The following is a 115,343-nucleotide window of genomic DNA, read 5'->3' as shown; positions in this document are numbered from 1 at the left end:
CTTGGTCATAACACTCCACTCCTCATCGCTGACAATGCTCGCCAGGGATCTACCCGCTTTTCCCTCGCGCTACGCCTCCCCCGACCAGGCCTCACCGGAGTCGGCGACGGGGACGGCATCCGTGGAGGTCAACGCGTCGGAGCGGAGGACGGTCGAGGGCCTTGGAAGACCTCATCAGGCACCGAGCACCACGCTCCACGCACAGCCCGAAAGCGCGTTCGAGCAGGTCGTGTCCCACGGCGAGCCGCGAGGACGAGTTCGCGTTTGACTTCGAGTCAACTCGAACTCCTAGCCTCGTTCCCAGCACGGATGACTGGAGGCGATGATGAAGAAGATCCGACCCGATCTCTGGGAAACCGAAGTCGAGCACCCCGCCCCTGGCTTGAGCACGCGCGCCTACCTCTGGACACCTCCCGGCGGGAACGTGCTGTTCTACAACACCACGCTGGAGTCGGAGCTCGACGAGATCGCCGCGCTCGGCGGCGTCGAGCGCCACTACCTCAGTCACCGGGACGAGATCGCCCCGTCGCTGCGCACCATCAAGCAGCGGTTCGGCTCGACGCTGCACGCCACCGCCGTCGAGGCTCGGGTCGTCGCCGAGACCTGCGAGGTGGACGGCACCTTCGACCGGCGCGGGACCGAACCGCCCGGTTTCGAGGTGATCCCCACTCCCGGCCACACGCCGGGCAGCGCTTGCTTCCTGGCTCCGGGCACGGACGGCAAGACCTACCTGTTCACCGGGGACACCATCGTCCGCGGCGAGGACGGCACGTGGTTCGCCGGTCACATCCCAGGCCACAGCGACCGCGACGCGCTGGCCACCACCCTCGCGACCCTGGCTGAGCTCAACCCGGACGTCGTGATCTCCAGCGCCTTCGTCGGCGACTCCGGAGTGACCGAACTCGACCGCCCCTGGTCCGCCTGCGTCGAAGAAGCCCTCCACGCCCTGACCCACCCGGCGCAGGCGTGACTCCGACGCGGGCAAGCGACTAGTCGATGTCCGTGATCGCGAGCAGCGTGGCGACCACGCCCACCACGTGTGGGGCGGCACTTCCCTGCTCGTCCGGCGGAAGTTCGGGCCCGAACGCTGAACAGAGTTCGTGCTGGGCTCATCGGGCTGAACCCCGGTCTACTGGTACTCATCCCGGTCGGGCAGGTCCTGGCGACCGAGCCGAACAGCGCTCGCTGCTGTGTGGCTGACAGGGCTCAGACAATGCTCCCCGTCCTGCGAAGACGTCCCGGCGTCGACCAGAGCACCTCCGGTCGTCAGCGGTAGTCGGGGTTGTCGAACCCTCGGTGACAACCGGCGTCCCATTCGGAGCGCTGGTTGCCGTAAGCAGGCACACCGCCGGCTCGGTCGAGCATCGCGGCGAGGTGCATCAGGTTGTAGGTCATGAACGTCGTGTTGCGGTTGGTGAAGTCGTTCTCGGGTCCGCCGGAGCCTTCGTCGAGGTAGCTCGGTCCCGGGCCTACCGTGCCGATCCAACCGGCGTCAGCCTGCGGTGGGACCGTGTAGCCGAGGTGTTGCAGGCTGTAGAGCACGTTCATGGCGCAGTGCTTGACGCCGTCCTCGTTGCCGGTGATCAGACACCCGCCGACGCGGCCGTAGTAGGCGTACTGGCCTTCGTCGTTGAGCAGGTGCGAACAGCCGTAGAGGCGTTCGATGACCCGCTTGAGCACCGAACTGTTGTCACCGAGCCAGATCGGGCCTGCCAGCACGAGGATGTTGGCCGCGAGGATGCGGTCGAACAGCTGCGGCCACTCGTCGCGGTCCCCACCGTGCTCGGTCATGTCCGGCCACACGCCTGTGGCGATCTCGTGATCGATCGCCCGGATCTGATCGACCTCCACGCCGCGTGCACGCATGATCGCGGCGCTGCGGTCGATGAGCCCTCCGGTGTGGCTGCGTTCCGGTCCGCGCTTGAGCGTGCAGTTGACGTACACGGCGCGCAGACCGTCGAACCGCGGCGGCTCGAGCACGCCGGTCATGAGTTGCTCCGACGACCGCGCCGACCGTGCTCGGAGACGACATGGGCTTCAGCCTGACCGGCGGTTCGCATCGAGGCCTCCTGCACCGTCGCTCGACTCACAAGCCCGAAGGGGCGTCGACTTCATCCACGGCGATTCTTCAACCTGACCTGCACAACCGCAGACCAGCGCACCGCTGTGGGGGTCCCCTGGGCGGATGCAGCGTCCGCATCGGATCGTCCCGCGTTGTCGTTCGCGCCGAAGTGGTGTGACGCGGCACTGGGGTTCCTCCGCTACGTGGCCTCGGCCGCGTCTCCGCGGGGATCTCCCGGTGCCGGCTTGCGCAGCAAGGCGAGCGCGGCCGTCGGGAACAGGAGTACCGACAGGAGACCCGCGCAGATCAACGCCGCCTCCGTCTCCGGAGCCATCAGGCCGAGCGCGACACCGATCTGCGTTGCGGCGACCAAGAACGGCAGCGACGTCGCCTGCAGCAGCCCGGCCGCGACGGAGGAGCGTGTGCCGAGCGAGCGCTGGTAGAGCAGTGCGGGAAGCCCGCGCACGAGGAGCAGCGCGACGAGGAACAGCGGCACTCGCAGCCACGCTGACGGAGTCGCGATCAACCCCCCGAGGTCGAGCTGCACTCCGCTGGCGACGAAGAACACCGGGATCAGGAAGCCGTACCCGATCGCCTCCAGCTTCGTCCGGAAGTGCGGATGGGTGACCGAATCACGATCGACGAAGCTCACGACCGCGCCGGCCAGGAACGCGCCCAGGATGCTTTCGAGACCGAATCCCTCGGCGAGCACGACGAAAGCCACCAGCAGCACGACCGCCGCACGCACCCGAATCTCCGCGGTGGTGTCCTGCAACCGCAGGAGAAGATCCCCCATGCGCATCGAGCGCCCTGCGAGCGTCACCGCGATCCCGGTGACGACCACGAAGGCGACGAAGACGAGCAGCGAGACGAGTCGGCCTCCGACGGTGCCGCCCGAGACGGAGAAGAGCAGCGACAGCAGGACCACCGCGGCGAAGTCGGCCACCGACGACGCTGTGATCGTCGTTTGTCCCATCGCGTGTTCTGCACGCCCGGCGTCCTTGAGGACGGGGACGACCAGACCGAGCGACGTCGCGGACAACGCCACCGCGATCAGCATCGGGTCACGCACCCAGCCCGCCGCGCCGAAGGAGGAACCCGCCGCCACACCGATCGCCAAGCTCACCACGTAGCCGATCGAGGCCACCCGCAGCAGCGATCCGCGCAGGCGGTGGAGGTCGACCTCCAGCCCCGCGAGGAACAGGAGGAACGCCAGCCCCAGCAGTGACACGACCTGCACCGCCTGGTCCATGGTCACCAGACCGAGCACTGATGGCCCCACGACGACCCCAGCCACGATCTCCAGGACCACAGACGGAGTGCGCAATCGCGGTGCCAGCCCGAGCAACAAGGGCGCCAGCAAGGCGATGACCGTCAGCACCAGGAGGTTCCCGAAGTCCGGCATCGCCACCCCCGCTCAACCGCCGGCCCACCTCGACCAGGTGCAGCCAGCCAGGCCCGTGACCCTCACCGCGGCTACCGCTCGGCACCTGGCGTGGCGGCGGGCCACCAGCCGGGTGCACGTGGCTGGACTTGTCGTTGTCGAAGACCAGTTCGCAGGGAGCGCACCGCCTGACCGCGGCAGTGACGTCGACGGCGAGGACCCCAGCACGGTGCCGTTCGGGGACCACGTCGTTCCCGCCCCGACTTGAGGCATCGTAGAACGCCAAGCCGCGACCGACACCGCGTCCACCTCGGCCGGTGACCCGGAAGGTGCCCTGCACGTGGGGGATTGCGGAAGGCCGAAGCCCTGGAAGCGTTGCGGCCGGTTCGACCTGACCACACCGCACCTGAACCGCTAGACGATTCGTCAAGCCACCACTTCTGCTACCTCCACCTCCTGGAAGACAACCACCGCACTCACAATCCGAGGTCCTTCCGGGACGCCGCGGCCAGTCGCCGGAGGAGGTCGTCCGGAATGGGCTTGCGTGCCGAGAAGGTGACGCCGGTCTTGCTCGCCTTGAGCCCGGCGTCGGCGATGTCGTCAGCGAGCGCCGTGATGGCACCTTTCGACAGGTAGAGACCGCATTGTCGACTGAACGCGCCGTAACCGGCGACGATGGACCCGCCCACCTGGAAGCCGGGCATGTTGTACTTCACGACTTCCTCCGCGTCCGGAAGGGCAGCGGATAGCTGCGCGCGCACCTGTTCCAGAAGTGGTCGGAGGTCCACGGGAGCCTCTGCGATGTACGCGTCGTGATCCGACATCGTGCACGTCCCCTCTCGACTGCCAGGCCCACCGGTAGTGCGCAGAGTGTGCCTCAGACCGCTGCTCAGCCCAAAGCAGAGCCGCAGGCGGGGACGATCGTCGTGGGACAGGCAGAGAGACAGGCAAACACGAACCAGGGCCGATGCTCGGAAGCATCGGCCCTGGTCACTGGGGTGGAGCTGAGGGGATTCGAACCCCTGACCCCTTGACTGCCAGTCAAGTGCGCTACCAGCTGCGCCACAGCCCCTTGTTCTGTTCTCCGAGGTGTTCGGTTCGTTCTTCCGTCCCGCTCATCTCGTGTGCCACTAGATTACAACAGCCGTTCGGGGGCGTTCCCAGGGGGGTCCCCTCACCGCACCGAGTGGGCGGGCATGGCTGTTGACCTGCGGTGATGGTGCCGCAGCCCGGGGCCCACGGTACCCGTCCTCACGGAGTCGTCGAGACCCCGTGAGGACGGTCACTGCGATCAGCCTGCTGCCGTCGTCCCGTGGGGCTTCGGCAGGCCCCTGGTGTTGGCGGCCTTGACGAACTCCGCTCTCGGGTCGTGGAGCTCGCCGAGCGCGACCACCTGGCGGCGGAACGGGAGTTCCAGGAGCCAGTCTCCGAGGATGCGGGCCTTGCGGGAGACCGTCGGCATCTTCATCAGGTGGTACGCGCGGTGCAGCAGCCACGCGGGCAGGCCCTTGAGCTTGATCCCGTAGACCTCCGCAGCGCCCCGGAACAGACCGAGGCCCGCAACCGATCCGGCGTGCTTGTGCCGGTACTCCTTCAGCGGCTCACCGCGCAGCTGGGCGACGATGTTGTCCGCCAGCAGCTTCGCCTGGCGCACGGCGTGCTGCGCCGACGGGCTCGTCAACGCTTCCGGGTCGTCGCTGGTGAGGTCCCGCACCGCGGCGCAGTCACCCGCCGAGAAGACGTTGTCGGTGCCCTTGACCTGCAGTTGAGTCGTGCAGTCCACTCGTCCCTTGTCGTCGCGGGGCAGGTCGCTCTCCTCCAGCATCGGGTGCGGCTTGACGCCGGCGGTCCACACGAGCGTGTCCGTGTCGAACTCGTCGCCGTCGGAGAGCACCGCGTGTCCGTCCACAACGGACTTCGCGGTGGTGTTGAGCTTGACCTCGATGCCGAGGTCTTCCAGCACGCGCTTGGTGTACTCGCCCATCGGCGGGCTGACCTCGGGCATGATGCGACCCATCGCCTCCACCAGCACCCAGCGCATGTCGTGCTCGGAGAGCTGCGGGTAGCTGCGGATCGCGTAGCGGGCCATGCTCTGCAGCTCGGCCAAGGCTTCGATCCCGGCGTAACCGCCACCGATGAACAGGAACGTGAGCAGCCTGCGGCGCAGCCGTTCGTCCTCCGTGCTGGCCGCGATGTCCAACCTGGACAGGACGTGGTTGCGCAGGTAGATCGCTTCGCCGATGGTCTTGAAGCCCACGCCCTGCTCGGCCAGACCGGGGATCGGCAGCGCGCGGGAGATCGAGCCCGGCACGGGGACCAGGATGTCGTACTCGAGCTGCTCGACCTTGCCGTCGCCCAGCGTCGCCGTCAGGCACTGGTTGGCGTGGTCGATCTTGCTGACCTGCGCCGTCAGCACCTCGCAGCGGCGCAGCGCCTCGCGCAGCGGCACCACCACGTGGCGCGGTTCCAGCGAGCCGGCGGCGGCCTCCGGCAGGAACGGTTGGTAGGTCATGTGCGGCTGGGTGTCGATGACGGTCACCCTCGCCTCACTCGGGTCGAGCTTCTTCTGCAAGCGCAACGCCAAGGTGAGACCGACGTGTCCGCCTCCGATGATCACCACGCGTGGTCTAGGCATCTTGCGGCTCCCCTCGGGCACCTTCGCGCGTGCGACGGGGATCGACCTGGCGCTCCGGATGGCGGCGCAGGTACTCCTGCTCGAGCTCGAACGTGCGCGCGGTGTGCTCCCGCAGCGCGTCCGGTGAGCCGTGGAGGAACGTCTCGTGGCGCGTCTCGTGCAGGTGGCGGAGTTCCTGCAACAGCACGTCCTCGGTCAACTCGTGCCCCGGAATACCGGTGGTGTTCATGTCGTCCTCCCGCATCGGACAGGGGCAACCGCAACGCCTGCGGCGTCCCCTCACGAGTACCCGCGGGGCGAGGATCAACACCTCAGGCGGCGGCGCGCAGCGGCTCCGTCTCGGTCTCCGGACGCGGCCGGGTCTCCCGAGCGCCGACCCACGCGAGCAGGCCGAGGGCCGCCGTGGCGCCGGTGACCAGGAACGCCGCCTGGTAGGAGACGGTGTCGGCGAGCGCGCCCGCGATCAGCGGACCGAGGATCGCGCCGAGGTCGGCGGCCTGCTGGAACGTCGCCAGCACGGTGCCGCCGCGCCGGTTGCCGCCGATGATGTCGGCGACGGCCGCGTTCTGCGCCGGGTTGAGCACACCCGCCCCCATGCCGGCGACCAGCGACGCCGCCAGGAAGAACGGAACCGAGGTGGTGAAGCCCAGCGACGCGGTCGCCGCTCCCATGACGACCAGGCCGATCAGCACCATCGGCTTGCGGCCGTGCCGGTCGGCCATCCGCCCGGACAGCATCAGCGCTCCGGCGTTGCCGGCGGCGAACACCGACAGCGCGATGCCGGACATCGACTGCGGGGCCTTGAGCGCCTCGACCACGAACAGCGGGACCAGGGCGATGCGGACGCCGAAGACCGCCCAGCCGGTGCCGAAGTTGGACAGCAGCGAGGCGAGGTAGGCGCGCGTGCGGAGAGCTTCGGTCAGCGGCATCGCCGGGGTCGCGTCATCGCCGAGCGGCGCCGCGAGGGTCGACGTGCGCAGCAGGAGCCAGCCGAGGAACGCGGCCAGGAACAGCGCGATGCCGTAGGTGACGAAGGGCAGCCGCAGCGAGTAGCCGACCATCAGTCCGCCGACGATCGGTCCGGAGATGTTGCCGAGCAGGAAGCTCGTCGCCCACAGCCCCGAGGCGCGTCCGCGCAAGTGGGGCGGCGACAAGCGGATCAGCAGACCCACGCCGGAGACGGTGAACATCGTCGACCCGATGCCACCGAGCGCGCGGAAGACCAGCAGCTGCCAGTAGGAGTCGGCGAAGGCGCAGGCCGTGCTGCTGATGCCGACGATGGTGATGCCGATGACGTAGATCGTGCGCTCGCCCGCCAACGAGACGAGGCGTCCGCTGAGCGGGGCGAAGATCAGCCGCATCATCGCGAAGGCGCTCACGATGAACCCGGCCGCGGTCACGCCGACGTCGAAACTCGTGGCGAACGCAGGTAACGCGGGGGCGACGATCCCCATGCCGACGGCGACGATGAAGCTGCCGACGACGAGGATCCAGATCTCGCGGGGAAGGTCGGTGACTCCTGGGCTCGTGGTGGTCTTCTCCGACGCTGAGCCGCTGGTCACAGCTTCCTCCCCAGGTTCTCGACAGTCTGAGCCACGATCTCCAACGCCGTCCGGTGCCCGGGAAATTCCGGCGCCGGGGCTTTCGTGGTCCGAACCTCACCTGACCGGCCCAGTCCGCGTACTGGGACACGCGTGGGCGCGACCCGGCGCAGGAGGGTTCAGAGGAGGTCGTCGATCCGGCGGGCGTAGGCGGTGACGCCGTAGGCGACCTCGAAGCCGATGTCCTCGGCGAAGCGCTGGGCCGTGCCGCCTTCCTCGGCGTGGCCCGCGACCAGGAGCGCGCCCATGCGGCGCAGTTCCTCGGAGACGTCGGTGACCAGGTCGTGGCCGTAGCCGCGACGCCGGCGACCGGGGCGGACCACGACTTGCTCGAGCAGGCCGACACCGCGTTCGACGAAGCCCTGCGCGAAGCCCGTGATGCGGTCGAGCCCGGGGTCGTCGACGACGAGCACGACGCTGCGGTTGTCGTCGATGCGGTGGCCGAGGTGGCGCGCCAAGCGCTGCTCACCTTCCTCGGACAGCCCCATCTCGTCGGCGTAGAGATCGACGATGCCCGGCAGGTCGCGGTCCTCGGCGGGACGGGTCTCGCTGCGGCTGAAGCCCCGGGAGCGGTGCAGCATCACGACCTGCTCCTCGACGGCGCGCCAGGCCGCGTCGTCGGCGATGCCCTCGATCTCCCCGACCGTGGTCGGCGAGGCGTAAACCACGGCTTCCGCGCGTCCGGCCTCGGCGAACACGGTCTCCAGCTCGAGCAGCGTGGTGGCGACCTGGGCTCCGGTGCCCCACAGCGCGCACGCGTGGTTGGCCACCGGCAGCGGGTTGTCCGGGTTGAGCACCACGGTCGCGGCACCCACCTGGGTGCGCGTGCCGTAGCGGACCACGGCCGAGGCCAGACGCGCGGTCTCGACCAGCCCGGCCAGGTCGCGCGCTTGCCTGGGGTCGAGCAGGGCCTCGTCGTCCGGATCGTGCAGCGGGTCCACACCTCCATTGTCCCCGAGCCAGGCCGGGGCCGGACGCCCTGCCGGATGTCGGCCGGTCGGGGCACGATTGGTCCGTGACGACGCCCGAACAGCTCGCCGAAGAGCTCCTCGCCCTGGACCTGGACGCCGACCCGATCGGTGCCTCGCTCTACGGCCTGCCGGGCCGCGACCACCTGCTGCCGGACATCTCCGCAGCCGCCGAGTTCGCCCACCGCGAGCACGCCGAGGACATCAGGGTGCGGGCGATGGCCCTCGACACCACGCACGCGGGCCTCGAAGACCGCTTGACCCTCGCGATCGTGGTGCAGCACGCGCAGTCCACGGTCAACCGGCTCGACGCCCGGTCCCCCGAGCACACCGTGATCGGCAACCTGTTCGCGCCGGTCGCGGGCCTGCTGTTCCACCTCGGGCAGGTGCCGGTCAGCGGGCAGCAGCAGTCCGAGGACTACCTGCGGCGCATCGCCCGCATCCCCGACTTCACCGCGGCCGCCGCGCAGCGCCACCGCGAGGGCGTCCGGGCGGGCCGGGTGCCGGTGCGCCCGCTGCTGGACGACGCGATCGCGCACCTCGACGACCACCTGGCGCACCCCGAGCAGGACCCGCTGCTCACCCAGCAGCTCCCCGACGACCTCGACCACAAGCGGCGACGCCTGATCCACGAGGTGGTGCACCCGGCGCTGGCCGAGTACCGGGAAGTGCTGGCGCGCGAGATCGCGCCGCACGCGCGCGACGCCGACCGGCCGGGCCTGTGCTGGATCCCGGAGGGCCACGAGATGTACCAGCGGCTCATCCACGCCCACACCACCACCGACCACACCCCGCGCGAGCTGCACGAGATCGGCCGGGCGCAGCTGGCGTCGCTGCGCGCGGAGATCTCCGAGCTCGGCCGGCGCCTGTGGGACGAACCGGACCCGGAGGCGGTGCTGCGGCGGATGCAGACCGACCGGTCGCTGTGCTGGAACGACGGTGAGGAGATGCTCGCCGCCGCGCGCGAGGCCGTCGCCAAGGCCACCGACGCCGCGCCGCACTGGTTCGGGCGGCTGCCGCAGCAGCCGTGCGAGGTGCGCCCGGTGCCGGGCACCCCGTCGGAGAGCACGCCGATCGGCTTCTACATGTCGCCCGCGCTGGACGGCTCGCGGCCGGGCGTGTACTTCGCGAACACCCTCCGGGCCGAGCAGCGCCCGCGGTTCGCCTCCGAGGTGATCGCCTTCCACGAGGTGGTGCCCGGCCACCACCTGCAGATCAGCCTCGCCCAGGAGCTCACCGACCTGCCGCTGCTGCGCAGGCTCGCCGGGTTCAACGCCTACACCGAGGGCTGGGGGCTCTACACCGAGCGGCTGGCCGACGAGATGGGCCTGTACTCCGACGACCTGATGCGGCTGGGCATGGTTGTGCAGGACCTGCTGCGCGCCGCTCGGTTGGTCGTGGACACCGGACTGCACGAGTTCGGCTGGAGCAGGCAGCGCGCGCTGGAGACGATGACCTCCAGCACCACGCTGTCGGAGCTGGAGGCGACCTCCGAGGTCGACCGCTACATCGTCTACCCGGGCCAGGCGCTGTCGTACTTGGTGGGGCGCCTGGAGATCCAGCGGATCCGGGAGGCCGCGCAGCGGCGGCTGGGCACGGAGTTCGACATCACGAAGTTCCACGACACGGTCCTCGGTCACGGCGCGCTGCCGATCTCCACGTTGGAGTTCCTGGTCGAAGACCAGCCGCCTGCGACATCCAGGTGACGCGATCGCCACACGCTCGAAATCGCCACGAACCGCACTACTGTCGATGACTGAGCGTGTTCACCGCTTGCGCGTGACCCGGCTTGTGCAGGAGCTGGACAGGAGGCGCCGTGACCGGGACCTTTCACCACCGTCAGGAATGGCTCCGGCGCGAAGCGGAGGTGCAGCTGCGGGACCGGTTGCTGCCGTCGTGGCAGAAGCGCGTCCTGCACCGCTTCGCCGCCGAGCGCGACAACGGCTTGTTCCCGCTGCTCAACCAGTTCGCGCCGCACACGCCCCGGAAACGCCCCGATCTCGTGCTGGTCGGCCGGATGGGTGTGCTCGTGGTGCTGCTGCGGGAAACCGAACCGGACTGGGAGGACTCCCGGGCGGCGTTCGTGTGGACCGCGGAGTTGCTGGCCGGGGCGTCGATCGGCTCGGGGCTGCTCAGCGAGTCGGTGCTGCGTTCCGTGGTGGTGCACCCGGTCGAGCACACCGGCCGGAAGGGCCGCAGCGCCGACCACCTGGCGATCACCGGGGACGAGATCGACCGGTTGCTCAAGCACGGCGAGCGGATCCTGACCTCCGACGAGGCGCTGTCGCTGGCCAAGCACCTGGACAGCCGGACGTTCGACCTCGTGCCGATCATGTGGAACTCCGAGCCGGTCCCGAGGCAGCGCGGCAGCGTGCCCGAGGTGCTGCAGGAACCGGTCCCCCCGGCCGCGCGGCGGCCGTTCCGGGACTGGCGGTACTTCCTGGACGACGCGCAGCTCGGGGCGGTGCGGCGCAGCTACTCGGGTCCGGCGCAGATCAGCGGTCCGGCGGGCACCGGCAAGACGACCCTGGCGCTGCACCGGCTGGCCTACCTGGCGCGGCGCGGCGCGGGGAAGCTGCTCTACACGGCTCCGCTGCCGTGGATCCCGGAGCGCGTGGCCTGGCGCTTCGAAGAGATGGCACCGGAGCTGTCGGGGCAGGTCGAGTTCCGCTCGCTGCACGCGTGGGCCCGGGACTTCCTGGTCGGCCGCGGCCGTTCAGCGGACGTCGACGAGCAGGAGGTCCGGCGGGCCTTCGACGCGGTGTGGACCCGCGACGACGTGCTGCACCGGCTCCGCAACTCGCGCGAGTACTGGAAGGACGAGGTCGACCGGGTGATCAAGGGCCGCGGGATCTCGTCGTTCGACGCCTACCGGACCTTGTCGCGCAAGGGGCGCGGCGGTCAGCTGCCGCGGGACTTCCGCCCGCACGCCTGGCGCTTCTACTGCGACTACGAGCGAGAGCTGTCCGAGCGCGGCGTCCTCGACGACAACGACGTCCTCAAGCGCGCGCTGGTGGAGCTCGAGCGGCGACCGCTGCCTCGGCAGTACGCGGGTGTGGTGGTGGACGAAGCGCAGGAGTTGACGGTGATCGGCCTGCGGCTGGCGCACGCGATCAGCGGCGACGGGCCGGACCAGCTGCTGCTGGTCGGCGACGGGCAGCAGCAGGTCCTGACGGGTGGCTGGCGGTTGTCGGAAGCGGGGATCTCGTTGCGCGGGCGGGGCGAGGTGCTGCGGCACGACTACCGCAACCGCGACGCGGTGCTGCAGCGCGCCGGCCAGGTGGTGGCGATCAACCGCTTCGACGAGGAGCCCGCGCTGCCGTTGAGCGCGGCCCTGCCGGTCCGGGTAGGCGGCCAGGTCGTCGAGTGGCACGGCGAGGACCAGGAGAGCGCGCTGCTGAGCGCCCTGCTGGCGCGGGAGGCCGACTCGTCGGCGGCGGTCATCACCGAGACCGACGCGGCCGCCGAGCACTGGCTGGGCGTGCTGCGCCGATCCGGGGTCGCCGCTCGCCCGTTGTCCGGCTGGGACGGACGCGGCACCGGTGATGTGCTCGTCGGAACCTCGTCGCACGCCAAGGGGTCCGAGTTCCGATCGGTGTTCCTGCCTGCCGAACCCGCCGACGGGTCCCGCGCGGACCACGAGACCCACCAGCGCCGCCGGCTCGCAGCCATGACCCGGGCGCGGGACCTCCTCTGGCTCGCCCACCTCCACTGATCGCCCCTCCCCCGATACCGCGACCGGGGCCGACCTCCGGGTTCACCCGGATCCGGCCGCTGCGACGGCCTCGCATCGTGGGCGCATGGCGAGTTCTCAGCGGTGGCGGCAAGGCCTGGTGTGGTTGCACGTCGTGACGTCCGTGGGGTGGATGGCGCAGGCTCTGGTGCTGTTCACCCTGCTGTCGGTGAGCTACCGCAGCGCGGAGGCGGAGGTCCGGGTCTCCGCCACGACGATGGCCCACGTGGTGGACACGACGCTGCTGGCGCCGGCGGCCAACGCGGCGGCGTTCACCGGGTTCGTGCTGGCCGCTGCGACACCGTGGGGGTTCTTCCGCAACTGGTGGGTGCTGGTGAAGTTCGGGATCACCGTCGTGCAGCTCTACGCCGGGATCTTCATCCTGTCCAAGTCGCTGCAGGCGTCCGTGGTCTCCGCCGAGGCCGGTCACCCGACTCCTCCGGGCCTGCAGCTCGTGGGAACGGGTTTGATGGCGTCGGCCATCGCGTTCCAGGCGTGGTTGTCGGTGGCCAAGCCGTGGCGGCGGACCCCGTGGGCGTCGACTCGGAAGATCCCCGCCGCGTCCACCCGGGTCTTCGCCGCGGCCGTGTTCGCCCCTCTCGCGGACATCGCGCTGGGGCTGGTGCTCGGCGTTCCGGCGCCGTTGTTCGAACTGATCGTGCTGGCGGTGGTGCTCGGTCTTCGGCCTCGGCGGATCGCGGCTCAGCCCCGAACGGCGGCCGTGGCGAGCCGGTCTTCCGAGGCGCGGTCCGCCGTCCCAGAACGGCCGTGATCAGGCCCGATCAGGGCCGTTCTCCGGGATTCGGAACTCGGGTTGGTCGAGCAGGCGCAGCCACGTGCCGTCGGGCTGGCGCCGGACGACCTGGGCGCGGGCACCCGTGCCGTCAGCGGGCGGGGTCGAGGTGAGGGCGATGTCGTCGCTGATCAGCGTCGGCAGCGGCGGTTCGGGTTCGAAGTGCGGGCGCTGGGTGAGGACTTCCTCCCACAGGGCCCGGATGGCGTCGCGTCCCACGGTCGTCTTCCCCGGCGGGTACGCCAGGACCGCGTCGGGTTCGTAGAGCTCGGCCACACCTTCGGCGTCCCCCGCGTTGCTGCGCTCGACGAAGAGCCTCGTCAGGTCCTCAGGTGTGCGTGCCTTCTCCCGCATCTCTCCTCCTCCGTCCGGTGCGTGCACGTCCACCGTGCGCCCACCCGCGTCAGAAGTCCAACAGGTAGTTCTGATGGGAGCTATCATCAGAAGTTGTGGACTTGCGGCAGCTGGAGTACTTCGTGGCCGTGGCCGAGGAGCGGAACTTCACCCGGGCCGCGCAGCGCGTGCACATCAGCCAGTCCGGCGTGAGCGCGCAGGTCAAGCGGCTGGAGGAGGAGCTCGGCGCGGAGCTCTTCGACCGGTCGGCGCGCACCGCCGAGCTGACGGCAGCGGGCAGAGCAGCGCTGGAGCACGCGCGTGCCGCGCTGGCCGCGGCCGGAGCCGTGGGCCAGGCGGTCGGCGAGATCACCGGCCTGCTGCGCGGGAACCTCGAGGTCGGGATGGTCATCGGCTGCGCGGTCACACCGCTGTTCGACGCTCTGGCCGAGTTCCACCGCGCCCACCCCGGGGTGGAGCTGTCGCTGCGCGAGGACAACTCCGACCGGCTGGTGGACGACGTCCGCCACGGAGCCCTGGACCTGGCGCTGATCGGCACCGAGGCCGCACCCGAGGGGCTGGAGAGCTTCACGATCATCAGCGAACCGCTGGTCGCCGCTGTTCCCGCGGGACACGAGCTCTCCGGCGAGGTGTCGCTGCACGAGCTGGCCGCTCACCCGGTCGTCTGCATGCCGGCGGGCACCGGTCTGCGGGCGGTGTTCGACCGGGCCTGCGCGCGACGCGGTGTGGAACCGGTGATCGCGTTGCAGGCCAGCGCGGCGGCCGCGATCGCCGACCTGGCGCGGCGCGGGCTCGGCGTGGCGATCCTCAGCGAGTCGATGGCGGCCGAGTTCCCCGACCTCACCGCGCTGCCGATCACCGGTGTCACCGACCCGGCGCTGCTCGCGATCACCTGGCGTCCCGGAGCCACCGTGGCGGCACGCGAACTGGTCCGCTCCTGCCGCGAGGCCTTCCGTACTTCCTCGGACCACGCGTCCAGGAAAGAACCCACCGCACGGTGACCACCGGCCACCTCGGGGAACCGGGTCCGGAGGTGTGGATCCCGTCGCCTGTTCGAGACAACCACACCTGCACGCCACCGGTCGGCGCCGCCCCCGGAACGTGCTGCGCCGAGCCGACTTCCGGTCACGAGCACCCACGCAGGACCCGCTCGTGTGGCGTCCACCCGCCAGGGTGACGCAGGCGGCCGCGAGACAGCACCTCGTCCCCGGTCAGTGGTCGCTGAGGGCGGCTCCTGAGGCGAGGGTGGCGAGGCGCTCGGCGTCGTCGTAGTAGCGGTCGTCGGCGGCGAGGTAGCCGTGCAGCAGCCGGCACACCACCCCGACCAGGTCGTCCATCCCCGCCTTGGCGGCGGTCTCCGCCACGCACATGAGGTTGGGGCGTTCGATCTCCAGCCAGCGCACGGCGGCCGCCTCGCTCGTCAGCCTCGGCATCGCCACCGGTCGCGGCAGGCCGCCCGCCTCGGGTTGGCGGCTCGGCTGCAGGAGGCGCATCGCCTGATCAGCGGTGTGCAGGTAGAAGCCCAGCAGGCGGTCCACGACCGCGGGCTGGTTGCGCTCCTGCTCGGCGAGTTCCGCGGCGTAGTCGCCGAGCAGCGCGTGCATCTCGTAGCGGCTGTGCCCCACCTCGGTGATCAGGTGCGCGCGGACCAGGACGTCCAGCAGCCGCTGCGTCGTCTGCACGTCGTCGGCGCCGAGCAGCGCGGTGAGCGCGTAGGTGCCGACGCGGTGACCGGCGTGCCTGCAGGTGAAGCCGCAGAGCCGGAACAACCTCGCCGCGTCGTCGGACAGGTTCCGGTAGGACCAGGAGAACACCGCGCGCACCGAGGTGTGCTCGTCCCCGGTCTCGAGCGCGTCCAAGCTGCGGTGCTCGTCGGTCAGCTCCTCCAGCAGCTCACCTACGTCCCGGGTCTTGCTCTGGTGGAGGCGTTCGGCGGCGACGCGCAGCGCCAGCGGCAAGCGGGCGCACCGCTCGATCAGCGGCCGCGACGTCTCGGCGCTCACCCCCTGGTCGCCGAGCCGGTCCGTGAGCAGCGCGTGCGCCTCGGCGGCGTCCATGCGGTCGAGCACCAGCCGGCACGCACCGTCGCGGGCGCTCAGCCCGGGCAGCGAGTCCCGGCTGGTGACGACCACGAAGCTCGTGGGCGTGCCGGGCAGCAACGGCCGGACCTGGTCCGCCGCGGCGGCGTTGTCCAGCACGATCAGCAGTCGCCGCTGGTCGACCACGGTGCGGAAGCGAGCGGCGCGCTCGGTGGCGTCGGCCGGGATCGCATCACCGGGGACACCCAAGGCGCGCAGGAACCCGGCGAGCACATCGGTGGTGGTCAACGGCTCGTCAGGACCGTACCCGCGCAGGTCGACGTAGAGCTGGCCGTCCGGAAAACGATTGCGCGCTTCGTGAGCCCAGTGCGTGACCAGCGCGGACTTGCCCACCCCGGCGGTCCCGGCGACGACCGCGAGGGGCACGTCGGTCTTCTCGCTGAGCCGGTCGAGTTCGGCCAGCGCGGCCTCGCGGCCGACGAATCCCGGGACGTCGTGCGGGAGTTGCGCCGGGCGCGTGGCGAGACGGGCGGTCGGTGACTCGAACTCGATGTGCTCGCCGGAGAGGATGCGCCGCTCCAGCGCCCGCAGCGCCGGACCGGGCTCGAGCCCGAGCTCGTCGACCACGGTGCGACGCGCGCGGCGGTAGACGGCCAGCGCGTCGGCCTGCCTGCCCGCCCGGTACAGCGCCGTCATGAGGAGGGCGTGCAGGCGCTCCCGCAGCGGGTTCTCGCGCACCAGCTCGGACAGATCGGCGATGATGAAGGAGTGCCGGCCGCAGTCGAGCTCGGCCGCGTGCAACTGCTCCAGCGCGACCAGGCGGCGCTCCTCGACGCGCTGCGCCTCGCCCACGAGCTCCGCGAGATCGAGGTCCTGGAACGGGGATCCGCGCCACAACCGCAGGGCTTGGCGCAGCACCTCGACGCGGCGCTGCGGGTCGAGGTTGCGCTCGGCGAGGTCGAGCAGCGTCTCGAAGCGCTCCACGTCGAGCTCGTCCGGGCCGACCTGCAACGAGTAGGACCCGGCGTCGGAGACCAGGCGTTCCGGTTCTCCGAGGGTTCTTCGCAACCGGTGCACGAGCAGGTGCAGCTTGCTGCCGCGCCGCTCCGGTTCACCGCCCCACAGCGCGGTGGACAGCCATCCGGCCGACACGGGTGTGTTGGCGTGCGCGAGGAGCAGGGCGAGCAGCCGTTGCCGCAGCAGTCCGGGAACCGGCACCTCCGCGGTCCCGTGCCGCACCCGAACAGGCCCCAGCACGTCGAACCGCACCGGTTTCGCACCCCCAGGAAGATGGTCGAGGACGCACCGAGTGTCCTCGGGTCGCGGGTGCGCACGCAAGGAACACGGCGGGATTTCCGCGAGTCGGCAAGGCAATTCCGCGGCGGACTATTCCAAAAGCGTTCATTCCACGGTCAAACCGCTTCACGTTGGGGCAGTCCCGCCACTCGGGACAGCGCCGCGAAGCCCTCGTCGGAGCCCGGCCAGTGCTGGTGCACGGCGTCCGGGCCGGCCCGGCGCACGACGGAACGCAGCACGGCCACGACGACGATCGCGTCGTCGGCGTAGCCCAAGATCGGGACGAAGTCCGGGACGAGGTCGAACGGCAGGGCGAGGTAGGCCATCAGCGCGCCGAGCCGGATGCGGACCCCGCGCGGCATCCCGGGGTCGGCGGCCAGCCTGCGCACCAGGCGCAGGGTGTCCGGCAGCAGCCGCAGCGCCTCGGTGAGCGCGCCCTTGCCGGGGCACATCACCAGCAGGGCCACCACGAGCGCCAGCCACACGAGCAGCAAACCCGCGGCGACGCCCAGCAAGGTGGTCACAATCGTCATGCTTCAAGTGTAACCGTCGTTAGACTCCGCAGGTAGCACCCGGTGTTCGAACGCACCGAAACCGCTCAGCTGTTCGCCTCGGCCGCGTACACGCGCGCCGCGAAACCGTCGAGCGAGCGGGCGCAGCGCTCCACCGCCGCCACGGCTTCCTCCCCGCGCGGTGCGCCCAGCGCGTCGCGGGCGCGGATCTTGTCCAGCCAGCGGCGGAGCTTGGCGAGGTCCTCCTCGTTCTCCTCGAGCTCCGCGTAGGTGAACTTGCTCGCCTCCGTCTCCTTGTCGATCTCGGCCACGAAGTCCTCGCAGCGCGACAGCACCTCGTCGTACTCGGAGTCGCGCGCGGCGTTGAAGGCGGCGACGACCTCGTCCTGCCCGGCCAGCGCCTCGGCGCGCAGCAGTTGGCCGCTGCCGCCCATGGTCTCGACCTCGGCCCGCAGCTTGCGCAGCGCGCGCTCGGCCTCCGCCGACTCGGGCAGCACGGCCACGGAGTTGGCCAGGTAAACAGCTCCGGCGGCCTTGAGCCGGCGCCACACCGTCGCCCGCAACCGCGACGGCTCCCCCGGCACCCGGTACACCAGCATCAACCACGCCACAGCAGTCACTCCCCGAGTCTCCCGCACCTCGTCGCGCCACCGGCCGCGTGGCGCGCGACGCCGTCCCACGAGGATCGCGCGACCTTCCTGGCCTGCGGAATCAAGTTGAGCGAGCCCGCTGAGATCGATAGTCTGTGATGAGAGTCACGGTGTGGTGCGTGCGCGATGGGCGGGTGGCAACCGGTGACGATCAGCGCAGCTCCCGTCGTTCGGGCCTGGGAGGAGTTCGCCGCCGGTCGCGATGTCGTCCGCGGTGTGCGGCCGGAGATCCTCGCCTCCTGGGCCCGGTGCCGGGACCAGTACGACGTCGACCCCGGGCTGCGCACCGCGCCCGGGGCGCCCGAGCACGTCGAGCAGAGCCTGGAGCACGAGGTCATCCTCACCGAGCTCGGCGGGCTCGCGGCACTGGCCGGCCAGGAAGTGGAGCGCTGCGGCGGGCTCGTCGCGGTCGCCGACGGCGGCGGCCGCGTCCTCGCCTCGCACGGTGACCCGGAAGCTCAGCGACGAGCCGCGGAGAGCAACCTCGCGCCCCGCTCGGCGTGGGCCGAGGAGACCACCGGCACCAACGGCGTGGGCACAGCGCTGGAGACCGCGGGGCCGGTGACGGTCACCGGGGCGGAGCACTGGTGCGAGGGCTTCCACGGCTGGGCCTGCGCGGGCATCGCGGTGCGCGATGCGGTCACCGGCAGCCCGATCGGCACCCTCGACGTGTCACGCTGGGGTGAACCGCTGTCCGACCACGTGACCGGGTGGTTGGAACGCGCGGTCAGCGGCGTCGAAGCGGAGCTGCACGAGCGCGCGGCGGCGGACGGCGAGCGGTTGGTCGCCGAGTTCGCCGAGCACCGGTCGCGGACCCGCCACCCGCTGCTGGGCCTGGACCTCGGCGCCCGCGTGGTGGTCAGCACCGAGAGCGCCGCCGACCTGCTGGGCCTCCCCCGCAGCACACCTGCGGTGAAACCCCGCGATCGCCGCGCCCCCGACATCCCCTCGTTGTCCACAGTGGTCCAGTGGGCGATCGGACGCGCCCGGGACGCGCCGGCCTGGACAGGGTCCGCGCTGCTCGAGCCGACCCCCGGCGCGGACCCCACCCCGGTCACCCTCCGCCCCCTGCGCGCCGACGACCGGCTGGTCGGTTTCACCTGCGAGTTCGGTACCGAGGACGGCGAGCCGCACACGCCCCGCGGTGGCCGCCGCCCGTTCCCCGCACCGGACCGGGTCATCGGCGTGCGCAACGACCGTCTGGTCGTGCTGATGCCGGGCGAGATCCGCTACGCCGAGGCCGACCGCAACACGGTGTGGCTGAGCACCGACCGCGGACGGATCCAGGCGGCCATGCGCGGCTTGGACCACGTCGACCGAGCGCTGGCGCCGTACGGGTTCTGCCGGGTCCACCGGCGGTTCCTGGTCAACATGCGCCGGGTCGCCGAGCTCGAGCGCGGCGGCAAGGGCGAGCTGCTGCTCATCACCGACCCGCGCGCACCCGAGTTCATCCCGGTGGCGCGCAGGCACGTGGCGCAGGTGCGGCGGTTGCTCGGTGTGTGACCGCCCGTTCCCCGCGCTTCCCCGTTCGTTGCGGATGGCCTTCCGTCCGTTGCAGCACCGCTTGCCACCGGGTCGCGGCGCCGCCATCGTGATCCGACGAGCTGATTCGAGTCCCCTGCCCGCACGAGGTTTCGAGGCCACATGGAATCGGTGCTCATCTTCGCCGCCGGAGCGGCGCTGCTCATCTACAGCGCTGAGAAGTTGGTCGGGTACCTGGTGGGAATGGCCGCAGGACTGCGCATCTCGGTGTTCCTGCTGGCCATCATCTTCACCGGTATCGAGTTCGACGACATCTTCCTGGGCGTGGCCCTCAACGTCGAGGAGCTCGACGAGGTCGCACTCGGCATCGTGTTCGGCACCGCCTTGTCGCTACCGGGTGTCGTGCTGGCCCTGGCAGCGCTGCTGACCCCGACGAAGGTCAACATCCCACGCGACTACCTGGTGCTGTTCGCCTGCGCCCCGCTGATCATGATCGCGTTCGTGGCGTTCGTGCCGATGGGGGTGTTCACCGGGATCCTGCTGCTGGCCCTGTTCGCGGCCTTCCTCGGGTACGTCGTGGTCCGTGAATCCCGCAGCGACCAACCGGTGTTCCGCGACGCGGAGCTCTACGAGGCGTTCGCGACGCCCCGCGAGGGCGGCGGCACGGCGGTCGCCGAACTGCCCCCGGACCTGCCGAAAGAACCGGGCTTCGCCGACCGGATGCCGTTCGCCTCGGCGCGCAGGCACCAGGGCTGGGCCGGTGCCGGGCTCGCGGTGCTCGCGCTGGCGGGCTTGATCGCCGGCGCGTGGGCGACGGGCATGGGCACCGAAGGGGTCCTGGAGGAGTTCGGGCTGGAAGGCACCCTGTTCGGTGCCACCATCGCGACCCTGGTGCTGACCATCGAGGACATCTTCCTCACCGTCGAACCCACCCGGCGCGGCGCTCCCGAGGTCGGCGTCGGCAACGTCATCGGCAGCGTCGTGTTCTCGGTGACCGGCAAGCTCGGCATCATCCTGCTGGCCGGCGGCCTGCTGGTGGACGAGAGCGTGATCAGCTGGCACCTGCCCGCGCTGATCCTGCTCACCGGGCTGGCGGCGTACTTCCTGTCCACCGGACGGCTGCGCCGCTGGCACGGCGTCGTGCTTCTCGTCGGCTACGTCCTGTACTGGACGGTGAGCTACGGGGTGTTCGGCATCGTCCCGGTCGAAGTGGACTGAGGCGGAAACCCCACTCCACCCGGTGAAAACCCGGTCGCGCCCCTCGGCGCGACAACCTCGGGCGAGCTCGGGACGTCTCCTGTGTACTGGGGACGTCCCGACTTCACTGGGGAGTGATCATGCGACGTGCACTGGGGATCGCAGGGGCGCTGGCAGCGGCGCTGACCGTCGGAGGCACGGGGCTCGCGACCGCCGAACGAGCACCCGTCCCGATCGGGCCGGACTGCTACACGACGTTGTGCCTGGGCCAGACCGAGGAGGAAGCGCTGGCGACCGGCCTGGTCGTCGACCACACGCCCGGTGAGCCGACCGAGGGCTGCAACGTCCTGGACTTCCGCCCCGAGGAGGGCCAGGGCAACCCGGGCAACGGCGTCTTCGTCCACCCCGAGCACGGTGTGGTGGAGATCCAGGGGACCGACGCCATGCAGACGCCCGAGGGTGCGGGCTTCGGCCAGACGCTCGACCAGGTCAGGGAGATCTACCCGGACCTGTACCAGTACCCGCCGGTGGACTACACCTGGGCCCACGACATCGCGGAGCGGCCCGGCCAGCGCTACATCTTCGCGTTCAAGGACGACGGGTACCTCGCCGACTTCGGACTGGAGGACGTCGCGGGCATGGACGCCTGCTGACCCCGGCTTCCACGAGGTCTTCGCACTGCAGCAACATCATGGGCGGATTCCGGTGGGCAGGCGTCAGAAGCGCTGCTGGCCTCCCAGCGACGTCCGCACGCTGGGGGGCACTCGCAGTCGAGACGGCGCAGCTACGGCGACGTGCTGCGCCTGCTCGACGTCGCGCGCACGACGAGGCTGACCCTCGACGAGGCCGCGGGCGCGGGCCACCCGCTCGCGGTGCTGCTCGACGCCCCTCCGGACGGCGAGCCCGGCGGGACGTGTCCGGGCGCTTGCGGGAGGTCGTGGTGGTTTCCATCCTGCCGACGCCGGTGAGTGCCTCGAGGAGAAACTGCTGGTGACCGTGCTGCATCTCCGCGGCACCGCCGAAGAGGCCAGCCCACGGGAGACCGCGCCCACGCCGCCGTTCCCGAACCCGCCGAAGTCACCTGCGGAACGGGCCCGGCATCCGGCTCCACCGCGACGGGTCCACCGGGGTCCGGGTCCCTGCGCACGCCGCTATCCGCCGGGCCAGCGGCACCGACCGTTCCCGCGCGCGGCAGGAGCGGTGGGCTCAAGGGCGCCGGGCGACCGCGAACACCGACTGCCCGAACGGGACCCCGAACCTGGTCTCGATCCGGCGCTCGATCGGCACGCACACCGCGTCGTAGGCGCTCTGCGCCAGGCCTCGCCTCGGCCACCTGCCCAGCAGGCGGCGGGCCACGTACCAGCCGAGCAGGCCGGGTCCGTCGAGGTAGCGGCAGTGCGTGACCTGCAGCCCCGCCTTGGTGAGCGCCCGCGCCAGGCTGGCGGTGCGGTAGCGGCGGTGGTGCCCCACCGCCCGGCCGAACTCGCTCATCGCGAACTCGAACGCGGGCACGACCAGCACGACCGACCCGCCGTGGCGCAGCACGTTGGCGAACGACCGCAGGGCGCCCACGTCGTCCTCGATGTGCTCGAGCACGTTGACGGCCACCACCGTGGAGTAGTCCGCGGTCCCGGCGATCGGCACCACGAGCTCGCGCACGGTCACCCGCGCGTCGCGGGCGAAGCGCTCCCGCAGCGCATCCACTCGTCGCCGGTCGGCCTCGCTGGCGGTGATGCGCACACCCATGTCCGCCCACTCGGCGGCGTGATGCCCTGCGCCGGAGCCGATTTCGAGGACGTCCTCGCCGAAGTGCGGGCGGGCCAGCGAGCACAACCACTTCCGGTGGTTCACCGCCGAGGTGAGGTCTTCCCACGCGTCGCACTGCGGCGTGGTGTCGTCGCTGATCTGCACCATGGTGCGGCCCTTCGGAGCACAGTCGTACCTGGGAATCGTTGCGGACGTGCCGTCGTGGACGGTGGAGTCCAGGCGTCGTCGTGGTGCGTGCGCCACGTCGTGATGCGCACGCCGCCGGCTCGAGCCGAGCCAGCGGCGCGGTTCGGCCGTCGAGGAGGTGGGAGTCCTCGTGGTTCTGGGAGAAATCCCCGGTCGGACTCACCGTGGACCGATGTCCGGAACGGTAACGCAGCGCTGCCACGAGCTCGACCCGAAGTGGGTCAAGCGCGAAACGCCAACCCGTGTGGGGGTTTCCGCTCATCCCATCGGATCAGAACGTGAAGCGCGCTCGCCCCTGGCGGGATGCGGTTCGGGGCCCAGGCGCTGTCGACCCGGGCCCCGCGAGGAGGGACCTCAGAGCGCTCGCCAGTCGAGCACCCGGTCCGCGAGGTGCGTGATCGTCGCCAGGAGACCCAGGCGGGCCGCGCGGAGCTCGGGATCGTCCGCCATGACCATCACCTCGTCGAAGAACGTGTTGATCGGCGCCACCAGCGGCCCGGCGATCGTGATGAACTCGGCGAGAGTGGTCGTGGCCGACAACTGCTCGGACACCTCGACCACCACGGCGTGCAAGTCGCGTTCGGCCCGCTCGGTGAGCTTCTCGGCGTCGTAGGTGGGCGCGGTGCCCTCCGGGACGATGCGGCGAGCGCGCTGGACCACCGCGACCAGGGCGGCGAAGTCCTCGTCGTCGACCCGCTTCTCCAGCTCGGCGAGCGTCAGGTCGGCGGTGGCCGGGGCGTCGGAGAGCGGCAGGACCGCCTGGACGAGCCGGTGCTCGTGGTCGGCGTCGAGCAGCTGCTGCTCGTAGCGGCGGACGATGAAGTCGTGCGCCTCGGCCACGGCCTCGTCGCTGAGCGTCGTGCCCTGCGCGGCAACCTCCGCGCGAGCGGCTTCCAGCCCCGCCCGCAGCGTGATCGCGCCGGCCGCCGGGGTGGCGCGCAAGATCGTCACCACTCCGCCGGCGGCGCGGCGGAGCCCGAAGGGGTCCGAGCTGCCGGTCGGGTTGGCCCCGACCGCGAACAGGCTCGCGAGCAGGTCGAACCGGTCGGCGAGCGCGAGCACCGCGCCCGGGTTGGTCACCGGGAGCGCGTCACCGGCCCCGCGTGGTTGTTCCACCTCCGCCAGTGCCGTTGCCACGGCGGGGGTTTCGCCGGCGCGCAGCGCGTACTCGCGGGCCATCGTGCCCGCCAGCCCGGAGAACTCGACGACCACCTGCGAGGCCAGGTCGAACTTCGCCAGCTCACCGGCCCGGGCGACCGTGGCCCGGTCCGCGTCGGACAGGCCGGCGGTGCCGCCGAGGACGGCCGCGACCCGGGCGATGCGCTCGGCGCGGTCGGCCATCGACCCGAGGCGTTCTTCGAAGGTCAGCTTGTGCAGTCCTCCGCGCAGTTCCTCGGGCTTGCGCTGCAGGTCCGCGCGCCAGAAGAACGCGGCGTCCTCGTAGCGGGCGCGCAGCACCGACTCGTTGCCCTCGCGGACCAGGTCGGTGTCGCAGTCGCCGTTGGCCACCGCGATGAAGTGCGGCAGCAGCCCGTCCTCGCCGCGCACCGACAGGTAGCGCTGGTGCTTGCGCATCACGGTCGTGAGCACCTGTTCGGGCAGCTCCAGGTAGCGCCCGGCGAAGCCGCCGAGGATCGGGGTGGGGCTCTCGACGAGGTTGGTGACCTCGTCGATCAACGCGGCTTCGCCGGCGGTGTCGACGGTGCCGCCGACGCTCGCGGCGAGCTCGCTGGCGGTGCTGACGATGGCCCGGCGGCGCTCCGCCGCGGAGGCGACGATGCCGTGCCTGGCCAGGAACTTCAGGTAGCCGTCGGCGGAGGGCACCACCACCTCGGGCTCGGGTGCCGTCCGGTGCACGCGGGTCGTGGTGCCGCTGAGCAGCGAGGACACCGCGACCGGAAGCGGGGTGTCGCCGAGCAGCGCGAGCAACCAGCGGATCGGACGGCTGAAGGACAGCTTCGGGTCGCGCCAGCGCATGTTCTTGTCGGCCCGCAGCTCACCGACCAGTTCGGCGAGGAGCTCGGAGAGCACCGCGGGCGCCGTGCGGCCCTGCTCGGTGCGCACGACGGCGACGTGCTCGACCCCGTCGACCTCCACGCGGCTGAGCTCCTCGGGCGCGACGCCGTGCTTGCCCGCGAACCCCTGGGCGGCCTTGGTGGGCGTGCCGTCCTCACCGAAGGCGGCTGAGGTGCGCGGACCGCGGACGGTGCGCTCGGCGTCCGGCTCGGCCGGGGCGACGTCGGCGACCTGCACGATGATCCGGCGCGGTGTGGCGTGCGCGGTGATCTCGCCGTGCGCCAGCCGGGTTCCGGCGAGCTTGGGCTCCAGCGAGTCCCGCACCGCACCGGTCATCGTGGACACGTCGGCGTGCGGGAGCTCTTCCAACCCGATCTCGAACAGCAGCGTCGCCGGCTCGCTCACCCTCGGCAGCTCGGTGACGGTCGCGGGCGGGCTCGCCTCGACGACGCCCAGCGGGTGGCCGAGCTCCTCGCGGCGCTCGGCCCACAGCTGGGCGACGCGCCGGGTCAGGCTGCGCATTTGCCCGAACGCCTTGGCGCGCTCGGTGGTGCTGATCGCCCCGCGCGCGTCGAGCACGTTGAACGTGTGGCTGCACTTGAGCACGTGCACGTAGGCGGGCGACGGAAGCCGCAGGTCCAGCAGCCGCTCGGCTTCGGCGGCGCTGGTGTCGAACATCCTCTGCGTGGCCTCGATGTCGGCGTCGTCGAGGTAGTAGCGGCTCATCTCGTACTCGGACTGGCCGAAGATCTCGCCGTAGGAGACGCCGTCGGCGTACTGGATGTCCTTGAAGTGCCCCACGCCCTGCAGCGCCATGATGATGCGCTCGATGCCGTAGGTGATCTCGACCGACACCGGGTCGAGCACCTGGCCACCGGCCTGCTGGAAGTAGGTGAACTGCGTGATCTCCAGCCCGTCGAGCCACACCTCCCAGCCCAGGCCCCAGGCGCCCAGCGCCGGCGAGGCCCAGTTGTCCTCGACGAAGCGGATGTCGTGCGCGGCGGTGTCGACGCCGAGCGCTTCGAGGCTGCCCAGGTAGAGCTCCTGCGGGTCACCCGGGTCTGGCTTGAGGATGACCTGGAACTGGGTGTGGGTCTGCAGCCTGTTCGGGTTCTCGCCGTAGCGCGCGTCGTCGGGGCGAACGCTGGGTTCGACGTAGCCGACGTGCCAGGGCTCGGGCCCGAGCACCCGCAGCATGGTGGCGGGGTTGGCGGTGCCCGCACCGACCTCGGTGTTGAACGGCTGCGTGATCATGCAACCTCGTCCGGTCCAGTAGCGTTGCAGCGCCAGCAGCGCGTCCTGCATCGTCGGTGTGCTGGTCTGGGTCACCGGTACCGAACCCCTCATCGCGCGTGATCGAGTGGTCGCTCTGTGTCGAACACGCGCATTCTGCCACTCCAACCCTGGGTCAGCGCCTCACGCCACCAGGCCGAACGACCGGGTGAGGGGCCGTGGCTCAGGGCTCCAAGGTCACCTCGGACCCGGGGATGGTCAGCGTGCCTCCGCTGAGGTCGGTGTTGTGGACGACGACGTCGCGGAACGTGAGGTCGGGCAGCTTCAGGAAGCCGAGGTCGAGGTCGGGCATCGCCAGCGAGTCGGCCGACAACGTCGTGCGCGCCAGCGGGTGGCCGACGACCGCGAGCGTGCCGGTGAGCTCCTGCGTGTGGAGCTCCACCGGCCCGCGGGTCACCGTGGAGGTGCTGCCCGGCCGCCCCGCGGCCCGGATGATCCGGCCGTTGCCCAGCTCCCCGCGCTGCACGAGGTCGGTGATGTCCAAGCGGTCCACCGTGAAGTGCAGCGTCCGCACGGTGCTCCCGCCCACCTGCCGCTCGACCACGCCCCGGTAGCGCGAGCCGTGGAGCTCGAGGGTGCTGGCTGTGAGCGTCCACGCCCTCCCCGGCCCTGGCCGGGTGCTGGAGCTCGACGCGGGCGGAGCCGGTTTCGGCAGGAGCCCCGGATCCGCTGGCAGCAGGCTCGGAGCCGTCTCGGTGCTGGGCGCGGGGTCCGCCGGGGCCGGCTCCGGGGCCAGCTCCGGGGCCGGCTCCGAGCTCGGAGCCGGGGGCTGCGCCGGCGCCGGCGCAGGGGCCGGAGCGGGCTCGGAGGGACGCGGTGAGGTCAGCCCCCCGAGCACGCCTCCGAGCAGACCACCGTCGTCGGATTCCTGAGCCGAGCTCGCGGGCGCGGTCACCAGCCCCAGCGCCAGCACCGGACCGAGGACCACCGCGAGCGGGCGGAGCCTCGGGAACCTCACGCACGCCCCCCTGCGATCCCGGCCCGGTTGTCGACCAGCGTGGTGGTGTCCTCGGTGGACTCCTCGGCGGCGCTGGACTCGCGGGCCTTCGGCGTCCACGCGATGCCCAGCGCCGCACCCACGATCCCGAGCAGCGTTCCGAGCAGGAACGAGCCGAGGTTGGCGGTCACGATCGCCGCCACCGACAGCAGCAGCGCGATGATCCCGGCGGGCAACCGGAACTCCTGGCGGGTCCAGAACGAGAGTCCGCAGCACAGCAGCACGACGCCGATGACCACCGCGGACACCCCGGTGAAGGTGTTCAGCGACACGACGATGTCCCCGAACTTCAGCGAGGCGTAGGGCGGGAACAGGATGAGCAGCCCCGCCGCCAGGGTGAACAACCCGGCCCAGAAGGGGCGGCTGCGACGCCACCGGCGGAACCTCTGCGCCGTCGCGTTCTTCGCCATCATGCGATCACCCACCGATCAGAAGCACTCGTCGCGGCCGGCGGCGGCCTCGATCTTGACCTGGTTGAGCTTGAGCGTCGACGCCGTGGTGGACCAGGCGGTTTGGCGCAGACCGGTGATCTGCGTGCTGTCGGCCTGGATGCCGAAGTTGCCCTCCCCACCGGTGACGCCGTTGGGTCCCTTGTCGAAGGTCCCGGCGTCGCGGCCGATCTCGACGTTGTTCAGCGTGAGGTCACCGGTGACCTCCTCGATGCCGAGCACCAGGTTGTCCGCTGTCATGCCACCGGGTGCGCTGATCTTGACCGTGATGTCGCCGACCGCCGGCAGGTCCGGCACCACGATGGACTGGCAGAAGTTGCTCAACTCGGCCTTCCGGAAACCGTTGACCAGCACCGGGTGCGCCTGGTCCGCGCTGCGGTCGACCGACCCGTACTGCACGACGCCCTGGGCGTCGAGCTTGTCGGCGGAGGCCTTGTAGTTCGTCCCGGCAACCGCGAAGGAGGCGGCGAGCGCCCCCTGCGACAGCCCGGTGAACATCAACCCCACGCCGAAGGTCCCGACCAGCAGCACCAGCACGAACACCTGCCAGCGAGTCCGACCCGTCGTCTGCTGCCCCACATCGACTCCCCTCACTCGGAGTGTCCGTAGCGTGATGAGCGCTACCCCGAATGGGCGTCAACGTAGGCCACACGTCACAGAGATCGCTGTGATGCAGGTCATGTTCAGACCATTTTCGCCGTCGAGCGCGGCCCCAGCGACCCTTGCGCCTCACGGACAACACACGACACCGCGGCCAGGGGTGAACCCCGGCCGCGGTGTCGTCGTGAGGACCGCCTGCAACCTCAGGCGGTGGCTCGCTTGTCCGGGACGACCAAGGCGTACATCACCAGGATCGCCAGGACGATCGAGACGAGTTCCCAGATCGGGAAGGCCGCGAGGAACGTCAGGTGCCCGATCGCCGACAGACCGGCGATCGCGATCCCGGCGATCCGCGCCCACCGCTGCCCGGACAGGCAGCCCGCCCCGGCAACGACCTGCACGACCCCGAAGGCCAGCCAGATCCAGCCCCAGGCGCCGAAGTTGAGCACCAGCAGCTCACCGCCACCGACCACGAAGTACTCGGGGCGGAGCAGCGACGTGAACCCAGCGATGATGTTGAAAGCACCGACCAGGATCAACATCCACCCGCCGAAGGCCAGCCAGCCCGATTCAGCGGCGGTGACCGGGGCCCGGGACACCGCCCACTCGCGCCCCTGCTCCGGTGCCCGCTGCTCAGCCGTCGGCTGCTCGGACTGCTGCTGCCCGGTGCGCTGTTCAGGCGCCGGCTGTTGAGGCATCCGCTCGGTGCGCTGGTCGCCCGCAGCGTGCCGTCCCGTGTCCGGACTGGACATTTCGACCGCCCCCCTCCCGTCGAGGTCTTCTCCCCAGCATCCCGCTCTTGACTCGAAAATGCACCCTGACCAGGACTTTCGTCCTATCGATCAAGCTCTCGGGCAGGGCCCGGGGAAGTCTCCGCGGCATGCCGTGAGGCGCGCAGTCCGCTGGCGCCGAAATCCGCTGAGGACGAACCGACGCAGGGCGGACGGAGCGCCAGCACCGAAGTGGACAGGCACCCACGAACCGCTGCCGCAAGCCATCCCCAGGCCCGCACCGGGCCAACCGCCGTCGTGGCCCACCGCGCTGGTCGGCAGAGAGCCACGCGGAAGCCGTCGTAGCCGGGCTCCTGGAAACCCTTGGCCAGGAACCAGCCGAACCTCGGTAGTCCGGCCCCATCCCGGCCACCGCGGGCCACTGGGAGACGTGCGGAGCCCGGAGAACGGGGTGTTCCGCGCTCATGCGTGTCAGGTGCATGCGATCGGTAGGCCTGCTTCGGCGGCGGCGTGGAAGGGGTCGTCGACATGGACGACGGTGCGGCCGGCGGACTCCAGCAGGGAGGCGGCCGCCGTGGCGCGGTAGCCGCTGGCGCAGTGCACCCACACCGCGCCCTCCGGGACCTCACCGATCCGGCGCTCGAGCTCGGGGAGCGGGATGTGCACGGCCCCGGTGATGTGCGACGCGGCGAACTCGTTCTTGGTGCGCACGTCCAGCACGACCTCCGGTGCGGGTCTGCCGCCGGACTCCCCCGCCAGCGCTCGGGCGAGGTCCGCGAACGACGCCCTCGGGATCTGGCGCAGCTGGGACGGGGCGGCTGCGAGCTGCTCGGGAGTGCCCACGGCCGCCCCGGCGAACTCGTCGATGCCGATGCGGGCGAGCTCCCGCTGGGCCTCGGCGACCTGCTCGCGGGATTCGCCGACCAGCGTCAGCGGAGCACCCCAGTCGATCATCCACCCCAGCCAGGTCACCATCGGTCCGTCCAGGCCGAGGCTGACCGTGCCGACCAGGTGCGAGCGGACGTAGGCCTTGCGCGAGCGCAGGTCGACCACCCACTCCCCGTCCTCCAGCCGCCGTCGCAGCTCCTCGCGGTCGGCGCGGGCGGGCTCCCGCAGATCGATCGGCCCGGGGCCGGCGGCGTTCTGCACGCCCATGTGCACGTAGTAGGCCGGGTAGGTGTCCAGACCCGCCAGCGTCTGCTGGACGAAGTCGTCTTCGGCCAGCAGCAGAGCGGGGTTGGCCGCCTTCTGCTCGCGCAGGGTCGAGGAGTCCCCGGAGGCCTGGGTGGCCGAGCAGAAGCTGCCGAAGCCGTGGGTCGGCCAGATCTGCGCGCCGTCGGGCACGAGAGACGCGAGCTTGTGCGCCGAGGCGTGCTGGTGGCGCGCCAGCTCCTCGCGGTGCTCCTCGCCCAGTAGGTCGGTGCGCCCGGTGGTGCCGAACAGCAGCGATCCGCCGGTGAACACACCGACCGGCCCCTCGGCGCCCTCCAGGACGTAGGACATGTGGTGGAAGGTGTGACCGGGTGTGGCGATCGCGCGCACCCGCATCCGCGGTGAGACTTCGAGGAGGTCGCCGTCGGACAGCGGACGACGCTGGAACCGGACGTCGTCGGCCGCAGCGACCCCGTACTCGGCGCCGGTCAGCCGGGCCAGTTCCAGACCGCCGGAGACGTAGTCGTTGTGCAGGTGCGTCTCGACCACCAGCGTGATCCGCACGCCCCACCGACCAGCCGCGGCGATCACCCGGTCGACGTCGCGCTGGGGGTCGACGACCACGGCGACCTCACCGTCGGTGGCCAGGTAGCTCCGGTCACCCAGTGAAGACGTCTCGATCACCTCGACGGCCAGTCCGCCTGCCACGGCGCCGACTTCGTCCTTCTCGTGCGCGGGCGCTCCGAGGTCCGCCTCCAAGGTCCGATCACCCACGACTGCTCTCCCTCGTACCGGCCGTGGTGCCCCGGCGCACCGCCCGCTGCGAACGAGGCGGCTCGAGCGAGCGCCGAGGACGAAGCTCTACCCGTGCCAACGCGCGCGACGGCCGGGGACATCCCTCCTCGAGCAAGAGTCCCGCAGCTCATCGCGCGGAACGAGCAGTGGGCGAGGAACGGCGGCAACACGCACGGGCCGGAACGTGCACCGGGGCAACACCAGCCGCCAGGCCCACCGGAGTCACGACGAGCACCACCCGCCAACGACCGCTCGACGGCCACACCGACCACGCCGATCCGAGCGCGAACGGGTCATCACCCCGCGATCGACGGTCGCGAGGGGCGAGCCCAGGCGACGTCGTCGACCGCGAGCCACTGCGCGCCGGCGACGGCCGCGGGCGTCAATCCTGCGAACTCCTTCACCTCGTGGTGCAGGTGCGCCTGGTCGACGTAGCCGCTTCCCGCCGCCACCGATGCCGGACTCTCCCCGGCGACCAACCGGTGCACCGCGTGGTCGAACCGGACCAGCTGCGCGGCGCGTTTCGGTCCGAGCCCGATCTGCCTGCTGAACCGCGCCCACAGCCGCTTCCGGCTCCACCCGATCTCGTCCGCGAGCCGCTCGATCCGCACCTGTCCACGCCGCTCCACCAACCGCCGCCACGCGAAGGCGACTTCCGGGTCGACCGAGCGACCGGCCTCGTACCGTTCCGCCAGCGCGGCCTCCACCAGCGCGAACCGGTCGTCCCAGGAAGCGAGGTCGCGCAGCTGGTCCGGCAGGTGTGACGGCCAGACGTCCCCGAGGGCGAGGACCGAGCCGCTCAACGTCGTCCCCAGCACGGCGTGCGCGACGTCAGGCGCGAGCCGGACCTGCAAGCACTCGATGTCCTGCCCGCTCCCGCGCACCCCGCGCGGCGCGAGACCGGCGACGACGCCGCCCCGTTCCCGGACTCCGCGCGCGTCGTCGATGAGCAGTGCGTCGCCGAGGTCGACGAACAGCGTGACCGCGGGGTGCGGCACCACCGGGAGGTCGACGACGTCGGTCGTCTCACCGGCGAACCCGGCCATGCGCGTTCCCGGCAGCCGGGGCCGCCGGGACGGCACGGCGATCTCCCACACCGCTGCCCCGTCGCGAGCCCATTCGGCCGGTCGCACACCGCCATCGTACGAACTCCTGGCAGCGCGACATTCCTCCAAGACCGGGCAGTCCGGCCGCGGCAGGCTCGAGGCACACCCGGAGAGGAGATCCGCCGTGATCGATCCGTTCAGCTCTGCCGTCGAACTCGCCACGGCCATCCGCGAGAGGGAGGTGAGCCCGGTCGAGGTAGCCGAGTGCTACCTCGACCGGATCGCCAAGCTCGACCCCAAGCTCAACGCGTTCTGCTTCCGCGCCGACGACGACGTCCGCGCCGCCGCGGCCGACGCGGCCGACGCCGTGGTGCGGTCCGCGCCCGAGGAACTACCGTCGTTCCACGGAGTCCCGATACCGGTGAAGGACCTCGTCGACGTCGCCGGCTGGCCGACCACCTACGGCTCGCTCGCGACCCACCGCGCGCCGAGGACCGCGTCGGACCCGGTCGTGCAGCGCCTCACCGGCGCAGGCTTCATCCCGCTCGGCAAGACCACGACGTCGGAGTTCGGCGCGGTGTCGTTCACCGAGAGCGAGGCCCAGGGCATCTCGCGCAACCCGTGGGACCCGAGCCGCACGCCGGGTGGTTCGTCGGGCGGCGCAGCGATCGCCGTCGCGGCCGGGATGGCTCCGATCGCCCACGCCGAAGACGGCGGCGGGTCGATCCGCGTCCCGGCGGCGTGCACCGGTCTCGTCGGGTTGAAGCCGACCCGCGGACTGGTCACGAACGCGTGCGTCGAGGTCGAAGGGTTCGGCACCGGCGGGGTCGTGAGCCGAACGCTGGCCGACACCGCCGCCGCGCTGGACGTCCTCGCGCGCCACGACCCCGGCGCCTGGTGGTCCCCGCCGACGCCGACGCGGTCCCTCACCGACGCGTTGACCACCGCGCCGCCGACCGGCCTGCGGATCGGCGTGCTCACCACCTCGCTGATCGACGGCATCTCCGTGGAGCCGGCCTGCCTGACCGCCGTCGACACGACCTTGCGCACCCTGGAACGAGCCGGCCACGAGATCGTCGACGACCAGCTCCCGCTGCCGACGGCTGAGGAGCTCCTCCCGACGTTCATGAAGATCTGGAACGTCGCCGGCGCCGGCATCCCGCTCGCCGACCCGGACCGCGTCGAACCGCACAACCGCGCGCAGCGCGACGCCGCGGGGACGGTCGACTCCTGGGCGTACGCCGAGAGCGTGCACACGGCGCAGCAGCTGTCACGACGCGTCGTCGAAGCGTTCACCAGCAGCGTCGACCTGCTGGTCACCCCGACCACGGCGTGCCTCCCGCCGCAGGTCGGCGCGTGGCGCGAGAGCGGCGATCCGGTGGCGGCCAGCTACCCGATGGCGGTCTTCACGTCGCTGTTCAACGTGACGGGCCAGCCGGCGATCTCGGTCCCGGTGCGCCACGACGACGCGAGCGGACTCCCGGTCGGGGTTCAGCTGGTGGCCGCACCGTGGCGGGAGGACCTGGTCCTGCAGGTCGCCCGCACCCTGGAGCAGACGCATCCGTGGGCCCAGCGCCGACCGGCGATGTGAGGGCGGGAACGACAGCGGGACCGCGCCCGTGTGGACGCGGTCCCGCTGGTCGATCGTGCTCGGTAACCCTGCTCACCCACGAGCGGGACTCCGAGGTCGGTGGAGGTGCCGGGAATCGAACCCGGGTCCTCCGTCGCTTCACCAAGGCTTCTCCGTGCGCAGTTCGCTATGCCTCTACTCGGCTCCACCGGTCACGCGAACAAGCCGGTGTGACGAGCCCAGCCGCTGTTGGATGTCCCACGAGGTCCCGCGGCCGAACCTCGTGGTGGAGCCTCCTAGCTGATGCCGGATCCCGGGACGGAGGCGTTCCCGGTCCGACAGAGTCGCTCCTCGCTCAGGCAGCGAGGGCGAACTCGCGCTGACTCTTGTCGGCGCTTATTTGGTGACGGCGACGCTTCACGGTGGTCTCCCGCCTGCACCGGCACGCTTCCCAAGGATCAACGTACGGAGTCGAAACCGTTCACCCCCATGTCTTCACTCCACTGCACCCGGCTTTCGAACCGGTGTCCACCAGGATAACGCGTCGCACCCCGACGATCATTCCCGCGTCCCTCACAGGTCCAGGCCCAGCAGCTTCGCCGGTGTGTCGTGCAGCACCGCGCGCAGGAACGGCTTGCCCAACCGCGGGTCGCGGCCCGCCCAGTCGGCGATGACCGCCAGCTGGTCGGCGTACTGGTACGGGATGTTGGGGTAGTCGGTGCCCAGCACGATCCGGTCGGGGTGCGCGGCGACCCGGGCCGCCCAGTCCTTGGGCAGCGGTGCGAACCGCTCGCTGAAGGCCGTCCCGACCATGGTCGTGTCCAGGTGGACCTGCGGATAGCGTTCCACCAAGGCCAGCGCTGCGAGGTAGTCGGGCATCCCGGCGTGCGCCAGCACCGCCGTCAGCCCCGGGTGCCTGCGCAGCACGCCTTCGAAGACGTCCAGTCCGGTGTAGCGCCCGGGTGTCGGACCGTGCCCGCAGTGCACGACGACCGGGACGCCCGTCTCGGCGAGCAGGCCCCAGGCGTGGTCGAGCAGCGGGTCCCGCGGGTCGAAGCCACCCACCTGGACGTGCATCTTCACGCAGCGGGCACCCTCGCCGAGCGCGCGGGCGAGGTAGTCGCCGACGCCCGGCTCCGGGTAGATCGTCGCGGTGGGCACCGCGTCCTGGGTGCGCTCGGCGAAGTCGCGCACCCAGCCGTTGAGCCACTCGGCCATCCCCGCCTTGTGGGCGTAGACCAGCGGCGCGTAGGCGCGCACGCCGAAGTCGCTCAGCAGCCGGACGCGGGTGGGCTCGTCGTGCCGGTAGTTGATGTCCCACCGCATGCCGTAGTGCTCGGTGGCGTTGTCGAAGTAGGCCCACACCTTGTCGAGCACGTTCTGCGGCAGGAAGTGGGTGTGGAGGTCGATCAGACCCGGTAAGCCCAGGTCGCGGAGCCAGTCGGAGATCCGGTCGTCGTCACGCGGTGCCGTCAAGTCAGCGCCGGCCCTTCCGCGCGCGACCGATCTCGCGCTGTATCTCGCGTTCCACGTCCCGCTTGGCGATGTCCCGACGCTTGTCGTGCGCCTTCTTGCCACGCGCCAGGGCGAGCTCGACCTTGGCCTTGCCGTCGCTGAAGTACAGCGACAACGGCACCAGGCTCAGCCCGCTCTCCTTGATCTTCCCGACCAGCCGCTCGATCTCGTGCCGGTGCAGCAGCAGCTTGCGGGACCGCCGCGGCTCGTGGTTCGTCCACGTCCCCTCGGTGTACTCGGGGATGTGCACGTTGCGCAGCCAGACCTCGCCGTCGTCCACGGTGGCGAAACCGTCGACCAGCTGGGCCTTGCCCTGCCGCAAGCTCTTGACCTCGGTCCCGGTCAGCGCGATGCCGGCCTCGTAGGTGTCGAGCACCGACCAGTCATGCCGCGCCTTGCGGTTCTGCGAGATGACCTTGCGGCCGCGTTCCTTCACCATGCGAACAACTCTAGTCCTCGTGTCACCTGATGTGGCCCGACGCGGCGGGCCCCTCGTGAGGGGCCCGCCGAGCGCCAGGTCATAGCCGCACGTACAGGCGGAGCGTGACGTAACCGGTGATCGAGGAGATCGCTGCCGCGACCAGCAGCAAGATCGGCGAGATCAGTGCGATGTCGCCCCACTCGACGGCCGGGATGATGCCGGTGCCCAGCACCGGCCCCATGACGCTGTCGATGAACGCCGCCTTCGCGACGAGCAGGCCGAGGATCGCCAACACCGCACCGATCAGACCGGAGACCATCGCCTCCAGGAGGAACGGCAGCTGCGTGTACCACCGGGTCGCACCCACCAGGCGCATGATGCCGGTCTCGGTGCGCCGCGTGAACGCCGAGAGCTGGATGGTGTTGGAGATCAGCAGCAACGCGGCCAGCGCCTGCACCAGCGCGATCGAGAAGGTCGCGTTCCGGACGCCGTTGAGGATGTCGAACAGCCGGTCCAGGTACTCGGCCTGGTCCACGACGCTGTCCACCCCCGGCTTGCTGGCGAACTCAGCCTGGATCTGCGGGAACCGCGCGTCGTCGCTGAGCTTCACGCGCAGCGAGGCGGGCATCGCCTCGGCGCGGGCGACGTCCTTGAGCTCCGGCTGCGACTCGAAGACCTTGTTGAAGCTGGCGAACGCCTGCTCACGGTTCTCGTACTTGACCGACTCCACGCCCTCGGCGCTCTTCAGCGAGGACATGACCGAGGCGCAGGGCTGCTGGCTGCAGTCGGTGTCGTTCGCGCTGACGTCGTCGGTCATGAACACCACGACCTCGACGCGGTCCTGGTAGGTGTCCTGCATCTTGTCGATGAGCCGGACCACCAGCAGACCGCCACCGAGCAGACCCACCGAGATGGCGGTCGTCAGGATCATCGCGATGGTCATCGTCACGTTGCGCCGAAGGCCGTTGACGACCTCGCTGAATACGAAGCTCGCACGCATCTTGGGTCAGCTTTCCTGCCGTTCGGGGGTGTGTGTCCTCGGGTGCACGGGTCGGGCGACCGGGTCGCGCCGGATCAGCGACCGACGCCGTACACGCCACGGGCGTCGTCGCGGATGACCCGGCCGAGGCTGAGCTCCACGACGCGACGGCGCATCGAGTCGACGATGCCGTGGTCGTGCGTGGCCATCACGACGGTGGTGCCGGTGCGGTTGATCCGCTCCAGCAGCAGCATGATGTCCTGGCTCGTGTCGGGGTCCAGGTTTCCCGTCGGCTCATCGCACAGCAGCACCAACGGCCGGTTGACGAAGGCGCGGGCGATGGCGACGCGCTGCTGCTCACCACCGGAGAGCTCGTTGGGCATGCGGTCGGCCTTGCCGTCGAGGCCCACCAGCTGCAGCACCTGGGGCACCACCCGCTGGATGTCGCCGCGGGGCTTGCCGATGACCTCCAACGCGAACGCGACGTTCTCCGCCACGGTCTTGTTGTTCAGCAGCCGGAAGTCCTGGAAGACGCAGCCGATGCGCTGGCGCAGCCGGGGCACCCGGCGGCGGGGCAGCTTCGCCACGTTCCAGTCCGCGACGAAGACCCGGCCGCGGCTGGGCACATCCTCGCGCAGCAGGAGGCGCATGAACGTCGACTTACCGGAGCCCGACGGCCCGATGAGGAACACGAACTCGCCCTTGTCGATGCCCACAGAGACATCGTCGAGAGCGGGCCGGGTCGACGTCTTGTACGTCTTGGACACGTGCTCAAGGCGGATCACGGCGGGGAGTTTACCCCCGCCCGACCGGGCGACCGGCACTCACCCACAGAGGTGGTTGAACCAGCTCTGACCTGGGGTTTCAATCACCCCGCAGGGGGTCGATCAGGCCACGCTCTGCTGCTGGCGACGCCAGCGGATGCCGGCCTCGAGGAAACCGTCGATGTCGCCGTCGAGCACCGCATCCGGGTTGCCCACCTCGTGCTCGGTCCGCAGGTCCTTGACCATCTGGTACGGGTGCAGCACGTAGGAGCGCATCTGGTTGCCCCAGCTCGAACCGGACTCCTTCAGGGCGTCCAGCTCGGCGCGCTCCTCCTCCTTCTTGCGGGCCAGCAGCTTGGACTGCAGGACTCGCATCGCAGCGGCCTTGTTCTGCAGCTGCGACTTCTCGTTCTGGCAGGAGACCACCACACCAGTCGGGATGTGCGTGATGCGCACCGCCGAGTCGGTGGTGTTCACGCTCTGCCCGCCCGGACCGGAGGAGCGGAAGACGTCGACCCGGATGTCCTTCTCCGGGATCTCGACGTGGTCGGTCTCCTCCACGACCGGCAGCACCTCGACACCGGCGAAGGAGGTCTGGCGGCGGCCCTGGTTGTCGAACGGCGAGATGCGCACCAGGCGGTGCGTGCCCTGCTCGACCGAGAGGGTCCCGTAGGCGTAGGGCGCGTTGACCCGGAAGGTCGCCGACTTCAAGCCCGCCTCTTCGGCGTAGGAGGTGTCGTAGACCTCGGTCGGGTAGTCGTGGCGCTCGGCCCAGCGCAGGTACATGCGCATCAGCATCTCGGCGAAGTCGGCGGCGTCGACGCCACCGGCCTCGGCGCGGATGGTGACGACCGCTTCGCGCGAGTCGTACTCGCCGGAGAGCAGGGTCCGCACCTCGAGGTGCTCGAGGTCCTTGACCAGGCGCTGACGCTCCTCCTCGGCCTCGGCGAGTCCGGAGTCGTCGCCCTCGTCCTCGCTGAGCTCGTAGAGGACCTCGAGGTCCTCGACGCGCTGGCGCAGCTCGGTGACGCGGCGCAGGTCGGCCTGGCGGTGCACGAGGCGGCTGTTGACGCGCTGGGCCTTCTCGACGTCGTCCCAGAGGTCGGGCTTGGCCGCCTCCTCCTCCAGCTCGCCGATCTCCGCGCGGAGGGCGTCGAGGTCCATCACGCTCTCAATGCCTTCGAGCGTGTTGGAGAGTTCCTTGAGGGAGGCTGCGACGTCGGGATTCACAGTGCTCAGGGTACTTCACGGGTGACCGGCCGCCCACGAGGACGGCGGGTGGGCGGTGCACTGGGCTTCCGCCCTCGGCTGAACGCGAGGAACGGCTGCGCCGGCAGAGCGGCGCAGCCGTTCCTCGCGAGCGACCGGGACTACTCCGGGATCGCGTCCAGGAGCTTGATGATCGCCCGGTTGTAGGCGACGGTGAAGTCGGCGGCGGCCTTCTCGTAGGGGTCGCCGGCCGTCTTGGCCGCGTTGCGGGCCTCGTCCAGCTTGACCGCGGTCTGCCCGCGGGCGGACTCGACCAGCGCGGCGCGCTGGCGCGGGGTGAGGGTGCCGGAGTAGACCAGCTTCAAGATCAGCGGGCTCCGGACGTTGTCCGGCCCGGGCGCGGTGTTCAGCCACGCCTTGAAGGCCTTCTTGCCGGCGGCCGTGATCGCGTACTGCTGGCTGGAGCGCGGCCCCTGCTTGCCGAGCCGCAGCAGGCCTTCGTCGGTCAGCGCGGGCAGCTCCCGGTAGACCTGGCTGCGGGTGACGCTGAAGAACCCGGCGAAGCGCTCGGTGGCCGCAGCGACCAGCTGGCCACCGGTCTTCGGCCCTTCGTGCAGTAGTCCCAACAGGGCAGCGGATGTCGCATTCAGCTCGCTCACGACACCAACGGTGCCACGTCCTGCCTGCGCTGTCCACAGTGGTCGGCACTTCTGTCCACAGTGGTTGCACTTGACTGGTCCAAGTGGACGAACGATTGCGCCATCAGCCCCAGGCCGGGATCACAGCCCTCCCGAGGCCGAGGGCCGCGGCGTTCCCAGTTCCCACCCGAATGCAGCCGTGAACAGTGCACGGATTGCAACCACGCCGTTCATGATTCGCCTGGATGGGGGTTCTTGGGCGCGCAATGAGGTGCTATCACGTTCTGAAACTGCACAACTACAGCTGGTTACCCCAGGCTGCTGTTGGCCGTCGGGCCACCGGCGGACGCACGGGATGGCAAGCAGGAGGTTCGGGCGTGCATCGCAGTTGGTTGCGTACCAAGGTCAACGAGAGCAAGGAGAAGGTGGCTCAGCGGGTCGCCGAACGAGCCAAGTCCATGGTCCCGGTGCAGCGCGGAACCGAGACGGATTCCTGCATGGTCTGCGGTCGGACCATGCGCCAGACCGGCGTGGTCCGCGGCGAGGGCAGGGTCTGCTCCCCCGCCTGCGCTCGCACGTGGGCCGAGGGCCTGAAGGACTGACCCCCTCGGGAGAAGAAAAGTGCCTCCGGAAGACCGGAGGCACTCTCTCTAGTAGCGGGGACAGGATTTGAACCTGCGACCTCTGGGTTATGAGCCCAGCGAGCTACCGAACTGCTCCACCCCGCGCCGTCAGCCGTTCCCGGCTGCTTCGTTCTGTTGTGAGGAGAACTTTACACGGCGCGGTGAACGCCCGAACAACCGGGGTCGTTCTTCGCGGAAAGCCCAGTTCACGAGGGACCCGGGATCACAGACCCCGCTTCCAGCAGACCTCCTCCTGCAGGCGTCGGCTGCGCCAGCCTTCCGCAGTGCGGAGGAAGGAGTGGTGGTAGATGCCGCCGAACTCGACGAGCAGGTCGGGCTGCCCGTCACCCCGGGGCAGCACCATCGGGTTGTGGAAGTACGCGGCCACCTCGGCCCGGTCAGGGCCGTCGTGGTCGATGGCGATCTGGTGCAGCGAGTGCATCCGCCTGGGGAAGATCGGCAGGTTCTCGGCCAGCCACGGCTTGATGGTGTCGAAGTCGCCCTCGATGCCGCCCGAGGCCGTGTAGTCGATGCGGGCGTCCGGGGTGAACACGGTGTCGAGCACGTCCCACTCACCGGAGTCGATCGCGCGCGTGTAGCGGATGAGGGCGTCTTCGATGTTGAAGCGGTCCTGGATCTGCTGCGTCATCCCCGCATCGTCACAGATGCAGCAGAGGCGCCTTCCGGACTTCTCCGGAAGGCGCCTCTGCGCAGTAGCGGGGACAGGATTTGAACCTGCGACCTCTGGGTTATGAGCCCAGCGAGCTACCGAACTGCTCCACCCCGCGCCGCCAGCCGTTCCCGGCTGCTTCGTTCTGTTGTGACACCTACTTTACGGACCGGTTCCCGGCCGTTCAAACCGGGGGTGGTGGAAGTGGCCCAGAGCACCCCCGACCTCGGTCGGAAGCGTCGGCGGGGCGGGAACCGCGCCGGTCCCCACCCCGCCGACTTCCACACGGTCGGCTCAGCCGCCGGTGCCCTGGGCCTGCTCGAACTTCTTGATCGCGTCGTCGAGCTGCTGGTAGGCCTGGCCCATCTCGGCGAAGTTGCCGGACTGCTGCGCCTGCCGCACCCGTTCGAGCGCGTTGCGGATGTCGGTGACGGCTTGGCCGGTCGGCGGTGAACCCGGCGACGGCTGCTGCGGCTGCTCGGGCTGCTGCGGCGGCTCCGGCTGGCCCGGCTGGGTGCCCTGCCCCGCCCCGGACCCGAAGACCTGGTCGAGCGCGCCCTGGAGGGTCTCCGAGAAGCCGACCTTGCCGCCGAACGACACCAGCACGCGGGCCAGCTGCGGGTACGACTCCTGCTCGTTGCGCTGGATGTAGATCGGCTCGACGTAGAGCAGACCACCCGCCACAGGCAGCGTGAGCAGGTTGCCGAACATCGCCGTGACGTTCGGGTTGTTGAACAGCGTCCGGTTCTCGGTGACCTCGGGGGTCGACTCCATCTGGTTCTGGACCTGGTTCGGACCCGGGGTCAGCGTGTTGGTCGGCAACCGCAGCACGGTCATCTGGCCGTAGTTCTTCGGGTCCGACGACACCGACACCCACGCCGAGAGGTTCTGCCGCCGCAACGCGGTCAGGGCGCTGGTCAGCTGGAAGTTCGGCTGCTCCTGCCCCTCGACCTGGGCGACCACGTAGTAGGGCGGCTGCTGGCCCTCGCTGCCGCTCACCGTGCCGCCCGACGTCGGGTCGTTCGGCACCTCCCAGAAGGTCTGGGTCGAGAAGAAGTCACCCGGGTTGTCGACGTGGTACGAGGTGAGCAGCTTGCGCTGCACCTTGAACATGTCCTCCGGGTACCGGAAGTGGTCGCGCAGCTGGGGCGAGATGGCGCTGGCGGGCTTGATCACGCCCGGGAACACGCCCTCCCACGTCTTGAGCACCGGGTCGTTCTCGTCGGTGGCGTACAGGTCGACCGTGCCGTCGTAGGCGTCGACGGTGGCCTTGACCGAGTTGCGGATGTAGTTGATCTGCTGGTTGGGCTGGCGCTCGACACCGGTGAGGGTGTCGTTGGTGGCCTCGCCCAGCTCGGTCTTCTCCGAGTACGGGTAGTTGTCCAGCGTGGTGTAGCCGTCGACGATCCACTTGACCCGGCCGTCGACCACCGCCGGGTACGGGTCGCCGTCGAGCTTGAGCCACGGCGCGACCTTCTGGACGCGGTCGCGCGGGTTGCGCTCGTAGATGAGCTTCGAGTTCTCCCCGATCACGCCGCTGAACAGGAAGTTGCGCTCCCCGTAGTAGGCGGCGAAGGCCAACCGCTGGAACGGGTTGGAGATCGGCACACCACCGCGACCGTCGTAGGTGAACTGCTGCGTGTCGGTGTCGTACTCGCGCGGGGCCTCGCCCGGGTTGCCCCCGACGATCGCGTAGTCCTCGGGCCCGAGCAGCTCGCCGTAGTAGACGCGCGGCTGCTCGACCGGGATGCGGCCCTGGCCCTTGTTCGCGACGTCGCTGATCTGGAAGACCGGGTAGCCGCCCTGGGTGGCGCCCTCGTTGAAGGTCGAGTCGACCCGGTCGGCCGGCGCGGCGACGAAGCCGTTGCCGTGGGTGTAGACGGTGTGCCGGTTGATCCAGTTCTGCTGGTTGACGGCCAGACCGTCGATGTTGATCTCGCGCAGCGCGACCAGGTAGTCCTGCAGCTCGCCGTTGGCATCCCGGTAGCGGTCGACGTCCAGCTTCTCCGGGAAGCCGTAGAAGTTGTACTGCTGGGTGAGCTGGGTGAAGGTCGGCGCCAGGATGTTCGGGTCCAGCAGCCGGATGTTCGGGATCGTGCCCTTGTCGTCGGCGACCTCGCTGGGCTGCAGCTGGGTCCGGCCCGGGTAGTCGACGAACTTGACCTTGTCGTCACCGATGCCGAAGGCGGCCTTGGTGGCAGCGAGGTTGCGCTCGATCGACAGGGCCTCGCGCTGGTTGGCGTTCGGCCGGACCGAGAACTGCTCCAGCAGGGCCGGCCACACGGCACCGACCACCACGCTGGACAGCAGCAGCAGGACTGTCGCCAGCGCCGGGATCTGCAGGTTCTTCAGGAAGATCACCGAGAAGAACGCCAGCGCGCAGAACACCGCGATGCACATCAGGATCAGCTTCGCCGGCATCACGGCGTTGAGGTCGGTGTAGCTGGCACCGGTGAACAGGTTGTTGCGCTGGGACAGCAGCAAGTCGTACCGGTCGAGGAAGTAGTCGACGGCCTTGAGCAGCACGAACACGCCGGCGAGCACGCCCAGCTGGACGCGGGCGGGCACCGACAGCTGGCCGCTGCGACCGGTGAGCCGGATGCCGCCGAAGATGTAGTGGGTGACCAGCGCGCCGATGAACGACACGGTCACCGCGATGAAGGCCCAGGACAGCAGCAACCGCCAGAACGGCAGCTGGAAGACGTAGAAGCTGATGTCCTTGCCGAACTCGGGATCGGTCTGGCCGAACGGCACGCTGTGCAGGTACAGCTGCAGCGTCTGCCAGTCGGCCTGCGCGGCCAGCCCGCCGATCACCGCCACCGCGAGCGGGACGCCGAGGCCGAACAGCCGCGAGCGCTCGGTGATGACGGTGCGGTAGCGGGTCAGCGGGTCGTCCGGGCCGCTGACCGGCACGAACACCGGCCGGTTGCGGTAGGCGAGCCACAGGTTGAGCAACAGCACGCCGCCGAGGAAGACGGCGGCCACGACGCCGAGGCCGAGCCGTGAGACGAGCTGGGTGGTGAAGACCTGGCGGTAGCCGACCTCGCCGAACCACAGCCAGTTGACGTAGGCGCCCAGCAGGCGTGATCCGAGGATCAACGCGAGCAGGACGATCCCGCCCAGGATCAGCAGGACTCTGCTTCGCCGGGATAGTTTCGGCATTCCTACCGGGGGCCGCATGGCCACAGCGCACGCTCCTGGGGACGATCAGCTGAACCTGGCAATCGCGCTCGCGAGAACGATTCCCTCGTGATGTTCAACTCTACGACCCGGGTGTGAAGTTCCTGGAAGGGCCCGCGCGAAGGGTATTTTTCGGACACAGATCAATATCGATCGGGTCATCCCGGCGTGCCCGCTCGACACGAGGCCGGTTCTGCGACGATGACGGCATGCCTTCCGCTGAGGACTTGGGGTTCGCCCTGCCCGCCGCGACCCGTGAGGTCGAGGAGTTCGTCGCCTCCGCCGGCTGGGACCAGCCGACGCAGATCTTCGCCCTGGTGTCGACCGAGACGATGCTCGCCGCCGCACCCCACCTGGCCGACCAGCTCGACCCGGTGGCCTCTCCCCTGACGCCGCTGGCCCAGGAGTCGCTGCCCGCCGAGGACCTCGGCGAGGCGCTGGCCCGCATCGAGTGGCCCGAGCAGGTCGTCGGCTGCGCGCTCGTCCAGGAGATCGTGGTGCTGCCGCCGGAAGCCGAGGCCGCGCTGCCCGAGGACGAGGAAGGCGCCCGCAAGATCGCCGCCGAACACCCGGACCGCCGGGAAGCCCGGCTGGTGGCCGCGGTGCTGCGCGACGGCGCCGCCCAGTCCTGCGTGATGCGCCTCCGGGGCGAGGACGACGAGGTCCTCAGCGACCCCTCCCTCGCACCGAACCTGATCAAGGCCCTCCAGGCGACCTTCGCCTGACGCTGTGATCGTCCGTGGTCGTCGTGCGCGGCGGTGCAGGTAGCGGGGCCTGCCACGCCACCTCGCCGACGACGTGTCAGAACCCGGCGCGACAGCGCTTGCCAGGGATTCGTCGCGGAGCTCCGCCACCGACACCGCCACGCCGGACGACCACCTCAGCAGGCTGCAGGGGCTTGGTTGTTGCGGAGGGCGTCCAGCGCCTTGGTGGCGTCGACGAGGTTGGCGACGCGGGCGAGCTGCAGGCCCTCGGGCGCCTGGGACTTGGCTTCGGCGCAGTTCTCCGCCGGGACGAGGAACGTCGTGGCGCCGGCCTCCTTGGCCTTGACCATCTTGAACGGGATGCCACCGATCGGGCCGACCTTGCCGGCCGGGTCGATCTCGCCGGTGCCCGCGACGAACTTGCCGCCGTTGAGCTCGCCCGGCGTCAGCTTGTCGATGATCGCCAGCGTGAACATCAGGCCGGCCGAGGGGCCGCCGACGTCGGCGAGGCTGATCTTGATCTCGAACGGCACGTCAGGCCGCTCGGTCGCGCCGACGCCCAGGAAGCCCTGCGACTGGTCGCCCCCCGGCTCGGTGTTGCTGCCGAGCTGCACGTTGGCGACCTGTTCGGGCTGGTCAGCACGTTGGAAGCGGATCTCCACCCGATCGCCGGACTTGGTGCCGCCCAGCGCGGCCTTCAGCGAGGCGGCGTCGGTGACCGGCTTGCCGTTGGCGGAGAGCAGGCGGTCGCCCGGCTCCAGCGTCCCGTCGGCCGGGCTGCCCTTGACGATCTGGCCGACCAGCACCTTGTGGGGGTACCCGAGGAAGCGCAGCGCCGCGGTCTCGGCGGTGGTCTGCGAGTCGTTGAACGCCTCGGTGTTCTCCTGCTCGATCTGCTGCTCGCTCTTGTTCGGCGGGAAGTAGACGTCGCGCGGCGCCAGGGCGTAGCGACCGGAGACCCACAAGCCCAGCGCACCGAACAGCGAGAGCTGGTCGGTGACCGATACTGTGGTCATGTTGAGGTGACCGGCGGTCGGGTAGGTCTCGTGCCCCTCGACGCTGATCACCGGGTGGTCGCCATCCATGCCGAGCGTGTCGTAGGTCGGCCCGGGGCCGAGGGCCACGAACGGCACCCGCGCGAACGCGCCGAGCAGACCGAAGGCGACGACCAGCACGACACTCGTCAACAGGGTCCAAGTACGGCGGTTCACGAGGCGACAGCGTACGTGTTCGCTGTTGGCGATGTGCCCGGTGCTCGCACCTGACTAGCGCAACGACTTCTTCAAAGGGGCGGCCGAGGCCGCGTACGGTGGAACTATGACCAACATGCCGTTCGGGTTCAGCTCGCAGGACCCCGACGACCCTGACAAGGGCGACTCGTCGCAAGGCCGCTCTGAGGGCGGGTCCGGTGGCAACCCTGGGGACAACCCCTTCGGTTTCGCCGGCATGCCCGGACCGGGCGGCAACTTCGACATCGGGCAGCTCGGGCAGATGTTGACCCAGCTCGGCCAGGCGCTGAGCCACTCCGGCGGTGGCGGCCAGTCCGGACCGGTCAACTACGAGCTCGCCAAGCAGCTCGCTGTGCAGCAGCTGCACAGCAACCAGCGGACCGAGCGTCCCAGCCAGGAGCAGGTCAAGGAGATCGAGGACGCGGTCCGGCTCGCCGAGCTGTGGCTCGACGCCAGCACCTCGCTGCCCGCCGGGGTGCGCACGGTGCAGACCTGGTCCTCCGTGGACTGGGTCGAGAAGACCATGCCGGTGTGGCAGCGGCTGTGCGACCCGATCGCGCAACGCATGTCCTCCGCGTGGCTCGAGGCGCTCCCGGAGGAGGCCAAGCAGGCCGCCGGTCCGCTGCTCAACATGCTCGGCCAGATGGGCGGCATGACCTTCGGTTCGCAGCTGGGCAGTGGGCTCGCGCAGCTCGGCGGCGAGGTGCTCACCTCCACCGAGGTCGGGCTGCCGCTGGGGCCGACCGGGACCGCGGCACTCCTGCCTGCCAACATCGACCGCTTCGTCGAGGGCCTAGACCGCCCGAGCAGCGAGGCCACCCTGTTCCTGGCCGCCCGCGAGGCCGCGCACCACCGGTTGTTCGGACACGTGCCGTGGCTGGCGCAGCGACTGCTCGACACCGTCGAGGAGTACGCGCGCGGCATCCACATCGACACCTCCGCGCTGGAGGACCTGGCCAGCAAGGTCGATCCGACCAACCCGGAGTCGATGCAGGAGATGATGAGCTCGGGCATGCTCGAGCCGAAGACCACCCCGGAGCAGCAGGCCGCGCTGAACCGGCTCGAAACCCTGTTGGCGCTGGTCGAGGGCTGGGTCGACGTGGTCGTGGCGGACGCCCTGGGCGAGCGGTTGCCGAGCGCCGGCGCGCTGGGCGAGCTGATCCGCAGGCGCCGCGCGAGCGGCGGTCCTGCCGAGCAGACCTTCGCGACGCTGATCGGCCTGGAACTGCGCCCGCGCCGGATGCGCGACGCGGCGAACCTCTGGCGGCTGATGGCCGAGCGCCACGGCACCGAGGCCCGCGACCAGGTCTGGGACCACCCAGACCTGCTCCCGGACAGCGCTGACCTGGACGAACCGCTGGACTTCGCCGACCGCTGGCACGCCGGATCGGACCTCGACGACCCGATCGCGGCCATCCGCCGCGCGGAGGAGGCCGAGAAGTCGGAGGACAGTTCCGACTCCGAGGACGACTCGGACTCCGACGACTCCGGCGGCGACGCCAAGTCCTGATCTCCCCGCACCGCCCGCCCGTCGCGTTCCGCGTGGGCGGGCGGTCGCGTGTCCGGGGTCGGTCGCACCGACCCGGCTTGATCACGGCCGGTCCGACGCTCCGCTCAGATCACGAGGCCTCGGTGTCTTCGGTCTCGTCGTCGGTGAGGCCGATCTCCAGCTGGGCGGCCGCCACCAAGCCCTCCAGGTAGCCGATGGCGCGCTCGGTCTTCGGGTACCGCTCGACCCACTTCCAGAAGTCGGGGCCGTGGCCCGGTACCAGCAGGTGCGCCAGCTCGTGGACGAGCACGTAGTCGAGCACCCAACCGGGTACATCTCGCAGCCGCCGGCTCACCCGAATGGTCCCCTCGCCAGGCGTGCACGAGGCCCAGCGCGTGCGCATCGGCGGCACCCACCTGACGCCCCTTGGTTCCGCCCTTCCGTCCAGGTGCTTGGCGGACAGCTCACGGCAGCGCTGCACCAGCGCCTCGTCCGAGTTGCGGGCGGGGGATCGACGACGGGTCTCGCTGCGCTGCAGACGGCTCAACATGTCCGCCACCCAGCGCTTTTCCTCCGCTCGACTCATCCGAGCCGGGAGCAGCACCACGATCTTGTCGCCGTCGCGGTAGGCGCTCACCGTCTGCCGGCGGCGCTTGCTGCGGCGGACCTCGACCTGCGGTTCAGCCACGGGAGTGGACCCTAGCGACTGGTCCCGACAAACGGATCCCCCTGTGAGTTGCACCTCAACTCGCGGACGGAGTCAACGGCCGAATCATTACTCCAAAGAGTCGAACATGCCATGCTCGTGATGCATGCATCTCAATTACTCCACCTGTACGGTTCCCCCAGCCGCCCCCCAGGAGGGCGCCGGAGATCCAGCTACGGGTTGGGTCGATTACCAGAAGGAGGGGAGCCGTGGCCGAGACGTACAACGGCTACTGCGTGAAGTGCCGGGAGAAGCGCGACTTTTCCGGTGAGGTCTCGGAGACCAACGGACGCCGGATGGCCAAGGGCACCTGCCCCGTGTGCGGGACCAAGATGACCCGCATCCTCGGCAAGGCGTGACCGGGCACGGGTGGGCCGCCAGCGGCCCACCCCGCGCTTGATCCTCGAGGTTTCCCGTGAAGCGGTGAATCCGCTCCGCCCGCTCCACTGTTCCCGTCGGCCCAACGCATTCGGCCGCGGGTGCGAACCACGCTCACCCAGAATGCCGATCACGACCCAACGTGCGCTGTTGAACGACTAGCATGTTGTTGGGTTTCTCGTTTTCCGAATCGTGGCCTCGTGACTTTCGGACATCGAGAGGGTTTTCCTACCTGCGCGCACCTAGGAGAATTCGTGGCCGACATTCCCCGCCAAGCGGCACAACGCACCGCCAAGCTCGCCAGCCTTCCCCTGGGCGTCGCCGGCCGGGTCGCCGCAGGGTGGGGACGCCGTCTGACCGGCCAGAACGCCGACGAGATCAACGCCGACGTGGCCGCCAAGACCGCTGAGCAGCTGTTCGCGGTGCTGGGGCAGCTCAAGGGCGGGGCGATGAAGTTCGGGCAGGCGCTGAGCGTGTTCGAAGCCGCCGTGCCCGACGCGATGGCCGGGCCCTACCGCGAGGCGCTGACCAAGTTGCAGTCGGCGGCCCCGCCGATGCCGACCTCCAGCGTGCACCGGGTCCTGACCGAGCAGCTGGGCTCCTCGTGGCGCAAGCGCTTCTCCTCGTTCGACGACGAACCCGCAGCCTCGGCCAGCATCGGCCAGGTGCACCGGGCGGTGTGGCACGACGGCCGCGAGGTCGCGGTCAAGGTCCAGTACCCGGGTGCGGACGAAGCGCTGCGCTCCGACCTGCGGCAGCTCATGCGCTTCTCCCGGCTGTTCCAGTCGCTCGCTCCGGGCGCCGAGGTCAAGCCGCTGCTGGAGGAGCTGCAGGAGCGGATGGTCGAGGAGCTCGACTACCGCATCGAGGCCGACAACCAGCGCATGTTCGCCAAGGTCTTCGCCGGTGACGAGCGCGTCGTGGTGCCCGCGGTGGTCGCGAGCGCGCCGAAGGTCGTGGTCACCGAGTGGATCTCGGGCACCCCGTTCTCGAAGATCATCGCCGAGGGGACGCAGGCCGAGCGCGACCTGGCAGGCCGGCTGCTCGCCGAGTTCCACTTCTCCACCCCGGCGAAGGTCGGGCTGCTGCACGCCGACCCGCACCCGGGCAACTTCATGCTGCTGCCCGACGGTCGGCTGTGCGTGATCGACTTCGGCGCGGTCTCGCGACTGCCCGGTGGCCTGCCGCCGACCTTCGGCAAGATGATCCGGCTCGCGCTGGAGGACCGGTCGATCGAGCTGCTGGAGCTGCTGCGCTCGGAGCGCTTCGTCCAGCCCGACCAGGAGCTGCACGCCGAGGACGTGCTGGCCTACCTGGCGCCGTTCGTCGACCCGGCGCGCACCGAGACGTTCCACTTCACCCGCAGCTGGCTGCAGCGGCAGGCCGAGCGGGTCGCCGACCTGCGCGGACCCGACTTCCGCACCGGCCGGTTGCTCAACCTGCCGCCGGACTACCTGCTGATCCACCGGGTCACTCTCGGCGCCACCGGCATCCTCTGCCAGCTCGACGCCGAAGTCGCCACACGCGACATCATCGAGCAGTGGCAACCAGGTTTCGCCGAAGCCGAAGCCTGATCGGAAGAGGAGTTGGACTGCTCTGCTGAGCGGCGCCGGTGGCCGCTGTTCCAGGGGTAGGACTCAGCCCGGTCCGCCGCAGCGTTCGAGGGGCTTCGTGGCGAATACACCGCGACGCCGCGTGCAAGGCGTGCTGGCGCACGGAGCCACTCGAGTCCTGCCACCCGCACCGCCACGCAGACCGACTTCTCGAACAGGTCTACGCGGGCCTGGTGCCTACGTGGATCGTGCTGGCGCTGAGGTAGGAGAGGTCGTCGCGGTGGGCGGCGTAGTGGTCGCTGTCCGGGTCGAGGAGTTGGTCGAGCGCGGAGACGTCCTCGGCGGGAACACGTTCCTCAGCGTCGCGGCGGAGCATCGCCAAGTGCCGGAGCGCGGCGGCCCGGCCGGACTCGTCCATCGGGGCGGGCCGGTCGACGAGGTAGCTGAACGAGGTCGTGTCGACGAGACCGGCTTGGGCCATGGCCTTCGGCCAGCCCACGGGCAGCCGGACCGAGCCCTCCATCTCGGCCCGCATCTGCTGGAACCACTGCTCACGGGCGTTGAGCAGCCGTGCCTCGAGGCCGGGTTCGGCGAGGCCCACGTCGGCGGGCAGCACCCGCGTCTGCAGCCCGAACTCGACGATCGCCAGTCGACCGCCCGGCTTCACCAGGCTTGCGAGCCTGCGCAGGCCGGCGAGCTGGTCGGGCAGGTGGTGCACGACGAACGCCGCGTAGACCAGGTCCGCCTGTGGCGACGCACCGGCCTGCTCGATCTCCTCGGCGAGGGTGTCGGCGGCGGCGTCGGCGCGGACCGTGTGGACCGCGACACCGTCGGCGGCGTCGGAGGCCCTCTCCCCCGCGGCCGTCAACAGCTGCTCGGCCGTGTCGACGATGGTGAGCTGCGCGCCAGCACCGTTGCCTGCCAGCGATTCCACGAAGATCGCCGCGGTGCCGCCTGCTCCGGCGCCGATCTCGATCACCGAGCGGTCGCCGGGGAGCAGCAGCCGCCGCACCACCTCGGCGATCTCCGGTGCGAGGAAGTCGTCGGCCGCGCGCAGCCGCTCCAGGTGCGCGTCCCAGTCGATGTTGTCGTGCGAATGTGCGCCCACGAGCCGGACCTTAGACCGGGCCCGGCGGAGGCCGCATGCCGGTGTGCCGTTTCCGGCCGGAGTGCGTCGGCCGTCGCCCAACGCGACGGCCGACGCGGCATCCGCGAGCGCGCGATCACGGAGTTCAGCGCTGCTCAGCGGCTTCGGCCTTCTTCGTGGCGTAGCGGGCGATGGCCCGCCACCCGCGACCCGCCGAGATCGAGCGAGCTTCACGTTGTCGCTCGGCTTCGGCGCGTCTCTCCTTCTCGTGTATTCGGATCATCTCTTCCGTCGGGTACATCCCCATCTCCGCGTGGTTCGGGTGGATCAGGCTGGTGGCGTAGGTGCCGGTCATGCTGCTCGCTCCTGCTTGCGGGGCCCGGTCTCCTCCGGACGTGGGTGCTTGCGCGGACGACCGCGCCTGCGCTTGCGCGCGACCACTTCGCCGCGTTCGAAGATCTCGCCGCCCCAGACCCCCCAGGGTTCGCAGCGGTCCAGCGCGCCGGCCAGGCACTCGGTCTTGATCGGGCAGTCACTGCACAGCACCTTGGCCTGCTCCAGGTCGGACGGGTTCTCGGCGAACCACAGGTCCGGGTCTCTGCGGCAGGGCAAGCGGCGTTGCAGCGATGATCCCGAGGATCGCTCGGGCTCGGACTGCGAGTCCACGGCCGACGCGGGTATCGGCACACTCGCGGTGAACATACGACTTCCTCCAGTAGTCGATGGCAGGCGACTTGTGGTGGTGGACAGGTGTGGTGGTGGATGTGGATCGACCAGGAGCACAAAAAAGCCGCGGACCCGTCGTGCGTGGGTCCGCGGCCTATGAGAAGCCTGGAGCTCTCCTAGATCAGCGGATCCAGGAGCAGCCAACGGACCGACTTGCGCGGGTGCTGCAGGGTCGCCGGGAACACGCGGAAACCACGCGGCTTTTCGACGCGGCGGTCGCCAGTGAGGGCGGCGGTGCGCACAGAGGTGCCCTGGTGCAGCGAAACGACCCCGGCCATGAAGGAGCGCGGGGCGTCGGCGATGATCTCGAAGATCTTCACTGCCCTCACCTCCTTCTCGGTCTCGGTCGGCGAAGCGAACCACTCGGCTCGCGCGTGTCTACGAGGTTATGGGTAGCGGGGTGCAACCCGCAACAGATTTTTGACCTGCGGTTTCGCTAATTCACCCGGTTGATCAACGCGAGCACGTCCGGGCCGAACTTCTGGATCTTGCTCGCGCCGATGCCGGAGATCCCCACCAGGGCCGACTCGTCGGACGGGCGCTGCTCAGCGATGGCGGTCAGCGTCGCGTCGGTGAACACCACGTAGGCGGGGACCTTCAGCTGCCGGGCGCGTTCGCTGCGCCAGGCCTTGAGCTGTTCGAGCAGGTTCTCGTCGACGTCCGACGGGCAGCTCGAGCAGCGGCCGAGCTTGATGTCCATCGTGTTCACCAGCGCCGACGAGCACACGCGGCACCGGGGCGTGGTCGTCGCGGCCTGCCGCGCGGGCGGCTGCGGCTGCCTTGCCTTGGTCGGCAACGCGGCCGGGTGGCCGTCGGGCACCAGGTTGTAGACGAAGCGGCTGCGACGGCGGAACCTCCGGCCACCGGCGCGGGCCAGCGCCCAGGACAGGTGCAGGTGCTCGCGAGCGCGGGTGACCCCGACGTAGAGCAGCCGCCGCTCCTCCTCGATCGCCGCGTCGGTGTCGGCGTGCTGGATCGGCAGGGTGCCCTCGACCAGACCGGCGAGGAACACCGCGTCCCACTCCAGGCCCTTGGCGGCGTGCAGCGAGGCGAGCGTGACGCCCTCGACGGTCGGCGGGTGCTGGGCTTCGGCGCGCGCGTCGAGCTCGGCGACGTAGCGCCGCAGGTCCGCCTGGGGAACGGTGCCGACCAACTCCTCGGCGAGCTCGACCAGCGCGATGAGCGATTCCCAGCGCTCGCGGGCCGAACCACCGGCGGGCGGCTCGTCGGTCAGGCCGACCTCGCCGAGCAGTTCACGCACGGTCCCGGGCAGGTCCTCGGCAGCGGTGTCGCGAGCGACCGCGGTGCGCAACGTTGCCATGGCCTGCCGGATCTCCGCCCGCGCGAAGAACCGCTCGCCGCCGCGCACCTGGTACGGGATCTCGGCGTCGGAGAGCGCCTTCTCGTACACCTCGGACTGGGCGTTGACCCGGAAGAGGATCGCGATCTCCGACAGCGGCACGCCGCGCTTGGCCAGTTGCGCGATCTTGCGCGCGATGGCCTCGGCCTCGTCGGTCTCGTCGTCGTACTCGGCGAAGTCGGGGCGCGGGCCGTCCGGGCGCTGGCCGACGAGCTTCAGGCGGGTCCCGGCGGGCCGTTCCCGCGCGGCGCCGATGACCTGGTTGGCCAGGCCCACGACCTGCGGTGTCGAGCGGTAGTCGCGCTCGAGGCGGACCACGGTCGCATCGGAGTACTTGCGCGGGAAGTTGATCAACCACTTCGGGGAGGCACCCGCGAAGGAGTAGATGGTCTGGTTGGCGTCGCCGACGACGGTCAGGTCGTCGCGGTTGCCGACCCAGGCGTCGAGCACGCGCGCCTGCAACGGGTTGACGTCCTGGTACTCGTCGACGACGAACGACCGGTACTGGCTGCGGAACTCCTCGGCGACGTCCGCGCGGTCCTCCAGGATCGCCGCGATGTGCAGCAGCAGGTCGTCGAAGTCGAGCAGCTGCGCGCCGTTCTTGAGCTTCTCGTAGCCGGCGAAGGCCTTGGCGATCAGCTCGGGCAGGATCGGCGTCTCGCGGCCGGCCTGCTGCGCGGCGGCCGGGTACTGCTCGGGGCTGATCAAGGAGGACTTGGCCCACTCGATCTCACCGGCCAGGTCGCGGACGTCCTCCCGCTCGGTCGACAGGCCCAACCGGTTCGCGGCCTGCACGACCAGGCGGAACTTGTTGTCGGTGAGCTGCCACATCTGCGTGTCGTGGACCCGGGGCCAGAAGTAGCGGAGCTGCCGGAAGGCCGCGGCGTGGAAGGTCTGGGCCTGCACCCCCGCAGCTCCGAGACCCCGCAACCGGGTGCGCATCTCGCCCGCGGCGCGCGCGGTGAAGGTCACGGCCAGGACCTGCCGAGGCGTCACCAGTCCTCGCTGGACGAGGTGGGCGATGCGGTGGGTGATGGTCCGTGTCTTCCCCGTTCCCGCACCGGCCAGGACGCAGACGGGTCCGCGGGGTGCGGTGACGGCCTGCCGCTGCTCCGGATCCAAACCTTCCAGGAGATGCGGTTGATCGGCCATGCCAGCATCCTCGCAGACCCCCTCCCGCGATCAGGCGATACCCACCGCCGTGTGTCGCCCAGCTCGCGCCCCCGCTCCCCCCAGCACGGACGCACCCCACTCGGGCTCTCCCCTCGAACTTCGCGCGAATTTCGAGGGGGACCTGCCGGCCTCGAAGTTCGCGAGGAATTGCGTTCTCCCGTGGGGCGCACTTCGGGCGAACTGAGCTCACCACGCTGAGAAGCACGCTCTCACCAGGGACAACGGCACGAGCTCGGTGAGGCCAGATGCGTTCGAGGGTTACGTGTGCGCGTGTCGCGTTCAGTCGTGACTGAAACCGTTGGCGCGGAAGGGGTCTGGGGCTTTGACGTTCCGGCGCGCTGAGGCAGCCCCCGAGGGAGGGGGCTGCCTCAGGAAGTCACGCCTGGGCCAGGCGCGGGACCAGGGACGCCTCGAGCGCTCAGGCCTGGCGGACTGATCGAGCGCGTCCGGGCGTCGATCAGCGCCTGCTGATCAAGCATGGCCTGAACAACCCGCTACAGCCTGGCGCTGACCGCTCAGGGCTGGGTGGTGGCCCAGCCCTTGATCATGCGGTGGGCGATGGAGACGCTCGGTGGAAGCCGGAGGCCGTCGACCGGTTCCCCGCCCGCTTCAAGGGCGGCGAGGATCGTGTCGCGGTGGACCCACCGCGCTTCCTCGATCTCCCCGTCGGCGGGGACCAGGGGGGCGTCGCGATCGGCGGTGGCGGCGAAGCCCAGCATCAGCGAGCGCGGGAACGGCCACGGCTGACTGCCGAGGTAGCGGATTCCGGTGCACTGCACACCGACCTCCTCCTCGACTTCGCGGGCCACGCAGGCTTCCAGGGACTCGCCGACCTCGACGAACCCGGCCAACACCGAGAAGCGGTGCTTCGGCCAGACCGGCTGGCGAGCCAGCAGGACGTGGTCCGCACCATCGTTGACCAGGCAGATCACTGCCGGGTCGGTCCGCGGGTACTCCTCGCGCTCGCAGCCGGAGCAGCGGCGCGCCCAGCCGACGCGGACGCGGGTGGTCGCCGCGCCGCAGACCGCGCAGTAGCGCGCGTTGTCGTGCCACCCGAGCAGTCCGACGGCCGTGGTGAGCAAGCCCGCGTCGGTGTCGTTGAGCAGCGCACCACCGGAACGCAGGTCGCGCCAGCCCTCCTGCGCGCCGTCGTGTTCGGTGCGCAGCGCCCAGTAGCTGACGTCGTCCTCGACACCGAGCAGCACCGCGTTGGGCGAGGGCCGGTCGCCGAAGTCGACCGCCGGCTGCATCACGAGCCGGGAATCGTCATCGATCTGGCCGCGGCCCTTGGCGTCGACCAGCAGGACCCTGCCGGACCGCCACAGCTTCGCACCACCGTCGAGAGATTCCCGCAGCTCCTCACGCCGGTCCACAGTGGACCGCGAAAGCAGCGGCGGGCTGTCGAGCTGGAAGCCCGAACCGGCGAACGTTTCGCAGGTCATTCGTGCGCTCCATCCGGTAACCGGGTCATGGCAGCTCCACGCCGCCGAGCAGGCGCAGCTGATCCGCCAGCTTGTCGGCGTCACCGACGACGACCCCGGTGAACGAGGTGGGGGCGAAGACCTTCGCGGCCTCGGCGACCTGCTCGACGGACACGTCGCGCAGCCGCTCCGGGTGGGCGGTCAGCCAGTCCTGGTCCAGACCGGCGGCGGCCAGGGCCGACAGCGTCGACGCCAGGCCCGCCTGCGAGGCCGTCGAGGTCAGCAGGCCGCCGATGGCGTACTGCCGCGCCGACTCGACCTCAGTCTCCGACGGCGGGACCAGGGCCAGGCGGGCGAGTTCGTAGCGCGTCTCCAGCAGCGCGGCCGCGGTGACCTCGCTAGCGGTGTCGGCGTCGACCAGCAGCGTGCCGTTGCCCTTGGTGAACTCGAACGACGAGTGCGCGCCGTAGGTGTATCCCTTGTCCTCGCGGATGTTCTCCACCAGGCGCGAGGAGAAGTAGCCGCCGAAGATGAGGTTGGCGATCTGCAGGGCCGGGTAGCGCTCGTCGGTGCGCGCCAGCGCCTGCGCGGAGAACCGCAGCTGCGACTGGACGGCACCGGGCCGGTGCACCAGGCGCACGTCGCCGCCGGAGACCGGCGGGAGGGCCGGCAGCTCGCGCGCCGACTCCGCCGAGGTCCACCCGGCCAGGGCGCGTTCGACCTCGCCGACCACGGCGTCTGGGTCGATGTCGCCGACCAGCACCAGCACGGATCCGCGGGGCAGGACGTGCGAGCGGTGCAGAGCGCGGACCTTCTCGGCCGTCACCTGGGCGACGTCGTCGGCCTGCGGCACCTCGCGGACGTAGGGGTGGTCGCCGTAGCGGTGCCGCTGCAGCTCCTCGCGGGCGATCACCCGCGGCTGGGAGCGGGCCACGCTGATCCGCTCGACCAAGCGCGCCCGTTCGGCGTTGATCTCGTCGTCGGCGTAGGTGGCACCGGTCAGCGCGTCGGCGAGGACGTCGAGCAACGTGTCCAAGCCGCTGGCGAGCGCGTCACCGGCGATGCTCAGCCGCTCCGGGTCGACGACGGCGTGCAGGTCGCCGCCGACTGCCGCGAGATCGGTGTCCATCTTGACCCGGTCGCGGCGTTCGGTGCCGGTGAGCAGCGTTTCGGCCAGCACCTCGGCCGTCGCCGGGTGCATCGGGTCGTCGTTGGCGAACGGGATGCGCAGGCGCATCTCCGCCATCGGCACCCGGCCGTGGCGGACGGCGATGACGCGCAGTCCGTTGCCCAGCACGGTGTCGACGCCGGCCGGCGCGATGCCGGTGCGGGGCTCGCCCAGCGGCGGAAGGGGCCGCGGGCCGAGCTCGGTGCGGCCGATCTCCTCGGCGCTGCGGTGCGTTGCGCGGGTCATGCCGCACCTCCGTTCTCGTCACCAGCGGGTTCGATCTCCAGCACGGCGCGTGCGTCGGAGCGCAGCTCCTTGGCGGCCGCGGCGACGTCCTGGGCGCGGACCCTGCCGATGCGCTCGGGCAGTTCGGAGATCAGTTCGGCGCGGCCGTGCAGCAGCTCGGCGCTGCCGAGGTCGAGCGTCCGCGAGATCACCCGGTCGTGCTCCCGGTAGAGGCTGGCGGCCCACCGGGCGGTGACGCGGTGCAGTTCTTCTTCGGTGGGGCCTTCGGTGGCGAGCTTGTCCAGCTCCTCGTCGATCGCCCCGATCACGCGCTCCACCCCGACGTCGGGGGTGTGGATGGCGGTGAAGGTGAAGGTGTCGGGGTCGCGCGCGTCGAGCGGCGCCCCCATCAGGCCGGTGCCGGCGCTGACGTCGACGACCAATGCCTCGGAGTGGACCAGCCGCTGCTGCAACCGAGAAGCGTCACCGTCGGACAGGATCGCTGAGAGCACGACGTTGGCCAGGTAGGCGTCGAGCTCGCCGACCGGGTCGGGCAGCCGGTAACCGAGGGCGACGGCCGGCAGCGGCGCGTGCGGGTCGGTCTGCTTGCCGCGCACCTCGCTGGTGGGGAACGGCTCGCCGAAGGACGGGCGCTCCGGGACGCCGCGGGCGGGGACGTCGCCGAACTGCTTCTCGATCAGCCTGATCGTCTGGTCGACGTCGAGGTCGCCGGCGACGGTGAGCACGGCGTTGCCGGGCGAGTAGAAGGTGTCGAAGAAGGCCGCGCAGTCCTCGACGGTGGCCTGTTCGAGGTCGGTGAAGTCGCCGTAGCCGTTGTGCGCGTTGGCGAAGGTCGAGTACAGCACCGGCGGCAGCAGGATCCAGGGAAAACCGCCGTAGGGGCGGTTGAGGACGTTGAGCCGGATCTCCTCCTTGACCACGTCCACCTGGTTGGCCAGGTTCTCCTCGGTGATCTTCGGAGCGCGCATCCGGTCGGCTTCCAGGAACAGCGCGCGCTCCAGGGCCGCCGAGGGCAGCACCTGGTAGTAGTCGGTGTAGTCCTGGTGCGTCGAACCGTTGAACGTGCCGCCGGAGCCTTGCACGTGGCGGAAGTGCGCGAGTTTCTCAAGACTTTCGCTGCCCTGGAACATCAAGTGCTCGAACAGGTGCGCGAAACCGGTGCGCCCTTGCGGTTCGGAGCGGAAGCCGACGTCGTAGTGCACGCTGACACCGACCACAGGAGCCTGGCCCGATGACGCTTGGCCCGCTGCCGAGTCCGGTGCCAGCACCACGCGCAGCCCATTGGGCAAGGTGACGCGATGCAGCTGGGGTTCGACCATGCCATGCAGCCTACGTGCGCGCTGTCAAACCGCGAGTGCCCCCTTCACCATCGTTCGGCGTGTCGCAACATCGGCCCCAGCTGTCCAGGCGGCAACCGGAGCAACCCGCGATCGGCCGTTGACCTGCTCCGATGCGGCATACCGACCAGCCGGAACGCCGTCAGCCCCGGCGCACCTGGTTGATCAACGAATTGATCTCGTTCCCGATCAAGCGAGCGTCCGCGGGCAGCAGCGCGTAGAGCGGTTCGCCGGTGCTGCCGCGTTCCACGCGTTCGAGGTAACGGCCGTCGGGTTCGACGTTGTCGAACCACGACATGACCGGCGTCCGGCGGCGCCGGCCGTGCTGGTCGCGCATGTTCGCGGCGATCTGCCCGAGGCGCACGTGCGGCGCCTTGCCGATCTTCTCGTAGAGCTCGACCTGCTGGTCACCGCTGCTGCCGCGCGTCCGGCTGGCGGACTCCATCATGCTCGACGGGTCGTAGTCCTCGGCCTGCTCGCCCTGCAGCGAGCTGTGCGGGACGCGGATCGGACCGCGCGTGCCGGGCTTGGCGGGCGGCAGCGTGGCGAGCACGACGCCGGGCAGCGGCACGTTCTGGTGCACCTCGACGGTCAGCAGGCCGCCGCGCTGGGGGTCTTCGCTGGGCGCCTGCACGCCGAGCACGATCCGGTTGCCCTCGGTGAACACCGCCACCGCCCGCCAGCAGTGGTCGCTGCCGGGCTCGGGGAACCACATCGAATCGACCCAGAGGTAGGGCGTGGCGAGGGTCCTGAGCGCGTCCACGAGCGGCGGCACGACCTCGTCGTTGACGACGACGCCGCCGGCCTCCATGTTCGGCAGTTCGGCCTTGCCGAGGGCGGAGAACTCGTCGGCGGTGCGGCCGAACGACCGGGTGCTGATCGGCAGCGTGAGGCCGTCGATCTTCAGGTACTTGAGCACGATGTCCAGGTGCACCGGCGGCAGCTGCCACCGCCCCAACACACTCACTTGAGCTTTCTCCCACTCGTGGAAGCGCGAAGAACACCCGCGCGGGTGGGTGGGGGCAGTTCCGGTTGGAACTGCCCCCACCACAGATCAGTTGACGATGCCGCTCACTCGCCGAGGACGGGCGGGGCGGTCTTGGGCATGTCGTTCATCCACACGTCGTCCTGCTCCTCGAGCCAGGAAGGACGCTCGTGCTCATCGTCGTCAGTGCCTTGCCCGCCGCGGCCCGCTCCGGCGCCCATGCCGCCCATGGCACCGCGCCCGGCCGCACCCCGGCCACCGGCACCTGCGGCTCCAGCTCCGGCTCCAGCTCCGCTGAGACCGCCGGCACCGGCTCGGCCGCCCGCACCCATGCCGGCACCGCGAGCGCCTGCCCCGGCACCTCCGGCGCCACCTGCCCGGCCACCGGCGGCACCGCCCGCACCGGCACCCGCACCGATCCCGGCCGCGAGCCCGACGTTCGGTCCCCCGCCGCCGGGCGGGTTGGCGTTCGGCAAGCCACCGCCGGGCGCACCAGGACCGCCGCCGGGCGGGTTCGCCCAGGCAGCGCCGGTTCCAGCCGGGCTGGTCCCACCTCCCGGGTAACCGCCACCGGTGCCCCCGGGCGCACCGGAGCCGCCGTAGCCGCCACCGGCACCGGACCCCGTCCCGGACCCACCCGGGACGTTGTTGCCATTGCCCATGCCGTTGCCCCAGTCAGTGCCGTTCGGCGGCGGAACCGGCGGAGGCTCCTTCGTCGACCCGTCCGGCGCGGTGTACTGCGGCATCTTCGCGTCGACCTGGGTGAGCGTGGGGCTGTAAACCCGGCCCATCGTCTCCTGAGCAGCTTTCTCGGCCTGTTCCTGCTCTTCCATCTGGGAGAGGGCGTTGATGCCGCCCCCGGAGAGGCCGAAAGGAATCGACGCCGCGGCGGCCTCACCCCAACTGAAGCCCTCGGGCTCCGGAACCATCTTCTTCGACTGGCCAGCAGCGTCCCCAGCCGCCTGGAGGTTGTTGCCGGTCATCTCGAAGGCGTCGGCACTGGCCTTCATCCAGTCAGAGGCGGGTTTTCCCACCTGCGAAGCAGCTTCCGCGGCCTCGCCCTGCCACCCGCCTTGGACGATGTTGGCGAGGTCGGTGTGGTAGTTCTCACCGCGCTCCCGGAGAGCCTTGGCGAGCTTGATCCACGCATCAGCAGACCCGCCGACCGAATCCGGCTTGATCGACTCATGGTTGGTCTTGTAGATGTCGGCGTGGCTGAAGCCGCCCCAGTTGACGCACTGGCTGATACCTGGCGAGTCGTAGCTACCGACCTGAAGACCGGAGTTCTCACGGGCGAGCTGGTTCTGCTGTTGCTGAGCGATTCGCTGTGCTTCAGCGACTTTCTCCTTGCGCTCCTCCTCCGCAGCGCTCTCCATGCCGAGCATGGGCGAAACTGCGTTGTCAAGCGTGTCGAATAGCCCCATCACTCCCCCTGATCATTCGGGCAATCGAGAAGCAGTTTGGTTGGCGACCTTCTCCGCTTCACCGCATGCGTCGACCGAGTCCCGCATGAGGCCATCAACGCCGTACACGGCGACACCGCCACCAGCATTCACGAGGACGGTGCACCCGCCCTGTCCAGTCGCACCCGTTTCGACGGCAACTGCGCCACTACGCCCTGCGATGCTCTTCTTCGTGTAGCTGTCCCAGTTGCCACTCGTCTCGTAGGACTCAACGGTCTGGTCGGCATTCTTGAGGAGCGTGAGGATCTTCTCTTCGCCCTGCCACTGGCAACCCGGCTCTTGCTCGACCACACCACCGTCTTCGGACTGGGTGGAGAGACCGAGCGAAGTCAGTTCTTCCGGGGCGAAGAACGTGCAGGGGTCGAAGCTGGTGATCGCCTTGGCCTGCGGGGGTGGCGCCGGGTTACCGGTCGACTCCCCCGACTCGTTGCCCGAACACGCAGACACGCCGAGCAAAGCCATGCCGGCTGCCGTTGCGATCAGTGTTCGAGAAACCGTGTTCACTGCATACCTCGCCTAAGGTCGTCTGCGTTCTGCTCGTCGGTGGTGCGGTAATCCTTGGCAGCTTCGCGGAACGCATCCGCTTGCTTCTTCAATTCGTCCTGGAGGTCACGGACGAGCTTCAACGCACCTGCCTGCGGGTCCGATGCCTTGTCCTGGAACCGCTGTGCGAGCTGCTGTCCGTCCGGGTAATCCCCCAAGCCGTGGACGCGCGTGATCTGTCGGGCGTCACGGAAGACTCGAGCAAGTTCTCGAATTTCCTCTTCGCAGCGCTTGGCAGCCTTTTCCGCCGCCTCCGGGTCCAAAGCGAGCTTGCCTGCACTGACCTGTGAGTTGATCCACTGCGTCTGGCCGCTGACGGCCTTCAGCCCCTCTTTCGCGGCGGCGAACCCGCCCTCGGCGCTAGTCATCCCAGATCCTCCGGACCCTGTGATCCCCCATGAACCGTGGTTACTCTAGCTGGACGTGCCCGCGCGCGTAACGGTTCCGATGAATCTGGACAAACTTGACGTGGGACGCACCCCATCCCAGGTCAGCGCTAGGGGCACCTACCCGACACCGGGAAGCGACCACCCTTGAGCCCTCCGACGAAAGCTCTCCACTGGAAGGCGTCGACCCGCACATGGCCGCCCTCCGGGTTCTTCGAGTCGCCGACCGCGATCCGGTCGGTCGCTCGAGCGGCATCGACGCAGTTGGTCGACGAACCGCTCCTGCTGCTCTTCCGGCAGGCCAGCTCACCCATCGATCAGCCCCTCTGCCAGCGCGTCGATCAGCTCGACCGACTCTTCCTCTCCAAGCGCCCGCTCCCCCAGCGCTTCGCCGGACTCAACATACTGTCGGGTCACCTCGCCGTCAGCAACGAAGATCCCATCCTTCCTGTTCTCCAGGTAGACGCAGGTCTCCAGGGCCGCGAACTCGTAAATGGCGAACGTCCCGTCCAACCCGGGGTGCGCCGGGCCGGGCCGCTCGATGCCGCCTGAGATCCCCCGGCGTGGGTGTGAAGTGCGGATTGCCTTGCTCCCCTGCTCAGAGGCACATCCGGATCGACCGAGTGCTCATCACGATTCGCTGCCTCTCGAACGGCATGCGCGCGAGGAGGTTCCGCGCAGTGGCGTGACCGACCAGCTGGCGGTCCCGGAGACTGCTGTCGGCACGGTCAGCTGAGCCTGATGCGAATTCTCAGAAGCGGGTACGTGCGGGCGTTCGTGGGGTTAAGGTGCGTGGTCGTTCGTGGTCGTTCGTGGACGTTCGTGGACGTTCGTGGACGTTCGTGGACGTTCGTGGACGTGCGTGGAAGTCGGTGGCATGAAGGCGTTGTGGCTGGACGGAGCGGGTGCGACCTGCCGTTCCCGGTGGACGGAGCTGGGGGGATGACCCGGCCTCCGTTACCTCCGCGTCCGCCGTGGGAGCAGCCCGGGCAGCCTCCCCAGTGGCAGGCCGGGCCCCCCGGTCCGCAGCCCGGACCACCACCGCAGGCTGGCCAGGTGTGGCAGCCGCACCCGAGCCAGCCGTCGTGGCAAGCCGGTGCGGGACCGCAGCAGCCTCCGTGGCACGCAGGACCTCACCAGCCGGGCCGGGCCGGGCCCTCGTGGGCGCCTCCCGGGCCCGCGTTCGGGCAGGAGCCGCCGAAGCGGAACAACACCGGTCTCGTCGTCGGGATCGTGCTGGCGGCGGTGACCGTGTTCGGGATCGGAACGGTCGGGGCCGTGGCCGCCTCGGTGTCGGCGGACAAGGCCGACGAGCAGTCCGCGCCCGCCGCGCCCAGCTACGCGCCCGTCGCGACCAGCACCAGCGAGACCAGCTCGGAGACCACGACTTCCGAGCAGACCACCACTTCCTCCGAGGACGAGGTCTCGACCGGCCGGCCGATTCTCAAGCTCGGCGACAACCCCATCAACATCGAGGGCAACGGGGCGGTCACCACGCCGTGCTCGCTACCCGAGTTCGCCACCGACCTGGCCTCGCAGGACGCCTTCTACCAAGCCGCGCTCCCCTGCCTCGTGCAGGCGTGGGAACCGGCGCTGGAGGAGGCGGACCTGCCCACCGACACCCCGCACGTCGTCACCACCGGCAGCGACGTCACCACGCCCTGCGGCCTGCGGACCTGGGACCAGACCGCGCTGTACTGCCCGCAGGACAACACGATCTACATGACCGCGCGCTACTACTCGGAGGTCGAAGGCCGGACCGAGGCCGGGGTGTTCCTCGGGCAGTTCGCGCACGAGTTCGGCCATGCGCTGCAACGGCTTTCGGGCATCAACGCCGCGTACGGGCAGGCGTCCGCCGAAGCCGGCGGCGACGCCGGGCTCGAGCTCACCCGGCGCTCGGAGCTGCAGGCCACCTGCTTCGAGGGGATGACCCTCGCCGCGCTGCAGAACGGCGGGGTCAGCAACGAGATCATCTTCCCGGCGCTGCGCGACTCCGCCGGACGCGGCGACGAGAACAGCGACGTCGACGACCACGGCAGCATCGAGACCAACTCGACCTGGATCCAGCAGGGCTTCACCAAGAACCGGGTCAGCCAGTGCAACACCTGGCTCTCACCGGCCGCGGACGTGGACTAGGGCGCAGTCGAGGAACGCTGCGGCCGTGCGAGCTGAGTCTACTGCTGAAAGCAGCTGCGCCGCACGGAACAGGCTTCAGCGCCGTCCCAGCAGCAGGCCGAAGCCGCCGCCCGCGACCGCAGCCAGGGTGAGCAGCACGACGTGGGTGCGCCAGGCGAGGGCTTCCAGCTCGGAATCCTGCTCCTTGACCGGCGTGACGCGCAGGTCCCGCGTCGCACGAGCCGGAACCATGACGTCCAGCCGCTGGCCCCGGGTGTGGCCGCAGCCGTCGAAGGTGGCGCGGCGGGTCTCCCCGTCGATCTGCACCTCGACGACGTCCCCGGCCGCGCGCGGGCCGCACGGTCTCGGCTCGACGACCACCGCCGTCGCCTTGCGCTCGGCGACGTCCTCCTGACCGGAGGCCGCCACCAGCGGCCACACCGTCACGCCGGCCACCACAACGCCGAGAACGCCCAAGACGAGCAGGATCGACGCCACCGAGGCCGAACCTCGTGTGCTTCCCACGACACCGATAGTCCCAGAAAGCTTGAAGCGGAAGCGCCCGAGATCCGTTGACCGCGGGTCACGTTGGCGGCGGAGTCACTTTGCGCACGTAGAGCAGCCGGTCGCCGTCCTCTATCGCGTCCGCCTCCGGAGCGTCGACCCGGTAGAGCTGGCCGTCGCGGACCACGCCGAGCACGATGTCGGACAGGTGGCGCGGCGAACCGCCGACCTCCTGGCGCTCCACCTCGCGCTCGGCGATCGCCAGACCCACCTCCGGGCTGAGCAGGTCCTCGAACATCTCCACCACCGACGGCGTCGAGGTGGCCATGCCCAGCAGCCGTCCTGCCGTCTCGCTGGAGACCACCACCGAGTCCGCGCCCGACTGGCGCAGCAGGTGGACGTTCTCCGCTTCCCGGACGGCCGCGACGATCTGCGCCTTCGGCGCCAGCTCCCGGGCCGTCAGCGTCACCAGGACCGCCGTGTCGTCACGGGCCGGGGCGATCACGATCGCGCGGGCGCGCGGCAGCCCCGCCACGCGCAGCACGTCCGAGCGGGTACCGGAACCGTTGACCGTGACCAGGCCCTGCGCCGACGCCGCCTCCAGCGACGTGCGGTCGGTGTCGACCACGACGATGCGACTCGGGTCGGCGCCCTCACCGAGCAGCGCGGTGACCGAGGACCGTCCCTTGGTTCCGTATCCGATGACGACCACGTGGTCGCGCACCTTGGACCTCCAGCGTTGGATCTTGAAAGCCTGCCGCGAGCGCTCGGTGAGCACTTCCAGTGTGGTGCCGACCAGCACGATCAGGAACAGCACGCGGAGCGGGGTGATGACGAGCACGTTGACCAGGCGGGCGCGTTCGGAGACCGGTGTGATGTCGCCGTAGCCTGTCGTCGACAGCGACACCGTCGCGTAGTAGATGACGTCGAGCACGCTGAGCTCGCCGCCCGCCGAGTCCCGGTAGCCGTCGCGGCCGACGTAGACGATGACGACGGTGGCGGCGAGCGCGATCACGGCCCCCACGATCCGGCGGATGATGGAGCGCACGGGGCTGGTCGTCCCGCCCGGCATCCGGATGACGCCGACGAGCGCGTGATCGGGCTGAGCGCTCAGCTCTTCCTCGGCCTCGCTCTTGCCGAACAGCCCGCTCGGACCTCGCTGCATCAGTCGTGCTCCCCGACGTCGTCACCACTCACGGCGTTGAACACTAACCGCTCCGCGCATCCGGAACCCGATGGCCCGGAACCGCAGGAAATCGTTGGTGGAACACCATCCCGGAACCGGGGTGCGGACGTTTACCATGCGACGGTGCAGCAGCTTCAGCACGCGGCCCGCGCCCTCGGATGGGAAGGGCGACTGGTACCGGATGTGGAGGTGCTCGGCACCCGGTTCACCGCGGTGGCCCGCATCCGGCAGGACGTCCACCAGTGGCGTCGACACCACGGGTGGGGACCCGAGCTCAACCCGGCGTGGTTCAAGGCGTGGTCGGAACCCGAACGCCACGACCAGTTGCCGGTGGCGGCCGTCGACCTGATCGGCATCCTCGTGCCCGTGTCCAAACCCTCGCGCGCCCTGCGCGCCTGCGGGATGTTGCTGACCCTCGCTCCGTGCGCGGTCGTCCTGCCTGGTCAGCAGCGCTACGACGCGCTGTCGATGCTGGAGCTGGACTACTACGGCGCCGGTGCCGTCACGACCGGCCCGGGCGGCAGCGGGGAGCTCGTGATCACCCCGGAGAACCGCGCCGCCGAGTTCGGGTCCTCGATGTTCGGGCGCTGGCTGCTCGAGGTCCTCTACTCCCGGCTGCTCGACCACCCCCAGCTCACCGAGAACGCCTGACTCCGGAGCACCCACCGGAACTTCCTCGTGCGGGAGGCCACCTCAGGAGGAGAAAACTCCGGTTGCACGGCGGCGGGTTCGCGGCGGACACCTCCCGTCCGGTTGCGGGACTCAGATCGCTCCGCCGGGCGTTCTGACCCACTTCGTGGCGACACACCCGGACGTTCCGGCACACATCAGGAGCCGCGCCCACACGAGCACGCCCAGGATCAGGTCAAGACGTACTCGTGCCAGTTGAGGGCTTCCGGGTTCCAGCGCATCCCGCGACCCTCCTGGAGGGAGCGCATCGCCTGGACCGTGTGGGGCCAGCGGCGGATGACGTTGGCCAGGGCCACCGGGGTCATCTGGTCGACCGTGCGGCGGTGGTCGCCGGGGCCGAGCATGGCGATGCCGCCTGCGGTGGACAAGATGTCGGTCAGCGGGCGCTGCCCGGACAGGGCCACCTGCTCGACGCTGATGATGGTGTGCGGCTGCAGCTCCGACGGCCAGCTCTGGCGGTCGATGTCGCCGGCGACCGGCGTCTCGCAGCTGCCGCACTCGCACACGAACTCGCTGGCCCAGCCGTGCTGCCGCCAGGACCAGACGACCGCGTTCCCGGCATCGAGGTCGGTCAGCGCGGCGACGTGCGGCCACGCGCCGACGACGGCCTGCAGCTTGGTCTGCTGGGAGTCCCGCCCCGTGGCGCCCGGGCCTTCGAAGGACCAGGTGCCCTCGTCGTCGCGGTGGACCCGCACCAGAGGGGCACGCATGGCGAGCACTTCGGCGTCCACGCGCACTGCGGATCCCGGCGGAGTGGAGAGCTTCCAATCGGTGTTCATCGCGGGCATATTCGATCGCCGCGCACGCCGAACTCAAGCTCCGCCACTCGAACGTGTACTTCTTTCTAAGAATTCCTCGGAACCGCGGTGATGAGCTCGCGCAGTCCGTCACCATCACGCAGGTCCGCGGGCCGCAAGGTGTGGTCGTGGCGCACGTAGTGGAACGCCGCGCGGACCTTCTCCAACGGGGTTCCCGACAACTCCGCCCAGGCCAGCCGGTAGGCGGCGAGCTGCACCGACAGCGACGGGACCTGGTCACCGCTCGGCACGGCGCCGGTCTTCCAGTCCACGACCGTCCACCCGCCGTCCGGGTCGGCGAAGACGGCGTCCATCCGGCCGCGCAGCACGACGCCCTCCACCTGCGTCTCGAAGGGCACCTCCACGCGGTGCGGCGTGCGATCGGCCCACGAGCCCTCCAGGAACGCCTTCTGCAGCTCGGCGAGGTCCTCGTGCAGCGGCGCGGAATCGTCGGCCGCGCCCGGCAGCTCGTCCTCGTCGAGCAGCGCCGAGGAGGTGAACCGGTGCTCCAGCCAGGCGTGGAAAGCCGTTCCGCGCCGGGTCATCGGGTTCGGCGGGTACGGCAGCGGGCGCCGCAGCTTGCGGGCCAGCGCGTCGGTGTCGCCGGCGAGCTCGACGAGCTGGCTCACCGAGAGCTGGTCGGGCAACCGGACGTGCTCACGGCGCTGCGCGGCCTCGGCGCGCTCGGCGAGCAGGACGTCGACGTCCCGCGCCCACCCGTCGGGGTCCTCCTCGGCCTCGGCGGAGTCCGCGGTGGACACCGCGACGCGCACGAGCTCCGCACCTGCGACGACGGCGTCGCGCCGGGGCCCGAGCGGGTCCACCGGCCACTCGGCCGAGCGGACCTCGTCGGCCAGCGGGTTCTCGGCGTCCTCGTCCGGCGCCGGGCACCACTCGTCGATGACGCCGACGCGGTCGTCGTGCGCGACCTGCGCTGTCTCGCTGAGGAACGCCGACGGCCCCTTGGGCTTGTCGCCGTTCTCGCCCCACCAGTGCCCGGACAGCAGCAGCGTGCGCTCCGAGCGGGTCACCGCGACGTAGAACAGGCGACGTTCCTCGGCGAGGCGGCGGGCCTCGAACTCCTCGTCGTGGATGCTCAGCGTCTCGCTGAGCTCCTTGCGGTCGAGACCTCCCAGCCGGTCGACGTCGAGCTTGGGCAGGTCCGGCGCGTCACCCCGCAGCTCGGCGGGCAGCGCGGTGACCGACCGCAGCCACGACGAGGACTTGCGCTTGCCGGGGAAGACGTCCTCCACCAGGTGCGGCACCGCCACGACCTGCCACTCCAGGCCCTTGGCGGCGTGCACGGTGAGGATCTGGACCCGGTCGTCGGCGACCTCGACCTCCCCCGGTTCCAAACCGTCTTCCGCGCGTTCGGCAGCGGCGAAGTAGTCCAGCAGCGACGGCAGCGTCGCCGACGGGCTGGCCGTGGTGAACGAGGTGACGACGTCGGCGAAGGCGTCGAGGTGGATCCGTCCGACACCGCCTGGGCGCGCGAGGCTTTCGATGTCGAGCAGCAGCGTGCGCTCCACGTCGGCGACGAGTTCGGGCAACGGCTGGTCCAGACGCCGCCGCAGCGCGGCGAGTTCGCTGCCGAGCCTGCGGATGCGCTCGTAGCCCTGTTCGGAGTAGCGCTCCGGCCGGCCGGGGTCGTCGAGGGCGTCGGCCAGTCCCGCCTGCTCCGCGTTCTCCCCGGGCAGGGCGGCGTGCACCACGGCGGACGGGTCGTCGGACTCGGGTTCGCCGAAGAACTGCGCGCCGAGCTCCCGCGCCCGCTCCCACAGCGCGGCCAGGTCGGCGGCGCCGATGCGCCAGCGCGAGCCGGTGAGCAGCCGGGCGGCGGCGGTGCCGGCGAGGGGGTCGACGAGCAACCGCAGCACGCTGACCAGGTCGCGCACCTCCGGTTCGTCGAGCAGCCCGCCGAGGCCGACGACCTCCACCGGCAGACCGCGTTCCCGCAGCGCGACGGCCATGTCGGCCATGTCGGCGCGACGCCGCACCAGCACCGCGGCCGTCGGCGGCCGACCAGTCTCGTCGAGCGCGGACTGCCACTGGGCGTGGATCCGGTCGGCCACCCACTCGCGCTCGGCGCGGACGTGCTCGGTCAGCAGCACGCGGATGTCGCCGTCGTCAGCGCCTTCCCGGGCGCGGAGCTCGTCGACCTCCAGACCGACCCTGCGCAGCGGTTCCGACACGGCGTTGGCGATCCGCAGGACCTCCTCGGGGTTGCGGAAGCTGGTCAGCAAGCCGTAGCGGCGCGCGGGGAGGGGGCGGTCGGCCTCCTCGCGCGGGAAGTCGGTGGTGAAGCGCGGAAGGTTCGCCGCGCTCGCCCCGCGCCAGCCGTAGATCGCCTGCGCCGGGTCGCCCACCGAGGTCACGGGCAGCGAGGCGGCCCCACCGCCGAACAGCGAGCGCAGCAGGACGCGCTGGGCGTGACCGGTGTCCTGGTACTCGTCGAGCAGCACCGCGCCGTAGCGGGCGCGCTCGCCCTCCACGACCTCCGGGTGCTCGGCGGCGAGGGTGGCCGCCAGCGACATCTGGTCGGCGAAGTCCATCGCGCCCTCGCGCCGCTTGCGCTGGGCGTACTCCTCCACCAGCGGCAGCAGCGCGACCCGGAGCCGTTGCGCGGCGACGACCTTCACCAGCTCCTGCGGCAGGTTGGCGCGCTGGCCCTTCGCCCGAGGCGCGTTCTCGACGACCTCGCAGAGCGCCTCGGCGTGCACCCGCAGTTGGTCGGGGCTCACCAGGTGCTCGGCCAGCTCCCCGGCCAGCGAGAGCAGGTAGCCGGTGACGGTGGCGGGCACCTTGTCGGTGTCGAGGTCTTCGGTCCAGGTGGACACGACGCGGTGCGCGAGCTGCCAGGCCGCCGTCGTGGTGAGCAGCCGCGCTCCCGGTTCCACCGGCACCCGCAGCCCGTGCTCGCCGACGATGCGGCCGGCGTAGGCGTGGTAGGTGAGCACGGTCGGTTCTTCGGTGAGCACCGCCGAACGCAGCTGCCCGCTCGGGTCGACCTCGTCGAGCAGGCCCGAGCCGGCGAGCCTGCGCAGCCGGGCGCGAACCCGGTCGGCGAGCTGGCGGGCGGCCTTGCGGGTGAACGTCAGGCCCAGCACCCGCTCGGGCGTGACCAGCTGGTTGGCCACCAGCCAGACCACGCGCGCGGCCATCGTCTCGGTCTTGCCCGCGCCGGCACCGGCCACCACCAGCGCCGGTTCGGGTGGCGCGGCGATGACCTCGGCCTGCTCGGGCGTGGGCTGGTGCAAGCCCAGCGCCTGGGCGATGCGCTGCGGGGTGATCACTGCGGGACCTGCCTGCCTGCGGGGTGGACCGGGCAGCTGGTGCGCGCCGGGCAGCGCGGGCAGTCGGCGTTCTCGCTGGCGACGTAACCCGGCCCGAGGCTGGATTCAGCAGCGCTGTGCACCACGTCGAGCCACACCTTGATCTTGTCCTCGTCGAGCGGTTCCTGCGCGCGTTCGGTCGCCGAGCCCTTGCGGTCGGCCTTGGCGACGTAGAGGAGCCGAGCCCCGCCGGGCTCCTCCTCCTCGCCGAAAGCGCCCAGCGCGGCGGCCAGCTGGTAGACCGCCAGCTGCGGGTGCTCCTCGGCATCGCCCTTGCTCACCGGGGCCTTCGCCGTCTTGACGTCGATGACGACCGGACGGCCCTCCGCGTCGCGCTCCAACCGGTCGACCCGGCCGCGCAGCCGCAACCACGGACCGCCCTCGCGTCCCTCCACCGTGACGTCGAGGTCGCGTTCCACGCCGACCTGGGTGAGTTCGGCGCGGGACTGCACCAGCCAGACGACGAAGGCGTTGAGCATGCCCTCGACCCGCTGGCGCTCCTTGCGGGAGAACCACGGCGCTCCGGCGTCGATGGTCTGCCACGCCTCGTCGAGGGCCTGGTGCAGCTGCTCGGTGTCAGCACCGTCGGCGGCGGCCTGCACCAGCGCGTGCACGAGAGTCCCCGTGACAGCGGCGAGTTCGGCGGTGTCCTGGCCGCCGTTGCGCTCGACGAGCCAGCGCAGCGGGCACTTGGCGAGGATGTCCACGGTGGAGGGCGAGACCTTGACCGCGTCCTCACCGGTGACCAGCGGCGCGTCCGAGGAGGGCGCCGGCAGGCCGTACCAGGTGTCGGGGTCGGCACCGGGCACGCCGGCGGCGGCCAGCCGGGCGAGCTGCCGGGCGGCGCGACGTCGGCGTTCCTCCGGCTCCTCGGCGTCGCAGACGACCCGGCGCAGCTCACCGACCAGGTCCGCGAGGGTCAGGCCCCGTTCCGGGCGGGCGATCGGGCGTTCCGCCGAATCCGGGTCGCTCTCCACCCCGTCGAGCTCGTCGAGGAACCGGGAGGGTTGCTCGTCTTCGCCACGCACGGCGCTGACCAGCAAGCTCCTCCGGGCGCGGCTGGCGGCGACCAGCAGCAAACGGCGTTCCTCGGCCAGCAGCGGCGCGGTGGCCGAAACCCGCTCCCCGCTCATCCCGGACAGCACGTCGACCAGGCGCTCCACGCCGAGCAGCGACCCGCGCAACCGCAGGTCCGGCCAGCTGCCCTCCTGCACGCCGGGCACCGCCACGACGTCCCACTCCTGACCGGTGGCGGCGTGAGCGGTGAGGATCTGCACGGCGTTGTCGCGAGGTGCCGTGGGCGCCAACGAGGAACCGGCGATGTGCTGGTCGGTGAGGTAGTCGGCGAAGCCGGCCGCGTCGTTGCCGGGCGAGCGGTCGACGAACTGGGCGGCGGCGTCGAACAGCGCCACGATCGCGTCCAGGTCGCGGTCGGCCTGCGCACCGGTGACGCCGTGCCGTTCGGACTGGGCGAGCCAGCGCTTCTCCAGCCCCGAGGCCTTCCACACCCGCCACAGGGTTTCCTCGACGGTCTGGCCCTTCTCGGCCGATTCCCGCGCGGTGCGCAGCAGGGCGGCCACCTTGCGGGCGGGTTCGGCGGCGGAGTCCTCCAGCGCGGCGAGGCGGTCGCCGTCGTTGAGGACCTCGACCAGCAGCTCACCGCTGGGACGCGTGCCGCCCGACGCCGATTCCAGGCGGAGCAGCCCACGCCGCAACCGGCGCAGCGCCAGCGGGTCGGCGCCGCCGAGCTGCGAGGACAGCAACTGCGCCGCGGCGTCGGGGTCGAGCTCGTGCGGCCGGACCGCGCAGCGCAGCAACGTCAGCAGCGGGCGGACGGCGGCGCGCTGGGACAGCGGCACGTCGTCCACCGGCAGTGCGATCGGGACCCCGGCCGCCAGCAGGGCGCGCCGCAGCACCGGCAGCGAGCGGCCGGTGGAGCGCACCACGACGGCCATCCGCGACCAGGGGATCTCGTCGAGCAGGTGGGCGCGGCGGAGCTGGTCGGCCACCCACGAGGCCTCCTGCGCCTCGGTCGCCAGCAACCGCACCTGCACCGCACCACCGCTGGTCTCGTCCTGATCGGACTCGGCCTCGACGAGGCGGCGCTGCGGTCCGTGGCCCGGGAGCCGGGAAGCCAAGCGCTGCACGGCTTCTCGCACCGCCTTCGACATCCGGTGGTCGACGGTGAGCACGGTGGTGTCGGTGCCGTCGGGGTCGGAGTCGAGCAAGCAGCGCGGGTCGGCGCCGCGGAAGGTGTAGACGGCCTGGTCGGGATCACCGGTGATGATGAACTCGGTGGCGGTCTCGCCGAGCGTGCGGACCAGCTCGTACTGCTGCGGGTCCAGGTGCTGCGCGTCGTCGACCAGCACGTACCGGACCCGGTCCTGCTCGGCCATGAGCAGTCCGGAGTCGGTGGCGAACGCCAACCGCGCGGAGCCGACGAGTTCGGCCGCGTCCAGCGCGGGGGCTTGCGAGCCTCCCGCACCGCGCAGCAGCGTGACCTGCTCGTACTGGCGGCCGAAGCGGCCGGCGGCAACCCACTCGGGTCGGCCGTGCTCGCGGCCGAGCTCGATCAGCCGGTCCGGGTCGACGCCGCGTTCGGCCGCGCGCAGCAACAGGTCCCGCAGTTCCTCGGCGAAACCGGGCACGGTCAGCGCGGGTTGCAGCGACTCCGGCCAGTCACGAGCTCCTTGCTCGACGTCACCTTCGAGGAGCTCGCGGACCAACGCGTCCTGGTCGGGCCCGTTGAGCAGCTGCGGTGGCGGCAGTTCGTCGCGCACGGCCTGGAGGCGCAGCACGGCGAACGCGTAGGAGTGCACGGTGCGCACCAGCGGTTCCGGGGCGGTGCGGACGTCTTCGCCGGATCCGGTGAGCAACCGCGTGATCTCGGTGCGCATCCAGGACGCGGCGCGGCGGCTGGAGGTCAGCACGAGGACGTTCTCCGGCGACACGCCCCGGTGCCGGATCCGGTCGGCGGCGATCTCGGCGAGCAGCGTCGACTTGCCGGTTCCCGGACCGCCCAGCACGCGCAGGAACCCGAAGGAGTGCTCCAGCGCCCGGCGACCTGCTGCGTCCCAAGTCGTGGTGCGCCGCGCGGTTTCGGCACGGCGCACGAGCACGGGCGAAGTCGCTGCTGGCACGCCCGAATGGAATCACGCCGAGGTGACGAGATCAGCTCTGGGCACGCCGGGATGTGCCCGAGATATCTGGGATTTCCAACTGTGAATGCTGGGATCGGACTCCGGCGTTTGGTGGTACGGACCAATTTCGCAGTCTGGCAGATTGCTTTCCATCGCAGGCTCCCCCGCCTGTGACCTGCGAATTCGCGCAGCCCCGAATGCGCGACGCACCCCGGAGAAGGAGGAAGCGTGAGCAAGATCCGCACGAGCCTGCTCGCCGGTGCCGCCGTCCTCGGCACGTTGGCCCTCGGCGCGGCTCCCGCGCTCAGCGCCGAAGAGCCCAGCGCGGCCCCGAGCCCGGTCGCCGCCTCGCCCTACCTGTACAACGGCTGGGGCAGCCCGCCCGCGCCCGCCGACGTCATGAACGCGACCGGCATCAAGGACTTCACCCTCGCCTTCATCAACTCGGACGGCGGCTGCAACCCCGCGTGGGACGGCCAGCGCCCGCTCGACGGCCAGGACAAGGCCACCATCGAGGCGATCCGCGGTGCCGGCGGCGACGTGATCCCGTCCATCGGCGGCTACTCCGGCACCAAGCTCGGCGAGGTGTGCGGTGACGCCCAGCAGCTGGCCGCCGCCTACCAGGAGCTGATCGACGCCTACGGGCTCAAGGCCATCGACGTCGACATCGAGGCCACCGAGTTCGAGAACCAGGCCTCCCGCGACAAGGTGGTCGAGGCGCTGAAGATCACCAAGGAGGCCAACCCGGGCCTGCTCACCGTGGTCACCTTCCCGACCACCACCACCGGCCCGAACGAGAACGGCAAGGCGATGATCGCCAAGGCCGCCGAGATCGGCGCGAACATCGACGTCTGGACGCAGATGCCGTTCGACTTCAACGGGTCCGACATGGCCGCGGACACCATCGCCGCCACCGAAGGCCTGAAGGAGGCGCTGAAGGCGGGTCTCGGTTACGACGACGCCGACGCCTACGCGCACGCCGGCATCTCGTCGATGAACGGCACGACCGACGTCGAGGGCGAGCTCGTCGATCAGGCCGCGTTCCAGGAGATGGCCGACTACGCCAAGGAGAACGGACTCGGCCGCTTCACGTTCTGGTCGGTCAACCGCGACCGCCCGTGCAGCGGCGGCGCCCAGGACTCCTGCAGCGGCATCGACCAGCAGGACTGGGACTTCACCAAGATCGTCGCGGGGTTCCAGGGCTGACCCGCGACCACAGGAGAACGGCCCGTCCCCTCGCCGGGGGCGGGCCGTTCTCCGCTTCCGGTCGGACGCCTGGGGTAACTTCCAGCACGTGGACGAGGAGACGTTCGAACGAGTGCGCGCCGTGGTCGCGTCGATCCCGCCAGGACGGGTGCTGTCCTACGGGGACGTCGCCGAGCTCGCCGGGCTGCGCTCACCGCGCCTCGTCGGGCGGATCATGTCCGAGGACACCGCCGACCTGCCCTGGCACCGGGTGCTGCGGTCCAACGGGACCGCCGCCGAGCACCTCCGCCACCGGCAGCTGGAGCTCCTGCGCGCCGAAGGTGTCCTCGCCCAGGACGGCCGGGTGAGCATGCGCCGCTACCGCTGGAGCACGTAGCAGCAGTCCGCAGGCGCGGCGGACCCGCGGTGCGAGGAGGTCAGCGCGCGGAGAGCTCCTGCTCGACCAGCTTGACCAGGGCGGCGGTGCGAGCGCGGTCCGGAAGGACGTGCGGCAGACCGGCCTTCGCGATGGGGGCCGCGGTCACCGGCCCGACGCAGGCGATGAGGACCTCGCGCAACGCCGTGCGCAGCGCCTCGCCGCGGTCGGTGCGATCGGCCCGGGCGAGGAAGTTCGTCGCCGCAGGAGCGCTGGTGAACGGCAACGCGTCCACCTCACCCGCGATGACGGCGTCGATGAGCTGGTCCAGCGGAGCGAGGTCCACCGGGTCGGTCCAGCGGTAGACCGCCACCGGGACGACCTCCGCACCCGCGTCGGTGAGCGCCCGGCGGAACTCGAGCATCGGATCGCCGTGGACCTGCAGCACCACGCGCTTGCCCGCCACTCCCCGTTCGAGCAGGTGGTCCCGGACCTCGGCGGACTCCTCCGACGGCGAGGTCCACTCCTCGCGCAGGCCTGCGCCGCGGACCGCGCCCTTGGCCTTCGCGCCGCGCGCGACCACCCGGGCGCCGGCGAGGTGCTGGACGAGCTCGTCACCAGCGGCCTCGACCCAGCCGCGGAAACCGACCCCGGTGATCGCGACGACGAAGTCCACCGGCGCGGAGAGCACCTCACGGGTGGCGGCCGCGAGCTCACCGTCCTCGGGCAGCGGGACCGTGTGCATGGCGGCGCCGAACAGCACGCGAGCACCCCGGCGGGCCAGCATGTCGCCGATCTCCTCGGCCTTGCGCTCCGCCGTGACACCGACCGTGGAACCGCTCAGAACCTCCTGCACACGCCCATCGTCACACAAGCGGACGCCGCGACGGAGGCTGGAGTGACCAGCCCCGCTCGAGCCAGGAGCTGCTCCGAGGACGTGGCGGCACGTCCTGCCACCGCTGAGCCCACCAGGGGCCTACAGGACTTCCAGCACCATCTGGGAGGCGCGCTCCAGGCCCGTCAGCGTCTTCGTGGAGGAACGCGGGTGCAGCGAGTGCACCGCGAGCCGGAACAGCAAGGCGCGCAACAAGGCCTGCGGCCAGTCGGTGAGGTGGGACCAGCGCTCGACGATCGCCGGGTCCGCGCCGCCCCAGGCCAGCGAGTCGATGACGACGACGGCCGCAGCCCACTCGGCAGGACGCCAGTAGGCGTTGAAGTCGATCACGCCGGGCGAGGCGTCCCCGGCGAAGAGCACGTTGCCGAACAGGTCGCCGTGCACCACCTGCGGTTGCGTCTGCATCGGCCGGCGCGATCCGGCCAGCACGTCGTAGAGCCGGCCGCCCTTCTCCTGCGGGAGCGCGTACTCCTCCTCGCCCCACGCCATCCGGTCGGCCAAGGCGTAGATGTCCTGGCGCAGCTGCAAGAACCGCGGGCGGGAGAGGTACCGACTGGCCGCGTGCAACCGCAGCGACATCGCCACGACCTCGTCGTGGCGGGGTTCCGGACGGCCCGTGACGTCACGGCTGGCCGACCACCCCGACACCACCCAGCGACCGTCGGTCGAGCGGACCGGGCGCGAAACCCGGACGTCGTCCGGTTCGAGCGCGTCGAGGGTCTGCGCGACCCACGCGGCCTCAGCGGTGTTGGCGGCGGGCTTGAGCACGATCTCACCACAACGCCACGCGACCGCGCCCTCCAGTGCCTCGGGCTCCTCGACTCGCGCCCCGAACGCCGCGCACACGTGCGGCGGTGGCGGCTCCGGCGTAGCACTCACGCGCCAGACGCTACCTCGAAGAACGGGGATTCGGCAGCAGGCACTCCGGAGAACGCAAGAGCGGTGCACCGGTCAGGAGGACCGGTGCACCGCTCTCAGTGATCTCGATCAGTAGGTCGGCAGGCTGGTGTCGACCTGGTTGGCCCAGCCCAGAACACCGCCGCCGACGTGCACGGCGTCGGCGAACCCGGCCTTGTGCAGGGCCGCGAGGGCCTCGGCGGAACGGCCACCGGACTTGCAGTGCAGGACGATCTTGCGGTCCTGCGGCAGCTCGGCCAGCGCTTCACCCGAGAGGATGCGGTCCTTCGGGATCAGCTTCGAGCCGTCGATCTTGACGATCTCGTACTCGTGCGGCTCGCGGACGTCGATGAGCTCGAACTTCTCACCGCGCTCGAACATGTCCTTGAGCTCCTGCGGCGTGATCGTGCTGTTCGCCGCGGCCTGCTGCGCGTCGTCGGAGACGACACCGCAGAACGCGTCGTAGTCGATCAGCTCCTTGACCGGCTCGCCGTTCGGGTCCTTGCGGATCTTGACGGTCCAGTAGCTCATCTCCAGCGCGTCGTAGATCATCAGCCGGCCGAGCAGCGTCTCACCGATACCGGTGATCAGCTTGATGGCCTCGTTGACCATGATCGACCCGATGGAGGCGCACAGCACGCCCAGCACGCCGCCCTCGGCGCAGGACGGCACCATGCCGGGCGGCGGCGGCTCGGGGTACAGGTCGCGGTACTGCGGACCGTGCTCGGCCCAGAACACGCTGGCCTGGCCCTCGAACCGGAAGATCGAACCCCACACGTACGGCTTGCCCAGCAGCACGGCGGCGTCGTTGACCAGGTAGCGGGTGGCGAAGTTGTCCGTGCCGTCCAGGATCAGGTCGTAGTCCCGGAAGATGTCCAGGGCGTTGTCCGAGGTCAGGTGCGTCATGTGGAGGTTGACCTTGACGTACGGGTTGACCTCGGCGATCGAGTCCTTCGCCGACTCCGCCTTCGGGCGGCCCAGGTCGGACTGCCCGTGGATGACCTGGCGGTGCAGGTTCGACTCGTCGACCTCGTCGAACTCGATGATGCCGAGCGTGCCGACACCGGCAGCGGCCAGGTACAGAAGCGCCGGGCTACCGAGCCCGCCGGCGCCGACCACCAGGACCTTCGCGTTCTTCAGCCGCTTCTGGCCCTCCATCCCGATGTCCGGGATGATCAGGTGGCGGCTGTAGCGCGCGACCTCTTCCTTGGTCAGCTCCGACGCCGGCTCGACCAGCGGCGGTAGCGACGTTGCGCCGGACATTCCCAGCTCCTCCTCTGGTGGCGGCACCGATCGCTGCACGAGCGGCCGGTGCCTGAAAAGCGTCCACGTGCACCTGGAGAGGTAGCACGGAATCTGCAACGCAAGACTGGCCGATCCGATTCCCCAACCCAAACTGCTCCCAGCATCCGGGACACCCGGACGGGCCGGCTAGAAGCCGGGGGCGACCGGGAAGGGCCAGGCGTTGGGCCGGCAGACGAAGCCGTTGGCGTCGATCGGAGTTCCCTGGTCGGCGACCTGGTTGAGGTCGTGCAGCTCGTTGTTGGCGACGCTGAAGGTCTGCTGCATCATCACCGGCGCGAGCGTTCCCGGGCCCGGGCAACCGACGTGCTTGTTGCCGAAGACGTGGCCGACCTCATGGTTGATCTGGTATCGGCGGTAGTTGCCGATGTCACCCTCGAACGACACCGCGCCGCGCACCCAGCGGGCCGCGTTGAGGTAGACCATGTTGCCCTTGCGGCACGAGCTGTCGTAGGGGAGGCCGTCGGTGTAGTCGCACGCCTCGCGCGCGGTCTGCTGGCTGACCAGGATCACCCGGAAGTCCGGGCGCGGACCGCTCGAGTCCACCCGCTGCAGCGAGATGCCGCCCGCCTGCGGGTTGGTCCAGCTGCGCGGGTCCGACAGCGTGGTCTGCACCAGGTTGCCGAACTCGGCGTTGGGGTCGGGCAGCGGCACGCCGACCTCGACCTCCACGCTGTACTGGTAGAGCCGACCGTTGCCGACGACCGGCGAGTTGCCCGGCAGCACCTGGAAGGTGCGGGCCCCGGTCTCCGGGATCGGCCCGCCCGGGGGCAGGTCGGCGGAGAACATCGTCGCCGGGAAGCTCTGGCTCGGCGGCGCTTCGCGCACCAGCGGCTCGCCCGGGCCCTGCGCCGCGATCGGCTGCTCCACCTCCGGCTCGGTCAACGCGGCGTTGACGTCGTCCGGACGGACGGTCTGCAACACGGCGAGCGCGGTGATGACCACCATCAGCGGGAGCGCGTACATCCGCCAGCCGTAACGGCCCAGCACGCCCCTGCGGCGCTTGGCGCGGTGGCGACCCGCCTCGCCGGACGGCTCCGGCTTCCAGGACGCCGCCAGCGGCTCGTCCGGGGGTGCCTCGCCGCGGCGCCGCGGCCGGCCCGACAGCCCGTGCGACTCCCGCGCGGAACGATCCGCCGAGTGGCGGTCATCCACGGAGTCACGGGAAGGCTGCGGCGTGCGCGTCACGTCCCACAGCGTGCCACAGCCCGAACCGCGCACCCCGCCGCACCGGCCACCAAGCGTGAGCGAGTCGCAGAAGATCACTCTTGTTGCGTAAAACGGGGTTTCACCACGTGTCGGACAGCGCCAGGCCCAGCACCGCGCGCGCCACCACCGCAGGGCGTTCCATCTGCGGCACGTGCCCCGTCCGCGGGATCACGAGCAGGCGACCTCGTGGGAGCAACGTTGTTGTGCGTGGTGCCTTGCGGACCGAAACCACCCGATCGTTCGCACCCCAGATGACCAACGCGGGCGCATCGACGCGAGGCAGCAGGCGCCACAGCGAACGGCCGGGCGAGACCACCCAGGACCGCATCAGCTCGGCCGTGGTCCGCGCCAGCGCGGCCGCCGCCCACGGCAGGTCGGCGCGCTCGGCGAACTCCGCCGCGGCCTCGTCGAGGCGGTGCGGCGGGATGCGGCCCGGCTCGGCGAAGCACAGCCGGATCAGCTGCTCGGCGCGCTGCCGGGGGGTGGTCTGGGCCAGCTTGCGGCGGGTCGGCGTGCCCACGAGCGGCAGCATCGCCAGCGCCAGCCGCGGGTCGGACATCCGGCTCGGGCTCGGCCGCAGGTCGGGCACCGCCGGGGCGATCAGCGTCAGCGTGTTGACCAGGTCCGGGCGGCGGGCGGCGACCTCGATGGCCACCGCGGCTCCGAAGGAGTTGCCGGTCAGGTGCACCGGTCCGGTCCGCAGCTCGGTGAGCAGCCGGATGACCTGGTCGGCGTTCTCCTGGCGGGTGTAGCCGAAGCCCGCGGGCGGCTGCGAGTGGCCGAAGCCGGGCAGGTCCACCGCGACGCTGCGCAGGTGACCGGCGAGCTGGGCCGACAGGTCCGTCCAATTCGTCGACGAGCCGGCGAGTCCGTGCAGGTGGACGGCGGTCTCCGCACCGGCCGGCCCCTCGGTCTCGCGCACGTGCAGCCGCGCCGCGGCGGAGCTGCCGGTGGCGGGCAGGTCGACCTGGCGCCCCTGCGGCGGGCGCAGGTGGGGGTCCAGCTCGGGCAGGCCGTCGACCAGCGGGACCCGGGTCAGGGCCGCTCTGTCGAGCCGGTTGCGCCGGGAGGATCGCTGCGGGTGGACGTCCGTGGCACGCGTCGTCATCGCTCCAGCATGCAGTCCGAAGCGGGCGGATTGCGGTAGGTGCCTCTACTGGCGAGTAGAGTCGGGGAAGTTTGGGGGCTGCATGGCCACCGATCGCGGCGGAAGGAAGAGGCGAGGATGACCGGGACCGCGCAGCCGAGTAAGGGAATCCGGTTGCCCCGCGACGCGCGCCGGGCGCAGCTGCTCGAAGCGGCCCAGCACGTGTTCGTGCACAACGGCTACCACGCGGCGGCGATGGACGACATCGCCGAGCGCGCAGGCGTCAGCAAGCCGGTCCTGTACCAGCACTTCCCCGGGAAGCTCGAGCTGTACCTGGCGCTGCTGGAGACCCACGGCAACGAGCTCGTCCGGCGCGTCCGCACGGCGATCGAGTCGACTTCGGACAACAAGCTGCGGGTGCGTGCCGCGATCGGCGCGTTCTACGAGTTCGTGGCCAGCGAGGACCAGGCGTTCCGGCTCGTGTTCGAGTCCGACCTGCGCGGCGAGCCCGCCGTGGAGAAGGCCGTCGAGAACTCGCTGTCCGGTTGCATCGACGCGATCACCGAGGCGGTCACCGCCGACGCCGGCCTGGACGCCGCCCGCGCCCGCCTGCTGGCGGTCGGCCTCGTCGGCCTGGCCCAGGTCACCGCCCGCGACTGGCTCGACGAGCCGCAGAAGATCCCGCGCGAGGAGGCCGTCAACCTGATGTCCACCCTCGCCTGGAAGGGCCTCGCGGGCTTCCCCCTCCAGAACCCCTGACCACCCCAGTGGCGAACCCGCGCGAGCCCGTCCCGCAGCAGAGCGACCCACGCGACGCCCACCACCCTCCTGACCAGCGCAGACCTCACAGGGCGGTTCACCCTTCGGAGTGAGGGGCCGACATGTCGCGCGACATGTCGGCCCCTCACCCGGGTGGGTGTCAGAGGAGGGTGGCCAGGCGGGTGGTGAGTTCGTGGGTGCGTTCGAGCGGGAGCATGTGGCCCGCGCCCGGGTAGAGGTAGAGGTGGGCGCCGGGGAGGGCCGCCGCGATCGTGTCGGCGTGGTCCCGCGGGGTGAGGCGGTCCGCCAGGCCGGCGAAGACCAGCGTGGGGATGCCGTCGAGCCGGGCCAAGGCCTCGACCCGCTCGTGGGCCGCCAGGGACTCGCGGTAAGAGGCCATGTTCACCGGGTGGCAGCCCGCCAGCCAGGACGCGGTGGCGGCGACGTCGTCGGGCTCCGGGTCCTCGCCGAACAGCAGCCAGCGGACCCCCGGCCGCAGCCAGGCTGACCCGCCGCTGACCCGCTGGCCCTTCGACGCCGCGAGGCAGCGCCGCAACGCCCGCTCCCCCGCGTTGAACGCGGCCGCCGCGCGCGGGGGCAGGCCGAAGCCCGGCGCGGCCAGATCGCCCGAGGAGGTCGCCACGAGCGCGACGCCGCGGACCCGGTCGAAGACCTTCGGGTGCTGCTCGGCCAGCGCCATGATCGTCATGCCGCCCATCGAGTGCCCGGCCAGCACGATCGGCCCCTCCGGCACCCGCGCGGCCAGCAGTTCGGCCAGGTCGTCGGCGCAGCGGCGGATGGTGGCGTCGCCGGGACCGGCCGGACGGCTGTCGCCGTGACCGCGCAGGTCGAAGCGCAGCGTGCGCACGTGGCGCCCGGCCGCGGCGGGCAGTCCGGCCGCGACGCGGTCCCAGGTGTGCTTGCTCAGCGTCCAGCCGTGGACGAAGACCGCGGTGACCGGCGCGTCCTCAGGACCTTCGTCGATCAGCGCCAGTCGAGCGCCATCGCTGGCGGTGAACTCGGCGGCGGGGACCGTCGTCTGCACATCCACTCCCGAAACATTGCGTGTTACCAGCAGTAACAGTAATCTCGGGTAGCGTGAGCTCCCACGCCCGGCATGTCAAGGCCGTCCGCAGCGACGAGCACGGAGGCGACGCCCGCAAGGAACGCTGGCGCGAGCACCGTCGGGCCCGCCGCGCCGAACTCGTCCAAGCGGCCGTGCGCGCCATCGGCGAACACGGCCCCGACGTCGGGATGGACGACATCGCCGCCGAGGCCGGCGTCAGCAAACCCGTGCTCTACCGGCACTTCAGCGACAAGAGCGACCTCTACGTGGCCGTCGGCGAGTGGGGCACGGACCTGCTGATGCAGCGGCTCCGACCGCTGTTCCGGACCAACGGCTCGGCCAACCAGCTGATCCGCAGCCTGCTGGACGCCTACCTCGGGCTGATCGAGGAGTACCCCGACCTCTACCGGTTCGTCGTGCAGCGCAACTTCACCGACCGGCCGGTGGCCAGCGACCCCGTGTCCCACGAGAAGACCGTCATCGCCAACTCGCTGGCCCGGCTGCTCGGCCGCTACCTGCGCGCGCTGGGCCTGGACTCCGGTGGCGTCGAGGTGTGGAGCCACGGCCTGGTCGGGCTCGTGCAGGCGAGCGGCGACTGGTGGCTGGACCGGCAAACCATGAGCCGCGAAGACCTCACCACCTACCTGGCGCAGGTCATCTGGTCAGGCATCGACGGCGTGCTGCGCTCGGCCGGTCTGGTGCTCGACCCCGACGAGGACCTCGAACTGCTCGACCAGGCGTACTGGGAGGCCGTCCCCGACGAAGGCTCGGGCTGAACGCGTCGAGGGGCACCCCGGAACACCGGGATGCCCCTCGACCAGCTCGAACGAGGCTTCAGCTGACCCCGAAGCCCACGCGCGGCACGTCCGCCGGTCCGATCTCGACGTAGGCGATCTTGGTCGACGGAACGATGACGCGCCGTCCCTTGCGGTCGTCCAGCGCCAGCACGCTCGCGTCGCTGCCCAGCGCCTCGGAGACCTGCGACTCGATCTCCTGCTGGGACTGCCCGCTGTCGATGGTCAGCTCGCGCGGACTGTCCACGACGCCGATCTTGACCTCCACGCCGAACCTCCGTAGGGCACTAGAAACGATGTGACGGGGGCAAGGCTATCCCAGCCCCACCAGGGGGCACCGGATCTGCCCATTCGCTCAGAGCGAATCAACCCAGCCCCAACGCGCCCATCCGCTTGGTGTGGTTGCTCTGCAGCCGCCGGAACATCGCACCGATCCCGGTGAGGTCGCCAGAGCCCTTGATGATCAGCTCGGCCAGCGCGTCGCGCTCGGCGACCACGTACTGGGCCTGCGTGATCGCCTCGCCCAGCAGGCGGCGCCCCCACAGGGTCAGCTTGTCGCGCAGCGAGCGGTCCTCGGCGCAGGCCGCCTGGACCTCGCGCTCGGCGAACGCGGAGTGGCCGGTGTCGGCCAGCACCGCCAGCACCAGCTCGCGCGTGTCGGCGTCCAGCCACTCGGCGACCTCGCGGTAGAAGTCCGCGGCCAGCCCGTCACCCACGTAGGCCTTGACCAGCGACTCCAGCCACGAGTGCGGGGCGGTGGAGGAGTTGAACGCCTCGAAGGGCTCGGCGAAGGGCTTCATGGCCTCATCGACCGCGACCCCGCGGGCGGCCAGCGCCTGCTCCAGCATCCGGTAGTGGCCGATCTCGGCCGCCGCCATGCTCGACAGCGCGGCGCGCCCGGTCAGCGTCGGCGCGGTGCGCGCGTCCTCCGCGAGCCGGTCGAAGGCGGACAGTTCGCCGTAGGCCAGCGCCGCGAGCAGATCCACGACGCCTTCTTGGTAACGTTCGTCACTCCCACCCGGCATGGTGGCCCGCTGGTCAGCCTCGTTCATGGCTGCGAGCGTAACCGTCGGCACGCCCGAGTTGTACGCGCCACGTCAGTTTCGCGTTCAGAACAGGTATCCTCGGCGCTGGAGGAGCAATCGGCGTCCAGACGGCGCGGTGGAACACCGTGGGGTCGGCTCCCCGAAACGTCACGATCCGGGCGACGGGCGCCCGAGCGGGACGGCCCCGGACATGTCGGCGCGACGCGGCTCGAGCGAACAGGCTCGACGGCTGTGGCGCGCACGCGACGTCGATGAGACAACGAACCAGCCAGCGGGACATTCGCCGCTGTAGCGACACGAAGGCGCGCACCATTACGTCGGTGACCACGAGCACTCCGAGCAGCCGCGACATCGCGGCGGCCACGTGCCGGTTGGACGTCGCCACGGGATCGGCCCGAACCGGGACGCATGCGCGCAGGTACCGAGAGAGGCGATCACTCTGACGTTCACCAACAGCCAGGCCCCCGGTGGCCTCGAAGATCAGACCGGGGGCGGCACCCCCGACATCAACAACAGCACCACCCCCGAAGCGGCCGAGGAGCGCCTGCTCCCGACGTTCGCCGAGCTCGACGTCCACCCGGACATCGTCAAGGCCCTCACCGAGGCCGGCATCGAGCGGACCTTCGCGATCCAGGAGCTGACGCTCCCGCTGGCCATGCGCGGCGAGGACCTCATCGGTCAGGCCCGCACCGGCACCGGCAAGACCCTCGGCTTCGGCGTCCCGCTGCTGCACCGCGTGGGCGGGGCCGGCGACGGCACCCCGCAGGCCCTGATCGTGGTCCCGACCCGTGAGCTGTGCCTCCAGGTCACCCGCGACCTCACCGACGCCGCCAAGCACCTGGGCGTGCGCACCCTGGCCGTCTACGGCGGGCGCCCCTACGAGGAGCAGATCTCCGCCCTGCGCGAGGGCGTCGACGTGGTCATCGGCACCCCGGGCCGCCTGCTGGACCTCGCCGAGCAGCGCCACCTGGTGCTGGGCAAGGTCTCCACGCTCGTGCTCGACGAGGCCGACGAGATGCTCGACCTGGGCTTCCTGCCCGACATCGAGCGCATCCTGCGGATGGTCCCCGAGCAGCGGCAGACCATGCTGTTCTCGGCCACCATGCCCGGCCCGATCCTGACCCTGGCCCGCACCTTCATGACCCGGCCGACGCACATCCGCGCGGAGCAGGCCGACGAGGGCGCGGTGCACGAGCGCACCCGGCAGTTCATCTACCGGGCGCACTCGATGGACAAGTCCGAGCTGATCGCCAAGGCCCTGCAAGCCGAGGGCCGCGGCCTGGCGATGATCTTCAGCCGCACCAAGCGGCAGGCGCAGAAGCTGGCCGACGAGCTCACCGAGCGCGGATTCGCCGCCGGCGCCGTGCACGGCGACCTGGGCCAGGGCGCCCGGGAGAAGGCGTTGCGCGCGTTCCGCTCCGGCAAGGTCGACATCCTGGTCGCCACCGACGTCGCGGCCCGCGGCATCGACGTGGGCGGCGTGACGCACGTGATCAACCTGCAGTGCCCGGACGACGAGAAGACCTACATCCACCGCATCGGCCGCACCGGCCGCGCGGGTCGCGAGGGTGTGGCGATCACCCTGGTCGACTGGGACGAGGAGCCGCGCTGGAAGCTGATCAGCGACGCGCTCGACCTGGGCAAGCCGGAGCCGGTGGAGACCTACTCCACCTCGGCGCACCTGTTCACCGACCTGGACATCCCGACCGACGTCACGGGGCGCCTGCCGCTGGCCAAGCGCACCCGCGCCGGACTGGACGCCGAGCCGGAGGGTGACTCGGGCGAGGCCAAGCGCCCGCGCCGCAACCGCCGCCGCACCCGCGGGGGCAAGTCGGACGGCGGTGGCGAGGCCACGACCGGTGCCCGGCAGGACTCCGACGCCGAGACCCGCCCGACGCGGCGCCGCAACCGCCGCCGCACCCGTGGTGGTGCCGAGGTGAACGCCGAGGTCGGCGCGCACCAGTCGGAGAACTCCGCGAGCGCCGAGTCCGGTTCGTCCGACGCGGGTGACCGCCCGCGTCGGCGTCGCCGTCGTCGCCGTGGCAGCGCCGAGGGCTCCTCGGAGACCACGGACAACGCCTGATCTGCGGACCTGTGAAATCTCGACCTCCTCAGGAGGTCGAGATTTCTTCGTCTCCGGCGGGGTGCGCGTCCACCGCACCTGAGCAGCACCGGCGGTGGCGCCCGGAGCCGGGACCGCGGAGCGGGCATTAAGCTCGCGGCGGGGTGCTTTCGACGACGTGGGGAGTGGGTTGTGGTCCGGCCTGAGCGGCGCACTCGGGGTGACATCGCCGCGGTCGTGGTGATCGTGGCGGCCGCGCTCCTCGGAGCAGGAGTGCTGTGGCTCGGCAGCGACGCCCGCGCGACGATCTCGGAGACCGCCGCCGAGCCGCTCCCGGAGCAGCCGGTGCCGACGTCGGTCCCGGACGCGCTGCACGAGGCCTGGCGCGCGCCCAGCGCCGCCACCCCGGTGCCGGTGATCGCCGGTCCCGCGGTGGTCACCGGGAACGGCAACGAGGTCCTCGGCCACGACCCGGTCACCGGCCAGGTCGCCTGGCGCTACGCTCGCGACATCCCGCTGTGCACGATCGGGACCGAGTGGGACCGCGCGGTCGCGGTCTTCCGCAAGTCGCACAACTGCAGCGAGGTGACCTCGCTGCGCGGTCCGACCGGTGAGCGCGGTCCGCAACGCAACTCCGACGCCGAGTTCGGCACCCGGCTGCTCGGCGACGGCACCTACCTGACCGCGACCGGCACCCGCTCCTTCGAGTCCTGGCGCTCAGACCTGGTGCGCACGCAGCAGTTCGGCATCCCGCCGCAGCTGAAGAACCCGAAGAACAACATCGAACGGCCGGACTGCACCTACTCCTCGATCGCGGTCGGGCACGGCCGCGCGGGCGTCGTCGAGAACTGCCCCGGCGAGACCGGCCGGATCACCGCGGTGAAGCTGCACCCGGAGGACGACGAGAAGCCGGAGGAGGACTTCAGCGTCTCCCTCGGCAGCCGGGACGCCGCGGTGGTGGCGGTGAGCGAGCACCGCGTCGCGGTGGTGATGCGCGACAGCTCGCAGCTGCTGGTGTTCGACGACCAGGGCGGTGTGGTCGAGAGCCACCCGGTGCGCGTCGGCCCGCTGGCGAGCGACGACAACGTGCGGGTGGAAGCCACCGCGATCGGGCGGCGCGTCTACTGGCACACCGGCGTGGACACGATCGCGCTCGACCCGAAGACCCTCACTCCGCTGTGGACCAGCCCGGACACCCTCGGGGCGGGAACCTCGCTGGCGAACCGGCTGGTGGTCCCGGTGCGGGACGCCATGGCCGTCCTCGACCCGATGACCGGCGCCGTGGAGCGGGTCGTCCCGGTCGACCGCAGCGGCTACACCGGCCCGGTGCGGCTGAACTCCCTCGGCCCGGTGGTCCTGGAGCAGCGCGGCGACACGCTGGTGGCGCTGCGCTGATCAGGCCGGTTCCGACCACGAGCCGGAATCACGAGACGGTGCGCGACCTCCTCAGCCGCGCTGGTCGTCACCACCACCAGAACCACAGCGAGCCGAGCACCACGACCAGCACGCCGGCCACCGCGGCACCGCCCGCGCGGTCGCGGTGCCGGTCGGCGTAGGTCTGCAGCGCGACGGCGACCAGGCCGGCCACCAGCTGCGAGAGCACCGCTGAGACGCCCGGTCCCTGCTGGCCGTGGCTTGTCGCCCAGAACTGGACGCCGATCAGCGCCAGCGCCAGCACCAGCGACCCCATCGCCAGGGCACCGGTGAAGCTGCGCACCGTCGTTCCCGCCGCGCTCACCCGGCGCGGCTGGGCGAGTTCGTGGCGGGCGCGAGAGCGGCGGGCGCGCGGGCCCTCGGGAGGCGTGCCGCGCGGCGGCGGTGGCGGTGGCGGCGTGCGGCGCGCGCCGGCGGTGGGAGGCATGTGCCGCGTGCGGGGCGGCGGGGTCCGTCGTTGCGGGGTCGGTGCGTGCATCGGCCCGTCCTCCGGTCGAAAGCTCATCCGTCCCCCAGCAGCGCCCAGGGTCGCAGATCGGGTGCGGCCTGCTGTCCCTCGGTGCAGTGTGCCCGGAAATCGCACCAGGAGCAGTGCGGTCCGGTCCGGACCGGAAACGCCTTCTCCGCAACGGTGTTCGTCGTCGCCGATTCCCACGCGTCCGTCGCGTCCTGCAGTTCACCCGCGAGTCGTTCGGCACGCTCGCGGAGCTCGTCGAGGGACTCGGGGGTGTGATCCCAGGCCGAGACCGTACCCGTGGGCAGGTGGTGCAGCTCCACCCGGTTGCACGGCCGACGCAGCGCTCTGCGCACCGCGAGCGCGTACAAACCCAATGCCAGCGAGTTCTTCGCATCGTCGACCCGCAAACCGTGCCTGCCGGTCTTGTAGTCGACGACCACCAGCTCGCCGTCGCGGGAGTCGACGCGGTCCACCCGGCCCTCGGCGATGATCTCGCCGACGGGAGCCGACACCCACCGTTCGACCGCCACAGGGGTGAACTCGGCGTCCAGCCCGGCCACGTAGTCGCGGACCCACCGCTGCGCGCGCCGGCGGTAGTCGGCGGCCTGCTCGGAGTCGGCGAAGCCGTCGGACTTCCAGTGCCGGTGCACCAGCACCTCGGCGCGCTGCGGCGTCCGCTTCTCGGGGCGCAGGTCGAAGTAGGCCTTCAGCGCGTTGTGCACGACGGCACCCAGCGTGGCGTTCGCCCACGCCCCACCGCGCTTCGGCGCTGGTCTGTCCAGGTACGCCATCCGGTAGCGGCGCGGGCACCCCGCCCACGTCGACAGGCGGGCGGGCGTGACCCGCACGAGCTTCGCGGGGATGCCTTCCAGGCCGAGCTGCTGCTGCACGGCCACCACACTACGCAGATCGGCCGACGCCCAGCTCAGCTGATGACCTTGCTCCCGGAGCAGCGCGCGACGATCCGCTCCAACGAGTCCGGGGCCGTGGTCTCCTGACCGATCCGGATCGTCTTGTTGGTGCCGTGGTAGTCGCTGCTGCCGGTCGGGATCAGGTCCAGCTCGGCGGCGAGCTCGCGCAGCCGGGCCCTGGTCGGTTCGTCGTGGTCAGGGTGGTCGATCTCGATGCCCGCCAGCCCGTGGTCGGCCAGCTCCGCCACCACCTCGGCGTTGACGACCCGTCCCCGCTTCTGGGCGAACGGGTGCGCCAGCACGGTCGCTCCGCCGGCATCGCTGATCATCTCGATCGCCCGGTGCACAGGCGTGTCGGTGCGCGGCAGGTAGTAGCGGCCACCGCTGCTGAGGTACTGGGCGAAGGCCTCGTCGACGCTGTCGACGGTGCCCGCCGCGACCAGCGCGCGGGCCAGGTGCGGACGTCCGCCCGGCGAGTCCGGCGGAAGGCCGGCCATGATCGCCTCGGGGTCGATCTGGAAGCCGTCGTCGGCCATCCGGCGGGCCATCTGGTGCAACCGCTCGCGGCGTTCGGCGCGCAGCCGCGACTGCTCGCGCACCAGGGCCGGGGATTCCGGGTTGAACAGGTAGGCCAGCAGGTGGACGGTGACCTGCCGACCGTGGCCGTCGGGACTGGAGCAGGACAGCTCCGCACCCGGGACCAGCCGGAACGTCCCGGGACGGCCGAGTTCGCGCACCGCGCGCTCGGCTTCGGCCCACCCGGCGGTCGTGTCGTGGTCGGTGATCGCGATCGCGTCCAGCCCGGCTGCGACCGCGGTCGCCACCAGCTCGGCCGGCGTGTCGGTCCCGTCTGACTCGGTGGAATGCGTGTGCAGGTCGATGAGCACACCTCAGTGTGACCCATGACCCGCCGGGAAGGGCTCCGACACCGGTGATCCCGGACACGCCGGGACCACCGGTGGGAGACCTACAGCTTGGCGGCTTTCCGCTTGCCGACCGCCGCGCGGCGGGCCTTCAGCATGGAGAAGCGGTCCTGCTGCTGACCCTTCTTGTCGCCGAAGACCAGGCCCGAGATAGCGTCCTCCACCTCGGTCGGGTTCGGGACGTACTCAATCCGGTTGAGCGCCTGGATCTGACCCGCCGACTCGACGATCAGCGTGCCGTAACCCATCATCCGGCCCACCAACGACCGGTGGAAGGTCAGGTCCGTGACCTTGGTGACCGGCATCATCGCCACGTTGGTGGTGAAGATGCCGGTCGTGATGAGGAACCTCTTGTCGGTCACCACGATGCGCTCCACGTACCAGTCGAGGACCTGGTAGGTGAAGCGCAGCAGCACGACCAGCCCGGCGTACCAGAGGATGTTCTGGAACAACCAGGAACTGCCCGGGGGCAGCAGGTACGACACCAGGACGAGACCGACGAGCAGACCCGACGCCTCGAACAGGTCCCACACCAGGCTCGCCCAGTGGCGCCGAACCCGGATCACCCGGCGCTCGGAGTCCAGCAGGTACTCGTCGGGATCCCTAGGAGCGAACAACGCACCCGCCTCCCCGCGATTCGCGCTTTATGCCTGGAAGAGGTTCTGCATGAAGGTGATGACGGCTTCTGCAGCACCACGAAGACTGGCCAGGATGCCGTTCACGACATTGCTGGCTTGGTCCGGCGCGGAAAACAAGAAGAACAGGAGGAAAGCAACCACTGCCCAGGTGAGGATTTTCTTCATGTTCACTGTGACGCACCCCGTCCGAAAAAGCCTTGAGTAGCACAGGCGCCTGCTGATCCGTTGTACCGCACTCCGCCCCTTTACGGCAGCTTTGTACCGCACTTGGGTCAGTCGTTCCCGGGCAGGCCCGGACCAACTACCCTCCGTGGCGATGATCGTATCGGAGAATCCCGTGATCCGCTGCGTCGGAGCCCTCATCTTCGACCCGCGAGGTCGGTTGTGCCTGGTCAAAAGGGCTAATGAGCCGGGAAAGGGCACGTGGTCGATCCCCGGGGGCCGAGTGGAGCAGGGCGAGGACGACCATTCGGCGGTACGGCGCGAAGTCTTCGAGGAAACCGGACTGGTCGTCACTGTCGGTGATCTTGTTGGCCGGGTCGAGCGACCCGCACCCCGCGGCACCTTCGAGATCCTCGACTACTCCTGCTGGACCAGTGAATGGGAACTTTCCCCTGGTGACGACGCCGCCGATGCGATGTGGGCGGACGGTGCGACTTTCGCCACACTCGATCGAAATGGACAGCTGTCAGCCGGATTGGCCGAGACCCTCAGGGACTGGGATTGTTCACCCCGCAACGAGTGAGCGGAATACCGGCGGGTTACCCGCCACCGAAGACAACGGTGACGATCGGTGGAACCGGCGCCACCGGAAGCCCATTCCGGGTGCCCGAACAAGTCGAATGGTCCGCTTTCGCGTTCAGCGCTCGCTGCGACGTGTGACGTGAGCACGACGCGGTTGCCACCAGCCCACCCGGACGGAGTATCGTGGCCCGTTGGCTGATGCGGCGCCCACCTGAGCGGTGGCTGACTTCGGGAGGTGAGGGATCGTGAGCAGTAGTACCGACAGCGCGCTTCCGTGCAGTACCAACCGCATCCCCGCCGAAAAGGCCCGCCGCTAGTCCAGCCGAGCGGTTCTTCGGCCCTTCAGGCCAGGGCGGGATGCGAACCAGCAAGCGAGAGCGATCTCCGCCCGGAAGACCGCACGGTGCGCGTCCCCGGACCGCCGTCCGGACGACCGCCGACCGGCCCACCGGTCGCGCGCCGCGCACGTCCCCGGGCCCCGCACACCCTGGAGGCCGTCGTGCCGAACCTGCCTTCGCTCGGCCTGCGCAACCGCACCGGTCGCGCCGCCCAGCCCGTCACCCGCCAGCCGGCGCCGGTGTCCGCCTACGTGGTGGACTGCGGCGTCTACGTCGACGGTCACCGGCTGGAGGGCACCTGGAACCACGCCGCCGCGATCGAGGAGGTCCGCAGCCGCGGTACCGGTTTCGTCTGGATCGGGCTGCACGAGCCGACCGAAGAGCAGATCAACGGCATCGCCGAGACCTTCGGGCTGCACGAGCTCGCGGTCGAGGACGCCGTCCACGCGCACCAGCGACCGAAGCTGGAGCGCTACGACACCACGCTGTTCATGGTGCTCAAGACGGTCCGCTACGCCGACACCGAGCACCGCACGGCCACCAGCGAGATCGTCAACACCGGCGAGCTGATGGTCTTCCTCGGCCGGGACTTCGTGATCACCGTCCGGCACGGCAAGCACGCCGAGCTGAGCGACCTGCGCAGCCGGCTGGAGAACGACCCGGAGCAGCTCGCCCTGGGTCCGTCGGCGGTGCTGCACGGGGTGGCCGACACCGTGGTGGACAACTACCTCGACGTGACCGAGGCGATCCAGGACGACATCGACGAGATCGAGGCCGAGGTCTTCGAGCCCCGCACCAAGATCGACGCCGAGCAGATCTACCTGATGAAGCGCGAGGTCCTGGAGCTGCGGCGCGCGGTCCAGCCGCTGTCCAAGCCGATGCAGCGACTGGCCGAGGGCTACACGCCGATGATCGCCGAGGACGTCCGCTCCTACTTCCGCAACGTCGAGGACCACCTCGCGCGGGTGTCGGAGATGGTCGGCTCCTTCGACGAGCTGCTGACCACCCTGGTGGACGCCACGCTGGCCAAGATCACGCTCCAGCAGAACACCGACATGCGGAAGATCTCGGCCTGGGTCGCGATCATCTCCACGCCGACGATGATCGCCGGGATCTACGGCATGAACTTCGAGCACATGCCCGAGACCAGTTGGAAGTTCGGCTATCCGATGGTGATGGTCGTGATGCTGGTGGCGTGCATCGTGCTGTTCAAGATCTTCCGGAAGAACAAGTGGCTGTAACGATTCCGGTGCAGCCGACGATGTCAACCATGAACGTGAGGAGGTCCGACATGCACGCGCAGAACAACGCGCTCGTCCAGCAGCGGCTCCTCCCCGGCGCCACGGCGAGACCCCATCCCGTGTCCCGCCGGGAGATCGCCGAGAAGTTGTTCCGGCACTCGGCTTGGGTGCAGCGAAAACCCGGCGCGATGTGGGACGTGGTCCCCGCGCTGAGCGCCGCCGCGCGCTGACGGCACATGCCCGGGTAGACCGCGGGCCCACATCGTGAAAACGGATCTGCAGCAACCAGAATCTCGTTCTCACGTTGGGAGGCACCGCCATGGCTCGCCTGCTCTCCAGCAAGCTCACCTTCCTCGTCGCCCTGCTCGCGGGCTGGATCGCGACGGAGTTCGTGCTCATCGCGAACCAGCTGTGAGCGCACCGGGTGGCGGAGTCGCGGCCAGCACTCCGCCACCACCCGCCTGATCGAAGTTCCCGCCGAAACCTCTCCCACCGGAACCGCCGGGTGGGGTTTCCGCGGGAACTTCCCCTCCTGCGCTGTGCGGGGACGTCCCGTCCGGACGTCCCCGCACACGCGTGGGCTACCTGATCGTCTCGCCCGTCCGCGGGTTGAAGAGGTGGATCTTCTCGGTGTCGAACCAGACCGTCAGCGAGGAGTTCTCCCTCGCCTGGCTCTCCACCGACAAGCGGGTCACGACCTGGCCCTCGTCGGTGGGGACCTCGGAGCTACCGCTGTCGGCGGCCAGTTCGTCGAGCTCCGCGCTGCTGGCCTTGCCGCCCTGCAGCGTGAAGTAGACGTACTTGTCCGAGCCCATCTCCTCCACCACGTCCACCTCAGCGGTGAACGTCGCGCCCCTGGTCGCAGCCGCGTCGTCGACCAGGGCGGCGTCCTCGAAGTGCTCTGGGCGGATGCCCAGCACGAGATCGCGCGGAGCGGTCGCGGCCTCCACGGCCGTGCGCAGCCTGTCCGGCAGCGGCACGTCGCCCAGGGGGCTGCGCAGCTTGCCGTCGGCCAGCTCCACCGGCACGAAGTTCATGGCCGGGGAACCGATGAACCCGGCCACGAACAGGTTCGCCGGGTGCTCGTAGAGGTGCTGCGGCGCCCCCACCTGCTGCACCACACCGCCGCGCAGCACCACGACCCGGTCGCCGAGGGTCATCGCCTCGGTCTGGTCGTGGGTGACGTAGACGGTGGTGGTGCCCAGCTGCTTCTGCAGCTTCGACACCGACGTGCGCATCTGCACCCGCAGCTTGGCGTCCAAGTTGGACAGCGGCTCGTCCATCAGGAAGGCCTTCGGGCTGCGCACGATCGCCCGGCCCATCGCCACCCGCTGCCGCTGGCCACCGGAGAGGTTGGCCGGCTTGCGGTCCAGGTGGCCGCTCAGGTCGAGGATCCTCGCCGCCTCGGTGACCTTCTCCTTCACCGTCGCGTCGTCGACCTTGGCCAGCCGCAGCGGGAACGCCATGTTCTCGAACACCGTCATGTGCGGGTAGAGCGCGTAGGACTGGAACACCATCGCGATGTCGCGGTCCTTGGGCGCGCGCTCGTTCATCCGCTCGCCGCCGATGCGCAGCTCGCCGCCGCTGATGTCCTCCAGCCCGGCGATCATGTTGAGCGTGGTGGACTTCCCGCAGCCCGACGGACCGACCAGGATCACGAACTCGCCGTCGGCGATCTCCAGGTCCACCTCGTTGACCGCCAGCGACCCGTCCGGGTAGCGCTTGGTCACCTTGTCCAGCACGATGTCGGCCACTTGCTTACCCCTTCACTGCGCCGGAGGTCAGTCCGGACACGATGCGTCGCTGGAAGAACAGCACGAACAGGATGATCGGGATCGTGATCACCACGGCGGCGGCGGAGATCGTCCCCGTCGGGTCCTCGAACTGCGAGTCACCGGTGAAGAACTGCAGCGCCACCGGAACCGTCCGCGAGTTCGCCGTCGACGTGAGCGAGATGGCGAACAGGAAGTCGTTCCAGCAGAAGATGAAGACCAGGATGGCGGTGGTGAACACCCCCGGTGCGGCCAGCGGAGCGATCACCCGGCGGAAGGCCTGCGCGGGTGTGGCGCCGTCCATCTTGGCCGCCTTCTCCAGCTCCCAGGGGATCTCCCGGAAGAACGCCGACAGCGTGTAGATCGCCAGCGGCAGCGAGAAGGTGGTGTAGGGCAGGATCAGGCCCGGCCAGGTGTCGAACAGCCCGACCTTCCGCTCGATCTCGAACATCGGGGAGACCAACGAGACCTGCGGGAACATCGCGATCAGCAGCGACGCCCCGACCAGTGCCCGCTTGCCGGGGAAGTCGAGCCGGGCGATGGCGTAGGCGGCCATGGTGCCCAGCACGACGGCGATGGCCGTGGCGATCAGCGCGATGCCGATGGAGTTCAGCAGCGCGCGGGTGAACTCGGTGGTGGAGAAGATCGCCGCGTAGTTCTCCCACGTCCACTCGCGCGGGATGAGGTTCCCGTCGGAGAGGGTGTCGGGGGTCTTGAACGACAGCGACACGATCCACACCACCGGGAGCAGCGCGTAAGCCACCACGATCACGTTGAGCGCGGTCCACTTGGCCTTGCGCGCGGCCGTCGGTGTTCCGGCGAGACCAGCCATCAGCCCCTCCCCTCCTCGTCGCTACCCGGGGCGGCGGTGCCGAAGAGCTTCACGAAGATCCACGCGACGAGCGCGACTGCGAGGAAGATCAGCACCGACATCGTCGAACCGATGCCCAGGTTCAGGCCTTTGATCAGGTTGTTGTAGGCGAGCACCGACACCGACGAGGTGTCCTGCGCTCCTCCGGTGAGCACCACGATGTGGTCGAAGACGCGGAAGGCGTCGAGCGTGCGGAACAGCAGCGCGACCAGGATCGCCGGCTTCATCACCGGCAGCATGACCTTGACGAACCGCTGCCAGGGGCCCGCTCCGTCCATCGCCGCCGCCTTGAGCAGGTCGTCGGGCACCAGCGCGAGCCCCGACATCAGCAGCAGCGCCATGAACGGCGTGGTCTTCCAGATCTCGGCCACGATGATGATCGCCAGCGCGCTGCCGTACTCGGTCAGCGGAGCGCCGTCGGGGGTGATGGCGTTGGCGAGGTAGCCGGTGTCGGGTGTCCAGGCGTAGCGCCAGCTGAACGCGGCGACGACGGTGACGATGCCGTACGGGATGAGGCTGACCGTGCGCACCAGGCCCCGGCCGACCAGCGCCCGGTGCATGATCAGCGCCAGGCTCATGCCGAGCACGAACTCGAACAGCACCGACACCGCCGTGACGAGGACGGTCACCCAGAACGCGCTCCACCAGTAGGAGTTGGTGAGCACGGTGGTGTAGTTGTCGAACCAGATGAACTCGCGCTGCTCCGGGTACTTCAGGTCGAAGCGCTGGAACGACAGCCAGACGGCGTAGAGGATCGGCCAGCCGGTGACAGCGATCATCACCAGCGCTGCCGGCGCGGCCAGCAGCAGACCGAGCCGGCGCTCGGCCTTCTTGCCCTCGCTGACCGGCTGCGCGCCCTGCTCGCCGTCCCTGAGAGGTTCTGCGGCGGTGGTGACCATCAGGGCATCACTCCCTTGGACTCCAGGGCGTTCTGCACCTCGCGGCGCATCCGCTCAGCGGTGGTCGGCGGGTCGATCTCGGCGATGGGGCTGAGCATGTTGGACAGCACCGTCGAGACGTTCTGCGCGGCGGGGGTCACCGGCCGCGTCCCCGGGTCCTTGAGGGCCTGCAGGATCGTCTCGTGCATCGGGTACTCGGCCCGCAGCTCGGGATCGCTGTAGAGCGACTCGATGGTGGGCGGCACGCCGTCGTTGATGGCGGAGAACTTCTGGCTCTCCCTGTCCCGCAGGCACTTCGCGGCTTCGAACGACAGCTCCGGCTTGGTGGAGTAGCTGCTGACCGCGTAGTTGGCGCCACCGATGGTGGACTTGCTGGGCACGTCGGGGTCCAGCCCCGGCAGCCGCGCCCAGCCGACCTTCTTCGCCAGCTCCGGCTTCTCCTCCTGCATCGAGGCGTAGACGAACGGCCAGTTGAGCTGGAAGGCCGACTGCCCGGTCTCGAACTCCTGGCGCGCGTCGTCCTCCTCGGCGTTGTTCATGCCGGGACTGGTGACGCCCGCGGTGCCGAGGTCGCGCAGCGCTTCCAGACCGCGCACCGCGCCCTGGTCGACGACGGCCCTCGTGCCGTCGTCGCTGATCACGTGCCCGCCCGCGGACTCCAGCAGCGTGTTGTAGTGCACGTACAGGCCCTCGAACTGCGCACCGGTGAGGGTGATCCAGTGCGGCTTGCCCTCCCGCTCGAGCCGCTGGGCGGTCGAGATCATCTCGCTCCAGGTCCGGGGCGGTTCGGGGACGAGGTCCTTGCGGTACCAGAGCAGCTGCACGTTGGTGTTCTTCGGCGCTGCGTAGAGCTTGCCCTGCCAGGTCGCGGTTTCCAGCGGCCCGGGCAGGGTGTCCCGCTCGACCTCCGCCTTGTCCGCGCCGGTCCACTCGCGCACCCACTTGGCCTCGGCGAATTCACCGGTCCAGGTGACGTCGAGGTAGAGCAGGTCCATGCCGGCGTCGCCTGCGGCGAGCCGGCGCACCATCTGCTCCCGCTGGCCGTCGGCGTCCCGCGGCAGCTTGTGGTAGACGATGTTGTACCGACCCGCGGCCTTGGCGTTGCAGCGGTCGACGTTCTGCTGCAGGTTCTCCTCGGGTGCGCTGTAGAGGTTGATCGTGTTGGCACTTGCGGCTTGGCCGCACGCGGTCAGCGCCGACGCGCAGACCAGGGACGCGCCCAGCAGTGCCGCTGTACGAGTGCGGCGAGCTTCCACCTTCAGGTCCTTCCGGTGCACTGGTCGCGGCTGCGACCGAGCTACCGGGGATGTCGCCGGACGCTCCGTCGCACCACGACCACCGACGTTCCGCCGGTGGCAGGAAAGCTAGAGGCGTTGATCACGGAGGGCAAGCAGTACCGCGGCTTGTTGCCAACCCGTGAAGAAAGGAGGAACGACCGGGGTAATCGCTCACCCGTTAGCCGTGGCTCACTTAGCCGTTTTGGCGGCTGGATCAGGGGTTTCGCTACTCGCAGGTAGGGGGCCTCACTGGTCCGGCGGGCGCATCGCCAGCTTCGCGAGCAGGTCGCGTCCTTGCTCGGCGTGCTTCGGCTGGGCGAGGACGTCGTAACGCCCTGCGACCAGTTGGCTGGCCGAGGAGAAGTCGCGGCGACCCCGCGTCGAGGCGTAGCCGACGGCGGCGAAGACCAGGCCGAACACGATGCCCGCGCCCAGACCGGCGAGCACCGGGGCGATCCAGCTGCCCTGCGGGGTGAACATGCCCATGATCAGGCCGACGAACAGGCCGAACCAGGCACCGGAGGCGGCGCCACCGCCCAGCACGCGGCCCCAGGTCAACCTGCCGGTCACGCGTTCGACCAGCATCAGGTCGACGCCGACGATGGTGACCTCCTGGACCGGGAAGTCGCTGTCGGCCAGGTGGTCGACAGCCCGCTGGGCTTCCTCGTAGGTGCTGTAGGAACCGATCGGCCACCCGGTCGGCGGGGTGGGCAGGTTCGGTGTGCCCGGCGCCGGCCGGCTGGAGCCGGTGAAGGGGTTGGACACCGCTGACACCTCCGTTGAACTGCAGTCCTGGGACAGGACGCCCCTACGACCAGGTTACCTCGCAGCACCACTCGGAGATCATGAACGTCCCCGCACCGATGCGCACCCGATACCCGCCCCACGTGGGTGAGGCGCGAGCCCGAACGGGCCCGTGGAGCAGTGCGGGGACGCGGCGGAGCCGCCGTCATCGAGGCTCGCACCGCCGTCGGCGCTGAGCCGAGTCCGCCGCGACGCCGTGCGCACGCGTCAGGAGTGGCGCGCTGAGCCGCTGTGCTCTCCCTTCCGAGGTCCTGCCACTCGCACCGCTTGGCGGGACGGTTCCTCAGCAGGACCTACCGGACGAGGCGCGCCGGGACTGGGGCGGTGTCACCGGAGGTGCCGGACTTGCGCCTGCTCGGCCGGGGGCGCGGCGGCAGGACGTCGACACAGCTCTGGAGCACGCTGTGGGCGCAGACCAGCGCCAGCCCGGCCAGCGGGAGCCAGGTGCCGACCTCGGGTTCGACGTCGGCGCCCATGCCCAGCGCGGCGATCCCGACCAGCAACGTCAGGGCGACCGCGAGGATGCGCGCCGAGGTCCGGTAGGCGACCGCGGCCGGCCAGGTCAGGACGGTCGCGACGAGCACGACCCCGAGCAGGCCGAGTCGCAACCCCGTGTGGTGCAGCGCGAACGCGGCGGCCAGCAGCGCAGCGGCGATGCCCAGTGCCGGGACCCAGCGGGCGAATCCGGTGCCGAAGCGCCGGGCCAGTCGCCGACCGGCCCAGACGGCGAAGACGACCGCGAGCAGCGCGGCCCCCGGCGTCCAGGCCGTCGTGGACGCCGGGGCGAGCTCTCCGAGCGACCACCACTGCGTGTCCGAGCCGCTGCCGCTGCACATGGCCCCCAACGGGCAGTCCCCCGGGAGGAACCCGGGCACGGACGCGGTTCCGCTCGTGGTCAGGGTGACGGTCGTGGCCGCGGCGAAACCGAGCAGGGCCGTCCGGGCGGGTGCCGCCACCGCGTGGACGACCAGCATCAGCAGCGGCTTGACCAGCGATACCGCCACGCGACCGAGCCACCGCAGCGCACCCGGGCCCTGCGGACGCACCGCGCGTTGTGCCAGCAGGCCGACGCGGGTCGCCATCGACAGCAGGCGGCGCTCGCCCAGGTCCCGGACGCGCTCACGGCCCACGTCGAAGCTCTCCACCGCGCGGGACAGCTCGGTGGGCGGCGCTGGGGCGGGCGGCTCGCCCGGTGACGGATCGGCACCGGGCGGAACCGACTCGACGTGCGGGACCTCGGTCGCCGCGATCGTCCACTGCAGACGCTCGGTCAGCAGAGCGCGGGTCTCCACCAACGTGTGCCGGTCCTCGGGCGCGGCGAACAGCGCGTCGAGCTCAGCGCGGACGTCACCGGCGTGCCGCGCCCACACCTCGGCGAGGAAACCACGCCACTGCTTGGCTTGGGACTCGTCGAGCACGCCGAGCTCGGCCTCGGTCGGACGGCTGACGATGGACTGCAGCGCATCACCCAACGCCTCCGAACCCCCGTGCCGCAGCAGGCGTTCCGGGTCCACGAGCATGCCCACCAGCGTGGCGGCGGCGTCCATCCGCCCCCACATCCAGTCGTTCGCGCGCCACTTCGCCGACAGGAACGCGCCGAAGCTGCCCAGGTCCAGGCCCCGGATCTTGTCCTCGATGCGCAGCGATCCCTCACGGCGCAGCGCGGTGAACGGCAACGGCGTGGACTCGTCGCTGACCACGCGCAACAGGTCGATGCGGGCCGTGGGAGCGCGGGCGGGGTCCAGCGGTGCGGTGAGCACGACGAGTCGCCGCAGCACCTCGGGGCGGTCCTCGGCGTTCTCCAGCAACGTGAAACCGACCTGCTCCGCCGCAACGGGTTCCGACCGCCGGGGCGCGGATCCCGCCAACCGGTCGGCGATGTCGTGCAGCACTGCGCGAGCGCGGGCGACCGCGTCCACCCCGTCGGCCTCGGGTGCCGCATCCGCACCGGAGGATTCCAGGATGGACTGGAGCTCGGCGGCGAACTCGGCGAGCGCCTCCTGGAAACCCTCGCCGTCGGAGACCGCGCGCAGCACCGCGCCGAGCAGCGGTTCGATGGGCGACGGCAGCTTGTGCTGCAAGCGTTCTCGACGGCGCTGCACCCGGCGGATCCAGTCGTCGATCTCAGCGGTCTCCACGATCGGTTCCAGCTGGGCGCCGTGGATCCAGTACCGGTCGGCGTGCCCGGCCAGCACGGTCGCGAAGGTGCGCAGCCGGTACAGCTGCGCCTTGCACGCACCGACCTCCGCGGACCTCTCGACGTCCCACGCCCAGCCGAGGCACTCCGCCACTCCGGCCACCAGTCCCCGCACGTCGTCGAAGAGCTCCGGCCCGGCCTCCCGAGCCACCGCCGACAGCCGTTCCGGCAGCTGCTCGCGGGTCTGCGCCGACCACTCCGCCAGCGCGTCACCGATCACCGCCGGCAACAGGGCACCGTCCTCGCAGCCCGCGGGTTCGGTGAGCAACGCGTGCACCGCCCGGGCGTCCAGTTCCGCCCGCACCACGGCGTTCTCGGCCTCCGCGGCCGCGCTGAGCTCGGCCAGCCGAGCCGGGTGGTCGCGCAGCGGCGCGAACAAGGCCCTGCGGCGCAACGCGTTGCGCGCCACGGTCTCGTTGTGCTCGGCGAGCTCGTCGAGGTCCGACAGCAGCGATTCCTGGGTGAACCGGCCGCGCAGGGCCGCCGCGGTCACCGGCAACGCGCCCCCGGAGGTGCGGCGTTGACCGCGCGAGACGACCGGGTCCGGGTTGAGGTAGAGCAGGAAGCGCTTGGTCGGGCGGTCCGCGGGAGCGTCCGCGATCGCCTCGATCGCGGCGGTGACCGGGATGTTGTCCAGCACGCCGCCGTCGATCACCCGGAACGGCGTTGCACCGGGGCTGGTTTCGGAGAACAGCCCGAGCATGTTCGGCTCACCGGGCGGGGGTTCGCCAGGGCCGGAGTGCACCGCGGCCGGTTCGAAGGCGAACGGGTACGAGGAGCTGACGCGCGCGGCGTGCGCGAGGCGCAGGGCCGTGTCGTCGACCTCGCCGAAGTCCGACAGCGGATCACCGGCCCGGCCCTCGTGGTGGAAGGTCAGCCGCGCGGCACGCCGTTCCAGCGGCATCGGGCCGACGCGGGCGTCGTGGTGCCGCTCCACCACCGCGTCCAGCAGGGTCGCGGTGAGCAGCACGTCCGCGCGGCAGCCCGGCTGCTCCTCGGCGGGCGGGCAGTTCTCGCGGACGACGCGGACGAGTTCAGCGCGGAAGTAGTCGTCGCCCTCGAGCAGCGAGGCGGGCCCGCGCTGCCAGAACTTCGGCACCGGGCGGGACATCGCCTCCAGGTCGGCCAGCTGCACCCACATCCGGCGCATCTCGTCGAACGGCAGGCCGTGGACCAGCGTCGCCGACAGCAACGCGGCGTTGAGCCCACCGGCCGACGCACCGGCCAGCACGTCCACGGCGGCCGACCGGTAGCCGGCGAGCCGCGCCAACGACGCCCAGGGGTGTTCGGATCCGGCGTCGTCGCCGAGGGATTCGCGCAACCTGTTGATCTCGGAGACCGCGCCGCCGATCCACACCGCCATGCTCGCGCCACCGCGCATGGCCAGCGCCAGACGCAGTTCGTCACCGTCGTCCACGATCACGAACGTACCGCCACGACGGGCCGCCGTGGGCCGGCTTCAGCTTTCCGGCGGCGTCCAGCGGTCCGTGCGCTCCATCCCGGCAGCCCGGCCCTTGCCGGCGATGACCAGCGCCATCTTCCGGGAGGCCTCGTCGATCATCTCGTCGCCGAGCATGGCCGCACCGCGCTTGCCACCGGCCGCGGAGGTGTGCCACTCGTAGGCGTCGAGGATGTTCTCGGCGTGGTCGTAGTCCTCCTGGCGCGGCGAGAACAGCTCGTTGACCGCGTCGACCTGCGCCGGGTGCAGCACCCACTTGCCGTCGAAACCGAGCGCGGCGGAACGACCGCCGACCGCGCGCAGCCCGTCGACGTCCTTGATCTGCAGGTACGGGCCGTCGATGGCCTGCACGTCCGCGGCGCGCGCCGCGGTGAGGATGCGGAACAGCGTGTAGTGGTAGGCGTCGCCCACGTCGTAGCCGGGAGGCTGCTGGCCGACCACGAGCGAACGCATGTTGACCGAGGCCATGAAGTCCGCCGGACCGTAGATCAGCGCCTCCACCCGCGGTGCCGCGGCGATCGCGTCGATCTCGACCAGCCCGCGGGCGTCCTCGATCTGCGGCTCGACGCCGATCCGGCCGACCTCCAGGCCCATCGCGCGCTCGACCTGGGTCAGCGTCAGGTCCAGCCAGCGCACGTGGTCCGGGCTGGAGACCTTCGGCAGGATGATCGTGTCCAGCTCGGCACCGGCGCCCTCGACGACGGTCACCACGTCGCGGTAGGTCCACTCGGTGTCGAGCGCGTTGACCCGCACCGACCGGACCTTGCCGTCCCAGCCGCCCTCGTTGAGCGCGCCGACGACCCGGTCCCGCGCTTCGGCCTTGGCCAGCGGTGCGACCGCGTCCTCCAGGTCGAGGAAGAACTGGTCGACGCCGAGCCCGCGGGCCTTGTCGATCATCTTCGCGCTCGACCCGGGCACCGCCAAGCAACTGCGCCGGGCACGACGACCGTCCACGTCTCGACCTCCACATCCGCGACCTCGCAACGACGAGGTCGCGCACCGCTCCACCTGGTCACGCCGGCACCGCTCGGGTGCCGGGCACGCCTGGGTGTCTACCACGCCGGATCGAGGTCGGCGTAGAGGTCGAGGATCGCCGGTGCTGTGACGCGGTGCTCGGCGTACTCGGCCCGGGTGAACCAGCCGAGCTCGGCGATCTCCGCGGAGGCGACCGGCTCGCCGTCGAAGACCCCCGTGTAGCAGGCGAGGTCGACCTCCACCCCGTCACCGCGGCCGACCGCGTCGTTGCGGTAGCGGGCGAAGAAGCGGGGTTCGCGCAGCTCGACGCCAAGTTCCTCGGCGACCTCGCGGTGGAGCGCTTCCGGCTCGCTCTCGCCCGGCTCGATGCTGCCGCCGGGCAGGTAGAAGGCGTGCTGGTCCTCGGACCGGACCAGCAGCAACCGGCGGTCCACGAAGCGCACCAGGCCCACGGCTTTGATCAGGGAGGTCACCCGCTCATGCTTGCGCACGCTGGCCTGGCGGCGAGGGCACACCCCCGTCCGCGAGGCGTTCGCAGGCGCGCACCAGGGTGTCCAGCTCGCCGTCGGCGGCGTTGAGGAAGTAGCGGGCGACACCGTTGCGGTGCGTCGCCGAGGCCATCCGCAGCCGCCCCTCACCTCGTTCGGTGATCACGGCCTGCACCCCGCGCCCGTCGGAGTCGACGCGCACGCGACGCACGAGCCCGAGCCGTTCCAGGCGGTCCACCAGCCGGGTCACCCCGGAGCGCGACAGCAGCACGACATCGGCGAGTTCAGTCATCCGGAGCCGTTGCTCCGGTGCTTCGGCCAGCGCTTCCAGGACGTCGTAAGCGGCCAGGGTGAGCCTCTGCTCGGCGATCAGGTCGCCTTCGAGGCAGCGCGTGACCCGGGCGTGCGCGCGGAGGAAGCTGCGGTACGCCAACAATTCACTTCGCGTCGGTAATCGGTCCAGAGCCGTCTCGGCCACGTGACGGATGTTACTGTCCGCACTCCCTTGACTTCGCAGCGCCCCTGGACCACCACCCCGGGTGACAGCCCTACCGGGGCTGATGGCGTTCCCCCGGTGCTCTACTCGTCCGTAACATGGGGGCTGCCGGATTCGGGTGTGAGACCCTTTTCAGGTTCGGCGGGACACGTCCCGTCCCCACCACGTTCACCAACGCTTGTCGAGGTAACCGTGACCAGTACGCAGTCCGCGCCGACCGAGGAAGCCGTTCGCCAGGCGCTCACCAAGGTCGAGGACCCGGAGATCCGCAAGCCGATCACCGACCTGGGCATGGTCAAGAGCGTGTCCATCGGCGACGGCGGGGCCGTGACGGTCGAGGTCTACCTGACGGTCCAGGGCTGCCCGATGCGCGAGACCATCACGCAGCGGGTCAACGACGCCGTCGCGGCCGTCGACGGGGTCACCTCGGTCCAGGTCGAGCTCGACGTGATGAGCGACGAGCAGCGCACCGAACTGCGCCGCAGCCTGCGCGGCGACGCCGAGGAACCGCGCATCCCCTTCGCCGAGCCCGGCTCGATGACCCGCGTCTACTGCGTGGCTTCGGGCAAGGGCGGTGTCGGCAAGTCCAGCGTGACGGTCAACCTGGCCGCCTCGATGGCCGCCCGCGGCCTGTCCGTCGGCGTGGTCGACGCCGACATCTACGGCCACTCCGTGCCCCGCATGCTGGGCGCCGGCGGGAAGCCCACCCAGGTCGAGAAGATGATCATGCCGCCGCAGTCGCACGGCGTGAAGGTCATCTCGATCGGCATGTTCACCCCGGGCAACACCCCGGTCGTCTGGCGCGGGCCGATGCTGCACCGCGCGCTGCAGCAGTTCCTCGCCGACGTCTTCTGGGGCGACCTGGACGTGCTGCTGCTCGACCTGCCGCCCGGCACCGGCGACGTCGCGCTGTCGACCGCGCAGCTGATCCCGAACGCCGAGATCCTGGTGGTCACCACCCCGCAGCAGGCCGCCGCCGAGGTGGCCGAGCGCGCGGGCGCCATCGCCATGCAGACCCGCCAGCGGCTGGCCGGCGTCGTGGAGAACATGTCCTGGATGGAGATGCCCGACGGCCAGCGCATGGACGTCTTCGGCTCCGGCGGCGGCCAGATCGTGGCCGACTCGCTGACCCGCTCGCTGGGCGCCGAGGTGCCGCTGCTCGGCCAGATCCCGCTGGACCCGAGGCTGCGCGAGTGCGGCGACGCGGGCGAGCCGCTGGTGCTGCAGGAGCCGGACTCCCCGGCGGGCGCGGCCCTCAACGACATCGCCAAGCGCCTCGGCACCCGAGCCCGAGGCCTCGCGGGCAAGCTCCTGTCGGTCTCGCCCGCCTGACGCACGAGGTTCGCCGGTCCTTCCCCTCCCGCGGAGGGGAAGGACCACCTCGGCATCCGAGCGGGCCGACCTCGCACCGCGGGTCGTTCAGCGAGGCGGCGGAGCCGCTGTTCCAGGTGCGGCGTCGCGGCGTGCACGCCGCGACGCGGTGAGTTCATCCAGCGGGAGCAGGGCGGCTCCTGGCTGTTCCCAGGTCAACGCTTGGCCGCTGCTAGCAGGCCTGGTCCGGTCGGGAGCGTCACCGGGACCAGCTCCTCGTCCTCCTGGACGCGCTTGACCATGCTGCGGATGGCCGTGGCCAGGGCACCGCGGTTGTCCTCCTGGCCGCCCAGCTGGACTCCGGCGAAGACGATGACCCCGCCGGGGCGCAGCAGCCGCACGCCCAGCTCCAGGTAGGCGGGGTAGTCGGAGCTGGCGACGCCCACCGAGACGAGGTCGTAGCCGCCTTCGGTGAGCCGGGGCAGCACCTCCACGGCGCAGCCGGTGATCATCCGGGTGCGGGCGGGCGCGACACCCTCCTCGCCGAGCGCGTCCCGGGCCACGCGCTGGTTGGCCGGGTCGGCGTCGATCGAGGTCAGCACGCCGTCGGGAAGCATTCCCCGGAGCAGCCACCGGGCGGTCTCACCGGACCCGGTGCCGATCTCCACGACGGCCTTGGCCCGCAGCGCGGCCGCGAGGAAGCGCAGCACGTGCAGCGACGACGCTCCGACCGGCGAGTCCTGCGGACCCTCACCGGCCGGGCGAGCACGTGTCTGCTCCCCCACCGCAACGCCGCCCGTCGAGTAGCGGGCCACCGACCTCTCGGGAATCACAACGCGGAAGGTTATCGGCGTTCGGCGCTCAGATGATGTCTTCGGACGACATCGTTAGACGGCCGTTTCCATGCGCGACGTCTCGTCACTCCGCGTGACCGCCGTCGCGCGGCCAAGCGGGTGAGAGCAACCTCACCCGAACTCTCAGGTGCATCTCAGGTGGTTTTCATTCCCATATCACCGGGGAACACGACAGTGGACGACAGCACCGACAACCATCGGCGTCTCACCTGCGCACCAGGCGTTGGGAACACAGGCCCCGCTCCGCGCGTTCTGGTAGATGCAAGGCCCACAGGAGGTGGCTTTTCGCCCGATGGCAACACAGCCGATGAGCGTGGCCCCCGGCACCGACCGGTCCCACGAGAACAGCGTTTCGCCGACCACCGTCTCGCCTGGTGCGGAGGAAGCCGCCTGGACACCGCCCAGCTGGGACGAGGTGGTCCGGCAGCACGCCGACCGGGTTTACCGGCTCGCCTACCGCCTGTCCGGCAACCAGCACGACGCCGAGGACCTCACCCAGGAGACCTTCATCCGGGTCTTCCGCTCGCTGGCGTCGTACAAGCCGGGCACGTTCGAGGGGTGGCTGCACCGGATCACGACGAACCTGTTCCTGGACATGGCCCGCCGCAGGTCCCGCCTGCGCATGGAAGGACTGCCGGAGGACACCGACCGGCTGCCCAGTGGCGCTCCCACGCCGGAGCAGGTCTTCCACGACACCCACCTCGATCCCGACCTCCAGGCGGCGCTGGACCAGCTCCCGCCGGAGTTCCGCGCGGCCATCGTGCTCTGCGACGTCGAAGGCCTCTCGTACGAGGAGATCGGTACCACTTTGGGCGTGAAGCTCGGTACCGTGCGCAGCAGGATCCACCGTGGGCGGCAGATGCTGAAGTCGACGCTCGAAGCGCGCCGCGAACAAGCCGGGAGGAATGACGGATGACGGTGCTGCGGGGGTGGGGGCTGTCCGACCAGCACCTCGCGCTGGACGCTCTCGTCGCGTTCGTCGACGGCGAGCTCAGCCCGAGCGCCCACGACCGCGCGGTCGCACACCTGGCCAACTGCCCCGCGTGCGCGGCCGACGCCGCAGCGCAGCGGCAGGCCCGGGCCGCGATCCGCGCGGCTGACACCCCGTCGGTCTCGCCGGAGCTGCTGCAGGCGCTGCAGGCCATCCCCTCCAGCGCCGAGCTCCCCGCGCAGCCCGAGAACCTCGCTCTGACCTCGGACGGACAGCTCGTCACCGTGTCCCGCCCGAACCGGGTGAAGGGCTTCGGCAGCGGACCCGTTCTGGGGTCCTCCACGCCGCTCGGCGGCTCGCAGCAGCCGTTGGGCAGCGCCGCCAGTCCCTACGACGCGCCGCAGGACGACGCCGACCGCCGGGTCGGGCGGCGCACCAAGCAGGGCGCCGGGGTCGTCTTCTCCGGGCTGGTGCTCGGGGCGCTCGCCTTCATGAACCTCCCCGCCACCGATGAGGACGGTCAGCCCCTGCCGGGTGCGCCCATGCCGCTGCCCGGCGGGGCGTTCACCAACGCCGTCATCCCGGCCGCGGGCAACACCGCGCTGCCGTCGTCGACGGCACCCGCCCGCCAGCCCGCCTCTCCGCCGGTCCCCTCGGCTCCGCCGGAGGAATCCGTTCCCCCGGTCGCCTCGGCGAGCCCCTCGGCCGCCACCACGACCGCGCCGCCCACCGGCTGAACCGCTGGCCATTTCGCGCCCACTCCACACGGACTTCACCGCGCTGCGGGCAAAATGGGTCCAGCGGCATCATGCCGGTGAGGCGGGCCACGGGCCCGTGTGATCCACTCGAAGCGACGAGCCCGATCGGACAGCCCGGGGAGCGATGAGCGACCAGCCAGGAACGCCCGCGCAGGGTCCCGGCGCGCGCCGGGACGACCGTTCTGCGGCGGGTCAGCAGGATGCCGAGCCGGTGCACCCCTGGCAGGGCGGCACCATGACCGGCCGCGGTGTCCCCGCCGACCGGTACGCGGCGGCTCCTGCCCAGGCCGAGGAGGGCAACGGGCGCTCCCACGACCGGCTGCGCCCGCGCCCTCTGGAACGCCCCGAGGTCGACCCCGCCCAGCGCCACGCCTTCGCCCGCCCGGACGGCGTCTCCGGCAGCTTCGACCCGCAGCGACACGGACTTCCCCCGCGCGGCATCGAGCAGGCCCCTCCCGCGCCGGACGCGCTGGTGCAGGCGTTCGGCCGCCCACCGCACGGCAGCGACCCGCTGCAACGCGCACCGGGCGAGGAACCGATGACGCCGGAGACCGAGCCCGACCCGGCGCTGTGGAACTCCGGTGACCGCGACCCGTGGCGCAACCCGGCGGCGGGCGCCATCCTCGGCCCGCCCGCAGTCGCCGAGCCGCAGTCCGGCGACGACGGCGACCGGGAACCCGGGCCACTGCTCAGCGCCCGCGAAGTGCTCTTCGGCCGCCGCGTGCACCCGCGCGCGCTGGCCATCCTCGGCGTGCTCGCACTGCTGGTCGGCCTGGCCGGCGGTTTTCTCGGGCGGATCACCGCCGAGGAGGGGAACCCGCTGGTCAACCCGGACGTCACGCTCGCGGAGGTCGACCAGGGGGCGAGCGACCGGCCGCGCGGGTCGGTGTCGCAGGTCGCGCAGCGGGTGGTGCCGGCCGTGGTCTCCATCGAGGTCCGCATCGGCGGGCAGGGCGGCTCCGGATCGGGCGTGGTCATCGACGGCGACGGCTACGTGGTCACCAACAACCACGTCGTCTCGATGGCCGCGGACACCCCGAACGCGCAGGTCTCGACGGTCTTCCACGACGGCACCCGGGCTCCGGCGCGGGTCGTCGGCCGGGACGTCAAGACCGACCTCGCGGTGCTCAAGGTGGAGGTCGCGAACCCGACGGTCGCCCAGCTCGGCGACTCGGACAAGCTCAAGGTCGGCGACGACGTGATCGCCATCGGCTCGCCGCTGGGCCTGGCGGGCACCGTCACCACCGGCATCGTCAGCTCGGTGCACCGACCGGTGCGGCTGGCCGGCGAGGGCACCGACACCAACGCCGTCATCGACGCCATCCAGACCGACGCCGCGATCAACCCGGGCAACTCGGGCGGGGCGCTGGTCGACGGCTCCGGCGCGGTGGTCGGCATCAACAGCGCCATCCGCACGCTCGGCTCGGGCGGTGAGGGCGGCTCGATCGGTCTCGGGTTCGCGATCCCGATCGACGACGTCCGGCGGATCGCCCAAGAACTCATCCGCACCGGGACCGTCCGGCACGCCGACCTCGGCGTCAACGTGAAGTCCGTCAGCGACGGGCTGGCCGACGGTGCCCAGGTGCAGAACGTGCGGGACGCCAGCGCCGCCGCAGGTGGCGGCATGGCCGAGGGCGACGTGATCATCAAGGTCGGCGACCGCAAGGTCGGCAGCGCCGACGAACTCATCGTGGCAGTGGACCGGTACCAGGTCGGCGACCGCGTACCCGTGACCGTGGTCCGGCAGGGCCGTGAGCTGGTGCTCGACGTGACGCTCTCATGACCGGTCACGCCGACGTCAACAGCAGGGCACCGCGGGGACACGGCGTGAAGTTGCGCCGATTCCCCTCTTCGACCGGTATCACCCGGTCGGTACTCTGGGGCTGTTGGCAGCTCGGCGTCGGTCCCCGAGCCGCGAGGATCCCAGAGGAGTCGAGAGGTGTTCGATAGCGTCGGCTGGCCCGAGCTCCTGATTCTCGCCATGGTCGGGCTCTTCGTGCTCGGCCCCGAGCGGTTGCCCCAGGGAGCCGCGTGGCTGGGCAAGACGATCCGGCAGGTCAGGGAGTACGCGACCGGAGCCCGCGAGCAGATCCGCTCCGAGATCGGCCCGGAGTTCGACGAGCTGAAGAAGCCGCTCGACGAGCTCCGCAGCGTCCGCAACTTCAACCCGAAGACGGCCGTGACCAAGCACCTGTGGGACGGCGAGAACCCGTTCGACGAGTTCTCCAAGAACTCCTCCCCGCTGAGCGGACCTCCCACGTCCAGCAACGGCCACAGCCCGGCGGCAGCGCCCAAGCCACCCGAACGCCCCCTCGCCCCGGGCGAGCGCCCCCCGTACGACACAGACGCCACCTGAGCCTCAAGCCTCCTGGACCGGAGAGCAGGTGCGCGGGTCCCCGCGCCTCCACCACCCCCGCCCCCTCACGCGTACCTCGTGCCTCTCGGACGAGAGCGGCGGGTAGAGGCCCGGTGCCGCTGTGACGAGGCAACCCCGAGGCCCGCATTCCGGCGTGCGCCCCTCGTTCGTGCAGCGGCCAAGCGCCAGCCACTGGTGACGAGGCACTCCGAGAAGCCGATCCCCGGCGTCCTGCCCCCTCGAACCAGAACGCGGAGCTCCAGCCCGGCACCGCTGGTGACGAGGTGTTCCGACGGCCCCCACGGCAGCCCGAACAGGGCACACCCGAAGAGCCCGTCCGAAGAGTCCCGCCAGTCCCGGAGAACAGCTCCGGCCAGTCTTGAGAAGACACTCCGGCACCCCGGTGAGAGCCCAGGCGCCCCTGGGCACGACCCAGCTCCCCGACTCACCGCAGCGTGTCGCGTACCAGCACGCCGGGGATACACATCCCTCGTGCAGTTCGACCTCGAACTCCAGGGGTCGAAGTTCACGCGAACTTCGGACTTTCCCTTCGCGGCTCGCCCTTCGGTGCTCGAAGTTCTCGCGAAGTTCGAACTCGTCCTTCGGGGGTCGGCCTTCGGGGGTCGAGCTTCGCGGGAAGGTCGACGCTGTCCGGGGTGACTCGAGGTGGGAGTTCCGCGGGGTCCTTGTGCCTGGTGGCGGCTGGAGCGGGTCAGCTGAGGGGTGGGAGGTGCGGGGTCGGCTGGTGCTGGGGTGCGAGGAGGACTGCGGTGGCGGCGAGGGCGAGCCAGGTCGTGAGCAGGACTGTCATACCGGGCCAGCCCCAGGTGCCGTAGGCGATGCCGCCGAGGACTCCGCCGACGCTGCTGCCGCCGTAGTAGGCGAGCTGGTACAGCGCCGAGGCCTGGCCTCGGGCCTGCTTCGAGGCCCGGGTGCCGACCCATCCGTTGGCGACCGAGTGGGCTCCGAAGAAGCCGCCGGTGAACACGACCAGACCGAGCAGGATCATCGGCACCGAGTCCGGCAGCATCACCAGGAGTCCGGCGACGGTCACAGCGAGGCTGGTCAGCAGCACTCGCACCCGTCCCCACCGGTCCGCCGCGCGCCCGGCGAGGGCGGAGGTGGCGGTGCCCGCGGCGTAGGCGAGGAAAGCGAGCGCGGCCAACGCCGGCGGCACCAGCAGCGGCGGTGCGGTGATGCGGAAGCCCAGCACGTTGTAGACCGTCACGAAGCTGCCCATGCCCAACGCCGCGACCAAGTACGGCGGGTACAGGCCGGGGTCGCGCAGGGCCGCCCCCAGGCCGCCGAGCAGCGGTGCCCAGCGCAGCGGCTGCCGGTGGTGGTGCTGCTCCGGCGGCAGCAGCGCGACGAACGCGACCGTGCACACCGCTGCCAGCAGGGCAACCGCGAGAACACCGCCGCTCCAGCCCCAGAAGTCGCCGACGACGCCGCCGAGCAGGCGGCCGGTCATGCCACCGATGGTGGTGCCCGCGACGTAGAGGCCGACGGTGGTGCCCAGCCGCACCCCACCGGTCTCGTCGGCGAGGTAGGCGGTGGCGACCGCGGCGAGCCCGGCCACGGCCGCACCCTGCACCAGCCGCAACGCCACCATCAGCGCGAACGAGTGCACCCACGGCAGCGCCAAGCCGAGCACTTCGGCCACGACCAGCGTGGTGATCATGGTGCGTCGCCGGCCGACGGCCTCCGACAGCGTGCCCAGGGGGATCGCCGAGACCGCCAGCCCGAGCGTGGCCGCGGACACCAGCAGCGCCGCGGCTCCCGGACTCAGGCCGTACTCGCCCGCCAGTTGCGGCAGCACCGGTTGTGGCGCGTAGAGCAGTGCGAACAGCGCGAGCGCGCCGAGCAGCAGCGCGAACCGGATCCTCCGCAGTCGTCGGGCCGACACCATGCTTCAGACGGTAGGCACCCGCCGATCACCCGCGCCCGCGAGCGTGCCGGTCATCACCGGTGGCGCGCGACTCAGCCCAGCGAAGCGGCCAGTTCGGCGAGGGTGCGCGCGGCGAAACCGGTGCCGCCGACGGTGACCTCGGAGTAGTCCCTGTCCGCCCGCGCCGGTCCCGCGATGTCCAGGTGCGCCCAGCGGACGCCCTCGGCGAACTCGCGGAGGAACAGCGCGGCGGTGACGCCGCCCGGACCGGCCGGGGTTTGCTTGAGGTCGGAGAGCGAGCCCTCGACCGCGTCGGCGTGGTCCTCCAGCAGCGGCATCCGCCACCAGGTTTCGCCCACGCGCCCGCCCGCGTCGGTGATCTGCTCGGCGAGCTCGTCATCGGTGGCGAACAGACCGCCGGTGCGCAGGCCGAGCGCGACCTTCATGGCGCCGGTCAGCGTCGCGACGTCGACCAGGAGGTCGGGCTGCAGCTGCTCGACGGCGTAGGCCATCGCGTCGGCCAGCACCATGCGGCCCTCGGCGTCGGTGTTGCCGACCTCGGTGGTCTTGCCGCCGTAGTGCCGCACCACGTCACCGGGCCGGTAGGCGGTGCCGGAAACGTGGTTCTCGGCGGAGGGCACCAGTCCCGTCACCTTCACCGGCAGACCGAGCCGCGCGATCGTCAGCAGCGCGCCGATGACCGCCGCGCCACCGGACATGTCGGTGCGCATCAGGTGCATGCCGTCGGCGGGCTTGAGCGAGATGCCGCCGGTGTCGAAGGTGATGCCCTTGCCGACCAGGACCAGGTGCGGTCCGGTCGCGTCCTGCGGCCGGTAGTCGAGCTGCAGCAGCCGCGGCGGGCGCGACGAACCGCCGCCGACGGCGAGGATGCCGCCGAAACCGTTGTCGGTCAGCCACTTCTCGTCGCGCACGGTCGCGGTGAGGTTCGCGATCGGGCCGGCGAGTTCGACGGCCACCCCGGTGAACCAGGCCGGGTCCTTGACGTTGGAGGGTGCGTTGGCCAGGTCGCGGGCCAGCGCGGTCGCCGCCGCCAGCTCGCGGGCGCGACGCACGGCTTCGCGCAGCGGCTCGACGTCGGCGCCTTCCGGCGCGACCAGCAGGACCTTGCGCAGCCGCGGCGGCGCGGGCTCGCCGGTCACCTTGAACCGGTAACCGCCGAGCGCGAGCCCGAGGGTCAGCTCGCCGATCAGCTCCTCGCCGGCGTCGTCGGGAAGCCGAACCTGCAGGTAGTCGGCGTCGGAGGCGTCCCCGAGGTCGCCCGGTTCGGACTCGGTGTCGGTGATCCCGGTGAGCCGCTCGCGCACCGCGCGAGCCAGAGCCGCGCCGGCGGCCCGCCACTTCTCCGGTTCGCCAGAGCCGACGCCGACGACCCAACCAGTGCCGCCGGAGCGCAGCGGGAACGCCTTCGCGTCCCCGGCCGACGCCGAGGCGCCGATCGCGCTGAGCACGTCCGGGTCCACAGAGAACGGTTCGGCCGCGGAGGCCAGGTCCGGGCCGGTCTCACCGTCGAAGACCGCCGTCGCGCCCGGCACTCCGTCCCGCCACCGCTGCACCACGTCCACTTCGACCAGAGCGGTCGGGATCACGGGAAGCTCGGGCTCCACCCCTCGGGTGGGCTGGGCGGAACGGAACACGGAGGCACCGGACACGAGAAGACCTTCCTGCACGGACTGGCCGTGCTGACTCGAACTGGGCCGACGAGAGGCCCCGGCACCGCGCTCGGCACCGGGGCCCGACAACGGCGAAGCGTGCTCACCGCTCGTCGACGTGATCTTGAGTTGTCGCTTCGGCCGGGAAGCGCCGTGACCAGGGATGATCGGCCGGCAACGCGTCCCGGGCCGCCTGGCGGCCTCAGCCGGTGGCCGACTCCAGGGCGTCGCCCAGGTTCTTGGCCTCCTCGACCGACATCTCGACGACGAGCCGCCCACCACCCTCAAGCGGAACGCGCATCACGATGCCGCGTCCCTCCTTAGTCACCTCGAGGGGACCGTCACCGGTCCGGGGCTTCATGGCCGCCATAGCGTGCTCCCTCCGTGAAATCTTCCCCCGCTGGTCGCCACAACCAGTTCGGGTCCGTCACCATTCTCCCCCATCCCGAGGCGTGGACGAAACCGAACCGATCAACTCGTGTCGCCCGTGCGCTGGTCGAATATCCCCGCGGGCTGGCAGACTCACCGTTCGTGTGGGGTGTTTCGGCGCCGGTCGGCACATCGCAGGAGATCCGGCGATCACCGTGAGGAGTCGTTTCACTCCGGCGTGTCACCGCAGGTCGCGGCGGAGTCCGCGGCGACCTGCGGTGACACCGTCCACCCGGGACGGCACGCCGGCCGCGCGGTCCACAGTGGAAGTGCTCGCGCGACCCGCCACAACGGACGTCAAGGCAAGGAGCTTGGAGTGACCGACGTACTGCTGACCGAGGACACCGGGGGTGTGCGGCTGCTCACGTTGAACCGCCCCGAGTCGTTCAACTCGCTCAACATCGAGCTCAAGCAGGCGCTGCTGGCGGCCCTGCGCGAAGCTGCGGCGGACGACTCGGTGCGCGCCCTGGTGATCACCGGAGCCGGGAAGGCGTTCTGCGCGGGACAGGACCTCAAGGAGCACATCGAGCTCCTCTCCAGCGGCGACCCGAGCCCGCTGAAGACCGTCGAGGAGCACTACAACCCGATCACGAAGGCGCTGGCCACCATGCCGAAGCCGGTGATCGCCGCCGTCAACGGCACCGCCGCGGGCGCGGGTGCCTCGCTGGCCTACGCCAGCGACCTGCGGATCGCGTCGACCGGCTCGAAGTTCCTGATGGCCTTCGCCAACGTCGGGCTGTCGGCCGATTCCGGCGCGTCCTGGACGTTGCCGCGGCTGATCGGTTACGGCCGCGCGGTGGAGATGCTGCTGCTGGCGGAGCCGGTGCAGGCCGACGAGGCGTTGCGCATCGGCATGGTCAACCGGGTCGTCGACGACGCGCTGGGCGTCGCTCTGGAGCTGGCGACGAAGATGGCCGCGGGGCCGACCTTCGCCTACGCGCGGATCAAGGAGGCCGTCCAGGCGGCTTCGGCGGAAGCCCTCGACGAGGCCCTCGCCGTCGAAGCGGGCGCGCAGAACGAAGCCGGCCTCACCGAGGACCACAAGGAAGCGGTCGCCGCCTTCGTCGAGAAGCGCGACCCCCGCTTCACCGGTCGCTGATCCCGCAGAGCTGCGGGCGGGCGCGGAACCTCGGCGGCACTCGGACCCGGGTGCCGCTGCGGCCGTGCTCGCTGACCGGACGCTGCGGGTCCGCGCTTCCGCCGCTCGACGGGTCAGGCCCGCCAGCAGCCCTCGAGGTGGTCGTCGACCATGCCCGTGGCCTGCATGAGGGCGTAGCAGGTGGTGGGTCCGACGAAGACGAAGCCGCGGCGTTTCAGCTCCTTGGCCATGGCCTGGGACTCGGGCGTCGTGGCGGGGACGTCACCGAGCTCGACCGGGCGCCGGGACGCGGCGCGCGGCGGAGGCGCGAAGGACCAGAGCAGTTCGTCGAGCGGCCGGTCGAGCTCCAGCACCGCGCGGGCGTTGGTGATCGCGGCGTCGACCTTGGCGCGGTTGCGCACGATCGACGCGTCCGCCAGG

107 protein-coding genes, 3 tRNA genes and 1 other RNA gene (2 of these 111 only partly in view) are annotated in these 115,343 nt (G+C 70.7%); 31 read left to right on the top strand and 80 right to left on the bottom strand.

The window, feature by feature from the left end:
- Positions 1–9 carry the start of a DUF2795 domain-containing protein gene (locus EIL87_RS16765; RefSeq protein ID WP_125091459.1) on the bottom strand. The gene continues 219 nt to the left of window position 1, outside the view, so the window shows 9 of its 228 coding nt (coding positions 1–9); it begins with the start codon at positions 7–9; its stop codon lies beyond the left edge, outside the window.
- A 316-nt stretch (positions 10–325) separates the two neighbouring features.
- Here EIL87_RS16765 and EIL87_RS16760 point away from each other — a divergent pair, with 316 nt between their 5' ends.
- The gene (locus EIL87_RS16760) at positions 326–970 is read left to right on the top strand and encodes an MBL fold metallo-hydrolase (RefSeq protein ID WP_125091458.1); all 645 of its coding nucleotides are present in this window, start codon (positions 326–328) and stop codon (positions 968–970) included.
- 296 nt (positions 971–1,266) lie between these two features.
- Here EIL87_RS16760 and EIL87_RS16755 read toward each other — a convergent pair whose 3' ends face one another.
- The 8 genes from EIL87_RS16755 to EIL87_RS16720 form a co-directional block, all read right to left on the bottom strand.
- Positions 1,267–1,989 (bottom strand): flavodoxin family protein, encoded by a 723-nt coding sequence (locus tag EIL87_RS16755; protein WP_125091457.1) that lies wholly within the window; start codon positions 1,987–1,989, stop codon positions 1,267–1,269.
- A gap of 272 nt (positions 1,990–2,261) precedes the next feature.
- The gene (locus tag EIL87_RS16750) at positions 2,262–3,467 is read right to left on the bottom strand and encodes a cation:proton antiporter (protein WP_125091456.1); all 1,206 of its coding nucleotides are present in this window, start codon (positions 3,465–3,467) and stop codon (positions 2,262–2,264) included.
- A 455-nt stretch (positions 3,468–3,922) separates the two neighbouring features.
- A complete protein-coding gene (locus tag EIL87_RS16745) occupies positions 3,923–4,270 on the bottom strand; it encodes an iron chaperone (protein WP_125091455.1) in 348 nt (115 codons plus the stop codon).
- Positions 4,271–4,445: 175 nt separating this feature from the next.
- A tRNA-Ala gene (locus EIL87_RS16740) sits at positions 4,446–4,518 on the bottom strand.
- Between the two features lie 219 nt (positions 4,519–4,737).
- The gene (locus EIL87_RS16735) at positions 4,738–6,081 is read right to left on the bottom strand and encodes an NAD(P)/FAD-dependent oxidoreductase (protein WP_125091454.1); all 1,344 of its coding nucleotides are present in this window, start codon (positions 6,079–6,081) and stop codon (positions 4,738–4,740) included.
- Positions 6,074–6,310: a DUF6158 family protein gene (locus EIL87_RS16730; protein ID WP_125091453.1), complete on the bottom strand. Its 237-nt coding sequence runs from the start codon at positions 6,308–6,310 to the stop codon at positions 6,074–6,076. Before EIL87_RS16730 ends, EIL87_RS16735 begins: the two co-directional genes overlap by 8 nt.
- A gap of 82 nt (positions 6,311–6,392) precedes the next feature.
- Positions 6,393–7,643, bottom strand: coding sequence for an MFS transporter (locus EIL87_RS16725; protein ID WP_233576310.1), 1,251 nt, complete (start codon positions 7,641–7,643; stop codon positions 6,393–6,395).
- Positions 7,644–7,801: 158 nt separating this feature from the next.
- Positions 7,802–8,623, bottom strand: a complete 822-nt coding sequence (locus tag EIL87_RS16720; RefSeq protein ID WP_125091452.1) for a GNAT family N-acetyltransferase — start codon at positions 8,621–8,623, stop codon at positions 7,802–7,804.
- Between the two features lie 74 nt (positions 8,624–8,697).
- On the opposite strand from EIL87_RS16720, the gene EIL87_RS16715 reads away from it, so the two are divergent.
- From EIL87_RS16715 to EIL87_RS16705, 3 genes are all read left to right on the top strand, one after another.
- Entirely contained in the window at positions 8,698–10,356 is a 1,659-nt protein-coding gene (locus EIL87_RS16715) for a DUF885 domain-containing protein (protein WP_125091451.1), read from the top strand.
- Between the two features lie 110 nt (positions 10,357–10,466).
- Complete coding sequence (locus EIL87_RS16710; protein ID WP_125091450.1) at positions 10,467–12,365, top strand: UvrD-helicase domain-containing protein; 1,899 nt, start codon at positions 10,467–10,469, stop codon at positions 12,363–12,365.
- An 85-nt stretch (positions 12,366–12,450) separates the two neighbouring features.
- Positions 12,451–13,155, top strand: coding sequence for a hypothetical protein (locus EIL87_RS16705; RefSeq protein ID WP_233576309.1), 705 nt, complete (start codon positions 12,451–12,453; stop codon positions 13,153–13,155).
- Here the strand turns inward: EIL87_RS16705 and EIL87_RS16700 are convergent, their stop codons facing one another.
- Complete coding sequence (locus EIL87_RS16700; RefSeq protein ID WP_125091449.1) at positions 13,156–13,530, bottom strand: YybH family protein; 375 nt, start codon at positions 13,528–13,530, stop codon at positions 13,156–13,158.
- A 95-nt stretch (positions 13,531–13,625) separates the two neighbouring features.
- On the opposite strand from EIL87_RS16700, the gene EIL87_RS16695 reads away from it, so the two are divergent.
- Positions 13,626–14,531, top strand: a complete 906-nt coding sequence (locus EIL87_RS16695) for a LysR family transcriptional regulator (RefSeq protein WP_125091448.1) — start codon at positions 13,626–13,628, stop codon at positions 14,529–14,531.
- A 210-nt stretch (positions 14,532–14,741) separates the two neighbouring features.
- Here the strand turns inward: EIL87_RS16695 and EIL87_RS16690 are convergent, their stop codons facing one another.
- The 3 genes from EIL87_RS16690 to EIL87_RS16680 all read right to left on the bottom strand — a co-directional run bounded on the left by EIL87_RS16690 (position 14,742) and on the right by EIL87_RS16680 (position 17,997).
- Entirely contained in the window at positions 14,742–16,838 is a 2,097-nt protein-coding gene (locus tag EIL87_RS16690) for an AfsR/SARP family transcriptional regulator (protein ID WP_158628653.1), read from the bottom strand.
- Positions 16,839–16,981: 143 nt separating this feature from the next.
- Entirely contained in the window at positions 16,982–17,398 is a 417-nt protein-coding gene (locus tag EIL87_RS16685) for a YkvA family protein (protein ID WP_125091446.1), read from the bottom strand.
- A gap of 65 nt (positions 17,399–17,463) precedes the next feature.
- The gene (locus tag EIL87_RS16680; RefSeq protein WP_199740446.1) at positions 17,464–17,997 is read right to left on the bottom strand and encodes a Chromate resistance protein ChrB; all 534 of its coding nucleotides are present in this window, start codon (positions 17,995–17,997) and stop codon (positions 17,464–17,466) included.
- A 156-nt stretch (positions 17,998–18,153) separates the two neighbouring features.
- Here EIL87_RS16680 and EIL87_RS16675 point away from each other — a divergent pair, with 156 nt between their 5' ends.
- The 3 genes from EIL87_RS16675 to EIL87_RS16665 all read left to right on the top strand — a co-directional run bounded on the left by EIL87_RS16675 (position 18,154) and on the right by EIL87_RS16665 (position 21,359).
- The gene (locus EIL87_RS16675) at positions 18,154–19,530 is read left to right on the top strand and encodes a DNA-binding protein (protein WP_125091445.1); all 1,377 of its coding nucleotides are present in this window, start codon (positions 18,154–18,156) and stop codon (positions 19,528–19,530) included.
- Between the two features lie 141 nt (positions 19,531–19,671).
- Positions 19,672–20,727 carry a sodium:calcium antiporter gene (locus tag EIL87_RS16670; RefSeq protein WP_125091444.1) on the top strand — a complete coding sequence of 352 codons (1,056 nt, stop codon included), beginning with the start codon at positions 19,672–19,674 and terminating at the stop codon, positions 20,725–20,727.
- A gap of 119 nt (positions 20,728–20,846) precedes the next feature.
- On the top strand, positions 20,847–21,359 hold the full coding sequence (locus tag EIL87_RS16665; protein WP_125091443.1) for a hypothetical protein: 513 nt from the start codon (positions 20,847–20,849) through the stop codon (positions 21,357–21,359).
- Between the two features lie 553 nt (positions 21,360–21,912).
- Here EIL87_RS16665 and EIL87_RS16660 read toward each other — a convergent pair.
- The 8 genes from EIL87_RS16660 to EIL87_RS16625 form a co-directional block, all read right to left on the bottom strand.
- Positions 21,913–22,620, bottom strand: coding sequence for a class I SAM-dependent methyltransferase (locus EIL87_RS16660; protein WP_125091442.1), 708 nt, complete (start codon positions 22,618–22,620; stop codon positions 21,913–21,915).
- 393 nt (positions 22,621–23,013) lie between these two features.
- Positions 23,014–26,004 carry a glycine--tRNA ligase gene (locus EIL87_RS16655; protein ID WP_233576308.1) on the bottom strand — a complete coding sequence of 997 codons (2,991 nt, stop codon included), beginning with the start codon at positions 26,002–26,004 and terminating at the stop codon, positions 23,014–23,016.
- A gap of 127 nt (positions 26,005–26,131) precedes the next feature.
- Positions 26,132–26,926 carry a hypothetical protein gene (locus EIL87_RS27485; protein ID WP_233576307.1) on the bottom strand — a complete coding sequence of 265 codons (795 nt, stop codon included), beginning with the start codon at positions 26,924–26,926 and terminating at the stop codon, positions 26,132–26,134.
- Complete coding sequence (locus tag EIL87_RS16645; protein ID WP_125091441.1) at positions 26,923–27,378, bottom strand: DUF6114 domain-containing protein; 456 nt, start codon at positions 27,376–27,378, stop codon at positions 26,923–26,925. Before EIL87_RS16645 ends, EIL87_RS27485 begins: the two co-directional genes overlap by 4 nt.
- Positions 27,379–27,393: 15 nt before the next feature.
- Complete coding sequence (locus tag EIL87_RS16640; RefSeq protein WP_125091440.1) at positions 27,394–27,993, bottom strand: DUF6230 family protein; 600 nt, start codon at positions 27,991–27,993, stop codon at positions 27,394–27,396.
- A gap of 224 nt (positions 27,994–28,217) precedes the next feature.
- The gene (locus EIL87_RS16635; protein WP_125091439.1) at positions 28,218–28,766 is read right to left on the bottom strand and encodes a DUF7144 family membrane protein; all 549 of its coding nucleotides are present in this window, start codon (positions 28,764–28,766) and stop codon (positions 28,218–28,220) included.
- Positions 28,767–29,216: 450 nt separating this feature from the next.
- Positions 29,217–30,605, bottom strand: a complete 1,389-nt coding sequence (locus EIL87_RS16630) for an MBL fold metallo-hydrolase (protein WP_125091606.1) — start codon at positions 30,603–30,605, stop codon at positions 29,217–29,219.
- 383 nt (positions 30,606–30,988) lie between these two features.
- A complete protein-coding gene (locus tag EIL87_RS16625; protein WP_233576306.1) occupies positions 30,989–31,825 on the bottom strand; it encodes a helix-turn-helix domain-containing protein in 837 nt (278 codons plus the stop codon).
- A 97-nt stretch (positions 31,826–31,922) separates the two neighbouring features.
- On the opposite strand from EIL87_RS16625, the gene EIL87_RS16620 reads away from it, so the two are divergent.
- Entirely contained in the window at positions 31,923–33,329 is a 1,407-nt protein-coding gene (locus EIL87_RS16620; RefSeq protein ID WP_158628652.1) for an amidase, read from the top strand.
- Positions 33,330–33,426: 97 nt separating this feature from the next.
- On the opposite strand, the gene ssrA is transcribed toward EIL87_RS16620, so the two are convergent.
- The 7 genes from ssrA to EIL87_RS16585 form a co-directional block, all read right to left on the bottom strand.
- Positions 33,427–33,797: a transfer-messenger RNA gene (gene ssrA, locus EIL87_RS16615) on the bottom strand.
- An 84-nt stretch (positions 33,798–33,881) separates the two neighbouring features.
- Positions 33,882–34,784 (bottom strand): amidohydrolase family protein, encoded by a 903-nt coding sequence (locus EIL87_RS16610; protein WP_199740445.1) that lies wholly within the window; start codon positions 34,782–34,784, stop codon positions 33,882–33,884.
- 1 nt (position 34,785) lies between these two features.
- Positions 34,786–35,262, bottom strand: coding sequence for an SsrA-binding protein SmpB (gene smpB, locus EIL87_RS16605; RefSeq protein ID WP_125091435.1), 477 nt, complete (start codon positions 35,260–35,262; stop codon positions 34,786–34,788).
- A 79-nt stretch (positions 35,263–35,341) separates the two neighbouring features.
- Positions 35,342–36,244: a permease-like cell division protein FtsX gene (gene ftsX / locus EIL87_RS16600; protein WP_125091434.1), complete on the bottom strand. Its 903-nt coding sequence runs from the start codon at positions 36,242–36,244 to the stop codon at positions 35,342–35,344.
- Positions 36,245–36,318: 74 nt separating this feature from the next.
- Entirely contained in the window at positions 36,319–37,008 is a 690-nt protein-coding gene (gene ftsE, locus EIL87_RS16595) for a cell division ATP-binding protein FtsE (protein ID WP_125091433.1), read from the bottom strand.
- Between the two features lie 102 nt (positions 37,009–37,110).
- Positions 37,111–38,217, bottom strand: a complete 1,107-nt coding sequence (gene prfB / locus EIL87_RS16590; protein WP_125091432.1) for a peptide chain release factor 2 — start codon at positions 38,215–38,217, stop codon at positions 37,111–37,113.
- A 140-nt stretch (positions 38,218–38,357) separates the two neighbouring features.
- Positions 38,358–38,855, bottom strand: coding sequence for a PadR family transcriptional regulator (locus EIL87_RS16585; RefSeq protein WP_125091431.1), 498 nt, complete (start codon positions 38,853–38,855; stop codon positions 38,358–38,360).
- Between the two features lie 356 nt (positions 38,856–39,211).
- Here EIL87_RS16585 and EIL87_RS16580 point away from each other — a divergent pair, with 356 nt between their 5' ends.
- A complete protein-coding gene (locus EIL87_RS16580) occupies positions 39,212–39,436 on the top strand; it encodes a hypothetical protein (RefSeq protein ID WP_125091430.1) in 225 nt (74 codons plus the stop codon).
- A gap of 52 nt (positions 39,437–39,488) precedes the next feature.
- Here EIL87_RS16580 and EIL87_RS16575 read toward each other — a convergent pair.
- From EIL87_RS16575 to EIL87_RS16560, 4 genes are all read right to left on the bottom strand, one after another.
- Positions 39,489–39,562 (bottom strand) — tRNA-Met (locus tag EIL87_RS16575).
- A gap of 118 nt (positions 39,563–39,680) precedes the next feature.
- Entirely contained in the window at positions 39,681–40,106 is a 426-nt protein-coding gene (locus EIL87_RS16570) for a nuclear transport factor 2 family protein (RefSeq protein WP_125091429.1), read from the bottom strand.
- A 65-nt stretch (positions 40,107–40,171) separates the two neighbouring features.
- A tRNA-Met gene (locus EIL87_RS16565) sits at positions 40,172–40,245 on the bottom strand.
- A 176-nt stretch (positions 40,246–40,421) separates the two neighbouring features.
- Positions 40,422–43,307 carry a UPF0182 family protein gene (locus EIL87_RS16560; protein ID WP_125091605.1) on the bottom strand — a complete coding sequence of 962 codons (2,886 nt, stop codon included), beginning with the start codon at positions 43,305–43,307 and terminating at the stop codon, positions 40,422–40,424.
- Between the two features lie 209 nt (positions 43,308–43,516).
- Here EIL87_RS16560 and EIL87_RS16555 point away from each other — a divergent pair, with 209 nt between their 5' ends.
- Positions 43,517–44,032, top strand: a complete 516-nt coding sequence (locus EIL87_RS16555) for a PPA1309 family protein (RefSeq protein WP_125091428.1) — start codon at positions 43,517–43,519, stop codon at positions 44,030–44,032.
- Positions 44,033–44,187: 155 nt separating this feature from the next.
- Here the strand turns inward: EIL87_RS16555 and EIL87_RS16550 are convergent, their stop codons facing one another.
- A complete protein-coding gene (locus tag EIL87_RS16550) occupies positions 44,188–45,198 on the bottom strand; it encodes a YlbL family protein (RefSeq protein ID WP_233576305.1) in 1,011 nt (336 codons plus the stop codon).
- A gap of 130 nt (positions 45,199–45,328) precedes the next feature.
- On the opposite strand from EIL87_RS16550, the gene EIL87_RS16545 reads away from it, so the two are divergent.
- Entirely contained in the window at positions 45,329–46,750 is a 1,422-nt protein-coding gene (locus tag EIL87_RS16545; RefSeq protein WP_125091426.1) for a zinc-dependent metalloprotease, read from the top strand.
- Positions 46,751–46,859: 109 nt separating this feature from the next.
- On the opposite strand, the gene EIL87_RS16540 is transcribed toward EIL87_RS16545, so the two are convergent.
- Positions 46,860–47,417 (bottom strand): M48 metallopeptidase family protein, encoded by a 558-nt coding sequence (locus EIL87_RS16540; protein ID WP_125091425.1) that lies wholly within the window; start codon positions 47,415–47,417, stop codon positions 46,860–46,862.
- 227 nt (positions 47,418–47,644) lie between these two features.
- Between EIL87_RS16540 and EIL87_RS27100 the strand changes: the two genes are divergently transcribed.
- Positions 47,645–47,794 (top strand): DUF5679 domain-containing protein, encoded by a 150-nt coding sequence (locus tag EIL87_RS27100; RefSeq protein ID WP_010693945.1) that lies wholly within the window; start codon positions 47,645–47,647, stop codon positions 47,792–47,794.
- A 273-nt stretch (positions 47,795–48,067) separates the two neighbouring features.
- A complete protein-coding gene (locus EIL87_RS16535) occupies positions 48,068–49,387 on the top strand; it encodes an ABC1 kinase family protein (RefSeq protein WP_125091424.1) in 1,320 nt (439 codons plus the stop codon).
- 199 nt (positions 49,388–49,586) lie between these two features.
- On the opposite strand, the gene EIL87_RS16530 is transcribed toward EIL87_RS16535, so the two are convergent.
- From EIL87_RS16530 to EIL87_RS16465, 14 genes are all read right to left on the bottom strand, one after another.
- Complete coding sequence (locus tag EIL87_RS16530; protein ID WP_125091423.1) at positions 49,587–50,474, bottom strand: class I SAM-dependent methyltransferase; 888 nt, start codon at positions 50,472–50,474, stop codon at positions 49,587–49,589.
- Between the two features lie 124 nt (positions 50,475–50,598).
- Positions 50,599–50,808, bottom strand: a complete 210-nt coding sequence (locus EIL87_RS16525; protein WP_125091422.1) for a hypothetical protein — start codon at positions 50,806–50,808, stop codon at positions 50,599–50,601.
- Positions 50,805–51,155 (bottom strand): WhiB family transcriptional regulator, encoded by a 351-nt coding sequence (locus EIL87_RS16520; RefSeq protein WP_125091421.1) that lies wholly within the window; start codon positions 51,153–51,155, stop codon positions 50,805–50,807. Before EIL87_RS16520 ends, EIL87_RS16525 begins: the two co-directional genes overlap by 4 nt.
- A 140-nt stretch (positions 51,156–51,295) precedes the next feature.
- On the bottom strand, positions 51,296–51,499 hold the full coding sequence (locus tag EIL87_RS16515) for a hypothetical protein (RefSeq protein ID WP_125091420.1): 204 nt from the start codon (positions 51,497–51,499) through the stop codon (positions 51,296–51,298).
- Between the two features lie 116 nt (positions 51,500–51,615).
- On the bottom strand, positions 51,616–53,691 hold the full coding sequence (locus EIL87_RS16510; RefSeq protein ID WP_125091419.1) for an ATP-dependent DNA helicase UvrD2: 2,076 nt from the start codon (positions 53,689–53,691) through the stop codon (positions 51,616–51,618).
- A gap of 536 nt (positions 53,692–54,227) precedes the next feature.
- Complete coding sequence (gene nudC, locus EIL87_RS16505) at positions 54,228–55,154, bottom strand: NAD(+) diphosphatase (RefSeq protein ID WP_125091418.1); 927 nt, start codon at positions 55,152–55,154, stop codon at positions 54,228–54,230.
- Between the two features lie 25 nt (positions 55,155–55,179).
- A complete protein-coding gene (locus EIL87_RS16500) occupies positions 55,180–56,547 on the bottom strand; it encodes a M16 family metallopeptidase (protein WP_125091417.1) in 1,368 nt (455 codons plus the stop codon).
- The gene (locus tag EIL87_RS16495; protein ID WP_125091416.1) at positions 56,544–57,866 is read right to left on the bottom strand and encodes a M16 family metallopeptidase; all 1,323 of its coding nucleotides are present in this window, start codon (positions 57,864–57,866) and stop codon (positions 56,544–56,546) included. Before EIL87_RS16495 ends, EIL87_RS16500 begins: the two co-directional genes overlap by 4 nt.
- 160 nt (positions 57,867–58,026) lie before the next feature.
- Positions 58,027–58,851: an ESX secretion-associated protein EspG gene (locus tag EIL87_RS16490; RefSeq protein WP_125091415.1), complete on the bottom strand. Its 825-nt coding sequence runs from the start codon at positions 58,849–58,851 to the stop codon at positions 58,027–58,029.
- 104 nt (positions 58,852–58,955) lie between these two features.
- Positions 58,956–60,245 (bottom strand): PPE domain-containing protein, encoded by a 1,290-nt coding sequence (locus EIL87_RS27730; RefSeq protein WP_267898855.1) that lies wholly within the window; start codon positions 60,243–60,245, stop codon positions 58,956–58,958.
- Between the two features lie 60 nt (positions 60,246–60,305).
- Positions 60,306–60,836 carry a DUF3558 family protein gene (locus EIL87_RS16480; protein WP_125091413.1) on the bottom strand — a complete coding sequence of 177 codons (531 nt, stop codon included), beginning with the start codon at positions 60,834–60,836 and terminating at the stop codon, positions 60,306–60,308.
- The gene (locus tag EIL87_RS16475) at positions 60,833–61,243 is read right to left on the bottom strand and encodes a hypothetical protein (RefSeq protein ID WP_125091412.1); all 411 of its coding nucleotides are present in this window, start codon (positions 61,241–61,243) and stop codon (positions 60,833–60,835) included. Before EIL87_RS16475 ends, EIL87_RS16480 begins: the two co-directional genes overlap by 4 nt.
- 128 nt (positions 61,244–61,371) lie before the next feature.
- Entirely contained in the window at positions 61,372–61,575 is a 204-nt protein-coding gene (locus tag EIL87_RS16470; RefSeq protein ID WP_125091411.1) for a DUF397 domain-containing protein, read from the bottom strand.
- Entirely contained in the window at positions 61,568–61,804 is a 237-nt protein-coding gene (locus tag EIL87_RS16465; RefSeq protein ID WP_267898857.1) for a Scr1 family TA system antitoxin-like transcriptional regulator, read from the bottom strand. The genes EIL87_RS16470 and EIL87_RS16465 overlap by 8 nt, the downstream gene beginning before the upstream one ends.
- Positions 61,805–62,317: 513 nt before the next feature.
- Between EIL87_RS16465 and EIL87_RS16460 the strand changes: the two genes are divergently transcribed.
- Positions 62,318–63,397 (top strand): neutral zinc metallopeptidase, encoded by a 1,080-nt coding sequence (locus tag EIL87_RS16460; RefSeq protein ID WP_233576304.1) that lies wholly within the window; start codon positions 62,318–62,320, stop codon positions 63,395–63,397.
- 75 nt (positions 63,398–63,472) lie between these two features.
- Here EIL87_RS16460 and EIL87_RS16455 read toward each other — a convergent pair whose 3' ends face one another.
- The gene (locus EIL87_RS16455) at positions 63,473–63,901 is read right to left on the bottom strand and encodes a hypothetical protein (protein WP_125091408.1); all 429 of its coding nucleotides are present in this window, start codon (positions 63,899–63,901) and stop codon (positions 63,473–63,475) included.
- Positions 63,902–63,959: 58 nt separating this feature from the next.
- On the bottom strand, positions 63,960–65,045 hold the full coding sequence (locus tag EIL87_RS16450) for a potassium channel family protein (protein ID WP_125091407.1): 1,086 nt from the start codon (positions 65,043–65,045) through the stop codon (positions 63,960–63,962).
- A 144-nt stretch (positions 65,046–65,189) separates the two neighbouring features.
- Here EIL87_RS16450 and EIL87_RS16445 point away from each other — a divergent pair, with 144 nt between their 5' ends.
- Entirely contained in the window at positions 65,190–65,717 is a 528-nt protein-coding gene (locus EIL87_RS16445; RefSeq protein ID WP_125091406.1) for a hypothetical protein, read from the top strand.
- A gap of 209 nt (positions 65,718–65,926) precedes the next feature.
- Here the strand turns inward: EIL87_RS16445 and EIL87_RS16440 are convergent, their stop codons facing one another.
- From EIL87_RS16440 to EIL87_RS16430, 3 genes are all read right to left on the bottom strand, one after another.
- Positions 65,927–66,535 carry a hypothetical protein gene (locus tag EIL87_RS16440; RefSeq protein ID WP_233576303.1) on the bottom strand — a complete coding sequence of 203 codons (609 nt, stop codon included), beginning with the start codon at positions 66,533–66,535 and terminating at the stop codon, positions 65,927–65,929.
- Between the two features lie 65 nt (positions 66,536–66,600).
- Entirely contained in the window at positions 66,601–69,846 is a 3,246-nt protein-coding gene (locus EIL87_RS16435; protein ID WP_125091404.1) for an ATP-dependent helicase, read from the bottom strand.
- The gene (locus EIL87_RS16430) at positions 69,843–73,025 is read right to left on the bottom strand and encodes an ATP-dependent helicase (protein WP_325049470.1); all 3,183 of its coding nucleotides are present in this window, start codon (positions 73,023–73,025) and stop codon (positions 69,843–69,845) included. The genes EIL87_RS16435 and EIL87_RS16430 overlap by 4 nt, the downstream gene beginning before the upstream one ends.
- A 228-nt stretch (positions 73,026–73,253) precedes the next feature.
- Here EIL87_RS16430 and EIL87_RS16425 point away from each other — a divergent pair, with 228 nt between their 5' ends.
- Complete coding sequence (locus tag EIL87_RS16425) at positions 73,254–74,231, top strand: chitinase (RefSeq protein ID WP_125091403.1); 978 nt, start codon at positions 73,254–73,256, stop codon at positions 74,229–74,231.
- An 88-nt stretch (positions 74,232–74,319) separates the two neighbouring features.
- Positions 74,320–74,607 (top strand): MGMT family protein, encoded by a 288-nt coding sequence (locus EIL87_RS16420; RefSeq protein WP_125091402.1) that lies wholly within the window; start codon positions 74,320–74,322, stop codon positions 74,605–74,607.
- 40 nt (positions 74,608–74,647) lie between these two features.
- On the opposite strand, the gene EIL87_RS16415 is transcribed toward EIL87_RS16420, so the two are convergent.
- From EIL87_RS16415 to EIL87_RS16395, 5 genes are all read right to left on the bottom strand, one after another.
- On the bottom strand, positions 74,648–75,442 hold the full coding sequence (locus tag EIL87_RS16415) for a uroporphyrinogen-III synthase (RefSeq protein ID WP_233576302.1): 795 nt from the start codon (positions 75,440–75,442) through the stop codon (positions 74,648–74,650).
- Positions 75,443–75,562: 120 nt separating this feature from the next.
- Positions 75,563–76,360, bottom strand: coding sequence for a TIGR02569 family protein (locus tag EIL87_RS16410; RefSeq protein WP_125091400.1), 798 nt, complete (start codon positions 76,358–76,360; stop codon positions 75,563–75,565).
- 108 nt (positions 76,361–76,468) lie between these two features.
- Positions 76,469–77,641 (bottom strand): adenylyltransferase/sulfurtransferase MoeZ, encoded by a 1,173-nt coding sequence (gene moeZ / locus EIL87_RS16405; RefSeq protein ID WP_125091399.1) that lies wholly within the window; start codon positions 77,639–77,641, stop codon positions 76,469–76,471.
- A gap of 168 nt (positions 77,642–77,809) precedes the next feature.
- A complete protein-coding gene (locus EIL87_RS16400) occupies positions 77,810–78,835 on the bottom strand; it encodes a DUF3152 domain-containing protein (RefSeq protein ID WP_233576301.1) in 1,026 nt (341 codons plus the stop codon).
- A 133-nt stretch (positions 78,836–78,968) separates the two neighbouring features.
- The gene (locus EIL87_RS16395) at positions 78,969–79,997 is read right to left on the bottom strand and encodes an alpha/beta fold hydrolase (protein ID WP_125091397.1); all 1,029 of its coding nucleotides are present in this window, start codon (positions 79,995–79,997) and stop codon (positions 78,969–78,971) included.
- A gap of 117 nt (positions 79,998–80,114) precedes the next feature.
- On the opposite strand from EIL87_RS16395, the gene EIL87_RS16390 reads away from it, so the two are divergent.
- Complete coding sequence (locus EIL87_RS16390; RefSeq protein WP_125091396.1) at positions 80,115–80,735, top strand: TetR/AcrR family transcriptional regulator; 621 nt, start codon at positions 80,115–80,117, stop codon at positions 80,733–80,735.
- 160 nt (positions 80,736–80,895) lie between these two features.
- Here EIL87_RS16390 and EIL87_RS16385 read toward each other — a convergent pair whose 3' ends face one another.
- Complete coding sequence (locus EIL87_RS16385) at positions 80,896–81,786, bottom strand: alpha/beta fold hydrolase (RefSeq protein WP_125091395.1); 891 nt, start codon at positions 81,784–81,786, stop codon at positions 80,896–80,898.
- Positions 81,787–81,833: 47 nt separating this feature from the next.
- Between EIL87_RS16385 and EIL87_RS16380 the strand changes: the two genes are divergently transcribed.
- Positions 81,834–82,577, top strand: coding sequence for a TetR/AcrR family transcriptional regulator (locus tag EIL87_RS16380; RefSeq protein WP_125091394.1), 744 nt, complete (start codon positions 81,834–81,836; stop codon positions 82,575–82,577).
- A gap of 58 nt (positions 82,578–82,635) precedes the next feature.
- On the opposite strand, the gene EIL87_RS16375 is transcribed toward EIL87_RS16380, so the two are convergent.
- Positions 82,636–82,863 (bottom strand): DUF3107 domain-containing protein, encoded by a 228-nt coding sequence (locus EIL87_RS16375; RefSeq protein WP_125091393.1) that lies wholly within the window; start codon positions 82,861–82,863, stop codon positions 82,636–82,638.
- Between the two features lie 97 nt (positions 82,864–82,960).
- On the bottom strand, positions 82,961–83,647 hold the full coding sequence (locus tag EIL87_RS16370; protein WP_125091392.1) for a ferritin-like fold-containing protein: 687 nt from the start codon (positions 83,645–83,647) through the stop codon (positions 82,961–82,963).
- Between the two features lie 499 nt (positions 83,648–84,146).
- Between EIL87_RS16370 and EIL87_RS16365 the strand changes: the two genes are divergently transcribed.
- Positions 84,147–85,724, top strand: coding sequence for a DEAD/DEAH box helicase (locus EIL87_RS16365; protein ID WP_233576328.1), 1,578 nt, complete (start codon positions 84,147–84,149; stop codon positions 85,722–85,724).
- A gap of 171 nt (positions 85,725–85,895) precedes the next feature.
- Entirely contained in the window at positions 85,896–87,098 is a 1,203-nt protein-coding gene (locus EIL87_RS16360; RefSeq protein WP_125091391.1) for an Rv3212 family protein, read from the top strand.
- A gap of 67 nt (positions 87,099–87,165) precedes the next feature.
- On the opposite strand, the gene EIL87_RS16355 is transcribed toward EIL87_RS16360, so the two are convergent.
- The 5 genes from EIL87_RS16355 to EIL87_RS27095 form a co-directional block, all read right to left on the bottom strand.
- Positions 87,166–87,615: a hypothetical protein gene (locus EIL87_RS16355; RefSeq protein ID WP_199740444.1), complete on the bottom strand. Its 450-nt coding sequence runs from the start codon at positions 87,613–87,615 to the stop codon at positions 87,166–87,168.
- 23 nt (positions 87,616–87,638) lie between these two features.
- On the bottom strand, positions 87,639–88,484 hold the full coding sequence (locus EIL87_RS16350) for a RecB family exonuclease (protein WP_125091390.1): 846 nt from the start codon (positions 88,482–88,484) through the stop codon (positions 87,639–87,641).
- A gap of 35 nt (positions 88,485–88,519) precedes the next feature.
- Positions 88,520–89,392: a PHP domain-containing protein gene (locus EIL87_RS16345; protein WP_125091389.1), complete on the bottom strand. Its 873-nt coding sequence runs from the start codon at positions 89,390–89,392 to the stop codon at positions 88,520–88,522.
- A gap of 80 nt (positions 89,393–89,472) precedes the next feature.
- Entirely contained in the window at positions 89,473–90,045 is a 573-nt protein-coding gene (locus EIL87_RS16340) for a PH domain-containing protein (RefSeq protein ID WP_125091388.1), read from the bottom strand.
- 27 nt (positions 90,046–90,072) lie between these two features.
- Complete coding sequence (locus EIL87_RS27095) at positions 90,073–90,237, bottom strand: cytochrome c family protein (protein WP_175547979.1); 165 nt, start codon at positions 90,235–90,237, stop codon at positions 90,073–90,075.
- Positions 90,238–90,382: 145 nt separating this feature from the next.
- Here EIL87_RS27095 and EIL87_RS16335 point away from each other — a divergent pair, with 145 nt between their 5' ends.
- The 3 genes from EIL87_RS16335 (at position 90,383) to EIL87_RS16325 (ending at position 92,619) form a co-directional block, all read left to right on the top strand.
- Complete coding sequence (locus tag EIL87_RS16335; RefSeq protein WP_199740462.1) at positions 90,383–90,811, top strand: NUDIX hydrolase; 429 nt, start codon at positions 90,383–90,385, stop codon at positions 90,809–90,811.
- Positions 90,812–91,309: 498 nt separating this feature from the next.
- Positions 91,310–92,389: a magnesium/cobalt transporter CorA gene (gene corA / locus EIL87_RS16330; RefSeq protein WP_125091387.1), complete on the top strand. Its 1,080-nt coding sequence runs from the start codon at positions 91,310–91,312 to the stop codon at positions 92,387–92,389.
- 29 nt (positions 92,390–92,418) lie between these two features.
- Positions 92,419–92,619: a hypothetical protein gene (locus EIL87_RS16325; protein ID WP_125091386.1), complete on the top strand. Its 201-nt coding sequence runs from the start codon at positions 92,419–92,421 to the stop codon at positions 92,617–92,619.
- Positions 92,620–92,970: 351 nt separating this feature from the next.
- Here EIL87_RS16325 and EIL87_RS16320 read toward each other — a convergent pair whose 3' ends face one another.
- The 9 genes from EIL87_RS16320 to EIL87_RS16280 all read right to left on the bottom strand — a co-directional run bounded on the left by EIL87_RS16320 (position 92,971) and on the right by EIL87_RS16280 (position 103,567).
- The gene (locus EIL87_RS16320; protein WP_125091385.1) at positions 92,971–94,143 is read right to left on the bottom strand and encodes an ABC transporter ATP-binding protein; all 1,173 of its coding nucleotides are present in this window, start codon (positions 94,141–94,143) and stop codon (positions 92,971–92,973) included.
- A gap of 4 nt (positions 94,144–94,147) precedes the next feature.
- Positions 94,148–94,993: a carbohydrate ABC transporter permease gene (locus tag EIL87_RS16315; RefSeq protein ID WP_125091384.1), complete on the bottom strand. Its 846-nt coding sequence runs from the start codon at positions 94,991–94,993 to the stop codon at positions 94,148–94,150.
- A complete protein-coding gene (locus EIL87_RS16310) occupies positions 94,993–95,931 on the bottom strand; it encodes a carbohydrate ABC transporter permease (RefSeq protein ID WP_125091383.1) in 939 nt (312 codons plus the stop codon). Before EIL87_RS16310 ends, EIL87_RS16315 begins: the two co-directional genes overlap by 1 nt.
- On the bottom strand, positions 95,931–97,187 hold the full coding sequence (locus tag EIL87_RS16305) for an ABC transporter substrate-binding protein (RefSeq protein ID WP_233576300.1): 1,257 nt from the start codon (positions 97,185–97,187) through the stop codon (positions 95,931–95,933). Before EIL87_RS16305 ends, EIL87_RS16310 begins: the two co-directional genes overlap by 1 nt.
- A 267-nt stretch (positions 97,188–97,454) precedes the next feature.
- Complete coding sequence (locus EIL87_RS16300) at positions 97,455–97,973, bottom strand: general stress protein (protein ID WP_125091382.1); 519 nt, start codon at positions 97,971–97,973, stop codon at positions 97,455–97,457.
- Between the two features lie 332 nt (positions 97,974–98,305).
- Positions 98,306–101,626 carry a patatin-like protein gene (locus EIL87_RS16295; RefSeq protein ID WP_233576299.1) on the bottom strand — a complete coding sequence of 1,107 codons (3,321 nt, stop codon included), beginning with the start codon at positions 101,624–101,626 and terminating at the stop codon, positions 98,306–98,308.
- A 42-nt stretch (positions 101,627–101,668) separates the two neighbouring features.
- On the bottom strand, positions 101,669–102,622 hold the full coding sequence (locus EIL87_RS16290; RefSeq protein ID WP_125091381.1) for an HpcH/HpaI aldolase/citrate lyase family protein: 954 nt from the start codon (positions 102,620–102,622) through the stop codon (positions 101,669–101,671).
- A gap of 98 nt (positions 102,623–102,720) precedes the next feature.
- Positions 102,721–103,116 (bottom strand): NUDIX hydrolase, encoded by a 396-nt coding sequence (locus EIL87_RS16285; RefSeq protein ID WP_233576298.1) that lies wholly within the window; start codon positions 103,114–103,116, stop codon positions 102,721–102,723.
- Between the two features lie 4 nt (positions 103,117–103,120).
- A complete protein-coding gene (locus EIL87_RS16280; protein ID WP_125091599.1) occupies positions 103,121–103,567 on the bottom strand; it encodes a MarR family winged helix-turn-helix transcriptional regulator in 447 nt (148 codons plus the stop codon).
- Positions 103,568–103,819: 252 nt separating this feature from the next.
- Here EIL87_RS16280 and EIL87_RS16275 point away from each other — a divergent pair, with 252 nt between their 5' ends.
- On the top strand, positions 103,820–104,959 hold the full coding sequence (locus EIL87_RS16275; protein ID WP_125091379.1) for an Mrp/NBP35 family ATP-binding protein: 1,140 nt from the start codon (positions 103,820–103,822) through the stop codon (positions 104,957–104,959).
- Between the two features lie 194 nt (positions 104,960–105,153).
- Here the strand turns inward: EIL87_RS16275 and EIL87_RS16270 are convergent, their stop codons facing one another.
- Positions 105,154–105,771 (bottom strand): O-methyltransferase, encoded by a 618-nt coding sequence (locus EIL87_RS16270; protein ID WP_233576297.1) that lies wholly within the window; start codon positions 105,769–105,771, stop codon positions 105,154–105,156.
- Positions 105,772–106,084: 313 nt separating this feature from the next.
- Here EIL87_RS16270 and sigE point away from each other — a divergent pair, with 313 nt between their 5' ends.
- The 4 genes from sigE to tatB all read left to right on the top strand — a co-directional run bounded on the left by sigE (position 106,085) and on the right by tatB (position 109,837).
- Positions 106,085–106,708, top strand: a complete 624-nt coding sequence (gene sigE, locus EIL87_RS16265; protein ID WP_407690545.1) for an RNA polymerase sigma factor SigE — start codon at positions 106,085–106,087, stop codon at positions 106,706–106,708.
- Positions 106,705–107,460, top strand: a complete 756-nt coding sequence (locus tag EIL87_RS16260) for a zf-HC2 domain-containing protein (RefSeq protein ID WP_199740442.1) — start codon at positions 106,705–106,707, stop codon at positions 107,458–107,460. Before sigE ends, EIL87_RS16260 begins: the two co-directional genes overlap by 4 nt.
- 145 nt (positions 107,461–107,605) lie before the next feature.
- Positions 107,606–109,264 carry a trypsin-like peptidase domain-containing protein gene (locus EIL87_RS16255; protein ID WP_233576296.1) on the top strand — a complete coding sequence of 553 codons (1,659 nt, stop codon included), beginning with the start codon at positions 107,606–107,608 and terminating at the stop codon, positions 109,262–109,264.
- A gap of 156 nt (positions 109,265–109,420) precedes the next feature.
- Entirely contained in the window at positions 109,421–109,837 is a 417-nt protein-coding gene (tatB, locus tag EIL87_RS16250; protein WP_125091378.1) for a Sec-independent protein translocase protein TatB, read from the top strand.
- Between the two features lie 712 nt (positions 109,838–110,549).
- Here the strand turns inward: tatB and EIL87_RS16245 are convergent.
- From EIL87_RS16245 to EIL87_RS16235, 3 genes are all read right to left on the bottom strand, one after another.
- Positions 110,550–111,746: an MFS transporter gene (locus EIL87_RS16245; protein ID WP_233576295.1), complete on the bottom strand. Its 1,197-nt coding sequence runs from the start codon at positions 111,744–111,746 to the stop codon at positions 110,550–110,552.
- 71 nt (positions 111,747–111,817) lie between these two features.
- Positions 111,818–113,332, bottom strand: a complete 1,515-nt coding sequence (locus EIL87_RS16240; protein ID WP_199740441.1) for a leucyl aminopeptidase family protein — start codon at positions 113,330–113,332, stop codon at positions 111,818–111,820.
- A 265-nt stretch (positions 113,333–113,597) separates the two neighbouring features.
- A complete protein-coding gene (locus tag EIL87_RS16235) occupies positions 113,598–113,765 on the bottom strand; it encodes a DUF3117 domain-containing protein (RefSeq protein WP_009949794.1) in 168 nt (55 codons plus the stop codon).
- A gap of 375 nt (positions 113,766–114,140) precedes the next feature.
- On the opposite strand from EIL87_RS16235, the gene EIL87_RS16230 reads away from it, so the two are divergent.
- Positions 114,141–114,923, top strand: coding sequence for an enoyl-CoA hydratase-related protein (locus EIL87_RS16230; RefSeq protein ID WP_125091376.1), 783 nt, complete (start codon positions 114,141–114,143; stop codon positions 114,921–114,923).
- A gap of 113 nt (positions 114,924–115,036) precedes the next feature.
- Here the strand turns inward: EIL87_RS16230 and EIL87_RS16225 are convergent, their stop codons facing one another.
- Positions 115,037–115,343: the 3' portion of a DNA-3-methyladenine glycosylase I gene (locus tag EIL87_RS16225; RefSeq protein ID WP_125091375.1), read on the bottom strand. 272 nt of this gene lie beyond the right edge of the window; 307 of the gene's 579 nt are visible here — the last part of the coding sequence; the start codon falls outside the window, past its right edge; it ends in the stop codon at positions 115,037–115,039.

The organism is Saccharopolyspora rhizosphaerae, from assembly GCF_003931915.1.
GTDB lineage: Bacteria > Actinomycetota > Actinomycetes > Mycobacteriales > Pseudonocardiaceae > Saccharopolyspora > Saccharopolyspora rhizosphaerae.
Note: the sequence above shows the minus strand (reverse complement) of the source record. Positions and strands in the feature narration are given on the sequence as shown.

Coding starts and splice junctions, on each gene's coding strand:
- EIL87_RS16325 (WP_125091386.1), top strand. CDS start 92,419: ATGAACGTGAGGAGGTCCGACATGCACGCGCAGAACAACGCGCTCGTC.
- EIL87_RS16335 (WP_199740462.1), top strand. CDS start 90,383: ATGATCGTATCGGAGAATCCCGTGATCCGCTGCGTCGGAGCCCTCATC.
- EIL87_RS16560 (WP_125091605.1), bottom strand. CDS start 43,307: ATGCGGCCCCCGGTAGGAATGCCGAAACTATCCCGGCGAAGCAGAGTC.
- EIL87_RS16440 (WP_233576303.1), bottom strand. CDS start 66,535: ATGAACACCGATTGGAAGCTCTCCACTCCGCCGGGATCCGCAGTGCGC.
- EIL87_RS16665 (WP_125091443.1), top strand. CDS start 20,847: ATGCGACGTGCACTGGGGATCGCAGGGGCGCTGGCAGCGGCGCTGACC.
- EIL87_RS16750 (WP_125091456.1), bottom strand. CDS start 3,467: ATGCCGGACTTCGGGAACCTCCTGGTGCTGACGGTCATCGCCTTGCTG.
- EIL87_RS16730 (WP_125091453.1), bottom strand. CDS start 6,310: ATGAACACCACCGGTATTCCGGGGCACGAGTTGACCGAGGACGTGCTG.
- EIL87_RS16645 (WP_125091441.1), bottom strand. CDS start 27,378: ATGATGGCGAAGAACGCGACGGCGCAGAGGTTCCGCCGGTGGCGTCGC.
- EIL87_RS16755 (WP_125091457.1), bottom strand. CDS start 1,989: ATGACCGGCGTGCTCGAGCCGCCGCGGTTCGACGGTCTGCGCGCCGTG.
- sigE (WP_407690545.1), top strand. CDS start 106,085: ATGGCAACACAGCCGATGAGCGTGGCCCCCGGCACCGACCGGTCCCAC.
- EIL87_RS16475 (WP_125091412.1), bottom strand. CDS start 61,243: ATGACTAGCGCCGAGGGCGGGTTCGCCGCCGCGAAAGAGGGGCTGAAG.
- EIL87_RS16525 (WP_125091422.1), bottom strand. CDS start 50,808: ATGACCGGCACCTACGCCACCAGCCTGATCCACCCGAACCACGCGGAG.
- EIL87_RS16510 (WP_125091419.1), bottom strand. CDS start 53,691: ATGGCCGATCAACCGCATCTCCTGGAAGGTTTGGATCCGGAGCAGCGG.
- nudC (WP_125091418.1), bottom strand. CDS start 55,154: ATGACCTGCGAAACGTTCGCCGGTTCGGGCTTCCAGCTCGACAGCCCG.
- EIL87_RS16315 (WP_125091384.1), bottom strand. CDS start 94,993: ATGGCTGGTCTCGCCGGAACACCGACGGCCGCGCGCAAGGCCAAGTGG.
- EIL87_RS16685 (WP_125091446.1), bottom strand. CDS start 17,398: ATGACGATTGTGACCACCTTGCTGGGCGTCGCCGCGGGTTTGCTGCTC.
- EIL87_RS16670 (WP_125091444.1), top strand. CDS start 19,672: ATGGAATCGGTGCTCATCTTCGCCGCCGGAGCGGCGCTGCTCATCTAC.
- ftsX (WP_125091434.1), bottom strand. CDS start 36,244: ATGCGTGCGAGCTTCGTATTCAGCGAGGTCGTCAACGGCCTTCGGCGC.
- EIL87_RS16635 (WP_125091439.1), bottom strand. CDS start 28,766: ATGTCCAGTCCGGACACGGGACGGCACGCTGCGGGCGACCAGCGCACC.
- EIL87_RS16545 (WP_125091426.1), top strand. CDS start 45,329: ATGACCAACATGCCGTTCGGGTTCAGCTCGCAGGACCCCGACGACCCT.
- EIL87_RS16355 (WP_199740444.1), bottom strand. CDS start 87,615: ATGCACGCACCGACCCCGCAACGACGGACCCCGCCGCCCCGCACGCGG.
- smpB (WP_125091435.1), bottom strand. CDS start 35,262: ATGGTGAAGGAACGCGGCCGCAAGGTCATCTCGCAGAACCGCAAGGCG.
- EIL87_RS16660 (WP_125091442.1), bottom strand. CDS start 22,620: ATGGTGCAGATCAGCGACGACACCACGCCGCAGTGCGACGCGTGGGAA.
- EIL87_RS16255 (WP_233576296.1), top strand. CDS start 107,606: ATGAGCGACCAGCCAGGAACGCCCGCGCAGGGTCCCGGCGCGCGCCGG.
- EIL87_RS16370 (WP_125091392.1), bottom strand. CDS start 83,647: ATGAACGAGGCTGACCAGCGGGCCACCATGCCGGGTGGGAGTGACGAA.
- EIL87_RS16495 (WP_125091416.1), bottom strand. CDS start 57,866: ATGGTCGAACCCCAGCTGCATCGCGTCACCTTGCCCAATGGGCTGCGC.
- EIL87_RS16235 (WP_009949794.1), bottom strand. CDS start 113,765: ATGGCGGCCATGAAGCCCCGGACCGGTGACGGTCCCCTCGAGGTGACT.
- moeZ (WP_125091399.1), bottom strand. CDS start 77,641: ATGTCCGGCGCAACGTCGCTACCGCCGCTGGTCGAGCCGGCGTCGGAG.
- EIL87_RS16500 (WP_125091417.1), bottom strand. CDS start 56,547: ATGACCCGCGCAACGCACCGCAGCGCCGAGGAGATCGGCCGCACCGAG.
- EIL87_RS16390 (WP_125091396.1), top strand. CDS start 80,115: ATGACCGGGACCGCGCAGCCGAGTAAGGGAATCCGGTTGCCCCGCGAC.
- EIL87_RS27730 (WP_267898855.1), bottom strand. CDS start 60,245: ATGGAGAGCGCTGCGGAGGAGGAGCGCAAGGAGAAAGTCGCTGAAGCA.
- EIL87_RS16555 (WP_125091428.1), top strand. CDS start 43,517: ATGCCTTCCGCTGAGGACTTGGGGTTCGCCCTGCCCGCCGCGACCCGT.
- EIL87_RS16675 (WP_125091445.1), top strand. CDS start 18,154: ATGGGCGGGTGGCAACCGGTGACGATCAGCGCAGCTCCCGTCGTTCGG.
- EIL87_RS16705 (WP_233576309.1), top strand. CDS start 12,451: ATGGCGAGTTCTCAGCGGTGGCGGCAAGGCCTGGTGTGGTTGCACGTC.
- EIL87_RS16700 (WP_125091449.1), bottom strand. CDS start 13,530: ATGCGGGAGAAGGCACGCACACCTGAGGACCTGACGAGGCTCTTCGTC.
- EIL87_RS16570 (WP_125091429.1), bottom strand. CDS start 40,106: ATGACGCAGCAGATCCAGGACCGCTTCAACATCGAAGACGCCCTCATC.
- EIL87_RS16520 (WP_125091421.1), bottom strand. CDS start 51,155: ATGTTCACCGCGAGTGTGCCGATACCCGCGTCGGCCGTGGACTCGCAG.
- EIL87_RS16735 (WP_125091454.1), bottom strand. CDS start 6,081: ATGCCTAGACCACGCGTGGTGATCATCGGAGGCGGACACGTCGGTCTC.
- EIL87_RS16260 (WP_199740442.1), top strand. CDS start 106,705: ATGACGGTGCTGCGGGGGTGGGGGCTGTCCGACCAGCACCTCGCGCTG.
- EIL87_RS16450 (WP_125091407.1), bottom strand. CDS start 65,045: ATGCAGCGAGGTCCGAGCGGGCTGTTCGGCAAGAGCGAGGCCGAGGAA.
- EIL87_RS16760 (WP_125091458.1), top strand. CDS start 326: ATGAAGAAGATCCGACCCGATCTCTGGGAAACCGAAGTCGAGCACCCC.
- EIL87_RS16245 (WP_233576295.1), bottom strand. CDS start 111,746: ATGGTGTCGGCCCGACGACTGCGGAGGATCCGGTTCGCGCTGCTGCTC.
- EIL87_RS16310 (WP_125091383.1), bottom strand. CDS start 95,931: ATGGTCACCACCGCCGCAGAACCTCTCAGGGACGGCGAGCAGGGCGCG.
- EIL87_RS16395 (WP_125091397.1), bottom strand. CDS start 79,997: ATGACGACGCGTGCCACGGACGTCCACCCGCAGCGATCCTCCCGGCGC.
- EIL87_RS16470 (WP_125091411.1), bottom strand. CDS start 61,575: ATGGGTGAGCTGGCCTGCCGGAAGAGCAGCAGGAGCGGTTCGTCGACC.
- EIL87_RS16745 (WP_125091455.1), bottom strand. CDS start 4,270: ATGTCGGATCACGACGCGTACATCGCAGAGGCTCCCGTGGACCTCCGA.